120 protein-coding genes (1 of these 120 cut by a window edge) are annotated in these 109,744 nt (G+C 72.0%); 71 read left to right on the top strand and 49 right to left on the bottom strand.

Features of this window, described 5'->3' with window-relative positions:
- The 4 genes from QSK26_RS32850 to QSK26_RS32835 form a co-directional block, all read right to left on the bottom strand.
- On the bottom strand, positions 1-186 hold the 5' end (the start) of the coding sequence (locus QSK26_RS32850; RefSeq protein ID WP_285779204.1) for an ABC transporter ATP-binding protein. The gene continues 1,329 nt to the left of window position 1, outside the view; only the first 186 of its 1,515 coding nucleotides appear in the window; the start codon lies at positions 184-186; the stop codon falls past the left edge of the window.
- Between the two features lie 22 nt (positions 187-208).
- Entirely contained in the window at positions 209-1,255 is a 1,047-nt protein-coding gene (locus tag QSK26_RS32845) for a BMP family lipoprotein (protein ID WP_285779203.1), read from the bottom strand.
- Entirely contained in the window at positions 1,252-1,980 is a 729-nt protein-coding gene (locus QSK26_RS32840) for a PfkB family carbohydrate kinase (protein WP_285779202.1), read from the bottom strand. The genes QSK26_RS32845 and QSK26_RS32840 overlap by 4 nt, the downstream gene beginning before the upstream one ends.
- Before the next feature lie 311 nt (positions 1,981-2,291).
- Complete coding sequence (locus QSK26_RS32835; RefSeq protein ID WP_285779201.1) at positions 2,292-3,803, bottom strand: serine/threonine-protein kinase; 1,512 nt, start codon at positions 3,801-3,803, stop codon at positions 2,292-2,294.
- Between the two features lie 295 nt (positions 3,804-4,098).
- Between QSK26_RS32835 and QSK26_RS32830 the strand changes: the two genes are divergently transcribed.
- Entirely contained in the window at positions 4,099-4,686 is a 588-nt protein-coding gene (locus QSK26_RS32830) for a CGNR zinc finger domain-containing protein (protein WP_285779200.1), read from the top strand.
- Between the two features lie 19 nt (positions 4,687-4,705).
- Positions 4,706-5,194: a phosphatase domain-containing protein gene (locus QSK26_RS32825; RefSeq protein WP_285779199.1), complete on the top strand. Its 489-nt coding sequence runs from the start codon at positions 4,706-4,708 to the stop codon at positions 5,192-5,194.
- Positions 5,195-5,206: 12 nt separating this feature from the next.
- On the opposite strand, the gene QSK26_RS32820 is transcribed toward QSK26_RS32825, so the two are convergent.
- On the bottom strand, positions 5,207-5,719 hold the full coding sequence (locus QSK26_RS32820; protein ID WP_285779198.1) for a WD40 repeat domain-containing protein: 513 nt from the start codon (positions 5,717-5,719) through the stop codon (positions 5,207-5,209).
- An 18-nt stretch (positions 5,720-5,737) separates the two neighbouring features.
- Here QSK26_RS32820 and QSK26_RS32815 point away from each other — a divergent pair, with 18 nt between their 5' ends.
- Positions 5,738-6,187, top strand: a complete 450-nt coding sequence (locus QSK26_RS32815; RefSeq protein WP_285779197.1) for a hypothetical protein — start codon at positions 5,738-5,740, stop codon at positions 6,185-6,187.
- A 362-nt stretch (positions 6,188-6,549) separates the two neighbouring features.
- Positions 6,550-7,302, top strand: coding sequence for a serine hydrolase domain-containing protein (locus tag QSK26_RS32810; RefSeq protein ID WP_285779196.1), 753 nt, complete (start codon positions 6,550-6,552; stop codon positions 7,300-7,302).
- 58 nt (positions 7,303-7,360) lie between these two features.
- Here the strand turns inward: QSK26_RS32810 and QSK26_RS32805 are convergent, their stop codons facing one another.
- Both QSK26_RS32805 and QSK26_RS32800 read right to left on the bottom strand, forming a co-directional pair.
- A complete protein-coding gene (locus QSK26_RS32805) occupies positions 7,361-8,566 on the bottom strand; it encodes a sensor histidine kinase (protein WP_285779195.1) in 1,206 nt (401 codons plus the stop codon).
- Positions 8,563-9,219, bottom strand: coding sequence for a response regulator transcription factor (locus QSK26_RS32800; protein ID WP_285779194.1), 657 nt, complete (start codon positions 9,217-9,219; stop codon positions 8,563-8,565). Before QSK26_RS32800 ends, QSK26_RS32805 begins: the two co-directional genes overlap by 4 nt.
- 162 nt (positions 9,220-9,381) lie before the next feature.
- On the opposite strand from QSK26_RS32800, the gene QSK26_RS32795 reads away from it, so the two are divergent.
- The 5 genes from QSK26_RS32795 (at position 9,382) to QSK26_RS32775 (ending at position 13,209) form a co-directional block, all read left to right on the top strand.
- Positions 9,382-9,891 carry a hypothetical protein gene (locus tag QSK26_RS32795; RefSeq protein ID WP_285779193.1) on the top strand — a complete coding sequence of 170 codons (510 nt, stop codon included), beginning with the start codon at positions 9,382-9,384 and terminating at the stop codon, positions 9,889-9,891.
- A complete protein-coding gene (locus QSK26_RS32790; protein WP_285779192.1) occupies positions 9,891-11,012 on the top strand; it encodes a peptidoglycan-binding protein in 1,122 nt (373 codons plus the stop codon). The genes QSK26_RS32795 and QSK26_RS32790 overlap by 1 nt, the downstream gene beginning before the upstream one ends.
- Before the next feature lie 8 nt (positions 11,013-11,020).
- Complete coding sequence (locus tag QSK26_RS32785; RefSeq protein ID WP_285779191.1) at positions 11,021-11,755, top strand: ABC transporter ATP-binding protein; 735 nt, start codon at positions 11,021-11,023, stop codon at positions 11,753-11,755.
- Positions 11,755-12,978, top strand: coding sequence for an ABC transporter permease (locus tag QSK26_RS32780; protein ID WP_285779190.1), 1,224 nt, complete (start codon positions 11,755-11,757; stop codon positions 12,976-12,978). The genes QSK26_RS32785 and QSK26_RS32780 overlap by 1 nt, the downstream gene beginning before the upstream one ends.
- Positions 12,979-13,062: 84 nt before the next feature.
- Positions 13,063-13,209: a hypothetical protein gene (locus QSK26_RS32775; protein WP_285779189.1), complete on the top strand. Its 147-nt coding sequence runs from the start codon at positions 13,063-13,065 to the stop codon at positions 13,207-13,209.
- Between the two features lie 162 nt (positions 13,210-13,371).
- Here the strand turns inward: QSK26_RS32775 and QSK26_RS32770 are convergent, their stop codons facing one another.
- The 4 genes from QSK26_RS32770 to QSK26_RS32755 form a co-directional block, all read right to left on the bottom strand.
- The gene (locus QSK26_RS32770) at positions 13,372-13,680 is read right to left on the bottom strand and encodes a TetR family transcriptional regulator C-terminal domain-containing protein (protein ID WP_285779188.1); all 309 of its coding nucleotides are present in this window, start codon (positions 13,678-13,680) and stop codon (positions 13,372-13,374) included.
- A complete protein-coding gene (locus QSK26_RS42180; protein WP_502888770.1) occupies positions 13,638-14,282 on the bottom strand; it encodes a hypothetical protein in 645 nt (214 codons plus the stop codon). Before QSK26_RS42180 ends, QSK26_RS32770 begins: the two co-directional genes overlap by 43 nt.
- A 46-nt stretch (positions 14,283-14,328) precedes the next feature.
- Positions 14,329-15,174 (bottom strand): hypothetical protein, encoded by an 846-nt coding sequence (locus QSK26_RS32760; RefSeq protein ID WP_285779186.1) that lies wholly within the window; start codon positions 15,172-15,174, stop codon positions 14,329-14,331.
- A gap of 103 nt (positions 15,175-15,277) precedes the next feature.
- Positions 15,278-15,445 (bottom strand): hypothetical protein, encoded by a 168-nt coding sequence (locus tag QSK26_RS32755; RefSeq protein WP_285779185.1) that lies wholly within the window; start codon positions 15,443-15,445, stop codon positions 15,278-15,280.
- Positions 15,446-15,490: 45 nt separating this feature from the next.
- Between QSK26_RS32755 and QSK26_RS32750 the strand changes: the two genes are divergently transcribed.
- Positions 15,491-16,153 carry a hypothetical protein gene (locus QSK26_RS32750; RefSeq protein WP_285779184.1) on the top strand — a complete coding sequence of 221 codons (663 nt, stop codon included), beginning with the start codon at positions 15,491-15,493 and terminating at the stop codon, positions 16,151-16,153.
- A gap of 118 nt (positions 16,154-16,271) precedes the next feature.
- Here the strand turns inward: QSK26_RS32750 and QSK26_RS32745 are convergent, their stop codons facing one another.
- A complete protein-coding gene (locus tag QSK26_RS32745) occupies positions 16,272-17,546 on the bottom strand; it encodes a hypothetical protein (RefSeq protein WP_285779183.1) in 1,275 nt (424 codons plus the stop codon).
- 136 nt (positions 17,547-17,682) lie between these two features.
- Between QSK26_RS32745 and QSK26_RS32740 the strand changes: the two genes are divergently transcribed.
- From QSK26_RS32740 to QSK26_RS32650, 19 genes are all read left to right on the top strand, one after another.
- Entirely contained in the window at positions 17,683-18,711 is a 1,029-nt protein-coding gene (locus QSK26_RS32740) for an ABC transporter substrate-binding protein (protein WP_285779182.1), read from the top strand.
- Positions 18,708-19,727, top strand: coding sequence for a FecCD family ABC transporter permease (locus QSK26_RS32735; RefSeq protein WP_285779181.1), 1,020 nt, complete (start codon positions 18,708-18,710; stop codon positions 19,725-19,727). Before QSK26_RS32740 ends, QSK26_RS32735 begins: the two co-directional genes overlap by 4 nt.
- Positions 19,724-20,800: a FecCD family ABC transporter permease gene (locus QSK26_RS32730; RefSeq protein ID WP_285779180.1), complete on the top strand. Its 1,077-nt coding sequence runs from the start codon at positions 19,724-19,726 to the stop codon at positions 20,798-20,800. Before QSK26_RS32735 ends, QSK26_RS32730 begins: the two co-directional genes overlap by 4 nt.
- Before the next feature lie 35 nt (positions 20,801-20,835).
- On the top strand, positions 20,836-21,711 hold the full coding sequence (locus QSK26_RS32725; RefSeq protein WP_285779179.1) for an ABC transporter ATP-binding protein: 876 nt from the start codon (positions 20,836-20,838) through the stop codon (positions 21,709-21,711).
- Positions 21,712-21,758: 47 nt separating this feature from the next.
- Positions 21,759-21,869 (top strand): streptamidine family RiPP, encoded by a 111-nt coding sequence (amiA, locus tag QSK26_RS32720; protein ID WP_285779178.1) that lies wholly within the window; start codon positions 21,759-21,761, stop codon positions 21,867-21,869.
- Between the two features lie 116 nt (positions 21,870-21,985).
- Complete coding sequence (locus QSK26_RS32715) at positions 21,986-22,849, top strand: hypothetical protein (RefSeq protein ID WP_285779177.1); 864 nt, start codon at positions 21,986-21,988, stop codon at positions 22,847-22,849.
- Between the two features lie 14 nt (positions 22,850-22,863).
- The gene (locus QSK26_RS32710) at positions 22,864-24,411 is read left to right on the top strand and encodes a CocE/NonD family hydrolase (protein WP_285779176.1); all 1,548 of its coding nucleotides are present in this window, start codon (positions 22,864-22,866) and stop codon (positions 24,409-24,411) included.
- Positions 24,408-25,820 (top strand): YcaO-like family protein, encoded by a 1,413-nt coding sequence (locus QSK26_RS32705; protein ID WP_285779175.1) that lies wholly within the window; start codon positions 24,408-24,410, stop codon positions 25,818-25,820. Before QSK26_RS32710 ends, QSK26_RS32705 begins: the two co-directional genes overlap by 4 nt.
- Positions 25,821-25,834: 14 nt before the next feature.
- On the top strand, positions 25,835-27,208 hold the full coding sequence (locus QSK26_RS32700; RefSeq protein ID WP_285779174.1) for a nitroreductase family protein: 1,374 nt from the start codon (positions 25,835-25,837) through the stop codon (positions 27,206-27,208).
- On the top strand, positions 27,205-28,926 hold the full coding sequence (locus QSK26_RS32695) for an ABC transporter ATP-binding protein/permease (protein ID WP_285779173.1): 1,722 nt from the start codon (positions 27,205-27,207) through the stop codon (positions 28,924-28,926). The genes QSK26_RS32700 and QSK26_RS32695 overlap by 4 nt, the downstream gene beginning before the upstream one ends.
- Before the next feature lie 17 nt (positions 28,927-28,943).
- Positions 28,944-30,698 (top strand): ABC transporter ATP-binding protein, encoded by a 1,755-nt coding sequence (locus tag QSK26_RS32690; protein WP_285779172.1) that lies wholly within the window; start codon positions 28,944-28,946, stop codon positions 30,696-30,698.
- Positions 30,699-30,719: 21 nt separating this feature from the next.
- Positions 30,720-31,016 carry a hypothetical protein gene (locus QSK26_RS32685; RefSeq protein WP_285779171.1) on the top strand — a complete coding sequence of 99 codons (297 nt, stop codon included), beginning with the start codon at positions 30,720-30,722 and terminating at the stop codon, positions 31,014-31,016.
- A 427-nt stretch (positions 31,017-31,443) separates the two neighbouring features.
- Positions 31,444-32,070 (top strand): protoglobin domain-containing protein, encoded by a 627-nt coding sequence (locus QSK26_RS32680; RefSeq protein WP_285779170.1) that lies wholly within the window; start codon positions 31,444-31,446, stop codon positions 32,068-32,070.
- A 162-nt stretch (positions 32,071-32,232) separates the two neighbouring features.
- Positions 32,233-32,943: an HAD family hydrolase gene (locus QSK26_RS32675; protein WP_285779169.1), complete on the top strand. Its 711-nt coding sequence runs from the start codon at positions 32,233-32,235 to the stop codon at positions 32,941-32,943.
- Positions 32,940-33,650 (top strand): methylated-DNA--[protein]-cysteine S-methyltransferase, encoded by a 711-nt coding sequence (locus tag QSK26_RS32670; RefSeq protein WP_285779168.1) that lies wholly within the window; start codon positions 32,940-32,942, stop codon positions 33,648-33,650. Before QSK26_RS32675 ends, QSK26_RS32670 begins: the two co-directional genes overlap by 4 nt.
- 76 nt (positions 33,651-33,726) lie before the next feature.
- Positions 33,727-34,272: a 2OG-Fe(II) oxygenase gene (locus tag QSK26_RS32665; RefSeq protein ID WP_285779167.1), complete on the top strand. Its 546-nt coding sequence runs from the start codon at positions 33,727-33,729 to the stop codon at positions 34,270-34,272.
- 330 nt (positions 34,273-34,602) lie between these two features.
- Positions 34,603-35,625: an alcohol dehydrogenase catalytic domain-containing protein gene (locus QSK26_RS32660; protein ID WP_285779166.1), complete on the top strand. Its 1,023-nt coding sequence runs from the start codon at positions 34,603-34,605 to the stop codon at positions 35,623-35,625.
- Positions 35,626-36,052: 427 nt separating this feature from the next.
- Positions 36,053-36,643, top strand: a complete 591-nt coding sequence (locus QSK26_RS32655; protein ID WP_285779165.1) for an ABATE domain-containing protein — start codon at positions 36,053-36,055, stop codon at positions 36,641-36,643.
- Positions 36,644-36,697: 54 nt separating this feature from the next.
- Complete coding sequence (locus tag QSK26_RS32650; protein WP_285779164.1) at positions 36,698-37,360, top strand: TetR/AcrR family transcriptional regulator; 663 nt, start codon at positions 36,698-36,700, stop codon at positions 37,358-37,360.
- A gap of 94 nt (positions 37,361-37,454) precedes the next feature.
- On the opposite strand, the gene QSK26_RS32645 is transcribed toward QSK26_RS32650, so the two are convergent.
- Positions 37,455-37,763 carry a hypothetical protein gene (locus QSK26_RS32645; protein WP_285779163.1) on the bottom strand — a complete coding sequence of 103 codons (309 nt, stop codon included), beginning with the start codon at positions 37,761-37,763 and terminating at the stop codon, positions 37,455-37,457.
- Between QSK26_RS32645 and QSK26_RS42175 the strand changes: the two genes are divergently transcribed.
- Positions 37,727-37,969 carry an LmrA/YxaF family transcription factor gene (locus tag QSK26_RS42175; protein ID WP_502888769.1) on the top strand — a complete coding sequence of 81 codons (243 nt, stop codon included), beginning with the start codon at positions 37,727-37,729 and terminating at the stop codon, positions 37,967-37,969. The two genes, QSK26_RS32645 and QSK26_RS42175, sit on opposite strands and share 37 nt — an antisense overlap.
- Positions 37,970-38,034: 65 nt before the next feature.
- On the opposite strand, the gene QSK26_RS32635 is transcribed toward QSK26_RS42175, so the two are convergent.
- Together QSK26_RS32635 and QSK26_RS32630 are read right to left on the bottom strand one after the other, a co-directional pair.
- Positions 38,035-39,318 (bottom strand): alpha/beta fold hydrolase, encoded by a 1,284-nt coding sequence (locus tag QSK26_RS32635; protein WP_285779161.1) that lies wholly within the window; start codon positions 39,316-39,318, stop codon positions 38,035-38,037.
- Between the two features lie 911 nt (positions 39,319-40,229).
- Complete coding sequence (locus tag QSK26_RS32630) at positions 40,230-41,204, bottom strand: hypothetical protein (RefSeq protein WP_285779160.1); 975 nt, start codon at positions 41,202-41,204, stop codon at positions 40,230-40,232.
- A gap of 354 nt (positions 41,205-41,558) precedes the next feature.
- On the opposite strand from QSK26_RS32630, the gene QSK26_RS32625 reads away from it, so the two are divergent.
- The gene (locus QSK26_RS32625) at positions 41,559-41,993 is read left to right on the top strand and encodes a tetratricopeptide repeat protein (RefSeq protein ID WP_285779159.1); all 435 of its coding nucleotides are present in this window, start codon (positions 41,559-41,561) and stop codon (positions 41,991-41,993) included.
- A gap of 249 nt (positions 41,994-42,242) precedes the next feature.
- Here QSK26_RS32625 and QSK26_RS32620 read toward each other — a convergent pair whose 3' ends face one another.
- From QSK26_RS32620 to QSK26_RS32595, 6 genes are all read right to left on the bottom strand, one after another.
- Positions 42,243-43,427 (bottom strand): hypothetical protein, encoded by a 1,185-nt coding sequence (locus tag QSK26_RS32620; RefSeq protein ID WP_285779158.1) that lies wholly within the window; start codon positions 43,425-43,427, stop codon positions 42,243-42,245.
- Positions 43,424-43,954 carry a SigE family RNA polymerase sigma factor gene (locus tag QSK26_RS32615; protein WP_285779157.1) on the bottom strand — a complete coding sequence of 177 codons (531 nt, stop codon included), beginning with the start codon at positions 43,952-43,954 and terminating at the stop codon, positions 43,424-43,426. The genes QSK26_RS32620 and QSK26_RS32615 overlap by 4 nt, the downstream gene beginning before the upstream one ends.
- Positions 43,955-44,115: 161 nt before the next feature.
- On the bottom strand, positions 44,116-44,931 hold the full coding sequence (locus QSK26_RS32610) for a lipase family protein (protein WP_285779156.1): 816 nt from the start codon (positions 44,929-44,931) through the stop codon (positions 44,116-44,118).
- A gap of 411 nt (positions 44,932-45,342) precedes the next feature.
- The gene (locus QSK26_RS32605) at positions 45,343-45,699 is read right to left on the bottom strand and encodes a hypothetical protein (RefSeq protein ID WP_285779155.1); all 357 of its coding nucleotides are present in this window, start codon (positions 45,697-45,699) and stop codon (positions 45,343-45,345) included.
- A 284-nt stretch (positions 45,700-45,983) separates the two neighbouring features.
- Entirely contained in the window at positions 45,984-46,361 is a 378-nt protein-coding gene (locus tag QSK26_RS32600; protein WP_285779154.1) for a hypothetical protein, read from the bottom strand.
- Between the two features lie 19 nt (positions 46,362-46,380).
- A complete protein-coding gene (locus QSK26_RS32595) occupies positions 46,381-46,572 on the bottom strand; it encodes a P-loop NTPase family protein (RefSeq protein WP_285779153.1) in 192 nt (63 codons plus the stop codon).
- A gap of 239 nt (positions 46,573-46,811) precedes the next feature.
- Between QSK26_RS32595 and QSK26_RS32590 the strand changes: the two genes are divergently transcribed.
- The gene (locus tag QSK26_RS32590; protein WP_285779152.1) at positions 46,812-48,056 is read left to right on the top strand and encodes an MFS transporter; all 1,245 of its coding nucleotides are present in this window, start codon (positions 46,812-46,814) and stop codon (positions 48,054-48,056) included.
- On the top strand, positions 48,056-48,436 hold the full coding sequence (locus QSK26_RS32585; protein WP_285779151.1) for a MerR family DNA-binding transcriptional regulator: 381 nt from the start codon (positions 48,056-48,058) through the stop codon (positions 48,434-48,436). The genes QSK26_RS32590 and QSK26_RS32585 overlap by 1 nt, the downstream gene beginning before the upstream one ends.
- On the opposite strand, the gene QSK26_RS32580 is transcribed toward QSK26_RS32585, so the two are convergent.
- The gene (locus tag QSK26_RS32580; RefSeq protein WP_285779150.1) at positions 48,426-50,258 is read right to left on the bottom strand and encodes a multicopper oxidase family protein; all 1,833 of its coding nucleotides are present in this window, start codon (positions 50,256-50,258) and stop codon (positions 48,426-48,428) included. The two genes, QSK26_RS32585 and QSK26_RS32580, sit on opposite strands and share 11 nt — an antisense overlap.
- Positions 50,259-50,524: 266 nt before the next feature.
- Between QSK26_RS32580 and QSK26_RS32575 the strand changes: the two genes are divergently transcribed.
- Together QSK26_RS32575 and QSK26_RS32570 are read left to right on the top strand one after the other, a co-directional pair.
- Positions 50,525-51,484, top strand: coding sequence for a DUF72 domain-containing protein (locus tag QSK26_RS32575; protein WP_285779149.1), 960 nt, complete (start codon positions 50,525-50,527; stop codon positions 51,482-51,484).
- 7 nt (positions 51,485-51,491) lie between these two features.
- Positions 51,492-52,391: a glycosyltransferase family 2 protein gene (locus QSK26_RS32570; RefSeq protein WP_285779148.1), complete on the top strand. Its 900-nt coding sequence runs from the start codon at positions 51,492-51,494 to the stop codon at positions 52,389-52,391.
- A gap of 43 nt (positions 52,392-52,434) precedes the next feature.
- On the opposite strand, the gene QSK26_RS32565 is transcribed toward QSK26_RS32570, so the two are convergent.
- Positions 52,435-52,599, bottom strand: coding sequence for a hypothetical protein (locus tag QSK26_RS32565; RefSeq protein WP_285779147.1), 165 nt, complete (start codon positions 52,597-52,599; stop codon positions 52,435-52,437).
- Here QSK26_RS32565 and lexA point away from each other — a divergent pair.
- Positions 52,598-53,266, top strand: coding sequence for a transcriptional repressor LexA (lexA, locus tag QSK26_RS32560; RefSeq protein ID WP_502888773.1), 669 nt, complete (start codon positions 52,598-52,600; stop codon positions 53,264-53,266). The genes QSK26_RS32565 and lexA overlap by 2 nt on opposite strands.
- A 72-nt stretch (positions 53,267-53,338) precedes the next feature.
- Here the strand turns inward: lexA and QSK26_RS32555 are convergent, their stop codons facing one another.
- Together QSK26_RS32555 and QSK26_RS32550 are read right to left on the bottom strand one after the other, a co-directional pair.
- Positions 53,339-54,553, bottom strand: a complete 1,215-nt coding sequence (locus QSK26_RS32555) for an NAD(P)-binding domain-containing protein (protein ID WP_285779267.1) — start codon at positions 54,551-54,553, stop codon at positions 53,339-53,341.
- A 35-nt stretch (positions 54,554-54,588) separates the two neighbouring features.
- Positions 54,589-55,137: an OsmC family protein gene (locus QSK26_RS32550; RefSeq protein WP_285779145.1), complete on the bottom strand. Its 549-nt coding sequence runs from the start codon at positions 55,135-55,137 to the stop codon at positions 54,589-54,591.
- Between the two features lie 79 nt (positions 55,138-55,216).
- On the opposite strand from QSK26_RS32550, the gene metX reads away from it, so the two are divergent.
- From metX to QSK26_RS32530, 4 genes are all read left to right on the top strand, one after another.
- Positions 55,217-56,425: a homoserine O-acetyltransferase MetX gene (metX, locus tag QSK26_RS32545; protein ID WP_285779144.1), complete on the top strand. Its 1,209-nt coding sequence runs from the start codon at positions 55,217-55,219 to the stop codon at positions 56,423-56,425.
- 22 nt (positions 56,426-56,447) lie between these two features.
- Positions 56,448-57,785 (top strand): O-acetylhomoserine aminocarboxypropyltransferase/cysteine synthase family protein, encoded by a 1,338-nt coding sequence (locus QSK26_RS32540; protein WP_285779143.1) that lies wholly within the window; start codon positions 56,448-56,450, stop codon positions 57,783-57,785.
- The gene (locus QSK26_RS32535) at positions 57,782-58,264 is read left to right on the top strand and encodes a CoA-binding protein (RefSeq protein WP_285779142.1); all 483 of its coding nucleotides are present in this window, start codon (positions 57,782-57,784) and stop codon (positions 58,262-58,264) included. The genes QSK26_RS32540 and QSK26_RS32535 overlap by 4 nt, the downstream gene beginning before the upstream one ends.
- 85 nt (positions 58,265-58,349) lie before the next feature.
- The gene (locus tag QSK26_RS32530) at positions 58,350-59,150 is read left to right on the top strand and encodes a maleylpyruvate isomerase family mycothiol-dependent enzyme (protein ID WP_285779141.1); all 801 of its coding nucleotides are present in this window, start codon (positions 58,350-58,352) and stop codon (positions 59,148-59,150) included.
- Here the strand turns inward: QSK26_RS32530 and QSK26_RS32525 are convergent.
- Positions 59,128-59,391 (bottom strand): hypothetical protein, encoded by a 264-nt coding sequence (locus tag QSK26_RS32525; protein WP_285779140.1) that lies wholly within the window; start codon positions 59,389-59,391, stop codon positions 59,128-59,130. The genes QSK26_RS32530 and QSK26_RS32525 overlap by 23 nt on opposite strands.
- 209 nt (positions 59,392-59,600) lie before the next feature.
- Between QSK26_RS32525 and QSK26_RS32520 the strand changes: the two genes are divergently transcribed.
- From QSK26_RS32520 to QSK26_RS32510, 3 genes are all read left to right on the top strand, one after another.
- On the top strand, positions 59,601-60,785 hold the full coding sequence (locus QSK26_RS32520) for a sensor histidine kinase (RefSeq protein ID WP_285779139.1): 1,185 nt from the start codon (positions 59,601-59,603) through the stop codon (positions 60,783-60,785).
- Positions 60,782-61,387: a response regulator transcription factor gene (locus tag QSK26_RS32515; protein ID WP_285779138.1), complete on the top strand. Its 606-nt coding sequence runs from the start codon at positions 60,782-60,784 to the stop codon at positions 61,385-61,387. Before QSK26_RS32520 ends, QSK26_RS32515 begins: the two co-directional genes overlap by 4 nt.
- Before the next feature lie 186 nt (positions 61,388-61,573).
- Positions 61,574-62,563, top strand: a complete 990-nt coding sequence (locus QSK26_RS32510) for a CPBP family intramembrane glutamic endopeptidase (protein WP_285779137.1) — start codon at positions 61,574-61,576, stop codon at positions 62,561-62,563.
- A 35-nt stretch (positions 62,564-62,598) separates the two neighbouring features.
- Here QSK26_RS32510 and QSK26_RS32505 read toward each other — a convergent pair whose 3' ends face one another.
- A complete protein-coding gene (locus QSK26_RS32505) occupies positions 62,599-63,504 on the bottom strand; it encodes a LysR family transcriptional regulator (protein ID WP_285779136.1) in 906 nt (301 codons plus the stop codon).
- 129 nt (positions 63,505-63,633) lie between these two features.
- On the opposite strand from QSK26_RS32505, the gene QSK26_RS32500 reads away from it, so the two are divergent.
- Positions 63,634-64,935: an aspartate aminotransferase family protein gene (locus QSK26_RS32500; RefSeq protein ID WP_285779135.1), complete on the top strand. Its 1,302-nt coding sequence runs from the start codon at positions 63,634-63,636 to the stop codon at positions 64,933-64,935.
- A gap of 30 nt (positions 64,936-64,965) precedes the next feature.
- Here the strand turns inward: QSK26_RS32500 and QSK26_RS32495 are convergent, their stop codons facing one another.
- Positions 64,966-65,565, bottom strand: coding sequence for a peptide deformylase (locus QSK26_RS32495; protein WP_285779134.1), 600 nt, complete (start codon positions 65,563-65,565; stop codon positions 64,966-64,968).
- Between the two features lie 327 nt (positions 65,566-65,892).
- Here QSK26_RS32495 and QSK26_RS32490 point away from each other — a divergent pair, with 327 nt between their 5' ends.
- The 5 genes from QSK26_RS32490 to QSK26_RS32470 all read left to right on the top strand — a co-directional run bounded on the left by QSK26_RS32490 (position 65,893) and on the right by QSK26_RS32470 (position 69,965).
- Positions 65,893-66,540 carry a hypothetical protein gene (locus QSK26_RS32490; protein ID WP_285779133.1) on the top strand — a complete coding sequence of 216 codons (648 nt, stop codon included), beginning with the start codon at positions 65,893-65,895 and terminating at the stop codon, positions 66,538-66,540.
- A 142-nt stretch (positions 66,541-66,682) separates the two neighbouring features.
- On the top strand, positions 66,683-68,083 hold the full coding sequence (locus QSK26_RS32485; RefSeq protein ID WP_285779132.1) for a PepSY-associated TM helix domain-containing protein: 1,401 nt from the start codon (positions 66,683-66,685) through the stop codon (positions 68,081-68,083).
- A gap of 142 nt (positions 68,084-68,225) precedes the next feature.
- A complete protein-coding gene (locus QSK26_RS32480) occupies positions 68,226-68,801 on the top strand; it encodes a sigma-70 family RNA polymerase sigma factor (RefSeq protein WP_285779131.1) in 576 nt (191 codons plus the stop codon).
- A gap of 85 nt (positions 68,802-68,886) precedes the next feature.
- The gene (locus QSK26_RS32475; protein WP_285779130.1) at positions 68,887-69,183 is read left to right on the top strand and encodes a hypothetical protein; all 297 of its coding nucleotides are present in this window, start codon (positions 68,887-68,889) and stop codon (positions 69,181-69,183) included.
- A gap of 2 nt (positions 69,184-69,185) precedes the next feature.
- On the top strand, positions 69,186-69,965 hold the full coding sequence (locus QSK26_RS32470) for an ATP-grasp domain-containing protein (RefSeq protein ID WP_285779129.1): 780 nt from the start codon (positions 69,186-69,188) through the stop codon (positions 69,963-69,965).
- A 32-nt stretch (positions 69,966-69,997) separates the two neighbouring features.
- Here the strand turns inward: QSK26_RS32470 and QSK26_RS32465 are convergent, their stop codons facing one another.
- From QSK26_RS32465 to QSK26_RS32445, 5 genes are all read right to left on the bottom strand, one after another.
- Positions 69,998-70,834: an ATP-binding cassette domain-containing protein gene (locus QSK26_RS32465; RefSeq protein WP_285779128.1), complete on the bottom strand. Its 837-nt coding sequence runs from the start codon at positions 70,832-70,834 to the stop codon at positions 69,998-70,000.
- A 3-nt stretch (positions 70,835-70,837) separates the two neighbouring features.
- Positions 70,838-72,802, bottom strand: a complete 1,965-nt coding sequence (locus QSK26_RS32460) for a dipeptide/oligopeptide/nickel ABC transporter permease/ATP-binding protein (protein WP_285779127.1) — start codon at positions 72,800-72,802, stop codon at positions 70,838-70,840.
- Positions 72,799-73,842 carry an ABC transporter permease gene (locus QSK26_RS32455; protein WP_285779126.1) on the bottom strand — a complete coding sequence of 348 codons (1,044 nt, stop codon included), beginning with the start codon at positions 73,840-73,842 and terminating at the stop codon, positions 72,799-72,801. The genes QSK26_RS32460 and QSK26_RS32455 overlap by 4 nt, the downstream gene beginning before the upstream one ends.
- The gene (locus tag QSK26_RS32450; protein ID WP_285779125.1) at positions 73,839-75,395 is read right to left on the bottom strand and encodes an ABC transporter substrate-binding protein; all 1,557 of its coding nucleotides are present in this window, start codon (positions 75,393-75,395) and stop codon (positions 73,839-73,841) included. Before QSK26_RS32450 ends, QSK26_RS32455 begins: the two co-directional genes overlap by 4 nt.
- A 226-nt stretch (positions 75,396-75,621) precedes the next feature.
- Entirely contained in the window at positions 75,622-76,497 is an 876-nt protein-coding gene (locus QSK26_RS32445) for a polysaccharide deacetylase family protein (RefSeq protein ID WP_285779124.1), read from the bottom strand.
- A gap of 55 nt (positions 76,498-76,552) precedes the next feature.
- Between QSK26_RS32445 and QSK26_RS32440 the strand changes: the two genes are divergently transcribed.
- From QSK26_RS32440 to QSK26_RS32410, 7 genes are all read left to right on the top strand, one after another.
- On the top strand, positions 76,553-76,930 hold the full coding sequence (locus QSK26_RS32440; RefSeq protein WP_285779123.1) for a MerR family transcriptional regulator: 378 nt from the start codon (positions 76,553-76,555) through the stop codon (positions 76,928-76,930).
- Between the two features lie 126 nt (positions 76,931-77,056).
- Positions 77,057-77,917 (top strand): alpha/beta fold hydrolase, encoded by an 861-nt coding sequence (locus QSK26_RS32435; protein ID WP_285779266.1) that lies wholly within the window; start codon positions 77,057-77,059, stop codon positions 77,915-77,917.
- Positions 77,918-78,201: 284 nt separating this feature from the next.
- Positions 78,202-78,447, top strand: coding sequence for a hypothetical protein (locus tag QSK26_RS32430; RefSeq protein WP_285779122.1), 246 nt, complete (start codon positions 78,202-78,204; stop codon positions 78,445-78,447).
- A gap of 11 nt (positions 78,448-78,458) precedes the next feature.
- Positions 78,459-79,175, top strand: coding sequence for a hypothetical protein (locus QSK26_RS32425; RefSeq protein ID WP_285779121.1), 717 nt, complete (start codon positions 78,459-78,461; stop codon positions 79,173-79,175).
- Positions 79,176-79,261: 86 nt separating this feature from the next.
- Positions 79,262-80,227: a DUF6895 family protein gene (locus tag QSK26_RS32420; RefSeq protein WP_285779120.1), complete on the top strand. Its 966-nt coding sequence runs from the start codon at positions 79,262-79,264 to the stop codon at positions 80,225-80,227.
- On the top strand, positions 80,224-81,303 hold the full coding sequence (locus tag QSK26_RS32415) for a serine hydrolase domain-containing protein (protein WP_285779119.1): 1,080 nt from the start codon (positions 80,224-80,226) through the stop codon (positions 81,301-81,303). The genes QSK26_RS32420 and QSK26_RS32415 overlap by 4 nt, the downstream gene beginning before the upstream one ends.
- 137 nt (positions 81,304-81,440) lie before the next feature.
- Positions 81,441-85,769, top strand: a complete 4,329-nt coding sequence (locus QSK26_RS32410; protein WP_285779118.1) for an nSTAND1 domain-containing NTPase — start codon at positions 81,441-81,443, stop codon at positions 85,767-85,769.
- Here QSK26_RS32410 and QSK26_RS32405 read toward each other — a convergent pair.
- Positions 85,755-86,285 carry a GNAT family N-acetyltransferase gene (locus QSK26_RS32405; protein WP_352244434.1) on the bottom strand — a complete coding sequence of 177 codons (531 nt, stop codon included), beginning with the start codon at positions 86,283-86,285 and terminating at the stop codon, positions 85,755-85,757. The genes QSK26_RS32410 and QSK26_RS32405 overlap by 15 nt on opposite strands.
- Here QSK26_RS32405 and QSK26_RS41965 point away from each other — a divergent pair.
- From QSK26_RS41965 to QSK26_RS32385, 5 genes are all read left to right on the top strand, one after another.
- Positions 86,212-86,763, top strand: a complete 552-nt coding sequence (locus QSK26_RS41965) for a serine hydrolase (RefSeq protein ID WP_352244433.1) — start codon at positions 86,212-86,214, stop codon at positions 86,761-86,763. The two genes, QSK26_RS32405 and QSK26_RS41965, sit on opposite strands and share 74 nt — an antisense overlap.
- A 144-nt stretch (positions 86,764-86,907) precedes the next feature.
- Complete coding sequence (locus tag QSK26_RS32400) at positions 86,908-87,693, top strand: IPT/TIG domain-containing protein (protein ID WP_285779116.1); 786 nt, start codon at positions 86,908-86,910, stop codon at positions 87,691-87,693.
- A gap of 254 nt (positions 87,694-87,947) precedes the next feature.
- Positions 87,948-88,613, top strand: coding sequence for a methyltransferase domain-containing protein (locus tag QSK26_RS32395; protein ID WP_285779115.1), 666 nt, complete (start codon positions 87,948-87,950; stop codon positions 88,611-88,613).
- A 129-nt stretch (positions 88,614-88,742) separates the two neighbouring features.
- On the top strand, positions 88,743-90,047 hold the full coding sequence (locus QSK26_RS32390) for a cytochrome P450 (protein ID WP_285779114.1): 1,305 nt from the start codon (positions 88,743-88,745) through the stop codon (positions 90,045-90,047).
- A 131-nt stretch (positions 90,048-90,178) separates the two neighbouring features.
- Positions 90,179-90,901: a TetR/AcrR family transcriptional regulator gene (locus QSK26_RS32385; protein ID WP_285779113.1), complete on the top strand. Its 723-nt coding sequence runs from the start codon at positions 90,179-90,181 to the stop codon at positions 90,899-90,901.
- A gap of 94 nt (positions 90,902-90,995) precedes the next feature.
- Here QSK26_RS32385 and QSK26_RS32380 read toward each other — a convergent pair whose 3' ends face one another.
- Both QSK26_RS32380 and QSK26_RS32375 read right to left on the bottom strand, forming a co-directional pair.
- Entirely contained in the window at positions 90,996-91,364 is a 369-nt protein-coding gene (locus tag QSK26_RS32380) for a hypothetical protein (RefSeq protein WP_285779112.1), read from the bottom strand.
- Between the two features lie 8 nt (positions 91,365-91,372).
- A complete protein-coding gene (locus QSK26_RS32375; RefSeq protein ID WP_285779111.1) occupies positions 91,373-92,095 on the bottom strand; it encodes an SDR family oxidoreductase in 723 nt (240 codons plus the stop codon).
- Between the two features lie 101 nt (positions 92,096-92,196).
- Here QSK26_RS32375 and QSK26_RS32370 point away from each other — a divergent pair, with 101 nt between their 5' ends.
- Both QSK26_RS32370 and QSK26_RS32365 read left to right on the top strand, forming a co-directional pair.
- On the top strand, positions 92,197-93,045 hold the full coding sequence (locus QSK26_RS32370; protein ID WP_285779110.1) for a helix-turn-helix transcriptional regulator: 849 nt from the start codon (positions 92,197-92,199) through the stop codon (positions 93,043-93,045).
- Positions 93,046-93,252: 207 nt separating this feature from the next.
- The gene (locus tag QSK26_RS32365) at positions 93,253-93,378 is read left to right on the top strand and encodes a hypothetical protein (protein ID WP_285779109.1); all 126 of its coding nucleotides are present in this window, start codon (positions 93,253-93,255) and stop codon (positions 93,376-93,378) included.
- An 82-nt stretch (positions 93,379-93,460) separates the two neighbouring features.
- On the opposite strand, the gene QSK26_RS32360 is transcribed toward QSK26_RS32365, so the two are convergent.
- The gene (locus QSK26_RS32360) at positions 93,461-94,198 is read right to left on the bottom strand and encodes a helix-turn-helix transcriptional regulator (RefSeq protein WP_285779108.1); all 738 of its coding nucleotides are present in this window, start codon (positions 94,196-94,198) and stop codon (positions 93,461-93,463) included.
- Between QSK26_RS32360 and QSK26_RS32355 the strand changes: the two genes are divergently transcribed.
- The 4 genes from QSK26_RS32355 (at position 94,179) to QSK26_RS32340 (ending at position 97,456) form a co-directional block, all read left to right on the top strand.
- Positions 94,179-94,751: an MFS transporter gene (locus QSK26_RS32355; protein WP_285779107.1), complete on the top strand. Its 573-nt coding sequence runs from the start codon at positions 94,179-94,181 to the stop codon at positions 94,749-94,751. The genes QSK26_RS32360 and QSK26_RS32355 overlap by 20 nt on opposite strands.
- Positions 94,752-94,898: 147 nt before the next feature.
- Positions 94,899-95,750 (top strand): alpha/beta fold hydrolase, encoded by an 852-nt coding sequence (locus tag QSK26_RS32350; protein WP_285779106.1) that lies wholly within the window; start codon positions 94,899-94,901, stop codon positions 95,748-95,750.
- A gap of 21 nt (positions 95,751-95,771) precedes the next feature.
- The gene (locus QSK26_RS32345) at positions 95,772-96,563 is read left to right on the top strand and encodes an alpha/beta hydrolase (RefSeq protein ID WP_285779105.1); all 792 of its coding nucleotides are present in this window, start codon (positions 95,772-95,774) and stop codon (positions 96,561-96,563) included.
- Between the two features lie 101 nt (positions 96,564-96,664).
- A complete protein-coding gene (locus QSK26_RS32340) occupies positions 96,665-97,456 on the top strand; it encodes an MBL fold metallo-hydrolase (RefSeq protein ID WP_285779104.1) in 792 nt (263 codons plus the stop codon).
- A gap of 110 nt (positions 97,457-97,566) precedes the next feature.
- On the opposite strand, the gene QSK26_RS32335 is transcribed toward QSK26_RS32340, so the two are convergent.
- Positions 97,567-98,148, bottom strand: a complete 582-nt coding sequence (locus QSK26_RS32335; RefSeq protein WP_285779103.1) for a TetR/AcrR family transcriptional regulator — start codon at positions 98,146-98,148, stop codon at positions 97,567-97,569.
- Between the two features lie 55 nt (positions 98,149-98,203).
- On the opposite strand from QSK26_RS32335, the gene QSK26_RS32330 reads away from it, so the two are divergent.
- Complete coding sequence (locus QSK26_RS32330; protein ID WP_285779102.1) at positions 98,204-99,346, top strand: FAD-dependent monooxygenase; 1,143 nt, start codon at positions 98,204-98,206, stop codon at positions 99,344-99,346.
- 173 nt (positions 99,347-99,519) lie between these two features.
- Here QSK26_RS32330 and QSK26_RS32325 read toward each other — a convergent pair whose 3' ends face one another.
- The 5 genes from QSK26_RS32325 to QSK26_RS32305 form a co-directional block, all read right to left on the bottom strand.
- Complete coding sequence (locus QSK26_RS32325) at positions 99,520-99,840, bottom strand: hypothetical protein (protein ID WP_285779101.1); 321 nt, start codon at positions 99,838-99,840, stop codon at positions 99,520-99,522.
- A 116-nt stretch (positions 99,841-99,956) separates the two neighbouring features.
- Positions 99,957-100,124 (bottom strand): CDGSH iron-sulfur domain-containing protein, encoded by a 168-nt coding sequence (locus tag QSK26_RS32320; RefSeq protein WP_285779100.1) that lies wholly within the window; start codon positions 100,122-100,124, stop codon positions 99,957-99,959.
- 94 nt (positions 100,125-100,218) lie between these two features.
- On the bottom strand, positions 100,219-100,893 hold the full coding sequence (locus tag QSK26_RS32315; RefSeq protein ID WP_285779099.1) for a HemK2/MTQ2 family protein methyltransferase: 675 nt from the start codon (positions 100,891-100,893) through the stop codon (positions 100,219-100,221).
- 28 nt (positions 100,894-100,921) lie between these two features.
- Positions 100,922-101,950 (bottom strand): iron-containing redox enzyme family protein, encoded by a 1,029-nt coding sequence (locus QSK26_RS32310; protein WP_285779098.1) that lies wholly within the window; start codon positions 101,948-101,950, stop codon positions 100,922-100,924.
- A complete protein-coding gene (locus QSK26_RS32305; RefSeq protein WP_285779097.1) occupies positions 101,947-103,125 on the bottom strand; it encodes a carboxylate-amine ligase in 1,179 nt (392 codons plus the stop codon). Before QSK26_RS32305 ends, QSK26_RS32310 begins: the two co-directional genes overlap by 4 nt.
- 160 nt (positions 103,126-103,285) lie before the next feature.
- Between QSK26_RS32305 and QSK26_RS32300 the strand changes: the two genes are divergently transcribed.
- The 3 genes from QSK26_RS32300 to QSK26_RS32290 are packed head-to-tail and all read left to right on the top strand — an operon-like array spanning position 103,286 to position 104,438.
- Positions 103,286-103,669 carry a hypothetical protein gene (locus QSK26_RS32300; RefSeq protein WP_285779096.1) on the top strand — a complete coding sequence of 128 codons (384 nt, stop codon included), beginning with the start codon at positions 103,286-103,288 and terminating at the stop codon, positions 103,667-103,669.
- Positions 103,621-103,755, top strand: a complete 135-nt coding sequence (locus QSK26_RS32295; RefSeq protein WP_285779095.1) for a hypothetical protein — start codon at positions 103,621-103,623, stop codon at positions 103,753-103,755. The genes QSK26_RS32300 and QSK26_RS32295 overlap by 49 nt, the downstream gene beginning before the upstream one ends.
- 8 nt (positions 103,756-103,763) lie before the next feature.
- The gene (locus tag QSK26_RS32290; protein WP_285779094.1) at positions 103,764-104,438 is read left to right on the top strand and encodes a DUF6766 family protein; all 675 of its coding nucleotides are present in this window, start codon (positions 103,764-103,766) and stop codon (positions 104,436-104,438) included.
- On the opposite strand, the gene QSK26_RS32285 is transcribed toward QSK26_RS32290, so the two are convergent.
- From QSK26_RS32285 to QSK26_RS32260, 6 genes are all read right to left on the bottom strand, one after another.
- On the bottom strand, positions 104,411-105,391 hold the full coding sequence (locus QSK26_RS32285) for a UDP-glucuronic acid decarboxylase family protein (protein WP_285779093.1): 981 nt from the start codon (positions 105,389-105,391) through the stop codon (positions 104,411-104,413). The genes QSK26_RS32290 and QSK26_RS32285 overlap by 28 nt on opposite strands.
- Positions 105,388-106,416 carry a glycosyltransferase family 9 protein gene (locus tag QSK26_RS32280; RefSeq protein WP_285779092.1) on the bottom strand — a complete coding sequence of 343 codons (1,029 nt, stop codon included), beginning with the start codon at positions 106,414-106,416 and terminating at the stop codon, positions 105,388-105,390. The genes QSK26_RS32285 and QSK26_RS32280 overlap by 4 nt, the downstream gene beginning before the upstream one ends.
- On the bottom strand, positions 106,386-107,072 hold the full coding sequence (locus QSK26_RS32275; protein WP_285779091.1) for an SDR family oxidoreductase: 687 nt from the start codon (positions 107,070-107,072) through the stop codon (positions 106,386-106,388). Before QSK26_RS32275 ends, QSK26_RS32280 begins: the two co-directional genes overlap by 31 nt.
- Positions 107,069-108,481, bottom strand: coding sequence for a PfkB family carbohydrate kinase (locus QSK26_RS32270; protein WP_285779090.1), 1,413 nt, complete (start codon positions 108,479-108,481; stop codon positions 107,069-107,071). The genes QSK26_RS32275 and QSK26_RS32270 overlap by 4 nt, the downstream gene beginning before the upstream one ends.
- Complete coding sequence (locus QSK26_RS32265) at positions 108,478-109,029, bottom strand: D-sedoheptulose-7-phosphate isomerase (RefSeq protein ID WP_285779089.1); 552 nt, start codon at positions 109,027-109,029, stop codon at positions 108,478-108,480. The genes QSK26_RS32270 and QSK26_RS32265 overlap by 4 nt, the downstream gene beginning before the upstream one ends.
- Positions 109,030-109,032: 3 nt before the next feature.
- Positions 109,033-109,744: glycosyltransferase (locus QSK26_RS32260; RefSeq protein ID WP_285779088.1), on the bottom strand; the 712-nt coding region annotated here is incomplete at its 5' end.

Raw genomic sequence — 109,744 nt, 5'->3', positions numbered from 1 at the left:
GTCCAGGAGGATCTCGCCCTCATCGGCCTGGTGCAGGCCGTACAGCACGTTCATGAGGGTGGACTTGCCCGCGCCGTTCTCGCCGAGAAGGCAGTGGATCTCGCCAGACCTGATCACCAGGTCGATGTGGTCATTCGCGGTCAGGCTGCCGAACCGCTTGGTGATGCCGCGGAGCTCGAGTTTCATGAGGTCTGGCCTCCCTTCCGGGTCACGGCTTGACAGAGCCGTCGATGAGGCCGGCCCGGATCTTGTCCAACTCCGCGCCGAGGGCGGGGCCGGCCCGGTCCGCCAAGTCGTGGAAGGGCGCGACCCCGACGCCGTTGTTCGCCAGGGTGCCGACGTAGTCGGCCGCGCCGGCCGCGCCGGCCGCGTCGCCCGTCGCGCCGGCCGCCTGGGCGACCGCCACGTCGACATGCTTCAGCACCGACGTGAGGAACAGGTCCTGATACTTCGGATCCGACTCGTACCCGTCGGTGTCGACGCCGATGAGCGCGGCGGACGTCCCGCGGTCGCGGATCGCCTCCGCCGCGGACTGGTAGATCGGACCGCCGACCGGCATCAGTACGTCAGCGTCCTGGTCCAGCAGGCTCTGGGCGACCGTCTTGGCCTCGACGCCCGCCGCGTAGCCGCCCACGAACGTCCCCGTCTGCTTGGCGACGTTCCATCCGACCACCGTCACGGAGGCGTTGTGCTGCCTGTTGAAGTAGTCGACGCCGCGGGCGAAGCCGTCCATGAACGCGGTGACGGGCGGGATCTGCGTGCCGCCGTACGTGCCGACCACGCCGGTGGTCGAGTAGCTCGCCGCGGTGTAGCCGGCCAGGAACGCGGCGGGCGTGATGTCGAAGGTTATCGTCGTCACGTTCGGAAGGTCGATCGAACCGTCGTCGACGATCGCGAACCGGATCTCCGGGTTCGCCTCGGCGGCGGATCTGATGGCGTCGACCAGATTGAAACCGATGCCGACGACCAGTTTGCAGTCGCCGCTGACCAGGCTCTCGACGTTCGGCACGTAGTCGTCGGGGGTGCGCGAGATCGTCACGGTCGGCTCGGTCCCACCCGCCCGGGTCAGCCCGACGTAGGTCAGTTCGTTGAACGAGCCGTCGTCGATCCCGTTCGTGTCCGTGACCATACAGAGCGACGGCGCCGCCTCGTCCGCACCGCCGCTTGTGGGCGGTGCGCCGCATCCGGCCAGTGTCGTGCTCGTCGCCGCCATCAGGAAGGCCAGCACGCCGACCCGCACCTTGTTCATGTTCATCGATTACTTCCTTGTTCATGTCCGATGCCCGATGCGCCCCAGCGGCGCACCGCACGAGCCCCGGCGGCGACGCCGTCCTCCGCGGCTTCGTGCAGGGAAAGGCCCCGGCTCAGTGCGGCGGCGACCGCTCCCACGAGGGCGTCGCCCGCTCCCGACGTGTCCACGACGACGTCGACCGGAGGTGCCGGCACCCGGCGAATCCCGCCGTCGGGCGAGATGATCGCAGCGCCCTCGGCGCCGAGCGTGATGATGACGTCGATACCCCATCGCCGCGCGATGTCCGCCTGGGCGACGAGCGTGGCGTTCGCCCCGCCCCTGGCGCGCGTCCTGTCGAGGACGGCGGCGATGGCCAGGTCGGGCGTGAGCGCCGCGTTGGCGCACCGGTCGACGATGATGGCGTTCTCGCCGTGGTCGTCGACCATGACCCAGGCCCGACCGGTGGGGCGGGTCTGATCGCGCACCGGCCGGACCTCGACAGCCCGTGACCGTAGCCACCTGAGGGCCTGTGCGGCGGCATGGTCCTCGCCCGGCGCGCAGACGATGCCGACGGACGCTCCGGCCTCCGCCGCGGCGACGGCCTGATTGGCTCCCTTGCCCTCGAGCCGGCGGTGGTTCGTCGCGGCGAGGACGGTCTCGCCCGGGAGGGGCAGCATGGCGACGCGGATCGTCGTGTCGAGATTCACGGATCCGACAACGACGACGGTCGGTTCGAAGGTTAACGCCATGAAGCATCCAATCGATTAGATGACGACGTTTCTAATCGATTAGGCGAGCAATCGCAACCCCCTCGAACCGTCCGAGACGAGACTGAAAGGAGGGCGCGGAGCGGTGCGGCGGTCGTACTGGCGGAGGCTCCACCCCACCGCCAACGGCTTGGTCGGGGCGCGGAAGCGGTGAGCTCTTTCATCCTGATCAGCGGTCTGCTTCGACGCCTTCGAGGAAGCCGCCACGAGGCTTGGGCTCCGGCAAACCGTCGGCCTGGTGGGCGGCCCGCAGCACCGATGCTCTCGGACGCGCCCCGATCAACTACGCCTGACTACTCGTCGTCGTCATCGTCGTCATCGTCGTCGTCGCGAGAGCGCCCACGATCGTCCTGTACCGCCTTGAGGGAACCAGTGAGGAACGTGGTCAGAGGGCCGGGGGCGAGCCTCCTCTCCCGGCGAGCCTCGCTCAGGTCTCTCACCAGTTCCTGGATCTCCTCGCGCGATTCGCGGACCTTGCCCTCGCTCAGCTTCTCGCCCGCTTCACGGATCTTCCTGTGTGCTTTCCTCGCCAGGTCCCTGTCGATCCCGCCACGGCTCTGCTGAGCGCTCACCGCGCGGTCGAAGGCGATCAGCCAGACGCGCGGGTCCTGCTCGGCCGATCGGGACGGCGGCGAGGCGGGCGTGGGCGTCGGGCTCGTCGTAAGCTTGGCGGCCACGGTGGCGGTGGGGGTGGCCGATGGCGCGGGCCGCGTCGACTCGTGAACAGTGGCGGTGGCGGACGGTACCGGGGCCGCCGTCTCGTCCTCCGAGTCGGAGAACACCGCGACCGCCCCCAGGGGGACGACCACAACGGCGCCGAGGGCCACCGCGAGCCGCACCAGGGGACGCCGCCCCTGCGCCGACGTGGCAGCCGGGCCGGGCCGGGGAACCTCCAGCACAGTGGTGTCGCCGACGCGAGCCGTACCCGGCGGGGGAACCTGCGCCGCCGGAGCCGGCCGCCAGGCGGGCCTCACCCCACGGGCCGAGTGGGCGATGGCCGCCAGGACCTGCCCGACCTGCTCGGCGCCGGCGGGCCGCTCAGCCGGTTTCTTGGCGAGCATGGCCCCGATCAGCCGCTCCAGCTCGGCGGGGATGTCGGGCCGGTGGCTGCTCGGCCTGGCTGGGGCGCGGTGCACGTGCTGGTGGATCAGTTCGGGCGCCGAGCCGGTGAACGGCGGCTGCCCGCACAGTAACTCGTAGGCCACGCAGCCGAGCGCGTACAGGTCGCAGGCGGCCTGCCCGCCCGATCCGTCGATCTGTTCGGGAGCGAGGTAGGCGGCGGTGCCCACGAACGTGCCGACCGCGGTCAGCCGGGCGGCCTCGCTCGCGATGTGCGCCAGCCCGAAGTCGACCACCTTGAGCGTGCCGTCGCCTGCCAGGTGGAGGTTGGCGGGCTTGATGTCGCGGTGGACCACGCCGACCCGGTGAGCCGCCGCCAGACCGGCTGCGGCCTGGGCGAGCAGGGCACAGGCCTCACCGACGGGCAACCGGCTGCGCACGGCCAGTTCGGCGGCGAGGTTGCGGCCGGTGAGCAGTTCCATCACCAGGAAGCGGCGGCTTCCCTCCAGGCCGATGTCCAGCACGGTGACCACGTTGCGGTGCATGATCTGGGCGGCGGCCCGTGCCTCGCGGGCGAAGCGGTCGGCGGCGGAGACGCCGGCCACCAGCGGATTGAGGATCTTGACCGCGACCGGCATGTCGAGCCGGTGGTCCACGCCGCGCCACACCTCCGCCATGGCGCCCCGGCCGATCAGCTCCTCCAGCTGATATCGCCCCGCGATCAAAGCTGGCCCCACATCCGGCATCTCGGCACCCATCGGCTCACGTCCCGCGCAGTTCCGGGGCCACCCTATGACTGATCAGCCATACACGAGCACATCGAGGCGCCACCGGCGTCACCCGAAGTGCTCCTGGTGTACGAGTTGCGCTGGTGACAGGCGTGCACCCTCGTCTCGGCCGTCGGGATCCTGTTCGACATCCGCCGCCGACGTGACCAGCTGAAACTCGGTCGTGGTGCGCTCCCTCGGGTGCAGTCCGTCGCTTCATCACGATGTAATGGGTATATTCTCGTTTTATCGGTTACATGGAAGGTGGTGAGGCATGCGGATCTCCATCACCGACTATGCGGTGGGGGCGGCTCTGGCCGGTGACCTGGTCAACACCTCGCCCACCGTGCAGACCACGGCGAGGGACGCCCTGCCGACCCCGGAAGCGTTGACGCGCTTCCTCACGGGGCACGGGCTGCGACTCGACGCGTTGGCGGACGGGCGGTCGCCGACCGGCGACGACGTCCGCGAGGTTCACCTGCTGCGCCGGGAGGCGCGTGGCGTCGTGGAGACCGAGACGGAGGAGCAGGCCGTCGCGGGTGCTGCCGTGCTGGCCGGGCGGGCCGGTCTCAGCCCGGTGCTGGACCGCGATCCCGGCGGGCGGTGGCAGTGGTACGTCCCGACTGCGCCGGGTGCGTCGGCGGCCAGGGAGTTGGCCGCGGTCATCGGTGTCGGGCTGCTCGGCGCCGTCCGCGCCCTGGGCCACGGCCGGTTCCGCGCCTGCGCGGCTCCGGGCTGCCGGGGTGTGTTCGTGGACACCAGTCGCGGAGGGCGCCGCATCTACTGCATGCCTGACTTGTGTGGGAACCGGCTCAATGTCGCCAATCACCGTGCACGGCACCGGCTGGGCAGCGCCCAGTGAGAGACACAAGGAGAACCCGATGCAAGAACCTGGGGACAGCGCGGCAGCCGGCCCGGCCGGCAGGCCGGTGAGCGGGCCGCCTCTCGTCGGCGCCCTCCAACTGCCGGACGGCTCCTGGATCCGCGGGCGCGGCCTGCGCCATCCACTGCCGGAAGGCCCGGTCCCCGACTTCGGCCTGTACCTCGGCTCCGACCGGCTCCGCCGTCGTCACGAGAGCGAGCTGCGGTGGCCACACGCGTGGATCCCGTGGCCCGACTTCCTGTTGCCCCGCGACCACGACCTGGCCGTGCGGGAGATTCGCGCGCTGCACGAGCGGGCGCGGGCGGGCACCGCGGTGGAGGTCGCCTGCGGGGGCGGCGTCGGCCGTACCGGCACGGTCGTCGCCTGCCTCGCCATCCTGGCCGGCCGCGCCCCGGCCGACGCCGTCACCTGGACGCGCGAGCACCACCACCACCGGGCCGTCGAGACCCCGTGGCAGCGCCGCTGGGTACTGCGCTTCCCATCGTAGATCTCACCCGTATCAGCCGCAGACCTGCTGGAACTCTTCTCCCGGTACGTAGCGGTCCCATTCCGCGGGGGTGAGGGGCCGGCCCGCGATGTCGCACAGGGCGGCGGCTGGATTCGCGGGCCGGTTCAGGCGCCACAGCCGGATCGTGGCGTCAGACGAGGGGGTGGCCAGCATTTTCCCGTCCGGGCTGAACGCCACCGACCACACCGCGTCACTGTGACCGGTGAGCTCGCCGCCGACCGGCTGCCGGCGGGCCACGTTCCACAGCCGCACCGTGAGGTCGGTTCCCCCGGCGCCTGCCAGCAGGGTCCCATCCGGACTGAACACCACGGAGTGGACCGCGCCCTGGTGGCCGGTGAGCGGGGGGCCGGCCGGTTGCCGGGTGGCCAGGTCCCACAGCCGCACCGTACGGTCGCCACCTGCGCTGGCGAGCAGCCGCCCGCCGGGCTGAACGCCACCGAGTTGACCGGGTAGGTGTGGCCGATGAGTGGGGTACCGATCGGTTGGTGGATGGCCACGTCCCACAACCGTACGCTTTCCGGTTTGTCCGCCGGGAAGGCGCGGCAGTGCCTGCGCGACGGCGGCCGGATTCTGCTGGCGTGGAATCTACCGGTCGGTCAGGAGGGGCTGGACCGGGTGGCGGACGAGGTACAGGGACGGGTGCTGTCCCCGGGCTGGGACGAGCCCTACCTCGCCGCGGAGCGAGCGTTCCCGCTGGATATCGCCCTGTTCGCGGACGAACTGGCCGGACACGGGTTCGCCGACATCGACCTGGTGTCCCTGCCGTGGCGGACCACGACCACGGCCCGGAACTGGGCGCGACTGCTCGGCACGCGCAGCGCCTACCTCAACCTGCCCGCCGATCAGCGCGCCCGGTTGGTGGCGGACGTCCAGCGGGAGGTCGCGGAGCGGTTCGGCGGCGAGTTCACCATCAAGTACGTGTGCACCCTGCTCACCGCCCGGCTCGTGGATGCGCGCGGAAATCACCTTTGACAGGTAGACCGCGGCGAGGGGCGAGGGGGCCTTGCCAAGGGGGTGGCGGTAACGCTGGGGAAACGAACTGGGTGCTGGTATGCCCTCGTACGTCGCTCCTTGTGAAAGGGATTCCATGATGTTGTCGCGTCGCTCGCATGACCACCGCCCTTCGCGTCGTTCCGCTCTGGGGTTCCTGGGGGCGGTCCCGCTGGCGGCCGGTGGTGTCCTTGCCGCGCAGGGAACCGCGGAGGCGAACGTCGGCCTCTCGTCGGGCTCCGGCCGGATCCCCAAGGACCTGCGCCCCGGAGGCGCCTTCGACCAGCACATCAAAGAACTGGCGGACAAGGATCAGTTCTCCGGCACCGTGATGATCGCACACCGTGGCCGCCAGGTCCTGGCCCGCGCCTACGGCTGGGCGGACAAGGGCGGACTTCTGGGCGGATCTGAAGACCTTCGAGCTGGAGTTCGCCCCAGGGACGAAGAAGGCTTACAGCAGCATGGGCTACATCCTGCTCGGCGAACTCGTGGCGAAGGTCTCCGGCAGGTCGTTGCAGGACTACGTCCGCCAGAACGTCTTCGTCCCGGCCGGCATGAAGGACTCCGCCTACTACAACCGCCGCCAGTGGCTGGCCGACAAACGCATCGCCCATCCGTACATGTACCAGAAGGACGGCACGCGGGTCGACGCCGTCCGCAACCTCGACAAGGGCTCCGTCTACGGCGACGCCGGCCAAGGCAGCAACTCCGCCCGGGGATGGATGGGGACCGGCGGTGGCAACGGCTTCTCCACCGCCCCGGACCTCGTGCGCTTCGCGGTCGCGCTGCAAGGAGGCAAGCTCACCACCCGGCCCTACACGGAGTTGTACGTGAACGGAAAGATCTCCGCCAAGCCGCTGAGAGAGGACACCTCCGGCAGCTCCCTGCGCGGGGAGACCTTCCAGGCATACGGGCCGGTGGCCGCTACCTACGACAACCAGCGCATCGTCACCCACGGAGGTGGCGCAGGCGGCATATCGACCAGTTGGTCCGTCTACCTCGACCTGGACTGGACGGCCGTCATCCTGAGCAATTACGACCTGCAGAGCATCGAGCCGATCATCGACCTGGAACGACGCCTGATCACGGGCGCATAGCTCGGGACTCGCGGACCGGATCACCGGCGCATAGCTCGGGACTCGCGGAACGCGCGCGTCATTCGTGGGTGCGGGGGAGGACGGCCGTCACGACCAGGCCGCCGCCTTCGCGCGGGCGGGCCGTGACGTCGCCGCCGTGGGCGCGGGCCACGGAGCGGACGATGGACAGGCCCAGGCCCGCGCTCCGCGCCGTGACCAGGCGATCGGAACCCAGGCGGCGGAAGGGCTTGAAGAGTTCCGGGATGTCGTAGGGCGGTATGGCGGGCCCGGTGTTGCTGACCTCCACCTCGACGCCTTCCTCCGTCGCAGTACGGCTGACGACCCGCACCCAGCCGGTGCCGTCGCCGACGTTGTGCCGGATCCCGTTCTCGACCAGGTTGTGCACCAGATGTTCCAGCAGGAGCGCATCCCCGCTGGTGGGCGCGGTGCCCGCGGCCTCGTGCACGGTGATCTTCGCATGCTCCGCCTCCTGGGATGCCTGCGCGACCACATGGGCCACAACGTCGGCCAGATCCACCGGTGAGCGGTGCGCGATCTCGTGCTCGGCGCGGGCCAGCAGCAGCAGCCCCGAAATGAGCTGCTCGTGCCGAGCGTTGATCTCCAGCAGGTTCTCGCCAAGCTGCTTGACATCGGGCGATGCCGTCTTGCGGTGCATGGCCAGCTCGACCAGCGCCCGGTTGAGCGTCAGCGGTGTGCGTAGTTCGTGCGAGGCGTTGGCGACGAACCGGCGCTGACCGTCGAAGGAGTGGTCGAGCCGCTCGACCATGGTGTCGAAGGAGTCGGCGAGCTCTTTCACCTCGTCCTCAGGTCCGCGCAGGGCGATCCGCTCGCGTAGGCCGTGGTCGGCGACCGGGGCGGCCGCGATCCGCCGCGCCGTCTCGGTCACCCGGCGCAGCGGGGCGAGGACCCGCCCCGCGACCACCCACCCGAACCCGGCCGCGGCGACGCCGACCACGGCCAGCGCGACCGCCCCCTGGGTGAGCAGTGAGGTGGCCGCGGCGCTGCGCAGTTCCTCTTCCTGCCGTTGCCGCCACTGCATCGCCTCGGCGCCCGTGAGCACGTGGCCGTTCGCGCTGATGAGGGTCATCTCCCTCAGCCGGCCTTCGGGTCCCTGGTACCTGCTGGCGAAGGACTGTGACAGTTGCTGGTTGAACAGCAGGTAGGTGACGCCGAGCAGGGTCAGGCCGGCGGCGAGGAACAGGGCGCCGTACACGAGGGTGAGCCGGGCTCTCAGCGTGAGGCGCGGCAACCTGCGGATGGTCACGTGATCCGGTATCCCTCTCCTGGCATCGTCTCGATGACCGGCGGTTCACCGAGTTTGCGGCGAAGCTTGAGTATGGCGAGGCGCACCGCGCCGGTGAACGGGTTGGCGTGCTCGTCCCACGCCTTCTCCAGCAGTCGCTCGGCGGACACGAGGGCCCCGTCGGCCCGCAGCAGTTCGGTCAGGACGGCGAACTCCTTCTTCGACAGCGGAACGTACCGCCCGTTCCTGAACACCTCCCGGCGCGCGGGGTCGAGGGTGATCCCGGCCCGCCGCAGCACCGGCGGCGTGGCCGGCCGCGAACGCCTCCCCAGCGCCTGGACCCGGGCGGCGAGTTCGGCGAAGGCGAAGGGCTTGGTCAGGTAGTCGTCGGCGCCCAGGGACAACCCGGTCACCCGGTCACAGATCTCCGCGGCGGCGGTGAGTATCAGCACCCGCGCGGTCGACTCCGACCTGACCAGCTCCCGGCAGACGTCGTCGCCGTGCACGAGTGGCAGGTCGCGGTCGAGGACGATCACGTCGTAGTCGTTGACCGCGATGCGTTCCAGCGCCGCTTCGCCGTCGTGCGCGGTGTCGACCGCGTGGGTCTCCTCACGCAGCCACTCGGCTATCGCGTCGGCGAGCAGGCGCTCGTCTTCCACCACCAGCACTCGCATCGCGGCCTCATGCCCCCCTTTGTCGTGTACGCACGGGGTGATAGTGGCGCACGGGGTGTTTGCTCACCGTTTACGCCGACAGAAACGCCACTGAAACGCGCCGCCCTGTTGCATCGCCTCAACGGCCGGCGGAACGACCGGCCACCGGAAGTGGAGAAGATCATGCGAATTCTCGGTGCGCTCGCGCTCGCCCTTGCCCTGGCGGGGTGCGGTACGGCCGGCGGCGGCGCGGACGTGGCGTCCGCGGGCGGCGGCGACAGGGCCGGTGTGAGCAGCCCCGCGCCGAGCCTGGACCAGCAGGAGAAGGGGATCAGGTTCGCCCAGTGCATGCGCGAGAACGGCGTCGACATGCCGGACCCCGAACCCGGCAAGGGCATCACCCTCCAGATCGACAAGAGCGTCAGCAAGGAGACGGTGGAGAAGGCCAAGGCGGCCTGCGCGGAGTTCTCCCCGATGGGCGGTTCCGGAGCGAACGGGCCGGACCCGCAGCGGGTCGAGTCGATGCGCATGTTCTCGCAGTGCATGCGGGACAACGGCGTGGAGGACTTCCCGGACCCGGAGGGCGCCGGCCTGCGCATGACCGAGACCCTCGCCGAGGACCCGGACTTCCGTACGGCACAGGAGAAGTGCTCGAAGGAGTTCCTGCCCGAAGCAGGGCAGGGGGGCTCTTGATGGGTACGGCCACCCTCGACGACAGGGCGGACAAGGACGCGGCCCCCTCCCGCTCGCGGCGGCGCCGCGGCCGCGGCAAGAAGATCGCCGGACTGGTCGTCGCGGTCGCCTGTGCCGGGGCGGTCGCCGCGGCCATGAACGGCCTGGGCGACACCGGAACGAACGAGATGACCAGCACTCTGCCTCCGGCCACCGCCGTGGTGAAGCGGGAGACCCTCGTCGACACGCGGGACGCCGACGGCGAGCTCGGCTACGGCCCGGCCACCACGTCGGTGAGCCGGCAGCCCGGCACGGTCACCTGGCTCCCGGACAGCGGTGCCCAGATCACCCGCGGCGAGCCGCTGTACAAGATCGACAACAGGCCGGTGGTGCTGATGTACGGCGCGACGCCGGCCTATCGCGACCTGCGGACCGGCATCGAGGGCCCGGACGTCAAGCGCCTGGAGCGGAACCTCAGCGAACTGGGCTACACCGACTTCACCGTGGACGACGCGTACACCAGTGCCACAGCCGCCGCGGTCATGCGGTGGCAGGAGGACCGGGGCCTGGAGGAGACCGGCGTCGTCGAGCTCGGCCGGGTCGTCTTCGCCGGAGGCAGGGTCCGCGTGGACAGCCTGGAGGCCGAGACCGGCCAGCCCACCGCCCCAGGACAGAAGGTGCTGACCCACACCGGCACCACCAAGGTGGTCACCGTCCGGTTGCAGGCGGAAGACCGGCAGATGGCGAAGAAGGGCGCCAGGGTGTCGGTCACCCTGCCCGACGGCGACAGCGTGGCAGGCAAGGTCACCGAGGTCGCCACGGTCATCGAGCCGGGGGAGGGCCCGAACGCGGACCCGGAGACGAGCCTTGAGGCGGTCGTCTCCCTCAGCCGGCAAAAGGCGGTGAACGGCCTCGACCAGGCCGCGGTGGACGTGACCTTCACGGCGTCCAGGCGCGAGGACGTGCTGACCGTGCCGGTCTCCGCGCTCGTGGCACTGCGGGAGGGCGGATTCGGCGTCGAGGTCGTCGAGGGCGCCAAGTCCCGCTACCTCCAGGTGAAGACAGGACTGTTCGCCGGCGGCCGGGTCGAGATCTCCGGGGACGGTCTCGCCGAGGGCGCGACCGTGGGGATGCCGAAATGACGCCCCCGATGATCTCTCTGTCGGACGTGACCAGGGTCTATTCCGGCGGGGTCACCGCGCTGGCCGCGGTGTCCGTGGAGATCGGACGCGGCGAGCTCGTCGCCATCGTCGGCCCCTCCGGCTCGGGCAAGTCGACGATGCTCAACGTCGTCGGCACGCTCGACCGCCCCTCCTCGGGAACCGTGCACATCGACGGGTACGACGTATCGACACTGTCGGACAGCCGGCTCTCGGCGTTGCGGGCGACCCGGATCGGCTTCGTCTTCCAGCAATTTCACCTCGCCGCCAAGGTCCCGGCGCTGGACAACGTGGCCGACGGCCTCCTCTACTCCGGCATCGGCCGCGCCGAGCGGCGGCGCCGGGCGGCGGCCGCGCTGGAACGGGTCGGGCTCGGCCACCGCCTCGACCACGAGCCGCACGAGCTGTCCGGCGGTGAGCGGCAGCGCGTCGCCATCGCCCGAGCCGTGGCCGGCGATCCCTCGCTGCTCCTCGCCGACGAACCGACCGGCGCCCTGGACTCCGTCTCCGGCGCCGGGGTGATGGAACTGCTGCACGATCTGAACACCTCGGGCACCACCGTCGTGATCATCACGCACGATCGGGAGATCGCCGCGAGCCTGCCCCGGCAGGTGCGGATGCGCGACGGCCGGATCGTCTTCGACTCCGCGCTCAACTCCGGCTCCGCGCTCAACTCCGGCTCCGCGGCCGAGACGCCGCGGCACGCCGAAGCCGGGGTGGCGTGATGACCGTGATCGATCAGGCCGATCTGCCGAAGCTGGTCCCCGCCAGGATGCGGCCACGCGACGTGATGCGGGTCGGCGCGGTCGGCCTGCGCACCCGCCCGACGCGGGCGTTCCTGTCCGCGCTCGGCATAGCCATCGGCATCGCCGCGATGATCGGCGTGGTCGGCATCTCGTCCTCGTCGGGGGCCGAGCTCGACCGTACGCTCTCGGCCCTGGGCACGAACCTGCTCACCGTCTCGTCCGGCCAGACGCTCCTGGGCGAGGCGGCCAAGATGCCGGTGGACGCCGAGGCGATGATCGAGCGGATCGGCCCGGTGGAATCGGTCTCCGCGGCCGGGCGCGTCGGCGACGCCAAGGTCTACCGGTCCGAGGAGGTCCCCGAAGCCCAGACCGGGGGAATCACCACCTATGCCGCCCGTATCGACCTCCTGTCCACGGTGGGCGCGACGGTGCGCAGCGGCACCTGGCTCAACGAGGCCACCGAGCGCTACCCGGCCGTGGTGCTCGGATCAAGGGCGGCGGAGCGCCTCGGGGTGGGCACGGCGGCGCCGGACACCCAGGTGGTCGTCGGCGGCGTACGGTTCACCGTCGTCGGAATCCTCGACCCGGTGCCGCTCGCCACCGAGCTGGACAGCGCGGCGCTGACCGGCTGGCCGGTCGCGGCGGCGACGCTGGACTTCGACGGGCACCCCACGACCCTCTACACCCGCTCCGACGAGTCGAAGCTGGCGTCCGTCCGCTCGGTCCTGGCCGGCACGGCGAACCCGCAGGCGCCCAACGAAGTCGAGGTCTCGCGCCCGTCCGACGCGCTCGCCGCCAAGCAGGCCACCAGCCAGGCGTTCACCGGGCTGCTCCTGGGGGTCGGCGCGGTCGCGCTGCTCGTCGGCGGCGTCGGGGTGGCCAACACCATGGTCATCTCGGTGCTGGAACGACGCCCGGAGATCGGCCTGCGCCGCTCACTCGGCGCGACCCGCGGGCAGATCCGCACGCAGTTCCTCGCGGAGTCGCTGCTGCTCTCCGCCCTGGGCGGGGCGGGCGGAGTCCTCCTCGGCGCCTGCGTGACCATCGGTTACGCGCTCTACCAGGGCTGGCCGGCCGTGATCCCCACCTGGGCGACGATCGGCGGCCTCGCGGCAACCCTGGCCATCGGCGCCCTGGCCGGTCTCTACCCGGCCGTCCGCGCCTCCCGCCTCTCCCCGACGGAGGCACTCGCCACACCGTAGAACGCGGGCACCGCCTGTCTCGTGCTCTCCCCGGGGGCACCTGTCGGGTGGTGGTGATTGCCGGAGGGGCCGCTGCGGGGTGATGTGCTGCGCCGTCTGCACGACCCGATCACGATGGTGCTGGTGGCGACCGCGCTCGCGGCAGTGATCAACCTGGCCACGATCAACCTGGCCACCAGCACCGTCCAGGTCCGGCAGCCCTGGTGGCCGCGGATCGCGCCCTGGTGCTGAACGGCACGGCCGAAGACGGCTGGGAACTGCTGCCGCTGGACGGTCGCGCGGAGGAGATCGTTTGGCTCTTCCGGTTTCCCGCAGCGGGCGGCCCCGGCCGGCAAGGCCGCCCCGGTGAGGTCGTTGGGCACGTTGGGGGCGAGGACTCGGTGCGTAGGAGCGTCAGTTCAGGCCGCACAGGGCGGCTTCCGCGACGCTCATCAGGTACCGCCGGTCGGGATTGATCGCCCCCATGACCCGCAGCCCGTGCATGGTGGTCATGACGAAGCGTGCCAGGCCCCGCGCATCGCGTGCGTCACTCAGCTCACCGCCGGTCTGGGCCGCCGCGATCATCTCGGTCAGCGCGTCCTCCAAAGACGAGGTGGTCGCCTCCACCCGGGCGGCGACTTCGGGATCGCGGCACAGCCCTTCCGCCGCCGCGCCGACGATCAGGCAGCTCTGCTCGCGCCCGTCACGCAGGATGGTTTCCACCAGATCGACGAAGATGCCACGGAGCAGCTCCCGCGCCGGGATGCCGCTGCGGAGCAGATCGACGCGCCCCGGCCACCGTGCAGAGTCAGGTCCGCCACCTGGAGGTTGCCGTTGATCCCTTCGGAGGTCAGGATGAGGTCTCCTTCGGTGCCGTTGATCTCCCAGCGCAGGTTGTCGCCGCGGGAGAAGGCGCCCCGGTAGAAGACGGACACGGCGGCACCACCGCGCAGGGTGCCGGTGACGCATACCTGGTCGGCCGCCGTCACCGGGATGGTGATCCCCTCGTCGGCCAAGCGCACCTCCTCGCGGCCTCTGACCAGGTTGGCCGATACGCCGGCGAAGTCGCCCAGGGTGTGGTTCACCGCCTCCAGCGCGTGCAGGACCGAAGCCGTCAGCAGTGTCGCCCCGCTGGTCTCGTCGAAGATGTAGGCCTGGTTGCCGATGGCATGCCGGTGACCGAGGCCGCACGCACTCTGAGGATCGGTCCACAGCGGCTTTTCGCGAACGCGGCATCGCCGTACTGAACCGCGCGGTGATGCTGTCGCCGCGCGGCACCGACCCCGTGATCGCCTCGCACGAACACATCCAGACCCCGAACCCACGGTGAGCTTCCCACGGTGGCACGGACATCTTCGGTGAGGCGCTTCCCTATCGCACCGGCTTCAGTACCGCCTGCAGGAGCACGACGCCCTCGCCGTACTTGTCCTCCAGCCGTTGCCGGAGCTCCTTGCCGGCCACCCAGACGCCCACGACCACCTGCTCCTTGATGATGTCGACGGAGGTCGAGGTGAAGGGCTGGCCGAGATCGTCGCCGATGAACTCCTGGATCCGCCGCAGCGTTTCATGGCTGCGCCGGGCCTGGCTGACGCAGAGCGCGCCGCCCCAGCTCTCCCGGATCCACGCCTCCCTGCCGGTCAGGTCGCCGGTGAACTTCACGTTCAGCACCAGCTTGGTCGTGTCGTTGGCATACTTCTCCGCCCACTCCCGCTTGCTGCCGTCGTAGCCGGGGATCGAGTCCAGGTAGCTCTGGTCCAGCCACACCCCGCCCACGGCCGCCTCGTTCTCCAGCCGCTGCTGAGTCGCCTGGAGCGCTTCCTGGGTGGCCTTGGCAGGATCGGCCGGGCGCCAGCCGCCCTCCGGGACGGGGCACGGGCTGTCGAACCTGTGCTCCTCCGGTGTGCCCTGAACCGCCGCCCCTGGTGATTCGGTCACGGTCAGCCGGGAGCCGTCCCAGGTGCCGACCACCCGATACCGACCCCACTTCGTACCCTGGGCGCTCTCGTGCCGAACCTTGGACCAGTCCCAGCCGACGACGTCCGGCCCACTGCACTGGGGTGGCAGCGACTCGGCCATCGCGGCGCACAACTGCGGCCCGTGGCCGGGGCTCTCCAGGACGGAGACGGCGTCGGCCGCGTACGTGACCGGCTTGGCGCCCGCCGTTCCGCTGCCGCAGGCGGTCAGCACGATGAGGGCGAGAAAGGCGAGTGAACGCATGACCTACAGACGTGCCAGCGCTCCACGAGGTTCAGCGACATGCGCTCACGCCCCCACTCGGCACACAGCTACCGAACCCGGCTGGAACGCGGCTCCAGGCAGATCACCGGGTTTCCACGTCCCACAGCAGCTTCCTGCTCGGACCGGATGGCGAGTCCGCTGCCGCCAGGGCCACCACCAGCAGAGCGGACAAAGTGGCGAGCAGGGTACGGCGCCGGAACACGGCACCGTTCTCGCTGCTGCGCCCTGCTTCCAGGAACTCCTGTGGCACGCCCGGTCAGCGTTCTCGGGGCGCAAGGCCGCTTCCTCAAGGGCGATGCCGCAGCGCGTACAGTGCCAGCGAGAGCCCGGCCACCGCCAGGGCGGCGTCGACCGGCGGCCACCCATCGACGCCCGTCGCCTGGGACACGGCCCCTACCTGCCCGAACCCTTCCTCCAGCGCGCCGCCCCCGGATATCTCGATGACAACGCCTGGGATCAGATCGGCGGGCAGGACTGGTTCACCGGCGCGGTGGACCGGCTGACCGCCAGGCACCGGCGCCTGCCCGGCCCGCTGATCGAACACCAGCCCCGTCCGGGCGAGCCGTCCTTCCCGCAGTCGCTGTATCGGCTGGCCGACTACCTCGACCAGCACGGCCGCCGCGAACGCGTCCTGCTCTGCCCACCGGCCGCCTTCTGGGACGCGGCCACCTGTCATGCCCACACCCCGGCGGCCCTGGCGGCTCTGGCTGAGGCGGCATGGAACCGATGCCGCTACCGGCACGCCACCCGCCTCGTCCAGCGGGCCGCGGACATCGCCGATGCCGGCGACGGCGACGTGCTCCGAATGCTGGCCCGGCTGCTGAGGGAGGCCGGTGATCGCGACGGCGCCGAGTGCGTCGGGACGTGGTGGGAAGCGGGTGACCGGGACGGCGCCGAGCGTCTTGTCCGGTTCGGGTTGACCGCTGACGGGGAGATCGAGGCGCCCTGGAGCCAGTAGTCCCGGGTAGTGACCGCCCTGGCGTGCCGCGGCCCGCCGCCTGGTGACGGCCGACCTGGTCATCGGCGGTAATGGTCCGCCGTTCCTCATGGTCCGCAACGGGTCGTCTCGTTGACGCTCAGCGACCGACGGTGTCTCCCGCCGAGCCGTCGTCTGTTCCGATCATGGCCATGTGGCCGCCCTCCTCGAAGGGGGTGGGAAGGTCGAGCGTGCGCAGGTCCGTACCGGCCGAGATGTCGAGAAGGTGGATCTGGCCATGGCCTCCGCGGGTGACCGCGACCAAGGGCGCGGCCGGTGAGGCGGCGACGGCTCGGCGTTGTACGCCGTCCCAGGGAGTGCCGCCCCTGCGGGGAGCGTCGTCCATCGGCGGCAACGGGACGCGGACGAGGACGGCGGGGTCCTCCGCACCGACCACGATCAGCTCGTCCCCGTCCGGATGGATTCGGGAGAAGACGACTCGGCCGGTGCAGAAGGCCAGCCGGAAGACCAGGCCGGGGCCGAGGGGCACCCGCCCGGTGGTGGCGTCGTCCAGCCGGTGCCACCACGCGTCGTTGCTCCACAGCGGCCACTCGCCGGGCTCGCCCGGTCCGCCGCGCACGGTACTCCACAGGATGCGGCGGGCCGGATCCAGCCGCAGGTAGTAGCCCCGTCCCCCGTCGCGCCCCGGAGTGTCCCAGGCCAACGGCGGCGCGGCGACCAGACCGGTGCGGCCGAGGCGGGCGCGGTGCACGCCGGTGCCGGTGGCGGCGAACACCTGTCCGGTCCCGGGGTCCGCGGCGTCTCCGTGGCCGTCGTCGGGCAGCGGCAGCCGGGTGAGCGGTTCGGCCGTGGGGCAGCCCGGGGGAGCGTCCAGCAGGTGGGAGAGCCGGTAGGCGTCCAACGCCCCGGGCATGCGATGCCGCAGCAGGACCAGCAGATCATCCGCACCGCCCGCCTGGACGGCGCGGTCGGTGAGCACGGTGACGCCCGGTTCACCCACGCGGGTTCGCACCCGCGCCGAACGGGGCCGGACGGCTTCGCCCGCGCCCGTCTCCGGCGTCAGGTCTACGACGGTGAGAAGGTCGCTCCACGGCTCCCAGGCGCGGCCGCAGCCGCTGGTCACCACCATGTACCGGCCTCCAGGATCGGCAGCCAGGTGTTCGGCGGGAACGGCGACCGGTGCGGTGGCCACCACCAGCGGATCGCCGGTTCCCGCGGCGAACGGGTCGAGGACGACCAGTTCGCCGGCGAGGTCGTCGACGAAGGCGAGCCTTGCTCCGCCCAGGTGCAGGAAACCGGCGTGCTCGGCGAGATGGCGTCCGTCGAGCCGGGCCAGCGTGCGGCCGGTGCGCGGCTCGATGACATAGATGACGCCGGCGACATGGTCAGCCGCGACAAGTCGCAGAGATGTCACGAATGCTCCCGAGGGCGTTGGATGTACACATACAAATGAAAACCATTATCATGCCGGACAGCGGGTGGAAGGGCGACCCTGGTCCGAACGGCCGCCTCGCCCCCGACTCGTAACCGTCCCTCGACGAGAGAGAACCATGACCATGCCGCGCACCCAGAGCCGCCTATTGCGACGTACCGTCGCGCTCGCCGCCGCCGGGGTCCTGCTGGCCGGCTGCGGTGGAAACGCCGGCAACGGCCCCGGCGTGGGCGTCGGCGCCGGGAACGACACCGGGAACGACACCGGGAACGACACCGGGAACGACACCGTCGCGAGTCTGCCGCCCGTCCAGCCGGTCACCGCCGCCGACAGCATCACCGACGTACAGGGGAGGAAGATCTCCCCCCAGCGCACCCCGGAACGCGTCGTCTGCCTGGTCGCCCTGTGCGACGACATGCTGGCCGAGCTCGGCATGGTGCCGGCCGCCACCAACTCCGCGCTCCTCGCCCACCCCCGGTTCCTGGGCAGGGAGAAGGCGCAGAAGGTCCCGGTCATCCCGGGCGGTTTCATCAGCCCCGAGGTGGAGGCGATCCTCTCCCACAAGCCGGACCTGGTCATCGGCCTGGAGGACACGCACGGGAAACTCGCTCCCGCGCTGGCGGGCGCCACCACGTTCTGGCCGGTGCAGCCCACGACGTGGCAGGACAGTGTCGCCTACCTGCGTGACCTCGCCGCGCTCACCCGCCACGGCGACAAGGCGGTCGCCGCCGAGCAACGGCTGCGGGACAAGCTGTCCCGCGCCGAGAAGGCCAGGAGTGGCAAGAGGGCGCTGATCGTGTTCGGCAGCGACGAGAACTTCGGTGTGGCCACGCCGGGCGGGGACGTCGCGGCCGGGCTGTTCCCGCGGATCTGTGACTATCCGTGGCAGAACCGCGGCGTCGAAGGCACCTACAGCCTGGAGGAGATCCTGGCCCAGAACGTCGACGTGCTCTTCGTGGAGACCATCGCGTTCGGCGCACCGGGCAAGAAGCTGTCGGAGGAGATGGCCGGCAATCCCCTGTGGGCACAGATCCCGGCGGTCAGGAACGGCAAAGTAGTCGAGGTCGACCCGGAAGTGTGGGCCAAGGGCCGGGGCACCCGATCCCTGGGCATCGTCCTGGATGAAGCTACGGCCGCTCTGCGATGACGCGGACGGGCGTCCTGGCGGCTGGGCTGCTGGCCGCCGCCGCGCTGTGCGCGCTCTGCCTCGGCACTCCGGGCGTCTCGCCGTCCCGGCTGGTCGGCGTGCTGTCCGGCGTGCTGTCCGGCGTGCTGTCCGGCGGCACGGCGGATGGGCTGGAGGCGGTGGTGGTGAGGGATATCAGGCTGCCCCGGCTGCTGCTCGCGGTGATCGCCGGGGCGTGCCTGGGGGCGGCCGGGCTCGTCATGCAGGAGGCGCTGCGTAACCCGCTGGCCGTTCCGGAGATGCTCGGTGTCTCCTCGGGGGCGGCACTGGGCGTCGCCGCTCCCTTGGTGCTCACGCTCACCCTGCCCGGCTGGGCCTATCCGCTGCTGGCGCTGATGGGAGCAGGGCTCGGCGGGGTCATTTCGCTGGTTGCCGCCGGGTTCGGCCGGAGTCCGTCCGCGGTGCTGCTGACCGGGGCCGCGGTGGCGGCCGCGCTCCAGGCCGCGCTGCTGGTGCTGATGGTACTGGCCGACCAGCTCGATCTCCAGGTGATCTTCCGCTACCTGCTGGGCAGCCTGTCCGGCCGTACCTGGCAGGCCTGGCACGGCGTCTGGCCGTGGCTGCTGGTGACCGTCCCGCTCGTGGTGCTGTGCGCTCCGATGTTGTCGGTGCTGCGGCTCGGCGACGAGGACGCGAGTGCCCTCGGGCTGCGGGTCCGGCACGCCCGGCTGGCGGCGCTGGCCGTCTCCGTGCTGCTCATCGCCCCTGTGGTGGCGGTGTGCGGCCCGATCGCCTGGGTGGGGTTCCTCGCGCCGCAGCTGGCGCGGCGGCTGCGCCCGGACGCCGACGTGGTGTGGTGGCTCCCCTGGGCGGTGGTGTGGGGGGCGGTGATCACCGTGTGGGCCGACCAGGCCGCGCGTCTGGTTCTCAGGCCGGTGGAGACCCCCGTCGGAGCCTGGACGGCGTTGGTCGGGGTGCCCGCGGGGGTGGCGCTGCTGCGCGGCCTCCGTGCCAGGCCGAGGAGCGGTGCCCGATGACGCTCACGAACGGGTCCGCGGCCACGACCTTCGGCACGCCCCGCGCGGCACGCACAGGACGGCGCCGGCCCGCGCTCGTCCTCGGTGTGCTGCTGCTCGCCGTGCTCCTGGCGGCCGTGACCGATCTGGCAGCGGGGCGCGCGCTGACGGTGGGCGAGCTGTGGCAGGCGCTCACCGGGGGCGCGGTGGATCCGGTCGCCCGTCACCTGGTCTGGCGGGTTCGGCTGCCGAGGGTGCTGGTCGCGCTCGGGGCCGGGGCCAGTCTCGGCCTCGCGGGGCTGATCCTGCAGGCGGCGCTGCGCAACCCGCTGGCGGCGCCGGAGGTCACCGGGGTCACCCCGGGCGCGGTGCTCGGCGCGGTGGCCGCCACGGGAGCGGGCCTGGCCAACTGGGCGTCACCGGCCGCCGTCATGATCGCCGCGGTCGCCGGCGGCTGCGGCGGGGCGGGTCTGCTGTGGCTGCTGACCGGCCGGGCGCGGTCCGATCCGGCTTCCATGGCGGTGTACGGCGTGCTCGTCTCCGCGGCTCTGGGCGGGCTGACGGCGGTGATGCTGCTGGCCGCCCCGGGCGAACTCGGCAGCTTCGTGCAGTGGATGGTCGGAACCACGGAGGCGCGGACCTGGCAGCACTGGACGCTGCTGTGGCCGTGGGCGCTGTGCTGGGGCGTCGTCGCCTGCCTGACCGCGAGCCCCCTGATGCTGCTGCGGTGCGGCGAGCGGGTGGCCGAGGCGGCCGGCCTGGTTCCGGCGCGGGCCCGCGGGTTCGCGCTGCTCTGCGCGGTGGCCCTGACCGCGGGCGCGGTGGCCTCGGTGGGAGCGCTCGGGTTCGTCGGACTGGTCGTGCCGCACGCGGCGCTCGCGCTGCTCGGGGCCGATCTGCGGATCGCACTGCCGGGGGTGGCGCTCACCGGCGCCGTCGCGGTGTGCGGAGCGGACGCGGTCGCCCAGTTGGTCTCGCGGGCGGTCACCGCCTGGGGCGCCGAGCATCTCAGCGTCCCGGTCGGCGCGGTGACCACCTGCGTGGGCGCGCTGGTGCTGCTGTTCGTCGCCCGCCGGCATGCCGTCGAGCCGTGATCGACGTGTCCCCATACGAACGAGGAGTGCAGACCGTGTCCGAACTGATCGGCGATCCCGGCACCGCGCCGGCGAACCCGGCGACGAGTACGGGAGCCGCCGCGCTGGACGTCGACCGGGTGAGTTTCGGCTATCCGGAGCGACGGGTGCTCGACGAGGTGAGCCTGAGGGTGGGAACCGGCGAACTCGTCGCCCTGGTCGGCCTGAACGGCTGCGGCAAGAGCACCCTCCTGCGTCTTGCGGCGGGCGTGCTGCGCCCCGAGTCGGGGCGGGTGTCGGTGGACGGCGCCGACATGGCCGTGATCTCCCGCCGCGCCGGCGCTCGCAGGGTCGCCCTGTTGCACCAGTCCGCCCCCGCCGTGCCGGGCCTGACGGTGCGCCAGCTCGTCCGGCAGGGCCGGTACGCCGCGCGAGGTCCGCTGGGCATGCTCCGGGTCGGCGACGACGCGGTGACCGTCCGGGCGATGCGGGACGTCGGCGTGCGGGAGTGGGCGGATCGACCGGTGGAGACACTTTCCGGCGGTGAGCGGCAGCGGGTTCGCCTCGCTCTGGCCTTGGCCCAGGACACGCCCGTCCTGCTGCTGGACGAGCCGACGACCTACCTTGATCTGCGGCACCAGCTGGAGGTGTTGCAACTGGTCGTCCGGCTGCGCGAGGAGCGGCGGCTGACCGTGCTGATGGTGCTGCATGACCTGAACCTCGCCGCGCGCTTCGCCGAGCGTCTGGTGGCTCTGCGGGACGGGCACGTGGCGGCGGACGGGCCTCCGGACCGGGTGGTGACGTCTGAGCTGCTGCGGAAGGTGTTCGGCATCGAGGGCAGGGTGGGCCGGGACCCCGAGCGCCGGTGGCCGGTCTGCTATCCCGACCGATCTATCCCTCTTGATACCGAAAACCGTTTTCATTATCATTAATCCCGATACCCGGTTGGGTGTCGTTTCCTACCAGTCAGGAGGAACCCATGGAGCAGCAGGTCTTCACCCCGATCGTCGAGCAGGCCCAGCTCCCGCACCTGTCCGCCACCCACTCCAACGCCCTCGTCGAGAACCCCTTCGACGACGAGCAGGAGTAACCGGCTGGGCGGGCCCGTCCGGAGGCGCCTCCGGACGGCCCGTCCCTGTCCCGCCGGCATCCGCTGTCCTGTCCTGTCCTGTCCGCGTCCGGCGCAACGGCTCATGAGGAGGAAACGTGTCGCGGCCCCAACTCGCCCCCGGCGTCGACATCGTCACGGTGCACGGGCATGCGCCCGCGGTGCGCGCTCCCGACGGGGAGTTCCTGCGCCTCAACGCCTCACCCGGGGCCACCACAGAGCTGCTGGAACTGCTCGGCCACGCCGCCGCGGCGGACGGCGGCGGATCGGACCGGGCTCAGCCGGGTGAACCCCGGGAGGTCGAACGACTGCTGGGCGCCTTCACCGAGGCGGGATACCTTGACGCGCCGCCCTCCTGGCCGCCGGACCGCGCCGATGTGCTCGTGCTCGGTGACGAACGGCTGACCTCGCCGCTCACCGAGTTCCTGTCCTCCGCGGGAGCCCGGCCTCGCCCCGCGACGCCACGAGACATCGCGGTACTCGCCGACGGGCGGGCCTCCGACGTCGCCGCGGTGGTCTGGTGCCTCGACCGTCCTGCTCCTCCGGAACTGTGGAAGGACGCCGACCGGCTGCCCGCGCACGGCATCGCCTGGGCTCGCTGCCATCGTGAGGGCTGGCATGCCTGGGTCGAACCGATCGCCGCCGCCCCGGGCGACGTACTCGCCGCTCACGTGGCCGCGCGTCGCCTCGCCGCCACCCCGGCCCACCGCGAACTGGCCGCCTACTGGGCCGGGCCCGCCGCCACCGGCCCTCATCCGGTCACCGGAGCCGCGGCGGCGGCGACCATCGCCGCCCTGGTCACCACCGACCTCGCCGCATGGGCTCAGGGCCGGGCGAGCCGGGGGAACCGCCTGCCCGCTCGCCGGCGCCTGCGCAGAGTCGACCTGAGGGACCTGAAGGTCACCGAGCACTGCGTGCTGCCCGTCCCGCCCGTCGTCTCCACCGCGGTACGCGGTACATGAACCCCTGTCGCAGTATGTTCCTCGTCGCTGGTGACGGCGCGATCCTGGCCGCCGACTACTGCCTGCCGGAGGGGCCGGGTCCGTTTCCCTGCGTCTTGATCCGCACTCCGTACGACCGTCGCTCGCACGCCGCGGAGCTGCGCGCCTGGGCGCGGCGGGGCTTCGCAGCGGTGGCCCAGGACGTGCGTGGCCGGCACGGCTCCGGCGGACGGTGGCACCCCTACCTCAACGAAGCCGAGGACGGCGCGACCACCGTGCGGGTACTGCGCCGGCAGCCATGGAGCGACGGCACGATCGTCGCCTGTGGGGCCTCCTATGCCGCGCACTGCGCACTGGCCACGGCGTTGCAGGACGACCCCGCGGTCCGGCCCGACGCCGTCATCGCCGCCGTACCGGCGCTGGGCCTGGCGGAGACGGCACGCGAGCCAAGCGGAGCGGAGCGGTTGCTGGCGCGGGCGGGCTGGTGGGCAGCCCACGGTGACCGTGCGGACAGCGACCCGTCCGCGTTGCGCCGGGCCCTGGCCGCCGACCCCGGCCTGCTCGACCACCTGCCTCTGCTGGATCTGCCCCGGCGGCTCGGACGCCCGATGCCCTCCTGGGAACGGCTCTGGGCCGCGGAGCGCTCTGGCGATCCCGCCGGAACGCCCGGCACCGGCCCGGGTGCTGTCGGGCGGGCCGGATCGGGAGCGATTCCTCTGCTCGCCATAGGCGGGAGTCACGACCCTTTCGTCCCGGACACCGTGTCGCTGTGGCGGGCCTGGGGCCGCCACGGCTTGGGCGCGGCCCGGCTGTTGCTCGGTCCCTGGGGCCACGCCCTCACCGCTTCTCCGGGCCCGGGAGCCGGCGAAGGTCACCGATTGGCGCTGGGATCGCTGTATGCGAGGTTCGCGCAGGCCGCGCTGAACGGAACGCTGACCGGGCGTCGCGGCGCGGTCGCCCTGGAGGGAACCGGCCAATGGGTGGCCGCCCAGGAGATGGAGCGTCTCCCCAAGCCGGTGCGCATGGACGGCGAGGGCACGGGTTTGCGGGTGCTGCGGGGGACGGAGTTCGTCGCAGATCCCGAACGTCCGGTGCGTTCGGATCGCCTGGATGTGCCCGCGGACGGACGGCCTGACCGGTTCGTGGCCCTCAGCGAGCCACTGCCCGATCCGCTGGACCTCGCCGGGGATGCCGAGGCCCGGATCCTGGCCACGGCGGACACCCCCAGCGCCGACTGGGCCGTTCGCCTGGTCGTCCTCACTTCGCGTGACACCGCCGAGCCCCTGGCCACCGGAGTCGCGCGCACGCGGGCGCCGGCCGGAGCCCACGTGGTGATCAGCGTCCCGCTCGGGCCGATGTTCCGCCGGCTGCCCGCGGGCGTCCGGCTGCGGCTCGAGATCGCGGGGCACCACTTCCCCGCCCACGCCCGCAATCCGCACACCGGGCACGATCCGCTCCGCGCCACCTTCCTACGGGCCTCTCGGCGCACTGTCGTTCCGGACGCCAGCCACCTGTCGCTGCCCGCCCTCGACCGGACCGTCGCGCTCCGCCCCGTCGACCCAGCCGAGGAGATCACCAGGTGACAGCCACCGATCCCGCGTACCACCCCACCGCCACGTCCGCGTCCCCCCTCCCGGTGGACGCGCTGGTCGACCCGGTCTGCGGGCTGATCCGGGCGGTGGCCCCGGTCGAGCACCCACCAGGAACCCCGGCCCGCTACGTGGCGGTGACGGCCGACGTCAGCGACGCCCGCCGGTTCGGCGCCTGGCCCGCTGACCGAGTCGCCCTGGGCACCACCTTCGGCGACCACGAAGGGGCCCGCATCGCCGCGATCGCCGAGGCGGTGGAGCGTTACTGCGGCAACCGCCTGCCGCCCGCCGGCGAACCGGACGCCCCGCTGCGCGCCACCGCGGCCGACCTCGCCGGGCAGAACCATCTCACCCCGGCCGAGTTACCCGCCTACGCCGGCTGGCAGTACGACCGGCCCGGCTTTCCGTACCGGCGGTTCACCGAGGCCACCGAGGCGCTGTGGGCGCGCGGCACCGAGCAGTTGCCCGACGGCGGCGAACGCGACTGCCTGGCACCCGTGGCGCTGACCCATCTCAACTGGCGCCAGGGTGAACTGAAGTCCCTGCCGCGCACCCATCACCTGAACTACGCGGGCATCGCGACCGGTGCGGGTCTCGCCGACGCCGTCGAACGCGCGCTGCTGGAGACCGTCGAACGCGACGCCCTCGAAGTGTGGTGGCACCTGGACGGCCCCACGCGAGGTGTCGAGCTGGACAGCATCCCGGGACTGCCGGCCGACCTCGCGGGGTCGCCGCTGCGGACCTGGGTGGTGGAGATGCCGAACGAGTTCGCCCCTGCCATGGCCGCCCTGGTGCACGACGCCGGTCGCGGCCTCTACGCGGCAGGGTTCGCCTGCCGATACGACCCCGCCGAAGCCGCACGGAAGGCCGTTCTGGAGGCCGTGCACACCTGGGTGTTCACTCAGGGGCTCACCGACCCCGGCGGATGGGTGTTCCAGGCCGTCGACGCCGGGATGCTCGCGAAGGGCCTCTACCTGGGCCACCGGGCGGATCGCCGTTACCTCGACGACGCCGGAGCGGACTTCGCACATGTCCGCGACCTGGGGGCGCACGTCCAGGTCTGGCTGGATGACCGGCTGGCCCCGTTGGCGCGGCGTTTCACCCATCCCGCGCAGACCGTGCCGGTGGACCAGGTCACCCCCGGTTCGCCGCAGCGGCTCCGTGAACGCCTCGCCTCCGGCGGCCACCGCGTCGTCACCTTCGACCTGACCACGCCCGACGTGGCCGAGACGCCGCTGCGGGTGGCCCGTGTTCTGGTCACCGGCCTGGTGCCCAACGCCCCCGCCGCGTTCGCCTACTACGGCTGTCCACGTTTCGCGCGGGCGGCGCTCGCCCGCGGGTGGCGTACCACCGTCCCCACCGGTCCCGGCGACTTCACCCTCGCCCCGCCGCCACACATGTGAGGGGTCGCCCGAGCATGACCGCCACATCCACCGGCCGCCTGTTCGCCGAGGCGCTCGCCGAGGTCCGTTCCACCCGGCCGGTCGAGCCGGACACCCACCCGGGCCCGGCCGGACGACACTGGACCGGCGAGCCGACCGATCCCGCGGCCGGGGGAGGCGCCCTCGACCTGGGACGCCTGCTGGCGTCCTCCCTCAGGGCCGAGCCGGTCGACGGCGACCGGGGCGTCTCTACGCGGCTGCGACCCGTGGCCTCTGCCGGCGGGCTGTATCCGGTCAACGCCCACCTGCTCGTCGGCCCGGGGTGTTCGATGCCGCCAGGACGCTATGCGTACGACCCGCTGGAGCACCGGGCTCGCCGGCGCGGCCCCGCACCGTCCGACGCCCCTCAAGGGATGGTCGCCGTGCTCACCGTGACCGCCCAGCGAACCGCCTCCCGTTACGGACACCGCGCCTGGCCACTGCTGCTCCTGGACACCGGACACGCCGTGGCCGCCCTGGCCGTGGCCGCGCTCGCCGGCGGCCACCAAGCCCGGCTGACGCTGAACGCCGGCGCGGCGGCGCTGGCCGCTGCCGCCGGACTGCCCGTGCCCGACCGGTGGAACGCCACCTGGGCGGATACCGCACCGGAACATCCCCTGGCCGCCGTGCACGTCACGGCCGACGAACCCGGCCACTCCACCCTGTGCCCGCTCACCACCTGGGCCGCCGAGCCGCTGTCGACGCCGCCGGCGACCGGCCCCGCGCCAAGTCCGGCAGGGGAGCACGCCGGAGCGGTGCTGGCCGCCCTGTCCCGCAGCACCGCTCCCGCACTCTGGTGGCCCGCCGGACTCCCGTTCGGCGGCGGGAAGTCGTCCCTGGCGCAGGCCATCGCCGACCGCCGCAGCGCACCACCACCCCTGAACGGACAGCCCGATCCCGGCGCCCTCGCCGCCGTGCTGTCCGCGGCGAACGATGCCGGTCCCGGCGGTCCGTCCTGGTGCGCCGCCATCGGTTCGCCCCCGGGCCTGGTGACCGCCGATCCCTCGGAGCCGAAGGCGCTCCGCCTCATCGCCGGTGGAGAGGCACGGCCGACGCTGGCCGTGTGGGCGGCTCGGCAAGGCTGGCTCTCCCAAGCCGGAGCCGTCCTGCTGGCCGAGGGCGTCGCGGACCCGGCTTCCGCCGAGCGGATACGCGTCGAGCATCTGGCCGCGGGGTACGCCGCCGCCCGCGCGGAGCTCGCCGCGACCGCTCTCGGACTGCGCACCCGGCCGATCGGCTCCTGGCAGGCCGCCGACCTGGGAGCCGCACTCGGCGGCCCGGCCGGGCAGCGATGGGTCATCCACGGTCTCGCGCTGGCTGCCCCTCTCCGATTCTCCCCGCCGTCTCACCTCCGGAGCGACCGCCGATGATGTTGCACTCTGAGCTCCTGCGTGCTGCCCGTACCGCGCCGGCCCCGCTGGCGCGCGCCACCGCGTTGCTCACCGCGGTCACCGTCGCCCATGTCGCCCAGGCCACACTGCTCGCCGTCGCCCTCGCCGACGTCGCCCGTGACCGCACCGACCGGCTGGCCGTCCTGCTCGCCGCGGTGGCCGCCGTGCTGCTCCTGCGCGTGTTCCTCATCAGGTGGCAGCGACTGGCCGCCGCCGACGCCGGTGCGCGGATCCGGTCGCTCCTGCGCGACGAACTGCTCGTCCAGCTCGGTCGTCTCGGCGCCGCCCACAGCACCGCCGCCCGCGCGGGAGCACTGCGCGCGACCGTCGTCGACGGCGTCGAGGGCGTCAACACCTACCTGTCGCGCTACCTGCCGCAGTTCGCCGTGGTGTGCCTGGTCACACCCGTTCTGCTGGCGTGGATCGCCACCGTCCACGCGTGGGCGGCCGTCGTCCTCACCGTGGCCGTCGCCCTGACGCTCCTCGTCCCCCGGCTGTGGGATCGGGCCCTGGCCGAACGCGGCAAGGAACACTGGGACAGCTACGAAGACCTGGCCGCCGACTATCTGGAAGCGCTCCAGCAGATGCCCACCCTGCGCGCCACCGGAGCCGTCCACCGTAAGCGTGAGACTCTGGAAGACCGGTCACGCCGGCTGCATCGGGCCATCGTCGCCAAGCTCCGGGTCTCGCTGGTCGACACCGCCCTGACCGACCTCGCCATCCAGGCGGGCACGCTCGGCGCGGTCCTGCTGGCCTGCGTGTCCGCCGCCACCGGCCGCGCCACCGGGGCCGAGGCATACCTTCTGCTGATGCTCGCCGCCGAGTGCTTCCGGCCGCTGCGCGACCTGTCCAGGGAATGGCACGCCGGATACGTGGGTCTCTCGGCCGCCGACGGCATCGCCGCACTGCGCACTGCCCGGCCCGCCGTGCCCGACAGCGGCACGCTCGAGCCCTCGTGGCCGTCGGCGCCCGCCCTGTCGTTCACCGACGTCCGCTTCGGGTACCCGGGCGCCGACCGTCCTGCTCTCCACGGCGTCGGCTTCGCCTGCCCGGCGGGCCGCACGACCGCCCTGGTGGGGCCATCCGGGGCCGGCAAGTCCACGCTGCTGGCACTCGTGCAACGTCATCACGACCCCGATGCCGGGGCGGTGTCGCTCGACGGCGTCGACATCCGGGAACTGTCCCTGGCCGCGCTGCGCCGTACCATTGCCGTGGTCTCCCAGGAGACCTATCTCTTCGCCGCCTCCATCGCCGACAACCTGCGGCTGGCCGATCCCGGCGCCACCGACCAGCAGCTCGTCGCCGCCTGCCGCGACGCGGGGATCCACGACGAGATCACGGCGCTCACCGACGGATACGCGACCGTGCTGGGAGAACGCGGCGCGACCCTTTCCGGCGGCCAGCGGCAACGCCTGGCCCTCGCCCGCGCCCTGCTCTGCGACGCCCCGGTCCTGGTGCTGGACGAGGCCACCAGCGCGGTGGACGAACACCGCGAACACCAGATCACCCGGACGCTGCGCCGCGTCGCGCGAGGCAGGACCTGTCTGATCATCGCCCACCGGCTGGCCGCCGTCCGGGACGCCGACCAGATCGTGGTCCTGGACCGCGGCCACCTCGACGCCGTCGGCGACCACCGGACGCTGGTCGACGCGGGCGGCACCTACGCCGCACTGGCCACCGCGGACCTCCGCCACTGATCCGCCGAGGAGTTTCCATGAACCGCCAACCGCCCACCCGGCGCGTCCTGCGCGGCTTGCTCCCCGCGCTGCGGCCGCACCGCCGGATGGTCGCCCGTACGATCCTCTCCTGCCTGATCGACCAAGCCGCCCTCGTCGTCCTGGTCACCTGGCTGGCCCACATCGTCGGACGGGCCGTCACCGAACACGCCGCGCCCGACCCCGCCACCGTCTGCGTGCTCGGCGGGCTGGTGCTGCTCAGGGCCGTCGCGACATGGTGGCAGATGGACCTGTCGCACGACCTGGCCTACCGCGTGCTCGCCGAACTGCGGGTCCGAATCTACGACGGTCTCGCCCGCAGCGCCCCGGCACGCATCGCCGGTCGCCGTAGCGGCGACCTGGCGGCGACCGCGATGAACGACATCGAGACACTGGAGTTCTTCTACGCCCACACCACCGCTCAGCTCTTCGCCTCCGGACTGGTCTTCATGTCCGGGACGGCCGTGCTCGGGGTAATCGACCCCTGGCCGGCGCTGGCCGTGCTGCCCGTGGCCGCCGCCCTCATGGCGCATCCGCTGCTCGGCGACCGTGGCCGCACCCTCCGCGGGGACCAGGTCCGCACCGCCACGGCCGGTCTCTCGGCCGACGCCGTCGACACCGTGGACGGCATCCGCGAACTCCTCGCCCACAACGCCCTCGACCGCCGCCGCCGGCAGCTCGCCGCCGCCGGCCGCCGACTCGCTCTGGCGCAGCGCGCCGAGGCCCGTCACGACGGCGCCTTCCTCGCTGTTCAGGACATCCTCGTGGCGCTGGCCCTGATCGCCGTGGTCGCCGCCATCGCAACCGCGGGCGACGGTTCGCCCGGCGCGTGGGCCCCCGCCGCGCTGGCCCTGGCCGTCTCGGTCCTGGCCCCGGTGGCCGCCGGTGCCGACGCCCTGCGCCAGGCCGGCAGCCTGCGCGCCGCCGCCGCGCGGGTGATGGCCGCGATCGACGCCCCGCCGGCCGCACCGCCTCCGGCTCGGCCGATCCCGCTTCCCGGCGGCCGGGTCGGCGTCCGGCTGCGCAACCTCCGTTTCTCCTACGGTGACGTCCCCGTGCTGCGCGGCCTGGATCTCACCATCCCCCCGGGGCGCACCCTCGCCCTTGTCGGAGCCTCCGGAGCGGGAAAAACCACCGTCGCCCACCTTCTTGCCCGCTTCTGGGACCCCACGGACGGCACAGTCGAACTCGTCACCGCCGGGGGAGCCGTCGACCTGCGCGACCTCACCGACAACGAACTGCGCTCCGCTGTCGCGCTGGTCGGCCAAGACGCCTCCCTGTTCCACGGCACGCTCCGGGACAACCTGCGGCTGGCCGTGCCCGACGCCGATGACGACCTGCTGAACCGCGTCATCAGGCAGTGCGGTGTCGACCGGATCGCCGCCACCCTGCCCCACGGTCTGGACAGCATCGTCGGAGAACGCGGCGCCACCCTCTCCGGCGGTCAACGAGCCCGCGTCGCGCTCGCCCGCGCCCTGCTCACCGACCCCGGAGTCCTGATCCTCGACGAGGCGACCGCCCACCTGGACACCGTCGGCGACGCCGAACTCGCCCGCCTGCTGGCCGGACGTGACACCACCACGATCGTCATCGCACACCGCCCGGCCACCATCCGCCGCGCCCACCACATCGCCGTCCTGGAGAACGGCCAGGTGGTCGAAGAAGGCACCTGGGACACCCTCACGTCCACCGACAGCGCCCTGAGACGACTCCTGTCCACCACCGCCACACACGGCCGCATCTCGGACAGGTAACCGCCGGCAGACCGGCTTCCAGTGAACGAGGCGCTCGTCCCCGTACACCCACTCTTTCTCATCGTGGCGCGACGGTTTTCAGCCGCGCCGGCGGCGTGGGTGGCCCGGGTGCCCCGCATCGACGAGGTCGGGGTCCTCGTACACGATCGTGCCTACCACCTGGTCGGCGATCAGCGCGTCGTAGTCCGCGCCGGGGTGTTCTCCCGCACCGTGTTCGATCAGGGTGGACATGAGCTCGACGCCCAGGCGCCCGGCGAGACGGTCGTGGCAGGTTCGGGCCTCGCGCAGCGCCTTGGCGCGGGTGCCCTGCCGCAGTGACCGGATGGGCAGGGGAGGCGCGAGTCGCTGCAGTGCCTCGATCAGCCGTGCGACGTCGGGTCCGGCCAGGCGGTAGTAGCGGTGCCGCCCGTAGGGCTATACGGGCGAGCAGACCGGCCTCGGTCAGCTTGCCCAGACGGCTGCCGGCCGTGGCGGGACTGACACCGGACGCGGTCGATAGCTGTCCCATATATCCACGATAGGCCGGTTTCGATTCGATCGGCGGCGAAGTGCCGCGCGGTTAGGGTCTGAGGTGTAGCGCCTTCGGCCAGGGTAGAGGCCCAGGTCGAGGCCGGGAGCGGCGGATCTGTGACCAGGTCCGCGCCCAGTTCAGATTCGCGCGGTCTGGAGGGCGGCGCCGAGGTTCGGGCGACCCCTCCACAGTCCTGCCGGGCGTGGCGACGTACCGATCAAGGGGGCCTTTGTGATGAGTGACCACACGCCGACACCGAAACTGGTCACCGAGCAAGCCGAGAGCATTCCCGGTTACACCTACGGCACCGCCGAGGCCGCCACCTCGCCGCTGACCATGGAGGACCTGGAGCGGCTCAAGGCCGTGGTGGGGCTGACCCGGAAGGATGAGGACGCCTTGGTCGAGGCGGCCGGTGTGCTGGTCGACCAGGCCGACGACATGGTGACCGCCTACCGGCAACGGCTCGAGGAACTGCCGTTCATGCGCCCCTACTTCGGGCATCCCGACGGGCAGCCGAACCCGGAGTACGGGGCGGCGTCCAAGCCGCGGTTCGACCGGTTCATCATCGACGCCTGCACCCGTCCGCTGGATGCGGACTGGCTGAATTACCAGCACGAGATCGGGTTGCGGCACACCCGCGCGAAGAAGAACAAGACCGACGACGCCGACTCGCTCGACCACATCCCGATGCGCTATCTGCTCGCCTTCACCGCTGTCGTGATCGCCACGGCGCGTGAGTACCTGGCGGCCGGGGGCGCTCCGGCCGAGCAGGTCGATCGCATGCATGCCGCCTTCACCAAGTCGGTCATGCTGCACGTCACGGTCTGGACCCGGCCGTACGTGGACGCTGCCGACTGGTGAGCGCCGGGCCCGACACACCACCCGCACCCATCCGAACCGGACAGGGGGATGACAACGACGAACCACGACCGGACCACGCCCGCCGGCGCCGACGGCGTGTGGATCGGCGGCGAGCCCCGGGTAACTCGTCTTCGACGTGAACGAGACACTGATCGACTTCGAGTGAACCCGCTGTTCGAGAAGATCTTCGGCGACGCCCGGATGATGCGCGAGTGGCTGGGCCACCTCATCATGTACTCGATGACGACCACCCTGTCCTGCCTCCGGGAGAGCTACTTCACCCTGGGCCAGGGACTGCTGAAGATGGTCGGCGACGTCCACGGCGTCCGGGTCGCCCACGACGGCATCGAGGAGATCCGGCAGGCGATGCTGACCATGCCCGCCCACCCCGACATCGAGCCCGGCCTGACCCGGCTCAAGGCCGCCGGCTTCCGCCTGGTCACGCTGACCAACTCGCCGGCCAACCCCGGCGGGCAGAGCCCGCTGGAGCACGCCGGTCTCGCGCCGTTCTTCGAGCGGCAGTTCACCGTCGAGACCGTCCGCGCCTACAAGCCCGCACCGCAGGTCTACCATCTGGTGGACCAGAGCCTGGGCGTGCCGCCGTCGGCCTGCTTCATGGTCGCCTGCCACGTCTGGGACACCGTGGGGGCCCAGAGCGCGGGTTACACCGCGGGGCTGATCACCCGGCCGGGCAACGCGCCGTTGCCCGTCCCCTCGCTACCTCAGCCCAACCTCGTGGCGCCGGACCTGCCCAAGGCGACGGGTTGTCACCGACGAGATCGAGATCACCCAGAGCTATGCGATGCGGCCACCGGCCAAGGGTGGGGCGATCCCTGGCCGTCCGTTCACGACCGCCGGCGCGCGATCAGTTGATCGGCCAGGGCAGGTCGCCGTCCCAGTCCTCCGGCCGCCCCCCATACGACCCGCGGCCCGCGCACCCGTTCACGCAGCAGAGCGACGCGCCCCTGTCCTCTGCCCGCCCCGGGGCCGAGCGCCTGCTGGAAGGGCTTCACGCCCACGACCCGGTGACGATGGCCCGGCTGCGCGAGCGGCTCGTCGATCAGGCGCAGCGCGAGGGGATCCTCGACGTGGCCTACCGCACGCTGGACACGCCGGTCGGGCGACTCCTGCTGGCCGCCACCGAGCAGGGCCTGATCAGAGTCGCCTACGCCGTGCAGGACCACGACGCCGCCTTGCGGCAACTCGCCGACCTCGTCAGCCCGCGCGTCATGGAGGCTCCCGGCAGGCTGGACGAGGTGGCCAGGCAGATCGAGGAGTATTTCGCAGGCCGGCGGACCCGTTTCGACCTGCCGCTGGACTGGCGACTGTCAAAGGGGTTCCGGCGCCAGGTGCTCACCCACCTGCCCGACATCGGCTACGGGCGCACCGAAAGCTATGCCCAGGTCGCCGCCGCCGGCAGCCCCCGCGCGGTCCGCGCGGTGGGCACCGCGTGCGCCACCAACCCACTGCCCGTCGTCGTGCCCTGCCACCGAGTCCTACGCTCCGACGGCAGCCTCGGAGGGTACGCCGGCGGCACCGACGCCAAACACGCCCTTCTCACCTTGGAGGCGACAACATGAACGCCGTCACCGCCACATCGCGCACACCGGGGCGCGACACGACCACAAGGGACACGTTCGCCGAACCACGGTCAACATGCGACGGCACCGGTTCGGCGAGGGCGAGTACCGCTACTTCGATCACCCCTTCCCCGAGGCCGTCCAGCGGCTGCGCGAAGAACTGTATCCGCGGCTGCTGCCCACCGCCCGCGACTGGTACGCCAAGCTCGGCCGCGACGCGGCATGGCCCGACACCCTGGCCGAATGGCTGAAGATCTGCCACAGCGCCGGCCAGGACAGACCCTCCCCGATCCTGCTGCGCTATGAGGCAGGTGGATGGAACGCGCTCCACCGGGACATCTTCGGCGACAAGGTCTTCCCGCTGCAGGTCGTCGTCAACTTGAACGCCCCGGCCGAGGATTACACCGGCGGCGAGTTCCTGCTGGTCGAGCAGCGCCCTCGGGCGCAGTCTCGCCGAACGACGGTCCTCATACCTCAGGGCCACGGCCTGATCTTCACTACCCGGGACAGGCCCGTGCCGTCCGCACGCGGCTGGTTGGCGGCACCCGTACGCCATGGCGTGTCCACGGTACGCACAGGCCGACGGCACACCCTCGGCCTCGTCTTCCACGACGCCGCCTGACCCGGATCCACGACACCCCAGGAAAGCGGATGCCGTGGAGGTCTCAGCCGGCGCGGCTCGCCAGTCCGGAGGCGGCTTGCCGGGCGCCACCGCGTGGGCCGGTGGTCGACGACCCTCGCGGACTGCGGGGGAGATTAGCAAATAGCTGATGGACGAAACATGGGCCGCCACAGGGGATCGCTTCGTTATTTTCTAGTCTGCTACCATCATAACTCGTGAGGTCGTTCGACGAGCTGGCTAGCGCGTGTCGGAGGCATCGGCGCTGCGCCTGGTGAGAGCTCGGAGGTGGGGGCACCGTCTGCGCCGCACGCAAAACCGCAAGGAGACGCCATGAGCACCACAATGAAGGCTGTTCGCATCCCCGAGATCAACGGTGCGCTGAGCGTGGTGGACCTGCCCGTGCCGCAGCCCGGCAGGGACCAGGTCCGCGTTGCGATCGAGGCCTGCGGAGTCTGCCGCACCGACCACAACATCGTCCGTGGCGACTTCGGCGACGGGCCGTTCCCGTTGACGCCCGGGCACGAGATCGCCGGGCGCATCGCAGCGCTCGGCGAAGGCGTGGAGGGCTGGGCGGTCGGCGACCGGGTAGCCGTGGGCTGGTTCGGCGGCAACTGCGGTCACTGCCAGGCGTGCCGCGATGGCGACGCGATCAACTGCACCGAGGTACAGGTGCCCGGCGTTGCCTACCCGGGTGGATATGCCGAGACTGTCGTGGTGCCCGTCAGTGCGCTGGCGCGCATCCCCGACGGTCTGACGGCTACGGAGGCGGCCCCCATGGGCTGCGCCGGCGTGACCGTGTTCAACGCTCTGCGCCGCACCTCCGCGCGGCCCGGTGACCTGGTGGCGATCCTGGGCCTGGGCGGCCTCGGGCACCTGGGCGTGCAGTTCGCCAAGAAGATGGGCTTCGACACCGTGGCCATCGCCCGCGGCAGCGAGAAGGAGTCCCTGGCCAAGCAACTGGGCGCGGACCATTACATCGACAGCACCGTCAGCGACGTCGCCGAGGCGCTGCAGGCGCTGGGCGGCGCCAAGGTGGTACTGGCCACGGTCAGCCAGCCGAGTGCGATGACGGCGGCCTTCGACGGACTCGGCACCCGTGGCGAGCTGGTGGTCGTGGGCGCGTCGCCGGACAAGATCGAGGTGAGCCCCTACCAGCTCATCTCGGGGCAGAAGAAGCTGCAGGGCCACGCGTCGGGCACCTCTCGTGAGGTCGAGGAGACCATGCGCTTCGCGGCCCTGTCCGGGGTCCGGGCGATGACCGAGCAGGTCCCCCTGGAGCAGGCCCCCGCGGCCTTCGACAAGATGCTCGCCGGCGACGCCCGCTTCCGCATGGTGCTGACCACGAACAACTGAAGCCGGTCCGACGTGTCGCGGAGGACGCCGGCCCCCGGGACGGCGAGTGAGGAGACGCTCAGCTCTCGGCGGCCATGACGAACCTTCCGATGCCGGTGATCCTCGAGGTCGTCAAGGCCCCGGACATGGCCGGCAGAACGCCTCCTCGCGGATCGTCAACATCGGCTCGATGGGCCAGGAGCCGATCGACTTCGACGACCCGCAGCAGGAGTACGGTTACACGGAACTCGCTGCGTACTGCCGGTCCAAGCTCGCCCTCATCACCACACGTACGATCTCGCCGGGGAACTCGCGGGCACCGGTGTCACGGCGAACACGACTTAGTTTAGCTAGTAACGGCATATTGTCAGAGTGGAAAATAGTTACGTGCGTCGGCGCTTTGCTCCAGACGGTAGGCTCCCGGTGGAGCCTGGTGGAGGGCGGAGAGGTGACAGTGCAGGAGAGCACGGGCAAGCCGGCGACGGACCTGGTGCTGGGATTCGTGAACACCAGGCCCACCGGCAACGGCGCACCCGAACGCATGGGCGACGCGGAGAGCCTACGGCAGTGGGTCCAAGCGGCAGGCCTGGGCGGCGGCGATGAGAACCTGCAGGTCACCGATGCCGACGCGGCTGTGGCCCGGGAACTGCGCGCCGCCCTGGTGGTCCTGCTTCTCTCCCACGTGGGAGTCGAGGAACACGAAGGCGCGGTGGCCGCCGCCGAAGGCCACCTGCGGCGCACCGCCGAGCTCTACCCGCTCGTCGCGGTCGTCACCGCGAACGGATGCGAACTGGCACCGTCCCAGCGAGGGGTGCCCGGCGTGTTCGGCTCGCTCTTCGCCGCGATGTCGCAGGCGACGGCGTCGGGGCTGTGGCCGCGGATGAAGATGTGCCGTAACCTGCCCTGCCACGTCAGCTTCCTGGACAAGACCCGCAACTCGGCTGGCCTGTACTGCAGTCCGGCCTGCCTCAGCCAGGTCTCCATGCGCTCCTACCGCCAGCGGCTGAAGGCGAACGGAGACCAGGCGGAGACAGACTGAGGCCTCTCGCGCCGCCAAGCGTAACGAACATCCGTGTGCGCTACGCTTGGCGGCGTGGAGAGGGCTCGATCAGCCGAGGACAAGGCACGTCGCGCGGAAGATCTGCTGCAGGCCGCCGAGGCTGTCGCTCTGGAGCTCGGTGGTGTCCGGTACATAACGCTGGCGGCCGTCACCGAGCGGGCGGGCCTCCACCGCACCGGGATAAGGCGCTACTACACCAGCAAGGAACAACTGCTCCTCGAACTGGCCGAGCGCGGGTGGGGTCAGTGGCGCGACGCCGTGAAGGCTGAGATCGCCGGCCGCACCGGTCTCACGCCCACCCAGGCAGCAGCCGTGGTCAGCAAGGCCCTGACTTCGCTGCCGGTGTTCTGCGACCTGCTGACGCATGCGGCCCTGCACCTGGAAGGTGACGTCAGCATCGACAGAGCCCGGCAGTACAAGATCAACGCAACCGCCGCGCGTGACGACATGGCCGCCGCGCTGGAACAGGCGAGCACCCTGACGATCGAACAGGTTGTCAGCCTGCTGGCGGTCGCGGGGTTCCTGGCGGCCGGCTTCTGGCAGATCTCCAACCCCACACCGACGCTGGCGAGGCTGTACGAAGAGGACCCGCGCTGGGGGCATGCCACCACTGACATCGGACCCCGGCTCGACGCCCTGCTGGCGACGTTCGCCATCGGATTGGCTGCGACGGAAACTCCCGCAGACGCCCGCTGACCCGGCCGGCAGGGCTGCGTAATCGGGGTCCCGTGGGCCGGTGCGGCGCACCCGCGCGCAGGGAGGGGCTCTGCGGCCCAGTGGCGCGAGCCCATCACCCGGACTCCTCGGCGGTTGCGGACGCGATCCCCGGCCCAGGACTGCTCCATCGACTCGGCATCGGCTGACGGCACGCGTTCGCCGACCGGGAGCATGACACGTCGGCTTCCTCGCGACCGAAGTCCCGCGCTCGGCTCACCGTGCCGACCTCCTCGCACACCTCCCGCAGCATCGGCCAGGCCTTGCCGTTCTCGGAGATGAAGTCATTGGTGGCATCAATGACAACGAGGGCGGTTCGCTCCAGCGGGTACATGATCTTCCTCTTCCGTGGCGGCAAGGACGAGACCGCCAGCGAGGTGGTCACGCTCCGGACCACTCAGCTTCTTCCGGGCGTGGCGCGGATCCCTGGCCCGGCATCTCGCCGCGCACGGCATCGACGGCGCCCCGGCCGATCGCCTCGCGACGCTCGCGGTCAGCGCCATCGAGGGTGCTCTTGTCATCAGTCGCACCGATCGGACGGTCGACGCCCTTCATGCCGTCCGCGACGAGTTGCGGCTGCTTATCGCCTGAAGGGTGTCGGCGAGGTTGTGCATGTGCCTTCGTCGGCGATCCGTGGTCGTCTCACGCGATCAGTGTCACGCGGGCCAGGCGGGGCATGTGGTGCCGGGAGCGGGCAGCTTGCCGTCGATCAGGTAGCGATCCACGTGGCCGATCACGCAGGGGTCACCGGCGTTCAGGTACCGGCCGTGGCCGATGCCGTCGTACCTGATCGTGACGGAGCCGGGGACCTGGTCGGTGATGGCGCGGACAGCGGGGTACTCGTAGACCGGCCCGACGCCGAGCAGCGGCGGAAGCGCGCGGGCCGGCAGCGGCGCCGGCGGGTTGGGGGCCTTGGCCGCCCACGGCGAACACGCGAGCCAGGCGTTCTCCCGCAGGCCGGAGAAGTTCGGCGACACCTCGACCGAGCGCCGTACCGCCGCACGGTAGGCGCGGTAGCCGTCGTAGCGGAAACCGTCGGCGCAGTTCACCGCGAGCATGGCGGTCACCCGCCGCGGCAGGCCGCGGCCCTGCGGGTCGAAGCCGGACGCGTCGCCCTTCGAGGCGCTCGCGACGGCCTTGGCGAACGTCGGCCAGTCCGCCGTGTTGATCATGCCGTAGGCCAGGAACTTGAGGTCGTCGCCGTCGTAGCGGGCGGCCGCGGCACCGGGCAGGGGACGACGCTCGGCCCGTCGCACGACGTCCTGCCAGGTCCTTTCCACGTCGTTCCCGTGCAGCGCGCAGTCGGAGGAGCCGGCGCACCAGCGGACGAAGCGCTTGAACCCCGCCTCCAGGCTCTTGTACTGCAGCCGCTCCGACTTCGCGAGCGGGGACACGTGGTCGGGCACGCTGTCCACCGCCATCGCGCGCAGCCGCTGCGGGAACAGCCGCGCGTAGGAGGCCCCGAGCACGCCGCCGTAGGAGTTGCCCAGATAGGAGATCTTCTCCTCACCCAGGGCGGCGCGGATGGCGTCCATGTCGCGTGCCTGGGTGGCGGAGTCCATGTGGGCGAACAACTCGGGCACGGCGTCCCGGCACGGAGCGATCCCGGCGGTGTTCGCCTTGAGCGCCTGGTCGTACTCGCGCCTGTTGTCCGGCGTGGCGAACGCGGGGCCGGCCGCGCAGGACGCCAGCGGGATGTGCTCGCCGCTCACCCCGCCGCGCGGGTTCCATGTGACGACGTTCATCCGGGTACGCAGACCGGCGAAGTTGGGCAGTGCCCGGGACAGCTCCCGGACGCCGGCGCCGCCGGGACCTCCGGGGCTGAACAGGACGGTGCCCGCGGCCTCGCCGGTGGCCGGCCCCCTGGCCACGGTGAGGGTGATCGTCTTCCCGCCGGGCTTCGACCAGTCGACGGGTACGGCCAGTTTGGCGCACCGCAACTCGGCCGAGACATCCCCGCCGCACGCGGACCATGTGAGGGACGACGCCGGTGCCCCGCTGGACGAAGCGGAAGCGGCTGGAGCCGACGCTCCCAGCGTCACCACCAAGGGCAGGGCAAGCAAGGCTGATCTCGGCCAGGTCATCGAATCCTCCGAAACAAGACGGTGCGGCGAGCGCCGCGGATGACCACACAGGCTAGGAAGGCGAACCTTCCGTCACATCTGCCACAGGGCATACATCCGACATGTGCGTCGATTCTCGTCTCAGGCGGACGGCGCTGGTTCCATTCGGCGGTTCGTTCCATGGGGGACTCTCCGCTCTCTCAGTGGTCGCCGGATCCGGGCTGGACGTTCCGCAGCAGGGTCGCCGCCAGCAACGCGACGGCGACGGCGGCTCCCACGACGGCTGTCGTGTGCAGTCCTTGGACGCCCCGACGATCAGGTCGGTGCCCAGGGCTGCCATCGGCCCCAGTCCCAGACCCGTTACCGCGGATGCCGCGACCAGGATTCCCAACCCGGCGGTCGCGCCGGTCAGCAGGAGCATCCCGAGACCGGCGGCCGCCAGGAGCAGACCCGACGCGATGACGAAGGCGGGGCGCAGCCTGGCCGCCAGAGCCGAAGCGGTCATGGCGCCGACCATCAGTCCGGCCGCGTTGGGCAGCGACCAGAGACCGGCCAGCAGCGGGGAGAGCCCGTTCACGAGTTAAAGGTCGGCCTGGCCGTCCTCACCCTGCTCGCGGACCTGGCGGAAGAGCGACCCCTGCTGTGCCTGATCGACGACGCCCACTGGCTGCACCCGGCGTCCAGGGGCGGGCTGGCCAAGCTGGACCTGGTGGGATAGCCGCACGCGGCGCCGTCGACGGATCCGGAGGCGGACCGGGCCTGGGTCGTTCCCGGTCCGGCTGGTGTTCTCATCGAGCCGCGGTATGGTCCCGGCTCAAGGACCCGGCGGGGGCGCGGGGCGGTGCGCCGGGCGGGTGCCCGTCGCCGGAGGGTGCCGCCTCGCGGCGGCGGGCGGCCGAGATGGCCAGAGCCGCCGGCAGTGCGGTCACGACGACCGTTGCGGCGAGCGCGGTCCACGTAGCCGTGTCGGGGTGGACCAGTGACTGGCCGCGCAGCGCCTGCCACGTCGTGATGGTGAACAGCGCGGTGTAGCCCAGGATGACGACCCCGGTCAGCTGGGCGCGCACGCGTTCGCCGCGCAGCCAGCCGATCCGGGTCGCGAGGGCGGTGAGGACCAGCACCGCGAGAACGAACACCTGGACGGAGTGCAGGCCGATGAAATGCGGAACGCGCAGGTCGCCACCCACGGTGCTCCAGTTCGTGATCGGCATGCCGTCGCCGTCCGGTGCCCCGACCCCGTGCTGCCCCAGCAGCGTGACCGGGTTCCCGTAGGCGTCCTCGACCGTCCGTGGTCCGGTCGCGGCCCACCCGCGGATGAAGGACGCCAGCGCCATGCCGATGACGGACAGCCCGATCCCGGCGCGCAGGGCCCAGGTGAGTGCCGTGTCGCCGACCCGCTGGAACAGCAGCATGACCGCGATGAGCAGGCTCGCCCCGAACAACCCGACCACGCCTGAGGAGAAGACCACCTGCCCGATCTGGTTGAACGCATCGGTGTTGACATTGAAATGGCTGTACGTGCCGCGGGCGGCCTGCACCGCGATGAAACCGACGTCGATCAGCCCGGTGACGGCGAAGGCCGTTCCGAGGGTCCACATCGTGCGCCTTGCCCGGCGGAGCTTCGGTAACAGCCAGGCGAGCGTTGCGCCGTAGATGACGAACGACACCCCGAACTTCAACGGCTTCGCCCAGATCGATGCCCGCATGAGCTCACGACCGTCTACGAGGAGACCGAAGCTCGCGAAGACGACGAGCGCGGACATCGCCGCCACCATGATCATCAACGGCCGGTGGCACGACCGCACTTCGGTTAACGAGCCGGACAACCGGTTCATCCGACCCCCCTTCCGGTGTCGCCCACGCCGGTGGAGGCCGCGGTGTCCGCCGTGCCGCCGGGCCGGAGCCGGCGCGCCAGGAAGCTTCGCGCAGGTGCGTACGCTGTATCTATCGTCATGTGGGCATCGTATTCAACCTGCGCTAAACCCCGACATATACCGGCAATAGAGCCTCACAAAGTGAACTAGTTCACCAACAATGGACTAGTACACTTGCCGCCCTGCGGAGTACGTGCACGTCGCCGGTGACACCGCTGCTCGGACCTTTGCCATACTGCTCGCATGACTGACGAAGCGCTGAGAATCACGTTGGACGATTTCCTGGCGCGTTTGGCCGACAATCCCGAAGATCCGGAGTTGCATCGAGAAATCGCTTACACGCATGACAGGCTCGGGCTGGAGCACGAGGCGGTGCCGTACTACGAGAAGGCGCTGGCGCTGGGCGCGTCCGACCGGCTGGGCGTGTGGACGGGCTATGGCAGCACTCTGCGCGTCATCGGGCGCTACGAGGAGGCGCTGGCGGTCTTCGAGAAGGGGCTGCGGGAGTTTCCCGGTGATCCGGGGTTGCGCGTCTTCCGCGCCATGGCGTTGTACAACACTGGGCGGTCCCGCGAGGCGGTCGCCGACCTGCTGCGGAGCCTGGCCGAGAACAAGCAGGTGGGGGGCTACGAGAAGGCTGTCACCTACTACGCGGAGAACCTCGACGAAACGGTCTAGGGCGCCTTCGGGGATCGTCAGCGGGAAGCTGCCAGGACCCAATGGAACGGCCCCGTCAAGCAGGCGGGCATCAATATCGTGAAGCGCCTGGACGCCCGATGCCAGCCCCTTATCTGGAGCCCGCGTCGCTCTCGCTGGGGGGCCGTGAACCAAGCCGCAGGTTCCGGGGGGCCGGCTGAAGTGACCAGGACGACCAGTGCGGCCGGCGCGTCGCGTCGGCCGCATTGGTCAAGGCGCCGTCGTAGCAGGTCAGAAGCCCGGTAGTTCCAGGCTGCCCGCCCAGGCCCGGTAGGTGTGGCTCGCGAGCGGCGTCACCTTGCCGGTGCGGATGTCCACACTGTAGGTCTGCTCGCCGAGGACCGGGGTGACGTCCTGCGAAGAGGCCATGGCCGGCCCGCTGACGACCACCTCGGTGGGGCTCAGCCAGCCGCCCGCCCGGGTGGCGGCGAAGCCGGGCGGCACGTCGCGCAGCCGTACCGGGCGCAGGGTCTCGCCGGTGGCCGTGTCGAGAGTGACGATCGTGTCATTGGGCTTGGACTTCTCCGCCGGGTCGCTCGTCGGTGTGAGGACGCCCGTCATGCCGGTGAGATAGGCCAGCTTGCGTCCGTCGGGAGAAGGCAGGCTGAGGTCGAAGGCCGGGGTGTGCTTCAGTGGCGGGAACGCGCGTACGGTGCCGTCTTCCGCCAGAACGCCCAACTTGTCGTCCTTGTCCGTGCTGACGATCACCGGGGCGCCGCCGTCGCCCACCGCCCGTACGTGCCATCCCTCGGGGATCTCGGTGACCTTCCCCGTCTCCACCTCGACGACCATGTCCTGCCCGGACCGGCCCCAGACGCCGAGGCGGCTGCCGTCGGGGGACGGCATCAGCAGCATCGGCGCGGCGACCAGCTCGGCCCGGGACACGGTCCCCGGTATGAGCCACACCCGCCCGCTCTCCAGGTCCCGTACGGCGATCTTCTGGTCCTGCTCGCTGTAGTAGACGACCCGCTCCCCGTTCGCCGAGATGACCATGGGCGCGTTCGTGTTCATGTAGTTCTCGGCGCTCTGCTCGGTGTAGACGCTGAGCGCCTCCGGCATCCGGTACGTGTGGCCGGTGCGCGTCACCACGTTCCACTGCGCGCACTCCTTGGCGAACCGGCGGGTGTTCACCCCGGGCTTCCACTCCTCCCCGCACCAGTCGTAGTAGGCGTAGGCGAGCGGCCCGACGCCGGCGGCCGGAAGGGTGTCGGTCACCTTGCTCATGATGACGTCGCCCGGCCGCTGACCACCGGTGACGGCGAAGGTGAGCGCGGCGACGACGGCGACCGCGGTGGCGGCGGAGGTGAGGTGCGTGCCCGCGCGCCTGCGGCGGGCCTTGCGGATCACCCCCTCGGTGAGGTCGACCGTGGGTGCGGCGGTGGCGATCGAGGTCAGCTGGTCGCGCAGCGTGGTCATCGGCGGATCTCCTCGGCGGCGGGCGCGTCGGTGTCATGGAGTAGGTGGGCGAGGTCCGGAGCGAGTGCCCGCAGGCGGCCGAGCGCGTGATGGGTCTGGCTCTTGACCGTCCCGGTGGAGCAGCCGAGCAGGTCGGCGGTCTCCGCCACGCTGCGGTCCTCATAGAACCGGAGGACGACGACGGCCCGCTGCCGCGGGGTCAGGCGGGCGAGCGCGCGTTGCAGGGCGAGCCGGTGCAAGGTGGCGTCGCCCGGGTCATGCCCCTCGTCGGGCGGATCCTCCCGGGGAAACTCGGCCGATCTTCGCCGCCGCCACCACGAGATGTGCTCGTTGATCAGCGCTTTACGGGTGTACGCCTCCGGGTTGCCGCTCCTGGCGATCCTGGGCCAGTGCCGAGCAACCTTGACCAGCACGCTCTGCAACAGGTCCTCGGCGAGATGGGCGTCCCCGGTGAGCAGGTAGGCGCTGTACATCAGCGACTGCTGACGCGCGCCCATGAACTCACGGAAGCCCTCATAACGGTCCATGCATTCTCCTTTCGCCATGGAGAACGCCACCTTGCCCACTCCGGTTGGAACCGCATCCTCACGTTAAGCCTTCGACGGGGCCGCCGGGCTCCGCCGCCGCTTCGGCGCGGCGGCGGAGCCGTGACGGGGAACGCGGTCCAGAAGGCCCGCCGGTCCCGTCGTCAGTGGTGGCTGGTCTCGAAGCGGGCCAGGTACGCGTCGATGAAGTGGTCACGGACGCCGTCGGCGCCCGGAGCGAGCAGGTCGGCGGTACGGCCCTTGAACCGGTCGGCCACGCTCGCCAGCAGCGTCATCGTCTCGCGCAGCCTGCCGTCGGCGTCGAAGTAGCGCTCTTCGGCGACGTGCTGGTAGAGCGGCGCGGGTGGCAGCCGGGCGACGACGTCGTTGTTGTTGACGAAGCGGAGCATCCGCCCGCGGAACACCTTGTCGTAGGCGGCGGCCAGATCGGGATCACAGGTACGGGGCTGGCCGAAGGTGTACACGCCGTCGGCCAGCAGGGCCGGGTCCTCGAAGTAGGTGCGCGCCGCTGCGATCATGGCCAGCGCGCCGCCCAGGCTGTGCCCGGTGAACCACAGCGTCTGATCGTCGGTGCGCCATTTGGCGATGGTGTCGCGCAGCTCGGCGTGGACCACGTCCAGGGCCTGGTAGAACCCCGCGTGGATGGTGCCGCCTGCCGAGTAGGGAGTCATCAGGACGTTGGCGTCCGACAGCCAGTCGCGCAGTTCCAGGGGCTGGGTGCCGCGGAACGCCGCGATGATCATGCGGTCGCTGGCGGCGACGTACGCCTGGGTGTCCTCCAGCGGGAAGGGCGGGCGGTGCGGCACGCGGAAGAACGCGTACCGGTCGAAGCCCCAGCCGTTCACGGTGGTCTCTATGTCGTTCGCGTTCTTGTAGGCCAGGGCGGCGGCGTGCGCGAGGCACCGCGCGTGCGGCAGGCTGTATCGGGTGGTCGCGTGGTCGAACGTGATCGCGGCCATGGTCTTGGTCCTCCCTACTCCCGTCGCCCGCGTCATGCGCCATCGTGTGGCTCTCACCAGGGGGTCCTTGATGAACGGGCGTTGTCATGGCAGCCCTCATCACAACACGATGACTACATAGCGTGATAGTGAGGTAACGCTAAGCTATCCGATTGGTGGGGTGCGGCCGACCGGGCTCCCCGGATGGCCTGTCGTATCGGGGGCACGAGGGTTGTACGACGCGGCCTGTGCGGCTCGCGGCCAGGGCGGCGGAGCTGACGGCATTGGGGACGTCGCTGTCCGAGCGGATCCGGTGCAGGGAAGGCTTGCCGGTCATGGGCAGGGGTGCGCTGAGCGCGTGGTCGGCCGCCTGGACGGACGGCGCCATCCGCGGGGGTGGTCCCCGTGGATGGCGCCGATGTCGCGGACCTCCTACCTTCGTTCGACTTTCCAAGCCCTGGTGATGGTCTGGTCGATCGAGTTACCGGCGGAGTCGGTGACCTGCACCCGCAGGGTCACGAACTCGCCGTCGCGTGGGTACCGGATGGTCGATTGCGGCGGCTGGGCCAGGTAGTGGTACCCGTTGCCGATCCGGAGCGGCGACAGGTTGAGCGAGATATAGCCGTACCCCCATTGCGCGTACGACGACGCGGTCAGGGACCCGGGGCCCACCGGCCCGGGCGCGATCGGCGCGGAGAAGTAGTCCTCGGTGACGCGGGTACCGGCCGCGTACTCGCGCAGGCTCTCCTCGTGGAGCGCGTTCGTCTGGTTGACGAACTGCCAGCGCATGCCCGGCGATACGTACTCGGTGCGGGTGAACGGAGCCCATCATGAAGGTGCCCCTGGTGGCCTTGGTCGTGCCGGGCAGCACGAAGACCTCGGCCGGGCCGGCGTTGCCGTGGAAGCTCTGCCCGATCACGCCGAGCTCGTGGCCGGGCGTTCCGAGGCGCCGGTTCCAGCCCACGCTCATCCGGTCGACCGCCTCCGTCGGCCGCCGGGTGGGGTATTCCACCCGCCGGGCCTTCCGCATGTCGAAGACCAGCTCCCGAGGTCCGTCCATGACCAGCTCCGGCTCACCGGCGATGGTCTCCGACAGCTTGGAGTACGGCTCCCCGGTGGTCCAGTCCGAAATGTTGGTTATCAGGGCGCCGGCGGCCGAGCAGCAGCATCGGGTCGTAGCCGAGCCCGATGAAGTACGCCGAGCCGTGGTCGTACAGGCCGAGCCAGTCCTGGCCGGTCTCCAGGTCCATCAGGCTCAGCAACGAGCAGCACGTGGTGTGCGCCGGGGCGCTGAAAACCCGGTGACGCTCGGCCATCCGATCGTCCAGCGGATCGGGTGCGGCCGGCAGCACCTCCGCCAGCTCCGGCAACAACGGCCGCAACGCTCCGGCCGCTCCGCTGACACGCAGCCCCCGCAGCTCATCCCCGATGCCGCGCACCGCCTCGATCACCGGGCCCAGCGGAAACGACTCACGGAACCGGTGGCACCGGCCCAGCAGCACCCGGCGGCCGGCGACCCTCGGGCCGGCCAAGCAGCTCCGACACCAGCCTGGTCTTGCCGACCCCCGCCTCGCCCTCGACCGACATCACCGCCGGCGGAGCGGTCACCGCCGCCACCAGCGCCGCCCGCTCCTCGACACGTCCGACCAGCGTCGGCGACACGACTCGCTGCCCAGCAGGGCTCCGCGCCGCCTGCACGGACGGGCGATCCAACGAGTCATCCGGGGGTTTCGGCCTCACACCCCTACAAAACCTGCTTTGTAATCATTTCGGGTGAATTTCAGCATAAAATGAGCTACCGATTGCGCTGGCGCCTCGGTGTGAATCGCGAGAGCCGCCGCCCCGTGTAGCTGGTCGTGGGCTTGACCTTGACGCTAACGTCAAGCTCCTAGCGTCGCGGCATGACTACGCACGGGACCCGGCCGGGTTCGAGGAGCGCGGGGGCGGCGAACGGTGCGCGTTCGTCCCTGCCGCCGTGGCTGCCGGCGCTCTTCCTCCTGGCATTCTCCTTCGGCACTGACGACCTGATCATCGCAGGCATCCTCCCGGACGTCTCCCGGGATCTTGATGTCTCGGTCGCGATGGGCGGCCAGCTCGTGACCGTGTTCGCGCTGACGTTCGCGCTGGGGGCGCCGGTCGCGGCCTTCCTGACCGCCCGGCTGCCCCGGCGGCGGGTGCTCATCGGGGCGGCTGCCGTGTTCGTCCTCGCCAACCTCGGGGCCGCCCTCGCCCCGGCGTACGGCCCACTGCTGGTGGCCCGGATCATCTCGGGGCTGGCCGCCGCGACCGCCGCCCCCGCGGCCTTCGCCATCGCGGCCACGGCCGCCCCCGAAGGCCGTCAGGGACGGTACCTCGCGATCGTGGGGGCCGGGCTGACCACCTCGCTGGTGGCAGGGGTGCCGGCCGGTACCTGGATCGGCGGGCAACTGGGCTGGCGGGCCACGATGATCTACGTCGCCGCCGTCGCCCTCGTGGCAGGAATCGGCCTGCTGCTGACCCTGCCGCCGCTGCCGGGCGGGGAGAGGGCCCGGCTCGGGGACCGCCTGGCGCCGCTACGCCGTCCGGCCACCGCCGCGGCGCTCCTGGCGATGATCCCCAGCGGCGCCGGCGGGATGATGTCCTACGTCTACATCACAGAGATCGTCGGCCGGATCGGCGGCATCCGGGGCTCCGCCGTCGCCCCGCTCATCGTCGCCGTCGGGCTGGCCGGGATCGTCGGCGCGTTCGTCGGCGGTCAACTGGTGGACGCGCTGGGCGCCCTCCGCGCGCTGATGGTCCTCATGTGCGGTGTGCTCGCCGCACCCCTTCTCATGGTCGTGCTGGGCGTCTCCGGAGGTCCCTACCCCGTCCCCGTCGTCGCGCTGGTTCTGGTGCTGTACGGCCTGGCGACCTGGGGAATCGCACCGGCGACACAGGCATGGCTGCTCGAACGAGGGAACGGCCCCGGCGCCGCGAACGAGCTGATCGCGCTGAACAACAGCGCCATGTTCCTCGGCTTCTCGCTCGCCGGCGGGATAGGCGGTCTGGTGCTGGAGACGAACGGCCCGCTGGCCGTACCGGCGGCAGCGGCGGGATGCGTGCTGGTTTCACTGGCGTTGTTCTGGGCGGGTTTCACATCCGAGCGGCGGAGGAGAGTGAGCAGGTGATGCGGATCGGCGAGGTGGCACGCCGCGCAGGGGTGTCCACGCGTGCTCTGCGCTACTACGAGGAGCAGGGCCTGATCTGTGCGGAGCGTGACCACAACGGCTACCGGATCTACGACAGCGACGCCGTCCTCCTCGTGCGCGACATCGCGCGCCTCCTGCACGCCGGACTCAGCTCGGAGGACGTGCTGCGGTTCGTCCCCTGCCTGGGTAAGGGGCACGCGGAGCCGCCGAAGGACTGCGTGGGCCTGATCCGGACCTTCTCCGAACGCCTCGGCGCGCTCGACGAACGCATCGCCGCTCTGACCGACGTGCGCGAACGCCTCGCAGCCGAGACCGACCGGCTGGCCAAGATGCTGGAGGGGCAGGTGGTCAGGAGATGATCTGCCAGGGGCGCATGATCTCGTTGTCCTCGTGTTCCAGCATGTGGCAGTGCTGGATGTAGGTGGCCGGGTTGCCGCTGTGGGTGCCCGGGATGCCGTCGATGGGCGGGGGCAGGTCGAACCGCAGGACGATCCGGGTGACCATTCCGGGATAGGCGATGATGGTGTCCTTCCAGCCTTCCTCCTCGGCGGCCGGTGGCAGCACCGGCCCCTTGAGGTAGCGGCCCAGGCCGGGCCTGGATTCCGGCGGGCGGCCTCTGGAGATCCAGTTCTGGTAGGCGGCGAGATAGGCGGGCGCGCCGAACCGCTGCCGGTTCAGCAGGTGGAACTGCACGAGGTGCACGTGCATGGGGTGACCGTCGCCCGAGGTGTTGATGTACTCCCAGATCTCGGTGGTGCCCTCCTTGGGGAAGTCCTCGACGGGGTCGTCGAAGAAACGCTGGTTGATCGCCAGGTGGGTGGACTTGCCGTGGGCGTCGCGGTTGGCGGTGATGACGAACTGCCGGTGGGCGAGCCCGGGCGTCGGTCGCAGCGGTGTGACGGGCCGCAGGGCCAGCCGGTCCGGCGGTGCGCTGCGGTCCGGGCCGGAGCGTGCTGTGCCGACCCTGAACTGCATGATCTCCGGCATGGGGACGTTCTTGCCGCCTTGCGGGAACGGGGTGGCGGCGTCGTTCATCATCGTGATCCGCGTGCCGGCCGGGGTGCCGGTGAGGTCGAGGATCACGTCCAGGCGGTTGGCCGGGGGGAGCAGGACGCTGGTCAGCCGCAGCGGTTCGGCGCGGAAGCCGCCGTCGGTGCCGATCAGCCAGAACGGCCGCCGCCTACCGCCGTCCTGGAACCACAGGTGGAAGAAGCGCTGGTTGGAGCCGTTGAGCAGGCGTAGCCGGTAGCGTCGCGGTTCCACGTCCAGGTACGGGTATGCCTTGCCGTTGACCACCGGGACGGCGGCGAAGAAGTTCGGGTTCCACTTGGGGTGGTAGGGCGTGGGGCCCTTGTCGGGATAGGACAGCGCGCCGCCGGGGGTGAGATTGCGATCCTGCAGGATCAGCGGCACCTCGAAGGCGCCGGCCGGCAGGGGCAGACCTTCCTCGAAGGCGTCGCGGATCAGGTAGAGGCCGGCCAGCCCGGCGTAGATGTTCAGCCGGGTGATGGCCATCGCGTGGTCGTGGTACCAGAGCATGGTGGCCTGCTGCCGGCTGGTGTAGGCGTAGACGACCTCGTCGGAGCGGGCGTTGCCGACGGTGGCGTAGGCGGGGCCGTGCAGGCCGTCGGGGGTGAACCACGCCTCGGGGTAGCCGTCGGACTGGGGCGCGTCGAAGCCGCCGTGCAGGTGGGGGACGACCCAGACGGCGGGCTCGGCGGGGAAGTTCTGCGGCATCCGGCCGCCGGGCGGATCGGGCGGGACGCCCGGCAGGTTGCGCCACAACGTGACGTCGACCGCCGACTGCAGCAGATGCGTGGTGGGCAGGTGGTTGCGATAGCGGACCACCACCGGGCGGTCCCGCCGGGCGACCAGGGTCGGCCCCAGGTAGCCGAGGCCGACCGGCCCGCCGTCACCCTCGGCCCAGAAACCCCATGCCTGCCCGGGCGGCAGGTCCCGGTGGAAACGCCAGGGGCGCTGCCGCATCGTCAGCTCGTAGTAGTCCGCTCCCGGGTAGGCGGCCGAGCGCCCAGGCGAGGGTATGGGCAGCATCGGCACCGGGTCGACCCATTTGGCCAGCCGTACCTCCCCGCCGGTGGGGACGGCGCGTCCCAGACCGGCGGCGGCCGCACCCGCGCCCGCCGCCAGAAGCGCGAACTCTCTCCTGGTCAGGTCCCTCATGACATAGCTCTCAGCCGATCTGCCCCTCCCGGGACAGACCTACCCAGCGAACCACCCATATGGACATACAGCACGTAATCGGTCGTCATGTTCTTCGGTGCCGGCGCGGTCACGCCGGCGCCCCCGGAACGGCGGACGCCCGACGGGGCCCGATTCCGGAAAGGACCCATCCGTGTCAGGTGGGCGGCGCGCGACGCTGCCCGCCGGGTGACCCGCGAGCACAGGACGGCGCGCGTCAGGCCTCCGGGCTCGGGTAGGGGGCCCACATGGGTTCCATCCTGGTAGGGACCTCTTCCTGGACCGACGGGACGCTGCTGCAGTCGGGCTGGTATCCGCACGGCGTCACCTCGCCGGAGGAAAGGCTCCGGTACTACGCCAGCCAATTTCCGCTGGTAGAGGTGGACTCCTCCTATTACGCGCCGCCGGGGGAGAGCACCGTCGCCCTGTGGCGTGATCGGACTCCCGCCGGTTTCACCTTCAACGTCAAGGCGTTCTCGCTGCTGACCCAGCATCCCACCCGGCCCGCCGCGCTGTACAAAGACCTGCGGGAACGCCTGGGGGAGTCGAAGAAGAACCTCTACCTCCGCGATGTCCCCGCGGACGTGGCCGAGCAGGTGTGGGATCGGTTCCTCGCCGCGCTGGCTCCGCTTCGCGAGGCGGGCAAGCTGGGTGCGCTGCTGTTCCAGTTCCCGCAGTGGTTTCCGATCGCGAGGCGCAACAAGCAGTACATCTTGGAATGCAGGGAGCGCTGCGCTCCCGTGCCGATCTGCGTGGAGTTCCGTAACCACACGTGGATGAGCAAGGAGAATCAGGCGGAGACGCTGGATTTCCTCAGATCGCACGAGGTGCCGTACGTCAGCGTGGACATGCCCCAGGGATACCCCACGTCGATCCCGCCCGTGCTCGCGGCAACCGCCGACCTGGCCGTGGTCCGCTTCCACGGCCATTCGGCGAAGTGGACCAGCAAGGACGTACACGAGCGGTTCGGCTACCTCTACGGCGAGGAGGAGCTCAGGCGGTGGGTGCCCGATCTCCGCCGCCTGGCAGAGGACGCCGACACGACCCACGTGCTGATGAACAACTGCTATCGCGATCACGCCCAGCTGAACGCCGCGCAACTCGCCCGCCTGCTGCCGATGCATCGAATCTTGCCGCGTGGCGGCACGAGTCATGACCCGGCCGGGGGAAGAGCCACTGGGCAGGCAAGCAGCGGAGAACGGTGGTGACGACCACATGACAGCGCCCTCCCCGGCCTCGGACGTCCGGGGCCTTCGTGACGCGCGGGTGACCGTCGTGGTGGTCACCCGTAACCGCCGGGAGGACCTGGCCCGGTCCCTGCCCCGCCATCGGGGCCCGGTCATCCTGATCGACAACGGTTCCACCGACGGCACCCCGGACTTCGTCCGCGAGTGCTTTCCGGACACGCGGGTCGTGGCCCTGCGGGTCAACCTGGGGGCGCCCGCGCGCAACATCGGCGTGCGGATAGCGGACACGCCGTACGTCGCCTTCGCCGACGACGACTCCTGGTGGGCGCCGGGGGCGTTGGAGCGGGCCGCCGACGTGCTGGACGCCCATCCCCGCCTGGGCCTGCTGGCCGCGCGCGTGCTGGTCGGGGCCGACGAGCGGCTCGAACCGATGTGCGCCGCCATGGCCGCCTCCCCGCTGGAGGCCGAAGCCGGGCTGCCCGGTCCGAGCGTTCTCGGCTTCCTCGCGTGCGGCGCCGTGGTGCGGCGGGAGGCGTACCTCACCGCGGGCGGCTTCGACGACGTGGTCTTCTTCCACGGTGAGGAGGAGCGCCTCGCGCTGGATCTGGCGGCGGTGGGGTGGGGGATGGCCTACGTCGGTGACGTGGTCGCCCATCACCATCCGTCTCCGGCCAGGGATCACGACGCCAGGCGGGCGCTGGCCGTGCGGAACAGGGTGCTCACCGCGGTGCTGCGCCGCCCGTGGCCGGCGGTGGCGGGAGCCGTACTCGCGGCCGTGCGGTCCGGTCCCGAGGGGTGGCGCGGTCTGTACGGCACGCTGCCCCGGCTGCCGCGCGCTCTGGCCCGCCGGCGTTCGCTGCCCCCGGCCGTGGAGCGGGCCCACAGGTCACTGGAGGTCACCGGAGACGGGCTGTCCACCGCGGAGTGACCCGCGCAGGCGCTGCCGGAGCGGGGGGTAGCGACGGCCTCGATCAGGCCGGCTGGGGGACGGCGAAGAGGCGCAGGAAGGTGTCCAGCAGTTCGCGGCGCCCGGACAGTTCGACCAAACCGCACTTGGCCGCCTGTATGAGCTCCCGGTAGGAGGCCGGCGGAGATGGGAGCGGAGGCTCCCGCCGGGAGGCGCCGGGCTCTAGCATTTCGCACGTGACCGCCTACGACGACCCTGACGCGTTCGAGTACCTGGACTCCTCGGCCCTGCCGCAGCGCCAGCAGCGGATCCTGGCCACGATCCGGGACTGGGTGGTCAGATACGGGTACCCGCCGAGCACCCGCGAGATCGGCCACGCGGTCGGGCTGCGGTCGTCCTCGTCCGTGTCGAAGCATCTGAAGAGCCTGGAGGACAAGGGGTTCCTCCGCCGCGGCCCGGCGATGACCCGGCCGATCGACGTACGTCTCTTCCTGCGATCTTCGGCGCCGGGGCCGGCCGGCGACCTGGTGACCGTGCCCGTGGTCGGAGACATCGCCGCGGGCACTCCCATCCCCGCCGAACAGCACCTGGACGACACGCTGACCCTGCCCCGCGACCTCACCGGGCGTGGCCACGTGTTCGGCCTCCGCGTGCGGGGGGACTCGATGATCGACGCCGCGATCTGCGACGGTGACATCGTCGTGGTACGGCAGCAGCCCGAGGCGCACTCGGGCCAGATCGTCGCCGCGATGATCGACGGTGAGGCCACCGTCAAGGTGTACCGCCGACGCGACGGCCGCGTCCATCTCGAACCGCGCAATCCCGCCTACGACGTCATCGACGGCGACGACGCGGTGGTGCTGGGCATCGTGGTCTCGGTCCTCCGCAGTGTCTGAGCGCTCCCGGTCCACACGGCCGACGGAACGTGGTGTGGTGACGTCCTCCTCCGTACGGGGCTCTGGCCGGATTCACCCGCGCAGGGCCAGGTACCGCGCGAGGTGGTCGACCACCTCCCGCGCGTCGGCCTCGATACCGTGAATGAACGTGGACTTGCGCCGCCGCAGCACCGGCAGCCCCAGCGCGTAGAGTCCCGGGCTGTCGAGCACGCCGCCCTCGTGACGCAGCAGGCCCTTCGCGTCGACCACGGGCACGTCGAGCCACCCGTAGTCAGGCCGGAAACCCGTGGCCCACACGATCGTACGGATCTCGCCGCTTCGCAGGTCGAGCTGCAACCGCGTCGACTCGGGCACCCGGGTCGGCGCGAAGCGCTCGGGTGAGCCGACCTCGGCGTCACGGCCGTGCGTCCGAGCCCATGCGTCGAACGTGTCCAGCAGGCGCTCCATCTTGAGGTCCGCGAGCGAGAACACGTTGCGCAGGCCGCCGGAGAACAGCGCGCGGCCGTCACGTACGGCCGCCCAGCGACCCACCAGTTCGACACCCGTCGAGGCGAGCGCGTTGAGGTCGAGCGTCATCCGCTCCGGAGTCCCGACGAGCTGGGGCGAGGGGAGCCGCCGGGCCCGCGCGAGGTCGTCGATCTCGTCGAACCGCTGGTCCCACACGCCGGAGGCGTTCATCCACCACAGCACATCGCGTCCGCGGTACGTGCGCGGCACCCGCACGTGCTCCCCCACCGAGAGGGTCACCGGCCGGCCCGACCGCCGCAGCTCCGCCGCCAGCTGCACGCCGGTCGCCGACGCGCCCACGACGAGCACGCCGCCGTCGGGGAGCTGGGCGGGGCCGCGGTAGTCGAACGGCGTGAGCTGCTCGACGGATGCCGGCACCGCGTCGTTGAACCGCGGCACCGTCGGCCGGTTGCAGGCGCCACTCGCGATGACCACCGCCCGGCAGCGGATCTCGCCGTCGCTCGTCGTCACCTGGTATCCGCCGTCGACCCGTCGCAGGGATGTGACGTCCGTGCCGGTCCGGACGGGAGCACGCGAGACCTTGGCGAAGCGCTCGATGAACTCGACCACTTCCCCCACCGTCATGTAGCCGTCGGGATCCGGGCCTTCGTAGCGAAGACCCGGAAGACGGCTCTGCCAGTTGGGAGTGAGCAGCCGGAAGGAGTCCCAGCGTTCGCGCCGCCACGAGTTCGCCACCTCGCCGCGCTCAAGCACGACGTGATCGATCGACCGTTCGCCGAGGAAGTGGCTCGCGGCGAGGCCCGCGTGCCCCGCGCCGATGACGACTGTCGCGAGGTTCTCGATGGCTCGGCCCCTCAGGCGACTTCGACGGTGACGTCCGTCGGGTTCGTGAGAGCGTCGAACACGGCGGAGCGCTTCTGCGACTGGGCCACCAGAGCCTCGATGTCCTGCTTCGACGCGTCCGCGTCGATGTTGAACGTCACCTTGATGTCATTGAAGCCGTTGCGGACGTCGCCGTCGACACCGAGGATCCCGCGGATGTCGTGCTTGCCCTCGAGCGTCGCCTCGACCGAGCGCAACTGGATGCCGCGATTCTGCGCGACGGACGCCACGCCCGCCGTCAGGCAGCTCGCCAGGCCGACGAGGAGGTACTCGATCGGCGTGATGCCGTTGTCCTCCGCCGCGAAGACCTCGGGGTGGTCGGCGTCGAACACCGCCTCGCTCTTGTGACTCTGCTCCTGCCCGAGACCGAAGAACTCCTTGACCGTCGTCGTGCTGTGGACGCCGTTCTGCCATCTGGAGGTCGCCCGCCAGACGAACTGGGCGGCCTCGGGCGCGCCCTTCAGCACTTCGCGTGCGTCGAGCAGTGCCTGGACGTTCACTCCGTTGGCGACCGTGGTCATGTCCGCTCCTTCGCCTGCTTCCCATATTCCCGGTAGGGAAGCTTGACAATACACCGGCCGGGGCGGGCACCATAGCCCCATGTCGCAGTCACCCCCGCCACTCGTCGCCGGTTCGGTCGGCACGGTGGAGACGCGGTATCTCGACCTGCCGCAGCCGGTACGGCTCGACTGCGGGCGGCGGCTGCATCCGGTTCGGGTGGCGTACGAGACCTACGGTGCCCTCTCGCCCGAGCGCGACAACGTCATCCTGGTGTGCCATGCGCTCAGCGGCGACGCCCATGCGGCGGGCTTCGCGAAGGCGCCGCCCGAGGAGAGCACGCGTGACGGGTTCGGATCGGAGGATCGCGACGGCTCGGCCCGCAAGGGGCTCGGCTGGTGGGACGGGATGATCGGCCCCGGCAAGGCGTTCGACACCGACCGCTTCTTCGTCGTCTCCACGAACCTGCTCGGCGGCTGCCGCGGGACGACCGGGCCGTCGTCGACCGATCCGGCGACGGGCAGGCCGTACGGGCCGGACTTCCCCGTGATCACCGTCGCGGACATGGTGCGGACCGAGCGCGCGTTGCTGGACGCACTGGGCATCGAGCGGCTCGCGGCGGTGGCCGGGGGTTCGCTCGGCGGGATGCAGGCGCTCGAATGGGCGATCCAGTTCCCTGATCAGGTCGACGCCGTCGTGTCGATCGCCAGCACCCACGCCCTCCATCCCCAGGGGGTGGCCTGGAACGCGATCGCGCGTGACGCGATCATGCGCGACCCGGCCTGGCAGGGCGGCCGCTACCACGGCACCGGCCGCGCGCCCGATGCCGGCATGGGGGTGGCGCGCATGGTCGGCCACGTCACGTACCTGTCCGCGCCCGCGCTGAACGAGAAGTTCGGCCGGCGGCTGCAGTTCGCCGACGACATCCGCTACACGATCGACGAGCCGGAGTTCGAGGTGGAGAGCTACCTGCGCCACCAAGCCGACTCGTTCGTCAGGCGCTTCGACGCCAACACCTACCTCTACACCTCGCGCGCGCTGACGTATTTCGATCTCGCGCGGCAGCACGGCGGCGGGTCGCTCACGCGCGCGCTGGAAGGCGTCTCCGCACGGACGCTGCTGATGGCGTTCAGTTCCGACTGGCTGTACCCGCCGTCCGCGTCGAGGGAGATCGAGGAGGCGCTTCGCGCCCTCGGCAAGCCGGTCGAGTTCCATGTGATCGAGGCGATGTACGGCCACGACTGCTTCTTACTGGAGGAAGCGCGGCAGACGCCCATCATCCGCCGGTTCCTGGCCCAGGGCGGGCCCTGATGACATCGAGGAAGAGACCTTCGTGACCGACCAGCCTTCCCCTGCCGAACAAGCCCGCGCGTTCGGGTTCGAGACGCGGCAACTGCACGCCGGGCAGCGGCCCGACCCGAACACGGGCGCGCGTGCGGTGCCGATCTTCCAGACGACCAGCTACGTGTTCGAGGACGCGGAGTCCGCGGCGGCGTACTTCAACCTGCAGGAGTACGGGAACACCTACTCGCGGATCATGAACCCGACCGTCGCGGTGTTCGAGGAACGGGTGGCGAACCTCGAAGGCGGCGCCGGCGCGGTCGCCTTCGCCAGCGGGATCGCCGCGCAGGCGGCCGCGCTCTTCACGCTGCTGCAGCCGGGCGACCACGTCGTCTCCTCCTCGGCGCTCTACGGCGGGACGGTGAACCAGCTCAAGCACCTGCTGCGCAAAATGAGCGTGGAACTGACCTGGGTGGATCCCGACGATCCGGACGCGTGGCGGCAGGCGGTCCGCCCGAACACCAAGGCGTTCTTCGGCGAGACGATCGGCAACCCCGCCGGGAACGTGCTGGACATCGAAGTCGTGGCGGCCATCGCGCACGAGCACGGGCTGCCCCTGATCGTGGACAACACGTTCGCGACGCCGTACCTGTGCCGCCCGATCGAGTGGGGCGCCGACATCGTGGTCCACTCGGCCACCAAGTTCATCGGCGGCCACGGCACCAGCATCGGCGGCGTCGTCGTCGAGGCCGGCACGTTCGACTGGTCCAACGGGCGGTTCCCCGTGGTCGCGGATCCGTCGCCGGCCTACCACGGCCTGCGCTTCCACGAGACGTTCGGCACGTACGGCTATCTGATGAAGCTCCGGGCCGAAACCCTGCGCGACCTCGGCGGCGCCCTCGCGCCGCTCAACGCCTTCCTGTTCCTGCAGGGGCTCGAAACGCTGTCGCTGCGGATGGAACGCCACGTCGAGAACGCGCGGGCGGTCGCCGCGTTCCTGGAGTCGCATGCGCTGGCGTCGAACGTGACCTACCCCGGCCTGCCCGGGAGCAGGTACCGGCCGCTCGTGGAGAAGTACCTGCCGAGCGGCCCCGGCGCGGTGTTCTCCTTCGACTGCGCCGGTGGCCGGACCGGCGGGCAGGGCCTCATCGGCGGCGTGACGCTCTGGTCCCACCTGGCGAACGTCGGCGACGCGAAAAGCCTGATCATCCACCCCGCCAGCACGACCCATCGGCAGCTCGGCGACGACGAACTGCGGGCCGCCGGCGTCGGGCCGGGAACGGTGCGGCTGTCGGTCGGCACCGAGTCCGTCGAGGATCTGATCTGGGACCTGGAGCAGGGGTTCGCCCGCGTCGCCGCGACCTTGGGAAGGGAAGTGGAAACGGTATGACCGATCTCGCGCGTTACCAGGACCCGTCGACGATTCAGCGCGTGCTCCACACCGCCAGGACGATCGCGGTCGTGGGCCTGTCCAACAACGAGCTACGGGCCAGCTACTTCGTCGGCTACTACCTCAAGCGGCACGGCTACCGGGTGATCCCGGTGAATCCCCGCGAGCCGGAGATCCTCGGCGAGACCAGTTACCGGAGCCTGCTGGACGTGCCCGTGCCGGTGGACGTGGTGAACGTCTTCCGCGCGCCGGACGCGCTGCCGGGGATCGCGCGGGAGGCCGTGGCGATCCACGCCGGCGTGCTCTGGTGCCAGTTCGGCGTGATCAACGAGGAGGGCGCCCGAATCGCCGAGGACGGCGGCGTGACAGTGGTCAAGGACCGCTGCCTCAAGATCGAGCACGCCCGTTATGCGGGCCGGATGCACTGGCTCGGCTTCAACACCCAGCGCATCACGTCTGTTCGCGCCGGTCTCCAGTAGCGGGGACCTGCTGCCACGGGTGGGGCGGACGGACGAGTTCGGCGATCGGGGCTCGGCGGGCGGCGGCACGGCGCAGAATGAGATCATGGATTACGTTCCGCACTTCCGGCGTGAGGTCCAGGCGTTCGAGGCCGCGGCGCGGCGGGCCGCGGCCGGCGGGGGAGCGCCGCCGGTGCCGTCCTGTCCCGGCTGGTCGGTGGCCGATCTGACCGGGCATCTGGCCTGGGTGCACCGGTACGTGATCCACGTCGTCGGGGAACGCCTCGCGGAGCGGCCGGAAGAGACGGATCCCGGCCATCTCCGGTTGCCCGCCGACATCACGGGCTGGCCGCTCCCGGAACGGGCGCCGAACCGCGGGCCGATCCCGGAGGGCCTGATCGCCTGGTTCGCGGAGGGGGCCGCCGCCCTCGCGTCGCTGTTCGCGAGCCGGGACCCCGGGGAGCGGGTGTGGACCTGGTCCCGGGAGCAGACCACCGGGTTCTGGGTGCGGATGCAGACCATCGAGGCGGCCCTGCACCGCTGGGACGCCGAGAACGCGCTCGGCGCCGCCCAGCCGGTCCAGGCGGAGCTAGCGGTGGACGCCGTGGCGCAGAACTTCGAGGTCATGGCTCCGGCCCGGCGCGCCAGGACACAGGCGCCGCCCGGGACGGGGGAACGCTACCGGTTCCGGCGCACCGACGGCCCGGGCGACTGGACGGTGTGCTTCACCGCAGACGACGTACGGCTGGACGCGGGCGGCGGCGCGCCCGGTGACGTCGAGCTGGCCGGGACGGCGTCGGACCTGATGCTGTTCCTGTGGGGACGGCTCCCCGCCGACCGGCTCGACGCGGTCCACGGCGACGAGACGGTGCTCGGTCGCTACTTCACCCTCGTGCCGCCCGGGTGAGGGACGTCCTGCCGCGCACGACCTGGACGGTCTTCGAGGTCGTGATCGGCGCGAGCGAGCTGTCGTCGGTGTAGGCGCGCATCGACTCATTCGTCACCGACACGGTCACCGAGCCACGGTTCAGCGCGGTGAGCGTCCGGGTCTGCGGGTCGAGGATCGCGACCCTGCCCTTGCGGCGGGCCAGCGTCGACGGCCGCCTTCCCGCTGCCAGTGGCGTTATATGCCGATGGTTCAAGACCATCGATTTCATGGGTACCTCGGGTCAGGAGATAACACGGAGGCAACGCCCCCGCCTACGCCCGGTTCGATCAAGGGCGGCACCATTACAGTGATCGTCCAAGAAGCGTCCGATGCGAACCGCGCCCGTGCGACCTCCGGGCGCGGTTCGCGCGTCTCCCCGGTGTGCCGACCCGGACGAAGCCGCAGGTCGTTGATGGCAGACTGAGGCTTATGGGGGATGGGCCGGCGGTCAGCGCGCGACGGTTCGAGACCTACGTGCGCTGGTCCACATACGGCGCCGTCTCGACCCCGATCGGCACCCTCCTCACCGGACTGACAGGCGCCGACCGGCTCGTCGGAACGCATCCCGTCGTGTTCCTCGTGGCCGTCGTGCTCACGCTCGCCCTCGTCACCGGGAACATCCTCGTCAGCCGGTGGAGCTTCGACGTCCTCGCCGGCCGCGCCCGGCGGCTCGCGGCCGGCGGTGTCATCGCCTGGGGGCTCGCCCTCGTGGCGCTCGTCGCCGTGACCCTCACGACTCCGGTCCCCGCGATGGCCGTGACGGCCGCGGCGGCGATCGGGTCGGTCGCCGCGAGCTTCGTGCCCGTGCTCGACGCGCGACGGACGCTCCGGCTCAACGCGGCGATACTCGTCCTGGCCGTCCCGCTCGCGGCCGTCTCGGACATCCCGCTCGTCGTCGTCGGGGTGGCGGTGATCAGCGTCATCCTGTGGGCCGGCTGGTCGAGCGCGTGGCTGCTGCGGGTCCTGCGCGAGTTGCAGAGAGCGCACGAGGATCGCGCCGCCCTCACGCTCGCGAACGAACGCCTGCGCATCTCGCGCGACCTCCATGACGTGTTCGGCCGCACCCTCGCGGCGATCGCGGTCAAGAGCGAACTCGCGTCGGAGCTCGTGCGCCGCGGCGGCGACGAGCAGGCGGCCGAAGAGATCACCGGCGTCCGGCGGCTCGCCGAGGAGGCGGGGAACGAGGTCCGTCGCGTCGTGCGCGGCGAGCTCCGCGCGAACTGGGAGGGCGAGGTGTCGGGCGCGCGTTCGCTGCTCGGCTCCGCGGGCATCCGCTGCACGGTGACCGGTGACCCCGTGCCCGAGGAATGCGCCGAGGCGCTCGCGTGGGTCGTCCGCGAGGGCGTCACGAACGTGCTGCGACACTCGGCGGCGACGCAGGTCACGCTCGCGACGACGAACGAGGACGGGGAGGTTCTCCTCACGATCGCGAATGACGGCGCCGACCCCGTCCGCCTCGTGCCGACCGGCGCGGCGTCCCCCGACGCCGGCACGGGACTGCGCGCGATGTCCGAGAGGATCCGGGCGCTCGGCGGGCACATCACGACGCGCCGCGACGGAGACTGGTTCCTGCTCCAGGCCACGATCCCGCTTCCGGAGGGAGACCGCGCATGATCCGCATCCTCGTCGCCGACGACGAACATCTCATCCGCGACGCCGTCGCCGGACTGCTCGACCTCCAGGACGACTTCGAGGTCGTCGGGCAGGCGGCGTCGGGTGACGAGGCGATCGCGACGGCCCTCAGAGTACGTCCGGACGTGGCCCTGCTCGACCTGCAGATGCCCGGGCCCGACGGCATCGAGGTGGCCCGACGGCTCGCGGCCGAGCTGCCGGACTGCCGCTGCGTCATCGTGACTTCGCACGGTCGTCCCGGCTATCTGAAGTCGGCACTCGCCGCGGGCGTGCGCGGCTTTCTGCCGAAGACCGTCTCCTCCGGCACCCTCGCACACGTCGTGCGCAAGGTCGCGAGTGGCGGCCGGCACGTCGACCCCGAGCTCGCGGCCGAGGCGATCGGCGCGGGCGACTCTCCGCTCACTCCGCGTGAGACCGATGTTCTCGCCCTCGCGCGCGACGGCGCGCCCGTAGACGAGATCGCGCAACGTGTCTCGCTCTCCCGCGGGACCGTGCGGAACTACCTCGCGGCCGCCATCGCGAAGCTCGGCGCCGCGAACCGGCACGAGGCCGCGCACATCGCCGCCAAGCACGGCTGGATCTGACCGAGGCCGCACGGCCGCCGAGCACGGCTGGACCTGAGCGACGCCGCACCCTGCGACGCCGTGTGCGGGTGCGCGCGTCGGGCCGCCGCTCATATGGCAAATGTCATGCCCATGCCGGGCAGATCGCATACGAACTCGTGACCGACGGCACTGCTGCCGCGACGGGCGCCGCAGGAGGGTGGAACCATGTACTCCGACTCCCCGGCCCTTCCCCCGGACACCGCGCCGAGCGACCCCCACGACCCGTCACAGCACCGGCGCGGCCCGCGGCCGATCCCGCCGGGCGTGCCCTACCACGGCGTGCTGGCCGGTGAGAAGCGCCGTGTCGGACGCGGCATTCTGGCGCTCGCGCTGCTCCTCGTCGGCCTGTTCGGCTTCGGCGGTGTCCTCGGCGTCCTCGGCTCCACCATCGACCAGGCGCAGGGCAGGGTCAACCCGATCGCGGGCGGTACGGAGTTCACGCCGATCTTCCACGCCGCGAACCTCGTCGCGATCGCGCTGATGATCCCATGGAGCATGTTCATCCAGCGCGGGCTGTACGGGGTGCGGGGAGCGTCGCTGCACTCCGTGCTGTCCGTGTTCCGGCCCGCGGTGTTCGGTCGCGCGGTGCTGACGCTCGTGCCGATCTGGGTGCTCTACATGACCGTCTTCTTCCTCCTCGCACCGTACACGGAAGGATCGTGGCGGTTCTCCGACCTGATCGCCGTGTTCGTCGTCACGCTCCTGCTGACCCCTCTGCAGTCGGCGGGCGAGGAGTACGGCTACCGCGGACTGGCGTTCCGGGTGGCCGCGAGCTGGGGCCGTGGCCCCCGGACGGCGCTGGTCCTCGGCCTGGCCGTGTCGAGCGTCCTGTTCGCGGCCATCCACGTGTCCACCGACCCGTGGCTGAACGTCTACTACCTCACCCTCGGCGTCACCTTCGGCCTGATCACGTGGCGGACGGGCGGTCTTGAGACGTCGGTCGTCATCCACGCGGCCAACAACGCGCTCGCGTACCTCCTGGTGATCGTCACGCACGCGGACCCCCTCGCCGGCTCCGATCGCTCGGCGGGGACCGGATCGATCGTGATGCTCCTTCCCTGCGCGCTGCTTGCCGCGATCACCGCCGTCATCTGGGCGCGCACGCGACGGACCGGTCCACCCCTGACGCCGCAGGACGGTCCGTCCCCCCGCTGACCGGCGGCACGGAAGAGCGGGAGTACGGGTCCGTGCTACGCGGGCTCTCCCCTGCGGGCGCTGTCGTGAAGCTGTGCCACCGCGCGGGCGATGAGGTCGCCGCGGCGCCGGTCCTGGCGGGCGTGGACGACGATGCGCCGCGAGACGGTGGGGCGGACCACGGGCCTGGCGACGACTCCGCCGGGGAGTTCCGCGACGGCCAGGCGCGGCAGGAGGGTGACGCCGATGCCCGTCTCCACCAGCCGCAGCGCCGCCCGATGATCGTCCAGGCGGGCGGCGTAGCGCGGCGTGAATCCGGCGGCGCTGCAGGCGGTCACGATGATCTGCCCGATCGGGCTGTCGTAGATGTCGTGATCTATCCAGGGCTCGTCTTCGAGGTCCCGGAGAGCGAGCTCGCGGGCATCGGCGAGGGGATGGGCACCGGGGAGCACGGCGACGAGTTCCTCGACGATGAGTTCGTGACGCCGGTAGCCGTCGAGGTGTACTCCGGCTCCGCCGGCGGGCTCGGTCCGGATGTCGAGATCCGGTCGCCGGCGTCCGCGCCCGTCGACGGGTTCGTTGAGGCTGATCTCGACGGTGAGGTTCGGCTGGTGTTCGCGGACGGTCCGCACGACCTCCGGGATCCACCGCTCTGCCGCGGAGGCGAAGCAGGCGATCGCCAGGTGCTGCGCCTGGCCGCCCCGGAGGTCTGCGACGACGCGTTCAAGGCGCCCGAAGTCGGCGAGGAGCGACTGAGCTTGATCCGCCAGGTGCCGCGCGGCGTCGGTGGGGCTGATTCCGCGTCCCTGCTTCTCGAAGAGGACCAGTCCGGTCTCCTTCGCCAGGGTGGTCATGTGCTGGCTGATCGTCGCGGGGGAGTAGCTGAGGTTCCGCGCCGCTTTGTTGATGGAGCCGGCTGCCAGGACCGCGCGCAGGATCGCGAGCCGTTGCGGGTTGAGCATGACGTCGATAGTAAGGCGATGCCGAATGATGAGTCGCATTTGTTTGCTTGTGACGAGTCTTGCCGTCGGACGAGGATGGCATCGAGCGGGACGTTCGACGTCGTCTCGGCACGGTGAGAGAGGTTGGCGATGGACACGACGTTCTGGGACGAGGCGGACCGCCTCCTGGTCCGTTACGGAGCCGGCTTCACCCCGCGGGTCATCGAACGCGCCTCCGGCGCGTATGTCTTCGATCGCCAGGGCACGCCGATTCTCGACTTCACCTCGGGGCAGATGAGCGCCATCCTCGGCCATGCGCACCCGGATATCGTGGCGACGGTCTCGTCCGCGGTCGGGTCCCTGGGCCACCTCTTCAGCGGCATGCTCAGCGCGCCCGTGCTGGAGCTCGCCCGCCGGCTCACCGCGACCCTGCCCCCGACGCTCGGCAAGATGTTGCTGCTCACCACGGGAGCCGAGGCGAACGAGGCCGCGATCAAGATGGCCAAGCTCTCCACCGGCCGTTTCGAGATCGTCTCCTTCGACCTCTCCTGGCACGGCATGACCCAGGGGGCCGCCGCCGCGACCTTCTCCGCCGGGCGGCGCGGCTACGGTCCTCCGGTGCCGGGAAACCTCGCGCTGCCCGCGCCGAACGCCTATCGTTCGCCGTTCCGATCCTCTGACGGGTCACACGACTGGGAGGCCGAGCTCGCCTACGGCTTCGCCCTGGTCGACCGGCAGTCCGCCGGGAGTCTCGCCGCCTGCCTCGTCGAGCCCATCCTGTCCTCAGGCGGGATCATCGACCTGCCGCCCGGGTATCTGCGCCGCCTCAGACAGATGTGTGACGAACGCGGGATGCTGCTCATCCTGGACGAGGCGCAGACCGGTCTCGGCCGCACCGGGACGATGTACGCGTTCGAGCGCGACGGGGTCGCCCCCGACATCCTGACGTTGTCGAAGACCCTGGGAGCCGGGTTGCCCGTGGCGGCCGTCGTCACGACCGCCGACATCGAACAGGTCTGCCACGACCGGGGTTTCCTCTTCTACACCACCCACGTGTCCGACCCCTTGGCGGCTGCCGTCGCGCTGACGGTCCTCGACGTCATCGACCGCGAGAACCTCACGGAGCGTGCCGCGACGCTGGGCGATCAGCTCACCGAACGACTGTCGGCGCTTCGCGACCACCACGAGGTCGTCGGTGACGTCCGCGGCCGTGGCCTGCTCCAAGGTGTCGAACTCGTCAAGGACAAGAAGAGCAGGGCGCCCGCCGACGCACTGGGCAAGGCGATCACCGCGGCCTGTCTCGAACGCGGCCTGCACCTGAACATCGTCCAGCTGCCCGGGATGGGCGGCATCTTCCGCATCGCCCCGCCCCTCACGATCACGGACGACGAGCTTCACACCGGCGTGGACATCCTTGAGGCGTCTCTCGAAGCCGTGCTCGCCGCCGGCTGAGGTGAATCGGCCTCCCGCGCCGGTCGCCGGTCACGGTGCCGGGCGGGGAGCCCAGAAGCGTTCGTAGTTGCCGGTGGTCGACAGCGAGCGCGGCTCGGCCCGGTCGAGGTACAGGACGCCGTTCAGGTGGTCGGTCTCGTGCTGGGCGATGTGCGCCGGCCAGCCGGACAGCTCCATCTCGTACGGTCGCCCGCCGCCGTCGAGGGCCGACAGCCGGACCCGGGCGTGCCGGGCGACCACGGCCGTGAACCCCTCGACGCTCAGGCACCCCTCGTAGAACGCCCGGTAGCCGGACCCGAGGGGGGTGGCGACGGGGTTGACGAGTTCGAGCGGCGGCTGGGGCACCCGCTCCCGCTCGGCGGCGATCTCCGGCGGCACCTCGGCGGTGTCCTCGATGACGGCCAGCGCCAGCGGGATGCCGACCTGCGGGGCGGCGAGCCCCACCCCGACGCCCGGCAGGTGCCGGAACATCGCGTCGAGCAGGTCGCGCAGCAGGCTGTCGGGGAGCTGGCCGTCGTACGGTTCGGCGGTGCGGCGCAGCACGGGGTCGCCTGCCTGGGTGACGGACCAGGGCCGGGGCGCCGCGAGCAGGGCGTGCACCTGCTCGACCAGCTTCTCTCCGCCGCTCATCGGGCGCCTCCCCGCGGACCCGGCCGGTCGCCGGGGGCGTACTCGTGGAACATGCGTCAAAGATCCTTCCTGCCGATGCTCGGCGAGCAGACGGTAGAGCACCCGGCCGGCGGAGCGCACCGGCCGTTCAACTCGATCCCTCCCGCCCGGCGTCCCGGATCGCCCGGACCGTCCGGATCATCGCATCTGGACGCAGGAAGCAATCTCCCTCATTATTGCGCGAGACGGTGTAGGAAGCCGTCGGCCCGCGGCGCTCGGCCGGACCCTCCGGCGACGTCGAACCGGGCCGGTGGACAGCCGTACCTCGTATGAAGGGAGCGTGAGACGGTGCGCGCGGTGAGTTCGGCGGCCGCGTCACCTCCCGGGCGCGTGGGCGAGGCCCGCGCCGGGGACGGCCGTCCGGTGCATGTCAGCCGTCCCGTCGTCCGCGCGATGCGGGCCACCGTGTTCGCGGTGGTGTGCGTCCTGCTGTCGGCGGTGTTGCACGCGATGGTGGCGGGCGGTCCCGTGCATCCGGTGGTGCTGGCCGGGGCGGCGGTGCCGACATGGGCGCTGGCGTTCGCGCTCGGCGGCCGGCAGCGCGGCCGGGTCACCCTGCTCGCCGCCTGTTTCGCCGTCCAGTACGGCCTGCATTTCCTGTTCGCCTCCAGCGAGGGCGTCCTCCAGGATCCGCTGCTCGGCGGTTCCCACCAGCACGGCGGCGGCCTGGGGATGCTGCTGATCCACGTGGCCGTCGCGCTGTTGTCGAGCTGGTGGCTGGAACGCGGTGAGACCGCCCTGGCGACCATGCTGCATCTGGCCGTGACCCCCGTGCGCCGGCTGCTGGCCGCGCTGCTGCGCGTCCTGCTGGTACCGGTCGCCCACCTGAGCCCGGCCCGGCCGTCGATCTTCGGCGATCCGGCGCCGCTCACCTCACTCGTACTCGCGGCGGCGATCCGCCGCCGCGGTCCTCCGGTGGTCGTCTCCGCCATCTGAAACGGGTCCACAGGCCCGTTCCGTGGCCATTGCCGCAACCGGCATGGCCCGTGGCTCGCCCTGGCCGTGAACGGCCACGGCGTGATGCCCTTCCGCCGCGCACCAGCACTGTGCGCATTCGCGTGAACCGGAGAAACCCCTGATGACCACTGTCACCGACCTCGACGCGGAGTCCACCGGCTCCGCCGGACCTCCGCCGCCCCGGCGCGCCCACTGGGCCGTTCTGCGCCCGCTGCTGCTGCGCCTGCACTTCTACGCCGGAATCCTGATCGCGCCTTTCCTGCTCGTCGCCGCGTCCACCGGTACCCTGTACGCCGCGTCCTTCCAGATCGAGAAGGCGGTCTACCGGCACGAGGTGACCACCGTCGCCGGCGCCGCCAGGTTGCCGGTCTCCCAGCAGGTGGCCGCGGCCCGAGCCGCCCGTCCCGAGGGCTCGGTCTACGCTGTGCGGACCGGCGATCTGCCCGAGCAGACGACCCAGGTGCTCCTGGACGTCCCCGGCATGCCGGAGAGCACCCGGCTGGCCGTCTTCGTCGATCCCTACACCGCCCAGGTGCGTGGCGCGTTGCCGAGCTACGGCAGCTCGGGCGCGTTGCCGGTCCGTGCCTGGATCTCCGACCTGCACCGCCGCCTCCATCTCGGTGAGCCGGGCCGCCTCTACAGCGAACTGGCGGCGAGCTGGTTGTGGGTGGTGGCACTGGGCGGGCCGGCGCTGTGGCTGACCCGCCGGCGTCGCCGGGGGAGCCGGGCGCGCGGCCTGCTGATGCCCGAACGCGGCGCGAGGGGCCTGCGGCGCACGCTGTCCTGGCACGGCTCGGCCGGGCTGTGGCTGGCGCTGGGCCTGCTGTTCCTGTCGGCGACCGGTCTGACCTGGTCGAAGTACGCCGGGGAGAACGTCACGGAGCTGCGTGCCGCGCTTGACTGGTCCACGCCGTCCCTCTCCACCACAGCCGGCGAGCACGCCCAGCACACGACGACCGGCGCCCACGCCCACCTGGACACGGCGTCGGACGTGGGCGTGGACCGCGTGATCCAGGCGGCCGGGCAGCAGGGCCTGTCCGGCGCGCTGGAGGTGGGCTGGCCGGCCGAGCTCGGTGCCGCCTACGTGGTCAAGGAGATCGACACGCAGTGGCCGCAGCGGCTCGACCAGGTGGCGGTCGCCCCGGCCACGGGCCAGGTCACCGACGTGCTGCGGTTCGAGGACTACCACCTGGCGGCCAAGCTGGCCCGGTGGGGGATCGACGCCCATATGGGCGTGCTGTTCGGCCTGGCCAACCAGGTGGTCCTGGCCGTGGTCGGGCTCGGGCTGGTCTTCCTGGTGGTGTACGGCTACCGCATGTGGTGGCAGCGCCGTCCCGGCCGTGGGTTCGCCGCGCCGTACCCGCGGGGCGGCTGGCGGCGCGTGCACCGGGCCGTCCTCGTCGCGCTGATCGGCTGCGCCGTGGGGGTCGGTGTGTTCCTGCCCCTGTTCGGGATCTCACTGGCGGCTTTCCTGGTGCTCGACGTGATCCTCGGATTGCGCGCGCGAACCGCCGTGCGGTGAGCGGCGGTTCCCGCGCGCTGCGGGGCCGGGCACGTCCCCGGCTCCGCCGCGTCTGAGTGATCGTCGCGGCCCTACCGGGTGGAGTGCCTCCGCCCGGTCGCCGCCGTGCGCCCGCCGTCCAGTCACGCAAGGAGTGATCGAGATGAACCATGTCCGCAGCCGGCGCGACGCCGACGACCGGCACCTGACCTCCCTCGCCCTGGCCGCCCGCGACGGCGGCCCCGCCGAGGTCGAGGTCTTCGCCCGGGCGGTGTACGGGGACGTGCGCCGCTTCCTCGCCTACCTGACCGACATCCAGTCGGCGGACGATCTCACCCAGGAGACCTTCGTCCGGGTCCTGCGCAGCCTGCCCGGGTTCGCCGGGAAGTCGTCGGCCAGGGTGTGGCTGCTGTCCATCGCGCGCCGGGTGGTCGTCGACCGCTTCCGCGCTGCCCGGGCACGGCCGGTGGTGGCCGACGTGGCCGACTGGCAGGCGGCGGTGGAGCGATGTCAGCCGCGCGGCGTGCCCGGCTCCCAGGACGGGGTGGACCTGGCAGGACTGCTGGTCGAGGTACCACCTGAACGGCTCAGGGCCTTCGTCCTGACCCAGGTCATGGGCCTTCCCTACACCGAGGCCGCCGAAGTGCTCGGATGCCCGGTGGGCACCGTCCGCTCCAGGGTCGCCCGTGCCCGGCACCAGCTGTCGGCGTCCTGGCTCGCCGCCGAACGGGCCGCCTGACCATGAAGAGGCCGGCATGGTGGGATCACCCGGCGACGAACGGTCAGGAGGTCACCGGGGCTCAGCACGCGGTGCCCAGGGATGGGTGAGCACCCTGGTCTTCGGCCTGGCCATGATGGGGTACTCCCTTGGCCTGGTGCTCGTGCAGCCCCTGGTGGCACAGCGGGTGGAGCGGATGAGCTACGCGGCGGCGATGATGATCGGGTTCGGTTGCCTGGCGGCGGGGATGGTCGCCTTCGCCGGTGGGAACGGGGTCACGGTCGTGGCCGGGGTCGCCGCGCTCGGTGCCGGCAACGCGGTGCTGTTCCTCAAGAACGACCTCGAAGCGCTGGCGAGGTCGAGGCGGTCATCGAGGCGGTCTCGGCGATCGGCTACCCGGTGATCGTGAAGGACTCGGCGGGGACCTCCTCCCGGTCGGTCTGGCTGATCCGTGACGACGCCGAACTCGACCGGGCCGCCCGCCAGGTCGGAGACGCCACCCTGCTGGGCCGGCATCTCGTGGCCGAACCGTACTTCCCCGGCCCCGTCTACAGCGCCGAGACGGTCAGCTGGGAAGGGGTCACGAGACTCCTCGGGGTCGCCGTGCACCTCCACACCCCGGAACCGGTCCGGCGCGAGGAAGCCGTCGCCTTCCCGGTGGCCTTCCCACAGGCCGAGCTGAACTCTCTGGAGACCTGGATCGGCGAGGTTCTCGGCGCGGCCGGGTTCTCCTCGGGCCTCGCCCACACCGAGTTCGCCCACACGCCCGACGGCCCCGAGGTGGTGGAGATCAACGGGCGGATCGCCGGAGCGGTCATCGGGGAGATGATGTGCCGCGCCCTGCGGGTGAACGTGTACACGGCCGTCATCGACGCCGCCCTGGGCCGCTGGCCCCGGCTGCTGGATGCGCCGCTGGCCACCGGACGCGGTTACGGCATGACCTTCCTGCACCCGCCGGCCCCGGGCCGGCTCGCCGGCTGGCGCGGCCCCGAACGGCTGCCGCTCTTCCCCGGCTCGCCGGAGTTCTTCCCGACCGCCCGGGCCGGCGACCCGATCGTCCACCTCGCCGACCAGCGGGGCTGCACCGCCCTCGTGATGGCCGAGGGGGCCACCGCCGAACTCGGCCTGTACCACTCGCTGGCCGCCGCAGGCACCGTCACGCACGACATGCGCCCGCTGGACTGATCCCCGGACAGGAGCGCCGGGGATTCCGCCCTTCAGCCCTGCCCAGGTGGCCGGCTCGCGGGCACGTGCTCGCCGATCGGGTGCACTCCGGAGGCGACGGGGCCGAGATCGATCGTGGGAGTCGCCGCGAGCAGGGCCCGGGTGTACGGGTGACGGGGGCCGGCGGTCACGTCCTGGGTCGGGCCCTGCTCGACGATACGGCCGTCGCGCATGACCGCGATCCGATCCGCGAGCTGCCGGACCACGGAGAGGTCGTGCGCGATGAACAGGCAGGCCAGACCGAGCCGGTCGCGCAGGTCGCACAGCAGGTTGAGCACCTTCGCCTGCACCGACACGTCGAGCGCGGTGACGGGTTCGTCGCACACGAGCAGGCGGGGCCCCAGGGAGAGCGCCCGGGCGATCGCCACCCGCTGCCGCTGCCCCCCGGACAGTTGCCGGGGCCGGCGCTCGCCCACCCCGGGATCGAGCCCGACGAGGTCCAGCAGTTCGTCCACTCGCGCGGACCGGGACCGGGTGTCGCCGATCCGGTGGATGCGCAGCGGCTCGACGAGGGCCTGCCGTACCGTCTGCCGGGGGCTGAGGGTGAGATACGGATCCTGGAACACCATCTGGATGTGCCGCCGATGCGCCCGCAGCGCCCGGCCCCGGAGGGCGTGCACGTCCACCCCGGCGAAGCGCACCACGCCCGCGCTGGGCCGGCTGAGCCCGGTGATGACGCGCGCGAGCGTCGTCTTGCCGCAGCCCGACTCGCCGACGAGCCCGACGATCTCGCCCTCGCCGACGCGGATGCTGACGTCCTTGACCACGGTCACCCGGTCCCGGCCGAGCGGACCGGCGTAGCCGGCGGTGAGTCGTTCGACCTCCAGCATGGGTCAGAGCCTATCCCGCTCGCGAGCCGTCCCCGGCTGGAGCGCGGTTCCGCCGGGATGGCGGAGGCACGCCGACCGGTGCGCGACGGTGGAGGCCGCTTCCAGGACCGGCCGGTCGTCCGCGCAGGCCGCGACGGCGATCGGGCACCGGGGTGCGAAGGCGCAGCCGCCGGTGTCGTCCGGACCGGCGCCGGAGCGTCCCGGCATGGTGCGGAACCGGGTGCCCGGCGCCGCTCCGGGACGCGGGACGGCGTCGAGCAGGCCACGGGTGTAAGGGTGATCCGGGTTCCCGATCACGGTGGCGAGCGGCCCCGTCTCCACGATCCGCCCGGCGTACATGACGGCCACGCTGTCGGCCAGCCGCGAGATCACCGCGACGTCGTGGCTGACCACGACCATGGCCATGGCCAGTTCGTCGCGCAGCCGTCCGAGCAGGTCGAGCAGTTGCGCCTGCACGGTCACGTCGAGCGCGGAGGTCGGTTCGTCGGCGACGAGCAGCTCCGGCTCACCGGCGAGGGCGATGGCGATCTGCACGCGTTGCCGCATCCCCCCGGAGAGCTGGTGGGGGAACTCACGGGCGATCACCGCGGGGTCGGGGAGACCGGCCAGGCGCAGCAGCTCTTCGCTGACACGGCGGGTGGCCGCCCGCCGCCCACCCCGGCCCGCGTTACGGACGGCCTCGTCGACGTGCGCGCCGACTGTCCGCAAGGGGTTGAGCGCGGCGAGGCTGTCCTGGAAGACCACGCCGACGCGGCGGCCGTTGACCCGGTGCCGCTCGGGCGGCGTGCGGCCCATCAGCTCCAAGGCCCCGGCCCCGCCGCCCAGGGTCGCCGAGCCGGTGACGACCGCACCGGGATCCACCAGGCCGAAGGGGGCCAGCGCCGACGTGGTCTTGCCGCTGCCGGTCTCGCCGACGATGGCCAGGACACGGCCGCGCCGAACCTCGTAGGAGACCCCGGCGACGACCCGGCGAAGCCCGCCGCCGTGCGGATAGCCGGCAGACAGGTCCCGCACGCGCAGCACGACGTCGTCCTCGGCGGAGGCGGCCGGGGCGGCTGAGGTGGCCGGTGACCCGGCCGGCGCCGGGCGGGGGGCGATCGAATGCCGGGGCCGGCGCGCCGGGCGCACCCACCGCAGGATCGAGGGCCGCTCGTCGCCGCCCGCCAGACGTTCCCCGAGCAGGTTGCCGGCGAACACGACGGCCGTGATCGCGATACCCGGCGGGTAGGCCAGCCACCAGGCGGAGGCCAGGTAGGGGCGCCCTTCGATGAGCATCTGACCCCACTCGGCGTGCGGCGGCGGGATGCCGAGGCCGAGGAAGCTCAGCGTGGCCACGCTGAGCACGATGGCGCCGACGTCGGTGCTGGCATACACCAGGCACGGCGCGAGGGCGGGCGGAAGCAGATGCCGGCCGATGACGCGTACGGGCCCGGCGCCGAGCAGCCGCAGAGCGTCGAGATGCGGACTGCCGCGCAGGCCCGCCACCCGGGCGCGCGCGATACGGGCGTACGGTGCCCACGCCCACAGGGACAGCGCGATGACGAGGTTCTCCACACCGGGGCCCCGCACGCCGATGACCGCCAGCGCCACGAGCATCCCGGGCAGGGAGACGGCCATGTCGATCAACCGGGAGATCACCCGGTCGACCCGGCCGCCCAGGTAGCCGGCGACCGTGCCGATGACGACGCCGGCGGCCAGCGAGATCGCCAGGACCGCCGCCGTGACCGCGAGCGAGATACGCGCGCCGTACAGGATCCGGCTGAGCTGATCCCGGCCGAGCTGGTCGGTGCCGAGCAGGTGGTCCGCCGACGGCGGCAGCAGGCCGGCCGCCAGATCGTTGGCCGTCGGATCGGCCGGCGCGAGGACGGGTGCCAGCACGCCCGCGATCGCGAACACGATCAGCGGGAGAGCGACCAGCGTGGTACGCACGGTCGCCGGAAGGCCCCACCGGCGGTGTCCCTGGGTCACGTCGCCTCCTCTCGGGGGCCGGTCCCGCCACGCCGGCTCGGCCGCCGCCCGCGCCCGGCCGCGCGCGGACCCGTGCCGCCGGCGTCCCTGAGGGATCGGGGGTCGATGAGGGCCTGGAGGACGTCGGCGAGGCGGTTCGCCAGAATGAACCCGCCGCCCAGGGCGAGCGCGGCGGCCTGGAGCGCCGGGACGTCCCGGGCCGCCGCCGCATGGACGAAATAGGCCCCGAGACCGGGCCAGCCGAAGATCTGCTCCACGACGACCGTGCCCACCAGCAGACTGCCCACCGTGACTCCGGCCAGGGACAGGATCGGCCCGGCGGCGTTCGGCAGCCCGTCGCGGAGCACGATCGAGACCGGCCCGCTGCCCCGGGCCTGCGCGGCGAGGACGTACGGCTGGTCGAGCGCCTCGCGCAGCGTGACGGCCACCACCCGGCTGAGGGCGCCGGCCGCCGGCAGTCCGAGCACCGCCATCGGCATCACCCAGGTCGCGGGACCTGCCATCCCCGACGTCGGCACCAGGCCCAGGCGCAGGGCCAGCACCAGCACGAGGAGGTAGCTCAGCCAGAACGCCGGCACCGACGTCGCCAGCAGCGCTCCGCCGCGCAGCGCCCCGCGCACCGGGCCACGCCCGAGCACCGCCCCGGCGACGCCGACGGCGACCCCTGCCACGAGGGCCACCGCGGCGGAACCGGCCACCAGCCCGAGCGTCACGCCCATCCGATCGGCGATCTCCGGCCCGACGGGCGTGTTCGTCCGCAGTGACAGCCCGAAGTCGCCGGTGCTCGCGTCGGCGAGCCACCGCACGTACCGCACCGGGGCGGGAGCGTCCAGGCCCAGTTCGGCGCGGACGGCCTCGATCTGTTCCGGGGTGGCGGAACGGCCGGCCCGGGTCGCCGCCAGGATCGCGGCCGGGTCGCCGCGTGCCAGGAGGACGAGCGCGAAGGTGCCGGCGGAGAGCGCGAGGAGCACGCCGGCGGTGTCGACGGCCCACCGCGTGACATAGCGCCCCGCGAAGCGCAGCCGGCCCGGAGCCCTCATCCGACGGTGACCCCGGTCAGTTCCAGGTCGACGTCGGTGGGCGGGACCGTGAAGCCGTGCACGTCGCCGCGGACGGCCCACATCCGTGGCCGGTAGACCAGCGGGACGAACCCGGCGTCGTCGGCCACGGCGTCGTAGAGGTCCTGGTACGCCGCCGACCGGGCGGCGGGGTCGCGGGCGAACAGCGCCTTGTCGACCAGGTCTTCGACGGCCGGCGTCGCCCAGAGCGGCGCCCGTGCGTCACTCGTGAACAGGGACACGATCGAGCTGGAAGGATCGTAGGGCGCGCCGAGGGTCTCGAAGAACGTGATGTCGTACCCGCCTTCCGCGCGTTCGTCGTAGTACGTGGCGGCGTCGACCGGAGTGATCTCGACGGCGACGCCCACCTCCGCGAGGGCCGCGGCGATCGCCGCGGCCATGGTGCGGGGATCGAGCTGCCCCTCGGCCGGAGTCGCGGGAATGAGCAACCGCAGCGACAGCGGCTTTCCGTCCTTGACCCGCGTCTCGCCGTCGAGGGCGTATCCGGCGGCGTCCAGCACGCTGCGGGCGCCGGCCTGGTCGAAGCTCGGTCGCAGATCGGTGCCGGAGTCGGGCACGTCCGGCGGGAACACCCGCCGGGCCGGTTCGGCATGACCGGAGAACAGCGCCTTCGCCAGGGACGCGGTGTCGATCGCCTTGGTGACGGCCTCCCGTACCGCCTTGTCGCCGGCCGGGCCGTCGGGATTGAACCCGAGCAGGATCGAGACGTCCGGCGCGCCGGTGAGCAGCTTGATGTCGTCGCGCCCGCTCAGGGACCGGGCCTCCACGGGCGTGATCGGGGCCAGATATCCGCCGCCGACCAGGTCGAGCTCATCGTTGGCCATGGCGTCGACCCGCGCCTGCGAGTCGGGGATGACCTTGAACTCAAGCCGTTCCAGACGTGGTTTCGTGCCCCAGTAGTCGTCGTTGCGTGCCAGCACGGCGCCGGTGGCGGTGTTGGACACGAGCTTCCAGGCTCCGGTGCCCACCGGGTTCCGGAACGCTCCGTCGGCGGCGACCGACTTCGGGCTGAGCAGCCGGACGGGGCGTACGATCGACATCTCCTGGAGCAGCGGCTCGTACGGCTCGGACAGCGTGAGCAGGACGGTGTCCGGGTCCGGAGCCTCGACCGAGGATATGACCTGCGACGCCCGGAAGAACGAGAAGCGCTCCTTGCCCACCCACCGCTCGAAGTTCCACTTGACGGCGGCGGCGTCGACCGGTGAACCGTCGGTGAAGCGCACGCCGTCACGCAGGTCGAAGGTCACCCGCCTGCCGTCTTCTGCGACGGTCCAGGACTCCGCCAGGCCCGGCTCCAGCCGCCCGTCCTCCCCGTAGCCGACCAGCGGCTCGTAGATGGCGTCGAGCAGCAGGAAGTTCCCGGTGAACGCGTGCGGATCCAGCGCACCCGACTCCGCGCTCAGGCCGATGCGCAGCGTCGTGGACGCGGCGCCGCCGCCGGATTCGGAGCCGCAGGCGCCGGTGAGCGCGATCGACACGGCGAGGGCGGCGAGGAACGGACGCGAACGCGGCATGGACTCTCCAGGGGGCGGTGGCCGGGTGGCGGGGGAGGCACCCCTATGAGTAGTCGGCGGCGCCCCACGGCTGGTTCCCCGCGACTTCCCCCGGACCACTTCGACCGCCCCGCCCCTCCCCGTCGTCGGGACCGGCGTACCCGGCCGCTCTCTGACGTTCGTCCCGGCGGGATGTGCCCTCGCCCCCGCCGGAACGCGACACCGCCGCCGGCGGCGAAGGCCGGGCTCAGCCGGCGGCGATCGTGCCCCGGTAGTGCTCGGCGATCTCGTCGCTGGTGGTCAGCCAGACGTCCGGCCGGGACGCCAGGTACTCCAGCGCCTGGTCCAGGTACTTGTGCCGGAACGGCTGGCCGATCACGAACGGGTGCAGGGCCAGCGCCATCACCCGGCCGCCGTGCTCCGCGTCGGCGCTCAGCTGCTCGTACTGGTCCCGCACGATCTGCACGAACTCCGGCCCCGTGGTGCCCTTGCCGAACAGGAGCAGGTCGTTGAGCTCGACCGAGTACGGGACGCTGATCATGCCGGGCACGTTCAGCCGGTAGGGCTGGTCGTCGTTGGTCCAGTCCAGCACGTAGCCCAGGCCGAGCTCGGCGAGCAGCGACGGGGTGTGGAACGTCTCGGTGAGCCCCGGTCCCATCCAGCCGCGGGGCCGCCGGCCGGTGGCGTCGGCGATGGTGTCGACGACCTCGGTGAGGAAGCGGCGTTCCTCGTCGCGGGACATGCCGGCCTGCAGGATCGAGTTGGTCCGCCCGTGCGCCAGCCAGGCCCAGTTCCGGCGCAGACCCGCCTCGATGATCTGCGGGTAGCGGCCGGCGACGTCGGAGTTCAGCAGCACGCTCGCCCGGATGCCGTGCCGGTCCAGGCTCTCCATCGTGCGCCAGACGCCGACCCGGACCCCGTAGTCCCGCCAGCCGTAGTTGAGCGCGTCGGGCACCAGGTCGGCCGTGCCCGCCCAGATGCTGGTGGACGGGCGGTCGATCAGGAAGTGCTCGATGTTGAGCCCGATGTAGACGGCGACCCGGGCGCCGCCGGGCCAGTCGATCGGGGGACGCCCGACGATCGGGTTGTAGTCGAAGAGCTCGTTCTCCACGGTGTTCGTCATGCTGCCACGGTAAAAGCTAACATCGATGTCAGATTCAACCCGTGGGGGAGGGCACGTGCGGATCGGTGAGCTGGTACGGCGTACCGGGGTGAGCGAGCGGTCGCTGCGCTACTACGAGCAGCAGGGGTTGCTGGTGTCCGACCGCACCCCCGGCGGCCACCGGGAGTATCCCGAGCAGGCGGTCGAACGGGTCATCCGCATCCAGGAGCTGTTCGCCGCGGGCCTGAACAGCAAGAAGATCGCCCACCTGCTGCCGTGCATGCGGGACGCGGACGGCGGCCCCTCGGAGATCGCCACCCCCAGGCTGGTCGCCGAGCTGTCCGTGGAACGCGACCGCATCGACCGCATGATCTCCGAACTCGCCAACTCGCGCGACGTACTCGACGAGGTGATCAACGCGGCATCCCACGACCCCCGGCGGGGGCATTCGTAGGACCCGCCGCGCCGGGCGCCGGTTCGCGGCCGGCGGGGCAGGCCCGTGTCAGCGAAGACGACGGCAGCCCCGGAGGGGATGCTCCAGGTCTCACATCAAAGCCGGCGCACGGGGAATACGGCGGTGATGTTCGACGACTTCAAAGCCGAGTTCATCGATGTCGAAGAGGCGTCCGTCTTCGTCCGCCACGGCGGGGACGGCCCGCCCGTACTGCTGCTCCACGGACATCCCAGAACCTCGGCGACCTGGCATCGCGTCGCCCCTCTGCTCGCCGGGCGGAGGTTCACCGTCGTGTGTCCCGACCTGCGAGGGTACGGCCGGTCACGTGGACCGGCGCCCACCGCGGACCATGCCGCCCACGCCAAGCGGGCCGTCGCGAAGGACCTGGCGGCGCTGATGCGTTCGCTCGGACACACGCGGTACGCGGTCGCCGGTCACGACCGCGGTGGCGCCGTCGCCCTGCGGCTCACCCTTGATCATCCCGGTGCGGTGTCACGGGCCGCGTTCCTGGACTGCCTGCCCATCAGCGAGCACCTGTCGCGCGTCAACGCGCGGTTCGCGACGCAGTGGTGGCACTGGTTCTTCTTCGCCCAGCCGGACGTTCCCGAACGCGTCATCAACGCGGACCCGGACGCCTGGTACCGGGGCGACCCGCGGACCATGGGCCAGGAGAACTACGACGAATGGCGGCAGGCCACCAGGAACCCCGGCGTGGTACGGGCCATGCTGGAGGACTACCGGGCCGGACTCACGATCGACGCGCGTCACGAGGAGGCCGACCGCGCCGCCGGGGTGCGGGTGTCCTGCCCCGCCCTGGTGCTGTGGTCGCTGCGGGACGACCTCGAAGACCTGTATGGCGACCCGCTGAGGATCTGGCGGCAGTGGGCCGGGGACGTACGCGGCCACGGGATCGACTCCGGCCACCACATGGCCGAGGAGGCTCCGGAGGACCTCACCGCCTCCCTCGCCGGATTCCTCGCGAACTGACCGCGGCCCGCTCCGTCCGGCGGCCACCCTGAGGGATCGCTCAGCGGGCACCCGCCGGGCGGCCGGCCTTGATGGGCATGCCGGTGGCCCGCAGCCTGGTTGCGCGGTGGCGTCATCCGGCATGACCGCCCCGACATGTGAATAAAAAACACGACATGCAGAACGTGAGCGCTTCCTTATTCCTTCCTCTTCCGTTACTCCTTGCCGGGAAAAGGTTACGTCTTCGCAGGTCAAGGGGATTGTTGAATGGTCAAGGGAAATTCTCGAGGTAGGAGGGAAAACACATGTCCGTGCGAGATGTGCCGGCGTTCGCCCACGTGGTGCCGACGGCTCAGGAGCGGATCGAGGTCCAGGCGCTTCTCACCGAGGGGGAGGCGCCGAGCAGCCACGGGCCGGGTTCGGAGCGCGGAGCGGCGCTGGTGCTGCTGTTGCTCGCCACGCTGCTGTCGGCCGACCCGGACCGGGATGAGCCGGTCGAGGACGCCTTCGGCGGCGTGGTGCAGAATCTGGCCTGCGCGGCGCTGTTCTGAGGCCGTCACCGATGCCGATCACGTCTGCGCCGACACCGGGCACGGTCGGTCCCGCCGTCCATCTGCTGGCGGGCGCGTTGACCCGGGCACTGCTGGAAGAAGGCGACGGTTTCCGGCTGGGCCGGTTCCTCGCGGACTCGGGTGACCGGTCCGCGGGGCTGGCCGCCGTGCGGGTGCTGGGCGCGGACGTGCTCACCCCGTTCGTCCTGAAAGGGCTCCCCCTGCCAGGTGAGGACGCGGCACTGATCGAGGCTGCGGTGCGGGTGTACCCCGCACCGCAGGACCAACCGCGCGAGACCGCCCTGTGGCGGGTCCGCGAGGCGGCGCTGGTACGCGCGCTGGCGGCACTCGGCGTGGACGCCTCCGGCTGGGAGGGCCTGACCCCCGTCCGACCGGCCCGGCAGCCGCCGGCTCCGGAGTGGGTGCCACTGGCCGTCGACCTGGTACGGCTGGCCTGCGCGGCACCGCCCTTCACGGACGCGACCGTACGGGAGGAACTGGCCCGCCGCCGCCTCGACCTCACCCGGGGCCTGGTGCGCGCGCTGCTGCGCAGGGACGCGCTCAGCGCGGCCCGGCTGGCGCGGTGGCTCACCTTCGACGCCGTCACGGCCCGCCCGCCGCTGCTGGCGCCGGCGCTGGAACACCTGGAGATCGTCGGCGCGGACGACGCCCGGGTGCTGCTGGAGACCACCATCGCCCGGCGCACGATGACCCGCCCGCCGGCCTGACCTCGCCGCTCAGACCCGTCCCGGCGCGACCGGCGCCGGCCACCCGGGACGGCACACCGATCAGGACACGACGGTAGAGAGAGGACATGCGGAACATGGGAACGGGGACGCGGGACACCATGGACGCCGTCGCGATCCGCCTGGCTCAGCAGGTCGGCGACAGGGCGGTGGCCTGGCTGGGAAGCATGCGCACCGGTTTCACCCTCGCCCGCGACGTGCCCGACGAACGGATCGGCGGCGACGGGCTGAAGTCGCTGGCCGAACTCGCCCTCGCGGCCGGGCTGGTACGCCGGGAGGCGGTGGCCGGCCCCAGGTGCGCGCAGACCGCCCAGGGACTGCTCGACTTCGCCTGGCGGGAGTTCGACGAGGGCGACCTGCTGTACCGGTTGCAGGCCCACACCCCGGCGGCCACCCACCCGATCGAGATCTACTCGCTGTTCGCCGCCGCCGGCTACCGCCACGAGCGCCTGGACCGGCTGGCCGGGCACCTGCTCGGCCTGCGCGCGTCCCGGGTGATCGAGCACGTGCCCAACCGCCGGCTGGCCGTGGTCGCCGCCGCCACCAGGATCGGCGTGCCCGTGCACGACGACGTCGACGCCCTGATCGCGCAGACCTGGCTCGGCGGCACCCCGGAGCCCTGGATGCTGGACGCGAACAACGCCTACGGCGTCACGCACACCGTGTTCCACCTGACCGACTGGGGCAGCCGTCCCGAAGGGCTGCCCGACCGGCTCCAGGACTACCTTCACCTGTGGTTGCCGGTGTGGACCGAGGTGTTCTGCGAGACGCGGTTCTGGGATCTGCTGCTGGAGTTCCTGATCGTCGGGACGTGTCTGCAGCGCCCCCTCTTCTTCCCGTCCGTGTGGGAGCGGGTCGCCGAGGCCCAGCACGCCGACGGCATGGTCCCCAACGGCCTGACGGTGCCCCCCGCGGATTCCCGGGCCGCCTGGCTGAACCACCACCATCCCACCGTCGTCGCCGCCGTCGCCGGCACCCTGGCCGTCTCGCGCGCCCTCACCGTCCCGGCCGCGTCCGCGGGAGGCGCCGGGTGAGCGACTCCGCCACGATCACCACCCTGCTCACCGGGGCCGTGGAGTCCCTGGTCGCCGAGCGGCACACGCCCGCGGCGGCGGGGGTCGCCCTGCGCGAGGCCGGGGAGGTCGTCGTCACCGCCGGCCACCGCACCCGTCCCCGGGCCGGACATCCCCAGCCGGCGGCGGTGGGGCCGGGCACCCGGTTCGCCCTGGGCTCGATCACCAAGACCTTCACCACGTTGCTGCTCGCCGAGATGGCCGTCCGCGGCGAGGTGAGCTACGACGACCCGATCCAGGCCCATCTGCCGCCCGAGGCGGTGTCCCGCCACGGGCCGCCGATCACGCTCGCCCACCTCGCCACGCACGGCGCCGGACTTCCCAGGCTCCCTCCCGGGTTCCACCGCCGGGCGCTGCGCGACCGGCGGGACCCCTACGCCCGCTACGACGCGGAGGACCTGGGACGGGCCACCGCCCGCCTGCGCCCGCACCGTACGCCGCCGCCGGTGAGCTACTCCACCTTCGGCATCGGGCTGCTCGGCCACCTGCTCTCCCGCGCCGCCCGCAAGCCCTACGCCGACCTGCTCGCCGAACGGATCCTGACCCCGCTGGGCATGCGGGACACCTCCATCCCCACCGACGACGTCCTCGCCCGTGACGCCGCCCACGGGCACCGCCGCGGTCGCCCCGTACCCCACTGGCACTTCGACGTCATGGCCCCGGCCGGCGCCCTGTACTCCACCGGCGCCGACATGCTCCGCTACCTGCGGGCCCAGGTGCGGCCCGACGCCACCCCCGCCCCTCTCGCCGTGGCGATCACGGCCACACAGCGGCCACGGCGCGCCTGCCCGCGCGGCTCGAACAGCGTGGGGCTGGGATGGAACATCCGGGACCTGCGCGGTCACACCCTGGCCTGGCACAGCGGAGGCACCGGCGGGTTCACCGCGTTCGTCGGCTTCAGCCCCGACGCCGAGGCCGGCGTGGCCGTCCTCGCCAACGCCACCCCGACGTTCCGCCGGCCCGTCATCCACGCCGCAGGACGCCTCTTCGGCAAGGTCTGCCGCCGCAGGGGGCGTCCCGGCGGCGCCTTCTCCTGACCAGGACGACCGGCCTCCGGTGATTACTCATACATGCGTTCCGGTGGCACTGGGTGAGGTTGATGCGATAACCCTTGGTTCACTGAGGCATCGCCTCGTGGTCGGAAACGAGAGTCAACCGGGCGGCGGGGACGGGCATGCGGAACGACGACGTCCAGGAGCCGGGCGAAGGGCCGGGCGGCTCCGGCCGGGCCCGGGACCAGGCGCGGCGCGGGGCGCGGGTCTGGGTGACGGGGCTGGCGCGCCGGACCGGACAGGCGACGCCTCGGGTGCTGCTGGTGGGGTTGTGCGCGGGAGCGCTCGCGCCGCTGGCGGTGGCCGGGCTGGAGTTGCCCCTCGTGCTGGCGGGCGCGGGCGTGGCGGGCTCGGTGGGCGCGAACCTGCTGACCGAGGTGGTGAGCAAGGCCCTGGCGGCGGCACGCGAGCGCGGCCACGGGGAGCCGCCGACGGCGGCACAGGTGGAACCGGAGCTCGCGGCCCGGCTGGAGGAGGCCCTGCGGGGCGAGGGCGGACCGGCGCTCGCCGGGACGCTGGCCGGGGTGCTGGAGGAGGTGGGGGCCGCGCAGGCGGTGCTCGCCGAGGCCGTTCGGCGTGGCGACGAGCGGCTGCTGGCCGAACTCGTCGAGGGTTTCGCCGAGCTGGGCGGGCAGATGGCCGGGTTCGCGCCGCTGCTGGGGCAGTTGGAGAGCGCGGCGGTGCGGATCCAGGGGGCGTTGCACCGTCAGGACGCCGAGCATCGTCATGATCGCCGCCGGACCGAGCAGCAGCTGATGATGCTGGCGGCGTTGCACGAGCAGGTGGCTCTCCTGCATCGGCGTCTTCCGGCCGTGACCGGGCGGAAACCCGAGGCCGCGGTGTGGGCGGGCGGATGCCCGTACCAGGGTCTGGTGCCGTTCGGCGCGGCGCAGGCGGAGGTCTTCCACGGGCGGGGTCAGGCCACGGTACGGCTGGCGGCGATGGTCGCGGCGCGGGTCGAGGACCCGGGACTGGTGGTGGTGACGGGCGCCTCGGGCGCGGGGAAGTCCTCGCTGGTGCAGGCCGGGCTGCTGCCGGGTCTCGCCCGCGGGCTGGTGGCGGGCCTGCCGTCGGCGTCCCAGTGGCCGCAGCTCGTCCTCACACCGACCGCGCGGCCGTTGCGGGAACTGGCGACGCAACTCGCGGTCCGCTGCGGAGCCGACCCGGACGCGGTGTTGGAGGAGCTGCGGCAGGATCCCGCCCGGGCCGCCGGGAGGGCCGGGCAGGTGCTGGTGGCCGACGCCGTACGGCGGGGCGAGCAGGGCGGGACACTCCTGGCGGGCCCGCGACGGCTGGTCGTGGTGGTCGACCAGTTGGAAGAGGTGTTCACCCAGGTGCCGGAAGGCGACCGGTCAGGACGGGACCGGGAGCGGTTCCTGGCCGCGTTGCACGCGATCGCCACCCTGCCCGCCCGCTCGGAGGGCGAACCGGCGGGAGTCGTGGTCGTGGTGGTGCGGGGTGACTTCGTCGACCGGTGCGCCACCCACCTCGAACTCGCCCGCGCGCTGGAGGAGCGGGTGTTCGTGCTCGGGCCGATGAGCGGCGACGAGCTGACCCGGGCCATCACCGGCCCGGCCGCCGCGGCGGGCCTGCACGTGGAGGACGGGCTGGCCGAGCAGGTCGTGCGGGAGCTGACCGGCCACACGCGCGACGCCCCTGGCACGGGGCTGCTGCCGCTGCTGTCGCTGGCCATGACGCGCACCTGGGACAACCGGGAGGACGACCGCCTGACCCGGCACGGCTACGACCGCACCGGCGGGGTCGCCTTCGCCGTACGGGCCACCGCCGAGGACGCCTACACCGGCCTGGACGACGAGGACCGGCAGGTGGCCCGGCGGGTCCTGCTCCTGCTGACCGCCACCGGCCCGGACGGACGGGTGATACGACGGCGCGTCCCGCACGACGAACTCCTCCAGGCATGCGGATCGGCGGCCCGGGACGCGGTGGAACGGGTCATGAAGGCGTTCACCGCCTCCCGGCTGATGGTGACCGGCCACCAGGGCGGGGCCGTCGAGATGGCCCACGACGTGCTGCTCACCACCTGGCCACGGCTGACCGGCTGGCTCGCCGAGGACCAGGCCGAGCGGGCGGTCTACACCGAACTCGTCACGGACGCCCGGGAATGGGACCGGAAGGACCGTGACCCCTCGTTCCTGTACCGGGGAGCACGCCTGGAAGCGGCCCGCCGCGCCCGATCGCACTGGCAGGCCGACCCCGGCCACCATCCCGCCCTCCCCGCGTACGCCGACGACTTCCTGCACGCCGGCGAGCGCGCCGCCGTACGCACCCGCCGCCGGTGGCAGGGCGCGTTCACCGCCCTGACCTTCCTGCTCGTCGTGGCCCTGACCGCCGCCACCCTGGCTGTCCTGTCCGGCCGGGAGAACGACCACCAGCGCGCGCTCGCGCTGTCCCGCGACCTGTCCGCGCAGAGCGAGAGGCTGGCCCGCGACCCCGCCACCTCGGCGCGGCTGGCCACCGCCGCCGCGCGCGTCGCCCGGACCGAAGAGGCCCGCGTCAGCATGGCCGGCGTGCTGGGCAGACCCGGCCGCGCCATTCTCACCGGCACGGACAACCTGCTCTCCGTCGCGTTCAGCCCCGACGGGCGCACCCTGGCCGCGGGCGGGAACGACGACATGGTGCGGCTGTGGGACGTGGCGACCCGCCGCCCGCTCGCCACGCTCGCCGGCCACACCGACGCCGTGTGGTCGGTGGCGTTCAGCCCCGACGGGCGCACGCTCGCCAGCGCGGGTGACGACGGCACGGTCCGGCTGTGGGACGTGGCCGCCCGCCGCCCGCTCGCCACGCTCACCGGCCACGGCGGCAACGTGCTGACGGTGGCCTTCGACCCCGACGGGCGCACGCTCGCCAGCGGGGGCGACGACGACACGGTGCGGTTGTGGGACGTGGCGACCCGCCGCCCGCTCGCCACGCTCAGCGGCCACCGCGACACCGTCTCGTCCGTGGCGTTCAGCCCGGACGGGCGCACCCTGGCCAGCGGCGGTTTCGACCGCAAGGTACGGCTGTGGGACGTGGCCACCCGCAGGCAGACCGGCACACTCGCCCGTCACGCAAAGGGCGTGTGGTCGGTGGCGTTCAGCCCGGACGGGCACACCCTCGCCAGCGGGTCCAGCGACAGGACGGTGCTGCTGTGGGACGTCGCCGCCCGTGAGGCGCTGGCGGAGTTCACCGGCCACACCCACACCGTCCATTCGGTGACCTTCAGCCCGGACGGCCGCCTGATGGCCAGCTCAGCGGGCGAGGGGAAGATACGGCTGTGGGACACGGCGAGCCGCAGCCTGCAGGGCCTCCCGATCGAGGCCCACACCGACGCGGTGCTCTCGGTGCGGTTCAGCCCCGACGGGCGCACCCTGGCCAGCGCCTCCCGCGACGACACCGCGCGGCTGTGGGACGTCACGGTCGGGCGCCCCTCCGGTCCTCCGCTCACCGAGCACACCCGCGCCGTGTGGGCCGTCGCCTACAGTCCCGACGGGCGCACCCTGGCCACTTCCTCCGCCGACGGGACGATACGGCTGTGGGACGCGGCCGGCCGCCGGCCGATCGGCACCCCGCTCACCGGCCACGGCGACCTGGTGATGACGGTGGCGTTCAGCCCGGACGGGCGCACCCTGGCCAGCGGCGGATTCGACGACAAGGTGCGGCTGTGGGATGTGCGCACGCGCCGGCAGGTGGGCGTCCCGCTCGCCGGGCACACGCACAACGTGCTCTCGGTGGAGTTCGGTCCCGACGGGCGGACCCTGGTCAGCGGCTCCGACGACGGGACCATCCGGCTGTGGGACGTGGCCACGCGGCGGCAGATCGGCGCCCCGCTCGACGACCACACCCGCGGCGTGCAGGCGGTGGCGTTCAGCCCGGACGGGCGCACCCTGGCCAGCGGCGCCGCCGACGGGACGACGCGGCTGTGGAACATGACGGCCCGCCGCCCGGTCGGCGTCCCGCTCGACGACCACACCGGCGGCGCCGTGTGGTCGGTCAGGTTCAGCCCGGACGGGCGCACCCTGGCCCGCGCGGCGGTCGACGGGACGGCACGGCTGTGGGACGTGGCCACCCGCCGCCCGATCGGCACCCCGATGAGCCACGTCAACGACGTGCTGTGGATGACCTTCAGTCCGGACGGGACCACCCTGGCCAGCGCCACCGGCGACGGATCGGTGCGGCTGTGGGACGTGGAGACCCAGCGGCAGATCGGGGATCCGCTCTTCGGCCACATCGGCCACGTGCTGAAGATGGCGTTCAGCCCGGACGGACGCACCCTGGCCTCCGGTGGCTTCGACGCGACCCTGCGGTTCTGGAAGGTGGGCCTGCCCGCCGACGTGCCCGCGGCCGTCTGCGCCATCGCCCACCGGCCTCTCACCCCAGAGGAATGGAACCACCACCTGAAGGGTGAGGAATACCGCACGACCTGCCCCTCCGCACCCTCACCCAAGCCCTGACCGCCCACTCCCTCCGCCATGTCCCGATGTCCGGAGGGCCTGGCGCTCAGCTGAGTCGTCCGGCGTCCAGCGCAGCGTCAGGTCGGGCAGGTTCTCCATGTTCTGGTGGCCGTCGCTCTCGTCGACGACCTTGAAGCCGTGGCGCTCGTAGAACGCGCGGGCGTCGGTGTTCGCCTGGAAGACGTACAGCGAGATCCCGTCGGGGCTGTGCCGTCTGACCTCGTCGAGCAGGAGCGTGCCGATGCCCTGGCGGCGGACGTCCGGTCGCAGATAGAGGTGCTCGAGCGTGTCTCCCGCGAGGGCGGCATAGCCGAGGACCTCCGCGTCGCGCACCGCCACCCACGTGTGCGACGTGCGCAGGACTTCCTCGATCCACCGGGTGACCTGGTCGTGACTGCGCCTCTGCGGCGGCAGGTACGGCATCGTCGCCACGCGGGACGTCATGTGGATGTGTGCGATCACCTCCGCGTCCGCCTCATCCGCGCGCCGGATTCCGATCCTGCCGAGACCACTCACGGCCACAGAACCTACTGACCGGCCGATCCGCACGCCACCGGATAAACCGGTGGCGGTGCGGCCCGTGGGTGGGACACCCGGCTGGGACCGGATGTGCGCCGCGATCGCAGACGCCGTGCCCTGGTGGGAGCCCGGCACCGTGACCGCCTATCACGCTCAGTCCTTCGGTTACGTCGTCGGCGAGGTCGTGCGCCGGGCGACCGGCAGGCGGATCTCCGAGGTGCTGCGCGCGGAGGTGGCCGAGCCGCTGGGCGCCGCGACTACGCCACCTTCGACCGCCTCGCCACGGTGGCCCTCCAGGCGCTGCCGGGCTGACCGGAGTACGGCGTGGGCGTGGCCCGCTGGCCAGGTTGGGCCAACCGGGCACCGCCTGGCCGAAGGACCTTGCCCGGGTTCTGGCACGGGGGCACCATCGGGCGGGCGAGATGGACATCGAGACGATCCCTCGGGGAGCGCGTCACGACCGGGTCCGCCATAGGGGGGATGGGCCTTCCCGCTGACGGCAGGGGCGTTTTCCCATGCCAGGTGGGTGCGGATCTCGCCTGTTCGCCGTGCCGTCACGGATGTTCCCGGCCACAGGGCGGGGCCGGGACGGCGCGTAACCATGGGAGGAAGATCAACGATGCGCTTATCCACCTCGGGACGTGCACGGCGGCTCGGCCGCCTGGCGACACTGGCCGCCGCGGCGCTCCTGGCCATGGCCGGCGGCGTCGCCCTGTCGCCCGCGGCGCACGCCCAGGACTGCGAAGTCGGCGGCGTCACCCCCAACACGGGCCCGACCGGCGGCGGTACCGCGGTCACCATCACGGGCGACGGCTTCCTGGACACCGCCTGCCATCCGTACGGGGTGAGCGAGGTCGAGTTCGGCGACAACCTGGCGACCTCGGTGACCGTCGTCAACGACACCACGATCACCGCCACCACGCCGCCCGGGACCGGTACGGTCAATGTGACCGTGCTGGGCTTCGGCAGTTTCTACACCCTTTTCGACGGGTTCTCCTACACCGACGCGGGCGGCTCCGCCGACATCGACGTGGACCTGGGCGCCCAGCCCCATGTGGGCATCCTGGTGCCTTATCTGCGCTACACCCTGACCGCCCGCAACACCGGCCCCGACGCGGTCGCCTCCGCCACCCTCACCGCCACCCTGCCCCCGGGGACTTCGGCGACCAACCTGTCGCCCGGCTGCACCACCGCCGCCGGGAAGGTCACCTGCGCCTACGGCGCCATCGCCGACGGGACCTCGGCCGCCAAGTCCTTCCGGGTGCCGCTGTCGCTGTTGTCCCTGGGCCAGGCCACCGTCACCGGCGTGCGCACCACCAGCGCCCCGGCCGACCCCGACCCGGCCAACGACAACGCCGCCACCACCTGCACCGTCATCTCCGTCGTCCTGGTCACCTGCACCTGACCGAGACGACGCCGGGCACGGCCGTAGTGATCGGCCCTGGGGAAGAGCGGGCTCCAGCCACCGTTTCGGTGCGGCGGCGGAGCCCGTGCTTCGGTGCGGCCGGGGGAGCTCGCGCTTCGGCGATCCGTTCGCCTGCGGCGGTGGTGTGCGCCTCCGAACGGGGGATCATCTTGCCTGGGGGAGTTCTCCGGGCCACCGTGACCTGCCCCGCGCGAGGATGTGCGGTAGTGGAGGACCTGTCGCGAGGAGCAGGAGTGATCATCACGTCTCGGTCGTTCGGCGAGTACCGTGCGATGTTCGCGCTCGGCGACGGTGATCTGCGCGGTGTCGTGCTCGACTGCGGGGGCGGCGCCTCCAGCTTCGCCGCGGGGGCCGCCGGCGCCGGGGCCAGGGTCGTGGCGGCCGACCCCGGCTATGCCCACGGCCCGGACGTGCTCGCCGGCCTGCTGCGTGGCGATCAGGAGCGGGCCCGCGCGATGGTGCGCGCGAACGCGGACCGGTTCGTGTGGGACTGGTACGGCACGGCGGAACGGTACGGCGAGGTGAGATCGGCCGCCGGCGTCGAGTTCATCGCCGACCTGCGCCGGCGGCCGGGCTCCTACCTGGCGGCGGCCCTGCCATGTCTCCCGTTCGCGGACGGCAGCGTCGACCTGGTGTTGTGCTCGCACCTGCTGTTCACCTGGGCCGACCGGTTCGACCTGGCATGGCACAGGGCCGCGATCCTGGAGATGAGCCGGGTGTGCCGCGGCGAGGTCAGGATCTTCCCGATCGTGCACCGGGGCGCGGGTGAACGGGTGATGTTCCTCGACCGGTTGCGTGTCGATCTGGAGGCCGCGGGCCTGAGCAGTGAGATACGCCGGGTGCCGTACGAGTTCCAGCGCGGCGCCGACCGGCTTCTCGCGGTGGGCGCTCACCGCTGACAGGGGTGCCCGTGGTCCAGGTTTCATGCACGACACGCATTGATGCGTGTCGTGCATCTTTTGTAGGGTGGGCTCGTCCTCCGCCGCGGACGACGGTTCGGCGGCTCCGCCCGAGAACAGGATGTGCCGATGAACGACAGCAGCTTGACCGAGGAGTCCCCGGCCGCCGGCCCCACGGCGATGCGCCGGATCCTGCCCGCGGACATGGTCGAGCGCGGCGGCTGCCCGTTCGATCCGCCGGCCGGCCTGCGGGCGCGGCGCGGCCAGGACGCCGTCCGGCCGCTGCACCTGCTCAACGGCGCCCAGGCGTGGCTGGTGACCGGCTTCGAGGAGGCTCGCACGGTGTTGTCGGACGCGCGCTTCAGCGCCGACAAGGTCCGCCATCGCGACGTCACGTCGCTGCAACCGCACGAGGTGGCCGAGATGGCGGCCACGACGCCGGAGCCGGACACGGCCCCCGCCGCCCGCGAGGACGGCTTCTTCATCTTCATGGACCCGCCCGAGCACACCCGGATCCGCCGGCTGCTGACCGGCCAGTTCACCGTGCGGCGGATGCGGGCGCTGGAGTCACGCGTCACCGAGATCGCCGTCGAGCACATCGAGGCGATGAAGGCGGCCGGCACCGAGGCCGACCTCGTCCAGGCGTTCGCGCTGCCGCTGCCCTCGCTGGTCATCTGCGAGATGCTCGGCGTCGACTACGCCGACCGGGGCGAGTTCCAGGAACGCACCGCCGTCGGACTCAACGCCAACGCCACCGCCGAGGAGCGAGCCCGGGCGAGCGCCGAGCTGTACGCGTTCATGCAGCGCCTGGTCGCGGACAAGCGGGCCAACCCCGCCGACGACATGCTGTCCGGCCTCGTCCACGACGCCGACCCGCCGCTGACCGACGCCCAGCTCGTCGACATCGCCCTCGTCCTGCTCGGCGCCGGCCACGAGACCACCGCCAACATGCTGGGCCTGGGCGCCTTCGCCCTGCTGGAACACCCCCAGCAGCTCGCCGCGCTGCGGGACGACCCCACCCTGATCGACAACGCGGTCGAGGAACTGCTGCGCTACCTGGCCATCATCCAGCTCGGCGTGAGCCGCGTCACAACCGAGCCCGTCACCCTGGGCGGGGTGGGCATCCCGGCCGGTGCCACGGTCGTGATCGCCACGCCCGAGGCCAACCGTGATCCGCAGCACTGGCCCCACCCCGACCGGCTGGACGTACACCGCCCCCGCGCCCCGCACCTGGCCTTCGGGCACGGCGTCCACCAGTGCCTGGGGCAGCAGCTTGCCCGCGTCGAGATGCAGGTCGGCCTCAGGGAGCTGATCACTCGCCTGCCGGACCTGCGGCTGACCGTACCCGCCGAGCAGGTGCCGCTGCGCGACGAGATGCTCATCTTCGGCGTGCACTCGCTGCCGGTGACCTGGTCCGGACCCGCTCCGGCGTGACCGGCGGCCCGGGCCGCTGAACGCGGGTGCCGGGCCGGTGCCGGCCCGCACCGGCCCGGGTCCGCTCGGGTCCGCTCCGGCGGCACGTCGGCCGTGCCGACGCCGCCTCCGGCCACCCATAATGAGAGACCGTGGTGGAGAAGGAGGCCGGAGTGGTTCAGCCCGCACCGGGCGGTGAGCGGGCCCGGCCGGCCGTGGCGGGTGACGCGCCGCCGGTCGCCGGTCGCCGCGAACGGAAGAAGCAGGCCACCCGCGCCGCACTGCGCGAGGCCGCGCTCCGCCTGTCCGTGCGCCACGGTGTCGAGAACGTCACCGTCGAGCAGATAGCCGACGAGGCCGACATCGCGCTGCGGACCTTCTTCAACTACTTCTCCAGCAAGGAAGAAGCGATCGTGGCCTCCCTGTCGGCCGGTGCGCAGGAGCTCATCGCCCAGTTCAGGGCCCGGCCGCGGACGGAGACGGTCCTGCGGGCGTTCCGCGAGGCGGTGCTGATCGCGATGAACCAGAGCGACGCCGTCAGCCGCGACCACATCCGGGCACTGGAACTGATCCGCGCCGCGCCCACGCTGGTACCCCAGCAGCTGGCCGTGCTCGCCGCCCAGGAGAAGGCCCTGGCGGAGGCGATCGCCGACCACATCGAAGACCCGGCAGCCGGACGGTCTGAAGAGTCCGTCTATCCGCTCCTGTGCGCGGCCGCGGTCCTGACGGCGCTCCGCGTCGTCGTGGACCAGTGGCTCCAGCAGACCGCGGGCTCGGACCGGCCGCTGGACACGGCCCTGCTCGGCCGGCGGATCGACGCGGTGATCACCGAGCTCGCGGCCGGACTGGACCGGCCCGGCGGCGCGGCCACGTGAGGCGGGCCGCGGACGCGCCCGCGTACGGGCCGCGCGAGCCCGTCATGCATGCCGTACGCACTCGCCCCCAGCCGTGTCCCGGCAGGACGCCCGCCTAGATCCAGCGGCGGATGGCGTCGATCGTCGTCTCCGGTGAGGTGTTGAAGCAGAACCGGATTCCGGGTGTCGTCGCCACCAGGACGTTGATCAGCCGTTCGAACAGGAGGGTGTGCTCAGGGGACATGCGCACGCCGCCTCCGATCATGACCACGCCGAAGGGGCCCTGGGCCAATTGCTCCCGGACGGTCCGCTCCGCCTCGTCCGGGTCGGTGCCGACCAGGCATGACACCGCGTCGAAGCCCGCCGCCCGCAGAGCCGCGTGGCCCTGCTCGATCCGTGCGGTGAGCGTCGCCTCGTCGAGCCCGGGAAACCCGGTGTAGTCGATCGCGCCCGGGTGCAGTCCGATGGTCAAGATGGTGGTCATTCTCGCTCCTACCAGGGGACGGGGCCGTTACGGTCGAAGAAGCCGCCGGTCGGCCCGTCATCGTCCAGGGTAGCCAGCCTGATGATCGCCTCGACGCCCTCGGCGACGGTGTGCACACCCGTGTGCCGGTTCATGTCGGTGGCGGGGTTGCCCGGGTCCGCGGCGTTGACCTTGAACCCGGGCAGCGCCCGGGCGTACTGGGACACGATCATGTTGAGTGCCGCCTTCGACGAGGCGTAGTCCAGGCTCAGGAAGCCGTACTCGGGGCGGGCGGGGTCGCTCGCGTGCTCCAGCGAGGCGAGCGCGCTGGACACCATGACGATGCGGGGCCGCTCCGACTTCCGCAGCAGCGGCAGGAACGCGCGGGTGACCCGTACCTGACCGAACACGTTGACCTCGTACAGCCTCCGTAGCGCGGCGGCTTCCACGTCGGCCGGGTCCAGCATGGGGCCGGCGACCCCCGCGTTGTTGACCAGCGCATCCAGGTGATCCACGCGTTCGGCGACGGCCCGCACGGCCGCCTCCGCGGATTCGTCCGAGGTCACGTCGAGCTCGACGAACTCCACGTCGAGCCCCTCGTCCGCCAGCGTCGCCGCGGCCTGCGTACCGCGTTCCCGGTCTCTCGCGGCCAGGAGGACCAGCCAGCCACTTCCGGCCAGGCGGCGTACGGTCTCCCGGCCCAGCCCCTTGTTCGCCCCGGTGACCAGCGCCACCGGTCTCACGTCTGTCATGCGTTCGATCGTCGGGGCGCGCGGTCCCGCCCGCCAGGGCCGCCGGGGCATGGGACCCGCGGTACCACCCCCCGGCAGGGGGCGTACGGCATGATTGAAGGGTGAACCGTGCCGAACTCGCCGACGTCCTCCGCACCGCCCGGGCTCGCGTGCGACCACAGGACGTCGGCCTCCCGGCGGGGCCGCGCCGTCAGGTGCCGGGCCTGCGCCGGGAGGAGGTCGCCACGCTCGCGGACCTGAGCGTCGACTACGTGGTCCGGCTCGAACAGGGGCGCGGGCCGCGGCCGTCGAGCCAGGTCATCGCCGCGCTGGCCCGGGCCCTGCGGCTCGACGACGACGACCGCGACCAGCTCTTCCGCCTGGCCGGCCACGAACCGCCCCCGGCCGGGCGTATCGCGATGAGCGTGGGGCCGAGCGTGTTCCGGCTGCTGGACCGCATGGCCGGCCTGCCCGTGCTGGTGCTGTCGGCCAAGGGCGACGTGCTGGCCTGGAATCCCCTCGGGGCAGCGCTGCAGGGCGACATGTCCGCGTGGCCGCGGCAGCGACGCAACCTCGTCTGGCAACGGTTCCTCGGGAGCAGCCGCTGCCAGGTCGCCGCGAACGCGGACGAGGAGGACGCCGCCGCCCGCGCCTCGGTCGGCACGCTGCGCGCCGCCCGCGCCCGCTATCCCGGCGACCACGACCTGGCACGGCTGATCGCGGAGCTGCGCGCTGGCAGCCGGCGGTTCGACGAGCTCTGGCGGGAGGGGCGATCCGCCCCGTGGCGCGCCGCGACCAAGAGCATCCGGCATCCCGACCTGGGCACGATCACGCTCGACTGCGACACCCTCCTCCTCCCCGACACCAGCCAGACCGTACTCGTGTACTCGGCCGAACCGGGCTCCCCCGAGGCCACGGCACTCGACATGCTCCGGGCGCCGGGGCCCCTCGCCCACAGCGGCCACCGGTAGAGGGGGGCCCTGGACGCACCACGCGCACATCCGGCAGAGGCATGCTGGAGCCATGACCGATGATCGGGTAGCCGCCGCCGTCCGCGCGTTGATCAACCGGTACGACCCCGAAGGTCTGCTGGGCATGGGGGCTCCCGAGGACGAGTACGACCCCGAAGTGGGTGATCTCACCGCTCTCGTGCACGGCGGGAGGAGATCACCGCCGACGTGGTCGGCGTCGTCTGGAACGGATGGTTCAACGGTGTCTCCGACTGGTGCGCCCGGCGGCCCGAGCAGGTCCGGGAGGTCGCGGACGCGCTGGAGAGCCTCCGCGGCCGGCGACAGCATCCCTAGCGATCCCGCTCGGCCCGGGGGAGTCCGGCGGGCAGGGCGCCGCGGAGCCTGACGTAAGCCGGGTGACGGATACCCGCCGAGGTCAGAGGATGTCGCGAAGCTGGCCCCGTGAGGTGATGCCGAGTTTGCGGAACAGGCGGTACAGGTGGGTGCTCACGGTGCGGTGCGACAGGTAGAGCTGCTGGCCGATCTCGCGGTTCGACAGCCCGCCGGCGGCCAGCTTGGCGATGTGCAGTTCCTGAGGGGTGAGCTGTTCGGTCGTGGTGGGCACGCGGGTCTCGCTGCTCTCGCCGGTGGCGCGCAGTTCCTGGCGGGCCTTCTCGCCCCACGCCAGCAGGCCGAGGGCGTCGCAGCTGTCGCGGGCGGTACGCAGGGGGACGCGGGCGTCCAGGATGCGGCGCTGGCGGCGTAACCACACGCCGTAGGCCAGCAGGAGCCGGGCCCGGGCGATCGGCCATTCGGACAGGTCGGCGGCCAGGGCGTCGAGGTAGAGCCGTTCGGCGCCGTCGTCGTCGGCCAGCACCGCCCGGGCGTAGCGCAGTCCCGCGTGCAGGAGCGGCGCCGGGGTGCGCGCGCCGATGTCCTCCAGTTCGGCCAGGGCCGACCGGGCGGTCTCGCGGTGCGCGTCGGTGACGGCGGCGTCGGCCAGATCGCTGATCATCCAGTGGCGCCAGGTGGAGTGGAACGTGGTGTCCCCGGGGTCGTACACCCGCCACAGGTGGCCGAAGGCCTCCTCGTGCCGCCCGGCGGTCAGCGCGACCATGCCCCTGGCGTGGCGGAGCAGGGCCATGTTGGAGCGGATGGCGACGGTGCCGAGCACGCGTTCCTACGTCACCACGAGCCTCGGCATGTCGGCCACGACCGCCCTGATCGCCAACGTGATCTCCTCCGTCGTGGCCGTCGCCGCCACACCGCTGTTCGGCATGCTGACCGACCGCGTCGGCCGCCGCCCGGTCTGGCTCGGCGGCGCGGTCTTCTTGGTCGCCTACCCCTTCCCGATGTTCTGGCTCGTCGACACCGGCCGCCCGGAACTCGTCATCCTGGCCGTCACCCTCGGCCACGGCCTCTGCATCGCCGCGATGCTCGCCGCGCAGGCCGCGCTGTACACCGAGCTGTTCGAGACCCGTTACCGGTACAGCGGCATCGCCATCGCCCGCGAATGGAGCGCGGCGCTCGCCGGCGGCACCGCCCCCTTCGCCGCGGCCGCCCTCCTGGCCGCGGGCGGCGGCGCGTCGTGGCCGGTCGCCCTGCTGATGACCGGATGCGCGGCGGTCTCGCTGGTCGCCATCTGGTTCGTCCCCGAGACCCGCGACGTCCGGCTGGACCGGCCGGCGCCGAGGACCCCGGTCACCGCCTCCCGTGCGGTCATCTGACCGGTCGCCGCCGTCACAGGGCGGCGCCTTCCGGCTGTGGAGGATGCAGGCCGGCGTGAAAGGCGCGCCCGACCGCGGCCGGGCCTCCTCCGAGACCACCACACCGACGACCTACTGGCCCTCCCGAACTCCTGAGGAGCACTGTTCATGACCCCCTTACGCCGTCTCGGCCGCCTGCTGGGCGTGCTTGTCACCGGCTGCGTCCTGGCCTTCGGCCCGACCGCGCCCGCCGCCGCCACCGGTCCCGGCGCCACCGCCGCTGCCACCACCACTGCCACCGCCACTGCGAAGCCGACCGTGGTGCTCGTGCACGGGGCGTTCGCCGACGCCTCCGGCTTCGACGACATGATCGCCCTGCTGCAGCGGGCGGGTTTCCCGGTGATCGCGCCGGCCAATCCGTTGCGTGACGTGGCGGGCGACGCCGCGTACGTCTCCAGCATCCTGGACACCATCACCGGTCCGGTCATCCTCGTGGGGCACTCCTACGGCGGGATCGTCATCACCAACGCCGCCCGCGGCCACGACAACGTCAAGGCCCTGGTCTACCTGGGCGCGTTCGCACCCGACCAGGGGGAGAGCGCCCTGCAGCTGGCCAACAGGTTCCCCGGCAGCAGGCTCGGCGAGGCGCTGCTGACGCGGCACTATCCGCTGCCCGACGGCACGATGGACGGGATCGACGGCTACATCCGGGCCGACAGGTTCCGCGAGGTGTTCGCCGCCGATCTGCCCGTGAGCACGACCCGGCTGATGGCGGCCACCCAGCGGCCCGGCAGCGTCAGCGGCCTGAGCGGCGGCAGTGGCGAGCCTGCCTGGAAGACCATACCGTCGTGGTACCTGATCCCCACCCAGGACAACGTCATCCCGCCGGCCGCGCAGCGGTTCATGGCCGAGCGCGCCGGCAGCAAGGTCCGGGAGATCCGCTCCTCGCACGTGGTCATGATGTCCCAGCCCGAGGCCGCCACCGCGGTGGTCCTCTCCGCCCACCACGCCACCCGATAAAGCCGACAAGGGAGACGTTCCATGAAACCCGACACCATCGTCCTGATCCACGGCTTCTGGGTCACTCCGCGCAGCTGGGAGCACTGGATAGCCCGCTACCAGGCCAAGGGCTTTCGTGTCCTGGCCCCCGCCTATCCCGGTTTCGAGGTTGAGGTGGAGGCGCTCAATGCCGATCCCACGCCGATCGAGCAGGTGACCGTCCCGCAGATCATCGAGTCGCTGGAGACGCTGGTCCGTGGTCTGGACACGCCGCCGATCATCATGGGTCACTCCGCGGGCGGGGTGTTCACCCAGATTCTGCTCGACCACGGGTACGGCGCGGCCGGGGTGGCGATCAACTCGGCCCCGACCGAGGGGGTCCAGGTGATCCCGCTGTCGCAGATCCGCGCCACGTTCCCGGTGCTGAAGAACCCGGCCAACCGGCACAAGGCGGTCGGGTTCACCTACGACCAGTGGCGGTACGCCTTCACCAACACCTTCCCCGAGGACGAGGCGCGGGCCACCTACGAGCGCTACCACATCCCCGCCTCCGGCCACATCTTCTGGGGCAGCGCGCTGGCCAACATCCACCCGGGCAAGGACGACAACTGGGTCGACTACCACAACGATGACCGTAAGCCGTTGCTGTTCGTGGCCGGTGAGAACGACAACCTCATGCCCCCGAAGATCCAGCGGTCCAACGCCAGGCACTACAAGTCCAAGACGGTCACCGAAGTGGTCGAGTACCCCGGCCGCTCCCACCTGATGCCCGCCGAGAAGGGCTGGGAGGAGATCGCCGACCACGCCCTCGCCTGGGCCCTGGACCACTCCTGACATCGACGGGCCGGCTCCCCGGGGCCCGCCCCCGGGAAGCCGGCTCCCCGGGCGGGGACCGCATGACCGACGTGTATCCGCGCTGACCCGAGGAGGCTCCCGTGACGGAGGTCCGGTTCACCCATATCGGCGGTCCGACCGTTCTGATCGAGTTCGGTGGCTGGCGGCTGCTCACCGACCCGACCTTCGATCCCCCCGGCCGCACGTACTCCTTCGGCTGGGGGACCTCCTCCCGCAAACTGACCGGCCCCGCCGTACGCGCCGCCGACCTGCCGCAGGTCGATGCCGTGCTGCTCTCGCACGTGCACCACGGCGACAACCTCGACGACGCGGGACGTGCCCTGCTGCCGGCCGCGGGCACGATCGTGACGACCTCCTCGGGCGCCCGCTCCCTGCCGTGGCCGGCCCGCGGACTGCGAGCGGGCCAGAGGACCCGGCTGGAGGCCCCCGGCCGGCCGCCCATCGACATCACCGCGACCCCCTGCCGGCACGGCCCGCCGCTGAGCCGGCCGATCGTGGGCGAGGTCACCGGCTTCTCCCTCACCTGGCCCGGCCAGACCCACGGCCCACTCTGGATCACCGGCGACACCGTCTACCACCGCGCACTGCGCCGGGCCGCGGCCGCGATCCGGCCGGGAACGGTCCTGCTCCATCTGGGCGGCGTCGGCTTCCCCCTCACCGGGCCACTGCACTACACCATGACCGCAAGGCAGGCCGTACGGCTGTGCCGGACCATCACCCCGCGCACGGTGCTGCCGGTCCACTACGAGGGATGGCAGCACTTCCGCCAGGGCCGCGACGGCATCGAGCACGACCTGCTCCGGGCACCGAAGCAGATCAGAGGCCTGTTCCACTGGCTACCCGCCGGCTCGGCGGAACAGGTGCGGGTCTGAGGTTTCCAGGAGATCAGGTCGGCCGAGTGAGCGTCGCGGAGGCGCCGGACACCCGTGGGCGGCGCAGGTGACACGGTGAGCTGCGACGGCACCCCGGCCACGACTCGGCGCTAGGCGTCGGGTACGGCCGAGCCGTACACCATGGTGTCGACGAGGGCCTCGACGGCGGGCCGGGTGACGCTGCCGGGAGGCGCGCTGACCAGGGTGAACAGGGCGCTGCCGTAGAGCGCGATGAGCGCGGGGACCTTCTCGCGCGCGATCTTCAACCCCAGTTGGTCGTGATGCCCGGCGGTGAACCGCACCGCGACCTCCTGCAGGCCCGCCAGCGCCGCGGCCAACGCCGGGCGGCGCGCCGCCTCCAACTGCAGCTCGAAGATCGCGAGGTAGCGGTGGCGCAGCGTGGTCGCCGCCGTGAGCAACGACTCGGTCAGCATCTCCACCAGGTCGGCGCCGCCCGCGGGCTGGTGCTCGGCCGCCTGGTCCATGTCGGCCAGGTGGAGCTCGACCACCCGCTCTGCGGCGGCCACGAGCAGCGCCTCGCGGCTGCGGAAGTAGTTGGACGCCGTGCCGGGCGGCAGCCCCGCCTTTTTCTCCACCGCCCGATGGGTCACCCCGTGCACCCCCGAGGCGGCCAGGAGGTCGATGGCGGCGTCGGTCAGGGCCTGGCGGCGGGCTGGGTTGGTGGGCGGCACCCTGCCATGCTACCAATAATCGTAGTAGTACGATCGTAGTGAATGAGGGAGTGTCATGCGTGTCGTCGTGGTCGGTGCCGGGCTGGGCGGGGTGGTGGCCGCGGTGGGCCTGCACCGGCAGGGGCATCGGGTGACCCTCTACGAGCGGGGCGCCGAGCTCCGCGAGGCGGGCACCGGCGTGGTGATCATGCCCAACGGGCTCCGGGCGCTGGAGGAGCTCGGCTACGACATGAGGGGGCGGTCCACCCCCGCCCGCAGCGCCGGGCTGCGCGACTGGCGCGGGAGGCCGCTGCTGATCACCGACGCCGTGCGGGCGCAGCGCGAGGTCGGCTCGATGATCGTGACCGACCGGGCGGAGCTGCACCGCACCCTGCGCGCCCCGCTGCCCGCCGGGGCGGTGCGAACGGCGACACCGGTGGAGCGGCTGGAGCCCGGCGTGGACGGAGTGGCGGTGTTCAGCGGCGGCGAGCGCGTCGCCGAGGCGGACGCCGTGATCGTGGCCGACGGGATCGGCAGCAGGCTGCGCGGGCAGCTGTTCCCCGGTCACGGCGGGTTGCGCAGGATCGGCCGGATGGACCTGCGTGGCACCCTGCCCCGCCCCGCGGGACTGGACGTGGCGGAGTTGCTGGCAGGCATCCTGATCGACCGGCGCACCGGGGGGATGTTCGGGCTGTTCCCCATCGGCGCGGACCGGCTGTACTGGTTCACCGACTCCGTGCTGCCGGAACCCGTCCCGGGGTCGGAGGAGGCGCGTGAGCAGATGCTGGCGCTGATGGCCGACTGGCACCCTGCCGTCCCCGCGCTGCTGGCGGCCACCCCGGTCGGCGACGTCTACGTCGATCCGATCGCCTGCCTGGCCGAGCCGCTGCCGGCGTTCGCGACCGGCAGGATCGCGCTGCTCGGCGACGCCGCGCACGCCATGACGCCCGACCTCGGGCAGGGCGCCAGCCAGGCATTCGAGGACGCCGCCGCGCTCGCCCGCCACCTGTCGGGGGCCGGGCCCGCCGAGGTGGCCGAGCGGCTGCTGCGCTATGACGCGCAGCGCCGCCCGCGCGCCAACCGGCTGATGCGGGCCGCGGAGCGGCAGTCGCGGCTGACCTCGCGGACCGGGGCCGCCGCCTGGGCGCGTGACACCCTGCTGCGCGCGATCCCGGCCCGTCTGGCCACCCGGCAGCTCGCTGCCATTTGGCACGCCTAGGCGGGTCGCGGACACCGGCACCTAGATGCGAAGCCAAGGTTGTTGCATATTTTTGCAACAAAGGAAGACAGTGATGGGTCAGTACTCGCTTCTCGACATGCCCTACGACTACGCGGCCCGTGGGACCGAGTGACCCGCCGGGGCCACCGCCCATGATGATCGTCCCGGTCGGCTCAGCCGAGCGCTTTCTCCAGCTGCGCCTTGCTCATGGAGGAGCGGCCCTTGATGTTGCGGCGCCTGGCCTCGGCGTAGAGCTGCTCCTTGGTACGGCCGGCCGCGCCCGAGTGGGAGCGCAGCCCGCCACGGCGCGAGGAGGAGATGTCCTGGGTGGAGGTGCGGCTCTTCGTCCTGGCCTCGCCCGAGCGGGCCCGCTCCTTGTTCACGGTGCGGGCGGCGATCTCCTTGGCGCGCCGGTCGCTCTCGCCGCGCTTCTTGGCACTGTCCTTGATGTGCTCGTACTGCCGCTCCCGCTTGGGACTCGAACCTCGTGGCATGATCCTCACCTCACTAGTCCGTGGGTCTTCTCGCGTCTACCCGGCAGGTACGGGACGACACACCGCTCCGAGCCGCCGTCGTCTCGCATGCTGCCTGTCCGGGGACATGTCCTGATTCAGCGCGTGCGGACGCGGCGGCGGTGGCTGGTGTCGCAGAACGGGTAGCGCTTGCTGCGGCGGCACACGCACAGGGCGACCAGGAAGCGTTCCGAGCGGGCCACGGCGCCGTCCGGAAGCACGATCTCGACCGGGCCGTCCACCAGCATCGGTCCCTCGTGGACCATGACGAGACGGGTGCATCCCTCGATGCTGACCGGCCCGTCGGCGCCGAGCGTGACGCGGGCCGGGCGGCCCCTCCCCGCCCTGGCCGGCTCGGCGTCAGTAGAGCACTCCGACGCAGGGTTCTGTCCTGTCGGCACGGATCACCACCAGTTCCTCGTGACGTTGACCGGGGCCGATCAGCCCCCGGGCCTCCAGCGCCGCCGCCCCGGCCCGCATGACCGGCCCGAAGGGCTCCATCCTGCGGGCGACCACGGACGCCTTCAGGCCCGCGTCCCGCAGACCGCCCAAAGAGGCCGCCACACCGCTCAGCGCCGAATGGACCATGAGCAGGGTGCCGCCGCGGGCCAGGTGCCGCGGTGCGAAACGGCAGATCAGGTCGAGCACCCGGCGCCCGTCCGGCCCGGCGGCCCAGGCGCGGTCCCGGCCGTGCCTGGACGGCGGCCGGTCGCCCGCCACGTACGGCGGGTTGGCCAGGATGAAGTCGAACACCTCTCCCTCGACCGCGGCGAACAGGTCGCCACGTACCACTCGCACCCGCAGGCCCCTGACCAGCGCGTTGATCCGGGCGGCCAGGACGGCGCGCAACGAGATGTCGACCGCCGTCACCTCGCCCGCGCCGTGGCGCGCGGCCGTGAGCGCGACCGCGCCCGTCCCGGTGCCGATGTCCAGCACGCGGGCGCCGGGAGGAAGGCCCGCCGCGCCGAGCGCCGCGCACAGCATCCTCGTGTCGCCCTGTGCCGGGTAGACACCGGGCGGTCGCAGCAGCAACATTCCACACAACTACCTTGAATCGGACAAATCACACCTGATCCCGGACGGCGGCCGACCGCAGCGGGCGGCGCAGCGAGGAGCGGCCCGACCGCCACGACTCCAGCAGATGCTCACCGAGCCGCGCCTCCAGGAACTCGGTGGCCTGTACGCCGAAGGCGACGTCGGCCGCCAGTCCGGGCTCCCGGCGCAGCAGGTCGCCCACCACGTCGCGGCGGAGCACCTGCTCGTGGACGGCGTCCGCCTCGATGTGCTCGGTGAAGAACAGGGTGCCGCGCTCGCCGACGCCCAGCCGGCGCAGTGCGCGGTCCATCCGCCGCGCGGCGGGCGCGGTGGTGATCTCGGCCGCCGCGAAGTGGCCGACCAGCGCGGCGCGCAGGGCCCGGTGCAGCCCGAACATCGACATCATGTTGACCGTGGCCAGCGCCGGCGCCGGGACGACGTCCAGGTAGGCGCCGTAGGAGGAGTTCAGCCCGAGTTCGTCCATCAGATCGGCGAACAGCCGCGAGTGCATCATCTCGGCCCGCCCGCCGCCGAACTCGTCGAACTCCACCGCGACCAGGGCGGCCTTGGCCCGGCCCCGCAGCCGGGGAATGGCCCAGGCGTGCGGGTCGGCCTCCTTCAGATGGTAGATCGACCGATGGGCGACGTACTCCCGCACCTGTTCCAGGTCGCCGTGGTCGCGCAGGTGGTGCGAGACGCCGTACCCGTCGACCGGCTCGATCAGCAGTTCGTCCAGCACGCCGGTCACGTCGTCGCCGCCGGGCGTGTCCGCGCGGAGGGCCGCCAGGAAGACGTGTTCCAGGTCGCGGCGCACCGCCAGCAGCTCCGGCTCCCACTCCCATGCGCCGGATACTCCCTCAAAACCTTGGTAATGCAGGTCATAACAGACGTACAGGGCGAGCTGCAGGTCGTCACCGTACGGCTCGGCGGTCGCACCTGAGCGGGGGAGCGGCACGGTGCCGGGCGTGTGCCGGAGCGCCCTGACGAGTACGTCGGACAGCGGGCCCCTTCCCTCCGGCAGCGCTGCCTCGTAGGACGTGATCGTTCCGGTGGTCATGTCCGCTCCCCCTCTGCGGGAATCCACGTGGCACTCGCGGCCGTGGTCTGCGCGGCCAGCAGGTCCACGACCGCCTTCGGCCCGCCTGCCATCGCCCGCCGCTGCCTGGCCGCTCCGGTGCCCCGCCACGCCACCTCCTTCAGCAGCGCGCGTACGGCCGGCAGGTCGCCGCTGTCCTCCAGGGCGGGTGTCACCAGGGCGACGAGCCGGTCCAGCAGGTACCCGGCGGGTACCCGTCGTTCCTCGAACGGGTCGAATCCGGAGCCGTCGAGTCCGTGCCGCGCGGCGCTCCAGAGCGCGGTGGCGCACGACACGGCCGTGATCTTGGGCGCCTCGCGGCCGGTGCCGAGGGCGGCCAGCGCAGTGCTCACCAGAGCGCGGGTGAGCGCGGCCTGCAGCACCGCCTCACCGGCCGTGGCGGCGGCGTCGGCGGCGCGCACCTCGACCGTCGGCAGCTTCGCGGACGGCCGGGCCAGCCAGAACGTCATGGCGTCGTCGACCAGCACGCCGCACTCGACGAGCCTGGCGACCTGGTCGTGGTAGGCCGCCGCCGAGGCGAACCACGGCGGCACCCCCGCACCGGGGAACCTGGACTGGTCGACCATCCGCCGGCTCGCGAATCCGGAGTCCCGGCCCCCGCTGATCGGGGAGTTGACCGAGAGCGCCAGCAGGGTGGGCAGCCAGGGCCGCAGATGGTTGACCACGGCGACCGCGGTCTCCCGGTCGGCGACCCCGACGTGCACATGGCACCCGCACGCCTCGTAGTCGGCGATCACGTCCCCGTACAGCAGCGCGATGCGCCGGAACCGTTCGCCGGGCGCCGGCCGGGGAGGGCGGGACGGCAGCACGGGAACGCCCGCCGAGATCAGCCGCAGCCCCTCGGCCCGCGCCGCGGCGGCCAGGCCCGCCCGGGCCCACCGAAGCTGAGCGTGCAGTTCGCCCAGCTCACGGCACACCCCGGTGGCGGCCTCCAACTGGGTCTCGTACAACTCGGGATGAAACCCGCCGCCCGCGTCGTCAGCGGGATGCCTCCCGGCCCGGCGCAGTACGGCATCCGCCCGCGACACGGTCTCACCCGACTCGATGCCGACCAGCAGGAACTCCTCCTCCACTCCCATGGTCGGGGACGCACGGCGAGACCCGGGCACCCGCTCTGAGTCTGTCGGTCGCCGCATTTCACTCCCTTGTTCTCCCCCTGTGCCTACCCGGGCGTCGGCGAACATGCCCGAAGCCGCCGCCGGCGACGCCCGGCTTCGGCGACCCGCGCGGCCGCCGAGGCTGCGTGCCTGGTCAGGTGGCGGTCATGACCTGGCCAGACTTGGGTACTGGGGCGCCATGGGAAGAGCCCTCCTCTGCCTGATCATGCTTCTCGCCGCCGTGGGATGCGCCGCGCCCGCGCGGGCGGATCCCCCGCGGGAGGCGGCGCAGCGCTTCTACGCCGCCGTCGGCGGCGGGCGCGGCGAGGCCGCGTGCGCGCTGCTCGCGCCGCGCGCCGAACAGCGGCTGGCCGAGGAACACGGGTCGTGCGCGCACGGCGTGCTGGCGCTCGGTCTGCGCGGCGGGACGGTGCGCGGCGTCTCGGTGTGGGGTGGGGAGGCGCAGGTGCGCATGACGGAAGACACCGTGTTCCTGCACGAGTACCCGGCGGGCTGGCGGATCAGGGGCGCGGGATGCGAACCGCGCCCGCCCGCTCCCTACGACTGCGAAGTGGAGACCTGACGATGCGCGTGGTCTTCACCGTGATCGTGGCCGTCATCGTCGTCGGTCTCGTCTACTTCTTCACCATCGGGCTGCTGCAGAGATGAGGACTCCGATGCGGCGCTTCCTCCGGGACAACGGGCTGACGATCTTCTTCCTGCTGGCATTCCTGCTGGCCCTGGCAGGGCAGGCCGTGGCCGGACAGGCGGTGTTCAACGACCGGCAGATCGTCGACGGCGGCAGCCCGGTGTCGCTGGCCGAGTACGTGACCTCCTCCGACTTCGCGGTGGACGTGGCGGAGAACTGGCAGTCGGAGTATCTCCAGTTCCTGCTGTACATCCTGGCGACGGTGTGGCTCGTGCAACGCGGGTCGACCGAGTCCAAGCCGGTGGAGAAGGCCGGCGAGGAGTCCGACGCGGACCAGCGGACCGGGGCGCACACCGTGGACGGCTCGCCCCGGTGGGCACGTGGGTACGGCTGGCGGCGCACGCTCTACTCCAATTCGCTCGGCCTGACCATGGGCGTGATCTTCCTGCTGTCCTGGCTGGGGCAGTCGGTAGCCGGGCTGGCCGCCTACAACGGCGATCGGCTGTCCCAGCTTCGGGATCCGGTGGACTGGGCCTCCTACGCCGGGTCGGCGGAGTTCTGGAGCCGCACCCTGCAGAACTGGCAGTCGGAGATGCTGGCCGTCGCCTCCATGGTGGCCCTGTCGATCTACCTGCGCCAGCGGTCCTCCCCGGAGTCCAAACCGGTCGGCGCTCCTCACGACGCGACGGGGGCCGAAGGCTGATGCCCGTCCGCGCCGACCAGTTCCCCGGTGAACCACCTGATCGTGCGGCGGAGCCCCTCCAGGTTCCCCACGACGGGACGCCAGCCGAGCCGTTCGGCGGCCAGCGTGGTGTCCGGGCGGCGCACCTCGGGGTCGTCCACCGGGCGGACCACGAGCCGGATGGGGGAGGAGGAACCGGTCAGCTCCCGGATCGTCCGGGCGAGTTCCAGCATGGTGAGCTCCTCCGGGTTCCCGATGTTCACCGGCCCGGGGAAGTCGCTGCGCGCCAGGGCGAGGATGCCGGCGACGGTGTCCTCCACGTAGCAGATCGACCGGGTCTGGGTGCCGTCCCCCGTCACCGTGATCGGCTCCCCGCAGATCGCCTGCCGGATGAACGTGGGGATGGCCCGGCCGTCGTGCGGGCGCATGCGCGGACCGTAGGTGTTGAAGATGCGCACGATCGCCGTGTCGGCGCCCCGGGAGTCGCGGTACGCCGTGGTCAGCGACTCGGCGAACCGCTTGGCCTCGTCGTACACGCTGCGCGGACCGACCGGGTTGACGTTGCCCCAGTAGGTCTCGGGCTGAGGGTGCACCAGCGGGTCACCGTAGACCTCGCTGGTCGAGGCGAGCACGAAGCGGGCCCCCTTCTCCCTGGCCAGCCCCAGGGAGTGCAACGTGCCGAGACTGCCCACCTTGAGGGTCTCGATCGGATGCCGCAGGTAGTCGGCGGGCGAGGCGGCCGACGCGAAGTGCAGCACGAGGTGCACCTCGCCGGGGACGTGGACGAAACCCGTGAGATCGCACCGGAGGAGGCGGAAGGCCGGATCCGTCATCAGGTGCTCGACGTTGCGGGGCGAGCCGGTGAGGAAGTTGTCCAGGCAGATCACCTGGGCGCCCTCGGCCAGCAACCGTTCGCACAGATACGAGCCGAGGAATCCGGCACCGCCGGTCACCACCGCCGTACGACCCTTCATCGGACGCTCCTCTCCAGCAGGTTCCGCGCGGCGTCGAACACCTGACCGGCGTCGATCGCCAGCAGGCCGGGATCCGGCTCGCCGCCGTGCGGGTCGCCGCGCCGGCCCGCCCACAGGGCCACGTGGGACCGTCCCGGCGGCGGCCCCCACAGCGCGGGCGGGGTCGGACCGAAGAGCACCACCGAGGCCGTGCCGAGCGCGGTGGCCAGATGAGCCACGCCGGTGTCCCCGCAGATCACCAGCCGGGCGTCGCCGATCAGCCCGGCCAGTTCGGCCAGGCCGGTCCGGCCGGCGAGCACGGCGTCGCCGTGCAGTCCGGCGAGCTTGGCGACCTGTCCCGCGGTCGTCGCCTCAGCGGCGGTCCCGGTGACGACCACCCGCCGGCCGGTCCGGCTCAGCGCGCCCGCCACGGCGGCGTACCGTTCCGGCGGCCACCGTCTGGCGGCGGACGCCGCCCCCGGATGCACCACCACGTCCGCCGCGGCGTGCCGCCGCCGAGGGACCCGGATGCGCAGCTCGGAAGGGTCGGCGGCGATACCGTGCCAGCCGAGCAGCGCGCACCATCTGAGCACCTCGTGCAGCCGGTCCCGCCACGGCGGGCCCGGCACGTCGGGGAAGGCGGGATGGGCGTGGCTGAGCAGTGCCCCGGGGCGGACGCGGCGCAGCGCGGCGATGCTCTGCGGCCCGCTCCCGTGCAGGTTGACCGCGACAGCCGGCCGGTCCACCGTGATCCGCCCGGTGGCCACCGCCGTCTCCGGCGTGTCGGCCAGGTCGTCGACCGCGCCGATCAGGGGCAGCAACTCCCGGAGCGCGGACGGCGCGGCCAGGACGATCCGGTGACCGGGGAAGGCGCGCCGGAGCCCGCGCAACGCCGGGACCGACGTGAGCAGGTCTCCCAGCCCGAGCCCGCGCAGGACGAGCAGCACCGGAGAGCCTTCTGTCCGATCCCGCCGGCCGATCCGGGCCGGCCCCGGCACGGGGATCGCCCGGGCGGTCACGGCCAGGAGGTCTCGGTCGCCGGGCACACGACCAGTTCCCTGACCTCACAGCCGACGGGCCGGCCGAGCGCGAAGACGATGGCGGCGGCGACGTCCTCGGGCTGGTTGAGCAGCGCGTCGGCGCCCGGCCTGTACTGTTCCTCCCGGTCGTCGAAGAAGCGCGTGCGCATGCCGCCTGGCACCAGGAGCGTCACGCCGACCTGCCCCGCCAGCTCGGCCGCCAGGGCCCTGGTGAACCCGACGACGCCGAACTTCGCGGCGCAGTAGGCTGTGGCGTCGCTCACCGCGCGCAGCCCGAGCGTGGACGCGACGGTCACCACCCGGCCGCGCGACTCCACCAGGTACGGCAGCGCCGCCCTGACCACCGACACGGTGCCCAGCAGGTTCACCTGGAGCACCCGTTCCCACGCCCCGGCCGGAACGTCGGCCAGCCGCCCGCACGCGTCGATGCCCGCCGCCGTGACCACCCCGTCGAGGCCGCCCGCCCGATCGGCCAGCTCACGCACGGCGCGCTCGGTCCGGGCGCGGTCGGCGAGGTCGGCGGTCACGTGGTCGGTGACGGACCCGTTCGCCGGCGGCCTGAGGTCCACGACCAGCGGTCGCCCGCCCGCCTTGGCGACCGCCTCCGCCGTGGCCTCGCCCAGACCGGACGCCCCGCCGGTGATCAGAATGTTTCCCGTCATGTCGTCTCCCCCGTCGAACCTGTCGAAACGATCCGCGCGGCCGCGTGGGCGGCGCAGATGAGTTCGGTGGTGGACCGGCCGGGCACCCTGGGCAGGGTGACGATCTCGCCGCCGCCGCGCCGCACGACCTCCGCCTCCGGCAGGTCCCCTCCCGCGTGGTCGGCACCCTTCACCCACACGTCCGGCCGCAGCCGTGCGATCGCCGCGCACGGGGACGCCTCCTCGAAGAGGAGCACCGCGTCCACGCACTCCAGCGCGCTCAGCATGGCCACCCGGTCCCGTTCGGCGACCACCGGGCGGCCGGGACCTTTCAGCCGCCGCACCGACGCGTCGGTGTTCACGCACACGATCAGCGCGTCGCCGAGCGCCCTGGCCCCGCGCAGCAGGCTGACGTGCCCGGCGTGCAGCAGGTCGAAGCAGCCGCCGGTGGCGACCAGCCGCCCGCCGGCGGCCCGCACCGCGTCGGCGACCTCCTGCGCGGTACGCGGTCCGTCGCCGAGCACGGGCACCGGCACCCGGATGGCCGCCGCGCCACCGGTGCGCACGAACCGGCTGGCCTCGCCGACGCCGACGGCCACGGCGTCCTCGACCGGCGCGCCGTCCCGCAGGGCGAGCGCCGCGGCGCCGGCGAAACGGTCACCGGCGCCGCACACGTCGGACACCGCGGAGCACTGCGGCGCGGGCATCCGCACCGACCGGCCGCCGCGCCGCGCCAGCACCGCGCCGTCCTCTCCCAGGGTGATCGCCACCGCCCCGGCGCCGAGGGTGCGGACGAGCCGCCGGGCGGCGAGGTCGGGCGTCGTGTACGACTCGCCGCACAGCGCTCTGGCCTCGCTCTCGCTCGGCGTGACCAGGGTGCAGTCCGGCGGCGGCGCGGGCCCCCTCGGATGCGGGTCCCAGACCAGGGAGACGTCCAGATCGTGCAGGCGGCCGAGCAGGACCCCGGCCGTCCCGTGCCCGTAGTCGGACACCAGGACACCGCCCGCGTCACGCAGCACCGCGTCGATCTCGGCGTCCGGCGTGCCGTCCGGTCGCCCGGCGCCGGCGGGGTGCACGGCCCTGCCGTCGCCACCGTCCAGCCGGACCAGGGTCTGACCGCGGGCCCGGATGCGGGTCTTGCTCACCGTGGAGCCGGACAGCGGGAGCCGTACCAGGTGGACGTGCTCGGTGAGCAGGCCGCGCAGGAACCTTCCGGCCGGGTCGTCGCCGACGGCGGTGATCAGGACCACCTCGGCGCCGTCCCGCGCGGCGAGCAGGGCGGCGAGCCCCGCGCCCCCCGGCCTGCGGTGCTCCGCCCGGCTCACGACCACCGGCACCGGCGCGTCCGGGGCGAGCCGCTCGGCCTCGCCCACCACGTCCACGTCCAGCAAGGTGTCGCCGATGACGACGACGGGGCCGGTACGGGTCATGCACACTCCTTCTCGACGACCTCGCACAGCATGTGGATCACCACGAGGTGGACCTCCTGCACGGTGCAGGTGTCCTCGGCGGGCACGGCGAGGGCCTCGTCGCACAGCGTGGCCAGCGGGTTGGGCGCCGGCCCGGTCAGCGCCCAGGTCAGCATGCCCACTTCGCGCCCGGTGCGCGCGGCGGCCAGCACGTTCTCGCTGGCGCCGCTGGTGGACAGGCACACGAGCACGTCACCCGGACGCCCGTGGCCGCGCACCTGGCGGGAGAAGACGGCGTCCGCGCCGTAGTCGTTGGCGATGGCGGTGAACGTCGAGCTGTCGGCGTGCAGCGGCAACGCGGCGTAGGGCTGCCGGTCGTTCCTGAACCGGCCGACGAGTTCCGCGGTCAGGTGTTGCGCCTCGGCGGCGGACCCGCCGTTTCCACAGGCCAGCAGCCGCCCGCCGGCCTTCAGGACCGAGGCCAGCTTGTCGCCCCACGCGCAGATCTTGGGAATCTCGGTGTCGATGGCCAGGAGCGCCTTCGTGAGCTGCGACAGGTGATCGTGCATGCCTCACCCCCCTGTCACCGCGAACCGGTCCGGGCACGCGGTGATCACATTGCGGTAGACGGACTCGGTCCTCTCGGCGACGCACGGCCACCCGTACCGTTCCCGCGCCCGCCGCTCGCCCGCCGCCTTCAGCGAGGCGCGCAGGTCCGGCCGCTCCAGCAGATCGCGGAGCGCCGCGGCCAGCGCCCTCGGCCGCCGGGGTGGCACGAGCACGCCGCATCCGGTGACGGTGTCCAGGTGGCCGCCCACGGCGGAGGCGACCACGGGGACTCCGCAGGCCATCGCTTCGACGGGCACGATGCCGAAGGGTTCGTACCACGGCACGGTGACCAGGACGTCGGCGGAGCGGAGCAGGGCGGGGACCTCCGGCCGGGGGATGCTGCCGATCAGGGTGACCCGGTCGGTCAGGCCGTGTGCGTCGGCCAGTTCGCGTAGCCGTGCGGCTTCGGGGTCGTCCGTGGTGCCGCCCGCGATGACGAGTTCGGTGTCGGGCAGGAGCCGGAGTGCCTGGATGATCGTGCCGATGCCTTTGCGTGGGACGAGGCGGCCCAGGCTGAGCAGGCGTGGCCGGGTGCTTCGTGCGGTGGTTGGGCCGTGGGGGGTGAAGAGGTTGAGGTCCACTCCGCACGGTATGACGGCGATCTGTTGTCTGGGTACGCCCATCAGGAGGAGTTCGTGCACTTCGTCGGTGCAGGTGGCGAGGATGGCGTCGGCG

The organism is Microtetraspora sp. NBRC 13810 (assembly GCF_030268685.1).
Taxonomy (GTDB): Bacteria; Actinomycetota; Actinomycetes; order Streptosporangiales; family Streptosporangiaceae; genus BSRQ01.
The sequence above is the reverse complement of the archived record's forward strand: the minus strand, read 5'-3'. Positions and strand labels throughout refer to the sequence as shown.

Excerpts from the sequence above, each read along its gene's own strand:
- QSK26_RS32710 (WP_285779176.1), top strand. The coding sequence starts at position 22,864 with ATGTTCCTCGTCGCTGGTGACGGCGCGATCCTGGCCGCCGACTACTGC.
- QSK26_RS32355 (WP_285779107.1), top strand. The coding sequence starts at position 94,179 with ATGGCGACGGTGCCGAGCACGCGTTCCTACGTCACCACGAGCCTCGGC.
- QSK26_RS32450 (WP_285779125.1), bottom strand. The coding sequence starts at position 75,395 with ATGCCGCGTTCGCGTCCGTTCCTCGCCGCCCTCGCCGTGTCGATCGCG.
- QSK26_RS32530 (WP_285779141.1), top strand. The coding sequence starts at position 58,350 with ATGGATTACGTTCCGCACTTCCGGCGTGAGGTCCAGGCGTTCGAGGCC.
- QSK26_RS32760 (WP_285779186.1), bottom strand. The coding sequence starts at position 15,174 with ATGCGTTCACTCGCCTTTCTCGCCCTCATCGTGCTGACCGCCTGCGGC.
- QSK26_RS32800 (WP_285779194.1), bottom strand. The coding sequence starts at position 9,219 with ATGCGAGTGCTGGTGGTGGAAGACGAGCGCCTGCTCGCCGACGCGATA.
- QSK26_RS32785 (WP_285779191.1), top strand. The coding sequence starts at position 11,021 with ATGATCTCTCTGTCGGACGTGACCAGGGTCTATTCCGGCGGGGTCACC.
- QSK26_RS32310 (WP_285779098.1), bottom strand. The coding sequence starts at position 101,950 with ATGACCACCGGAACGATCACGTCCTACGAGGCAGCGCTGCCGGAGGGA.
- metX (WP_285779144.1), top strand. The coding sequence starts at position 55,217 with ATGTCGCAGTCACCCCCGCCACTCGTCGCCGGTTCGGTCGGCACGGTG.
- QSK26_RS32390 (WP_285779114.1), top strand. The coding sequence starts at position 88,743 with ATGAACGACAGCAGCTTGACCGAGGAGTCCCCGGCCGCCGGCCCCACG.
- QSK26_RS32480 (WP_285779131.1), top strand. The coding sequence starts at position 68,226 with ATGAACCATGTCCGCAGCCGGCGCGACGCCGACGACCGGCACCTGACC.
- QSK26_RS32465 (WP_285779128.1), bottom strand. The coding sequence starts at position 70,834 with ATGCTGGAGGTCGAACGACTCACCGCCGGCTACGCCGGTCCGCTCGGC.
- QSK26_RS32315 (WP_285779099.1), bottom strand. The coding sequence starts at position 100,893 with ATGTTGCTGCTGCGACCGCCCGGTGTCTACCCGGCACAGGGCGACACG.
- QSK26_RS32750 (WP_285779184.1), top strand. The coding sequence starts at position 15,491 with ATGCCGCAGCGCGTACAGTGCCAGCGAGAGCCCGGCCACCGCCAGGGC.
- QSK26_RS32350 (WP_285779106.1), top strand. The coding sequence starts at position 94,899 with ATGACCCCCTTACGCCGTCTCGGCCGCCTGCTGGGCGTGCTTGTCACC.
- QSK26_RS32300 (WP_285779096.1), top strand. The coding sequence starts at position 103,286 with ATGGGAAGAGCCCTCCTCTGCCTGATCATGCTTCTCGCCGCCGTGGGA.
- QSK26_RS32520 (WP_285779139.1), top strand. The coding sequence starts at position 59,601 with ATGGGGGATGGGCCGGCGGTCAGCGCGCGACGGTTCGAGACCTACGTG.
- QSK26_RS32295 (WP_285779095.1), top strand. The coding sequence starts at position 103,621 with ATGCGAACCGCGCCCGCCCGCTCCCTACGACTGCGAAGTGGAGACCTG.
- QSK26_RS32735 (WP_285779181.1), top strand. The coding sequence starts at position 18,708 with ATGACGCGGACGGGCGTCCTGGCGGCTGGGCTGCTGGCCGCCGCCGCG.
- QSK26_RS32625 (WP_285779159.1), top strand. The coding sequence starts at position 41,559 with ATGACTGACGAAGCGCTGAGAATCACGTTGGACGATTTCCTGGCGCGT.
- QSK26_RS32830 (WP_285779200.1), top strand. The coding sequence starts at position 4,099 with ATGCGGATCTCCATCACCGACTATGCGGTGGGGGCGGCTCTGGCCGGT.
- QSK26_RS32410 (WP_285779118.1), top strand. The coding sequence starts at position 81,441 with ATGCGGAACGACGACGTCCAGGAGCCGGGCGAAGGGCCGGGCGGCTCC.
- QSK26_RS32700 (WP_285779174.1), top strand. The coding sequence starts at position 25,835 with ATGACCGCCACATCCACCGGCCGCCTGTTCGCCGAGGCGCTCGCCGAG.
- QSK26_RS32320 (WP_285779100.1), bottom strand. The coding sequence starts at position 100,124 with ATGGTCCACGAGGGACCGATGCTGGTGGACGGCCCGGTCGAGATCGTG.
- QSK26_RS32345 (WP_285779105.1), top strand. The coding sequence starts at position 95,772 with ATGAAACCCGACACCATCGTCCTGATCCACGGCTTCTGGGTCACTCCG.
- QSK26_RS32825 (WP_285779199.1), top strand. The coding sequence starts at position 4,706 with ATGCAAGAACCTGGGGACAGCGCGGCAGCCGGCCCGGCCGGCAGGCCG.
- QSK26_RS32840 (WP_285779202.1), bottom strand. The coding sequence starts at position 1,980 with ATGGCGTTAACCTTCGAACCGACCGTCGTCGTTGTCGGATCCGTGAAT.
- QSK26_RS32575 (WP_285779149.1), top strand. The coding sequence starts at position 50,525 with ATGGGTTCCATCCTGGTAGGGACCTCTTCCTGGACCGACGGGACGCTG.
- QSK26_RS32845 (WP_285779203.1), bottom strand. The coding sequence starts at position 1,255 with ATGAACATGAACAAGGTGCGGGTCGGCGTGCTGGCCTTCCTGATGGCG.
- QSK26_RS32630 (WP_285779160.1), bottom strand. The coding sequence starts at position 41,204 with ATGTCCGCGCTCGTCGTCTTCGCGAGCTTCGGTCTCCTCGTAGACGGT.
- QSK26_RS32695 (WP_285779173.1), top strand. The coding sequence starts at position 27,205 with ATGATGTTGCACTCTGAGCTCCTGCGTGCTGCCCGTACCGCGCCGGCC.
- amiA (WP_285779178.1), top strand. The coding sequence starts at position 21,759 with ATGGAGCAGCAGGTCTTCACCCCGATCGTCGAGCAGGCCCAGCTCCCG.
- QSK26_RS41965 (WP_352244433.1), top strand. The coding sequence starts at position 86,212 with ATGTGGATGTGTGCGATCACCTCCGCGTCCGCCTCATCCGCGCGCCGG.
- QSK26_RS32535 (WP_285779142.1), top strand. The coding sequence starts at position 57,782 with ATGACCGATCTCGCGCGTTACCAGGACCCGTCGACGATTCAGCGCGTG.
- QSK26_RS32430 (WP_285779122.1), top strand. The coding sequence starts at position 78,202 with ATGTCCGTGCGAGATGTGCCGGCGTTCGCCCACGTGGTGCCGACGGCT.
- QSK26_RS32605 (WP_285779155.1), bottom strand. The coding sequence starts at position 45,699 with ATGCGCTGGCAGTTCGTCAACCAGACGAACGCGCTCCACGAGGAGAGC.
- QSK26_RS32505 (WP_285779136.1), bottom strand. The coding sequence starts at position 63,504 with ATGCTCAACCCGCAACGGCTCGCGATCCTGCGCGCGGTCCTGGCAGCC.
- QSK26_RS32435 (WP_285779266.1), top strand. The coding sequence starts at position 77,057 with ATGTTCGACGACTTCAAAGCCGAGTTCATCGATGTCGAAGAGGCGTCC.
- QSK26_RS32375 (WP_285779111.1), bottom strand. The coding sequence starts at position 92,095 with ATGACAGACGTGAGACCGGTGGCGCTGGTCACCGGGGCGAACAAGGGG.
- QSK26_RS32665 (WP_285779167.1), top strand. The coding sequence starts at position 33,727 with ATGCGACGGCACCGGTTCGGCGAGGGCGAGTACCGCTACTTCGATCAC.
- QSK26_RS32380 (WP_285779112.1), bottom strand. The coding sequence starts at position 91,364 with ATGACCACCATCTTGACCATCGGACTGCACCCGGGCGCGATCGACTAC.
- QSK26_RS32525 (WP_285779140.1), bottom strand. The coding sequence starts at position 59,391 with ATGGTCTTGAACCATCGGCATATAACGCCACTGGCAGCGGGAAGGCGG.
- QSK26_RS32305 (WP_285779097.1), bottom strand. The coding sequence starts at position 103,125 with ATGCGGCGACCGACAGACTCAGAGCGGGTGCCCGGGTCTCGCCGTGCG.
- QSK26_RS32565 (WP_285779147.1), bottom strand. The coding sequence starts at position 52,599 with ATGCTAGAGCCCGGCGCCTCCCGGCGGGAGCCTCCGCTCCCATCTCCG.
- QSK26_RS32585 (WP_285779151.1), top strand. The coding sequence starts at position 48,056 with ATGCGGATCGGCGAGGTGGCACGCCGCGCAGGGGTGTCCACGCGTGCT.
- QSK26_RS32590 (WP_285779152.1), top strand. The coding sequence starts at position 46,812 with ATGACTACGCACGGGACCCGGCCGGGTTCGAGGAGCGCGGGGGCGGCG.
- QSK26_RS32680 (WP_285779170.1), top strand. The coding sequence starts at position 31,444 with ATGAGTGACCACACGCCGACACCGAAACTGGTCACCGAGCAAGCCGAG.
- QSK26_RS32420 (WP_285779120.1), top strand. The coding sequence starts at position 79,262 with ATGCGGAACATGGGAACGGGGACGCGGGACACCATGGACGCCGTCGCG.
- QSK26_RS32690 (WP_285779172.1), top strand. The coding sequence starts at position 28,944 with ATGAACCGCCAACCGCCCACCCGGCGCGTCCTGCGCGGCTTGCTCCCC.
- QSK26_RS32740 (WP_285779182.1), top strand. The coding sequence starts at position 17,683 with ATGACCATGCCGCGCACCCAGAGCCGCCTATTGCGACGTACCGTCGCG.
- QSK26_RS32780 (WP_285779190.1), top strand. The coding sequence starts at position 11,755 with ATGACCGTGATCGATCAGGCCGATCTGCCGAAGCTGGTCCCCGCCAGG.
- QSK26_RS32290 (WP_285779094.1), top strand. The coding sequence starts at position 103,764 with ATGCGGCGCTTCCTCCGGGACAACGGGCTGACGATCTTCTTCCTGCTG.
- QSK26_RS32580 (WP_285779150.1), bottom strand. The coding sequence starts at position 50,258 with ATGAGGGACCTGACCAGGAGAGAGTTCGCGCTTCTGGCGGCGGGCGCG.
- QSK26_RS32485 (WP_285779132.1), top strand. The coding sequence starts at position 66,683 with ATGACCACTGTCACCGACCTCGACGCGGAGTCCACCGGCTCCGCCGGA.
- QSK26_RS32570 (WP_285779148.1), top strand. The coding sequence starts at position 51,492 with ATGACAGCGCCCTCCCCGGCCTCGGACGTCCGGGGCCTTCGTGACGCG.
- QSK26_RS32610 (WP_285779156.1), bottom strand. The coding sequence starts at position 44,931 with ATGGCCGCGATCACGTTCGACCACGCGACCACCCGATACAGCCTGCCG.
- QSK26_RS32730 (WP_285779180.1), top strand. The coding sequence starts at position 19,724 with ATGACGCTCACGAACGGGTCCGCGGCCACGACCTTCGGCACGCCCCGC.
- QSK26_RS32425 (WP_285779121.1), top strand. The coding sequence starts at position 78,459 with ATGCCGATCACGTCTGCGCCGACACCGGGCACGGTCGGTCCCGCCGTC.
- QSK26_RS32455 (WP_285779126.1), bottom strand. The coding sequence starts at position 73,842 with ATGAGGGCTCCGGGCCGGCTGCGCTTCGCGGGGCGCTATGTCACGCGG.
- QSK26_RS32515 (WP_285779138.1), top strand. The coding sequence starts at position 60,782 with ATGATCCGCATCCTCGTCGCCGACGACGAACATCTCATCCGCGACGCC.
- QSK26_RS32445 (WP_285779124.1), bottom strand. The coding sequence starts at position 76,497 with ATGACGAACACCGTGGAGAACGAGCTCTTCGACTACAACCCGATCGTC.
- QSK26_RS32275 (WP_285779091.1), bottom strand. The coding sequence starts at position 107,072 with ATGACGGGAAACATTCTGATCACCGGCGGGGCGTCCGGTCTGGGCGAG.
- QSK26_RS32620 (WP_285779158.1), bottom strand. The coding sequence starts at position 43,427 with ATGACCACGCTGCGCGACCAGCTGACCTCGATCGCCACCGCCGCACCC.
- QSK26_RS32660 (WP_285779166.1), top strand. The coding sequence starts at position 34,603 with ATGAGCACCACAATGAAGGCTGTTCGCATCCCCGAGATCAACGGTGCG.
- QSK26_RS32510 (WP_285779137.1), top strand. The coding sequence starts at position 61,574 with ATGTACTCCGACTCCCCGGCCCTTCCCCCGGACACCGCGCCGAGCGAC.
- QSK26_RS32790 (WP_285779192.1), top strand. The coding sequence starts at position 9,891 with ATGGGTACGGCCACCCTCGACGACAGGGCGGACAAGGACGCGGCCCCC.
- QSK26_RS32615 (WP_285779157.1), bottom strand. The coding sequence starts at position 43,954 with ATGGACCGTTATGAGGGCTTCCGTGAGTTCATGGGCGCGCGTCAGCAG.
- QSK26_RS32400 (WP_285779116.1), top strand. The coding sequence starts at position 86,908 with ATGCGCTTATCCACCTCGGGACGTGCACGGCGGCTCGGCCGCCTGGCG.
- QSK26_RS32330 (WP_285779102.1), top strand. The coding sequence starts at position 98,204 with ATGCGTGTCGTCGTGGTCGGTGCCGGGCTGGGCGGGGTGGTGGCCGCG.
- QSK26_RS32325 (WP_285779101.1), bottom strand. The coding sequence starts at position 99,840 with ATGCCACGAGGTTCGAGTCCCAAGCGGGAGCGGCAGTACGAGCACATC.
- QSK26_RS32495 (WP_285779134.1), bottom strand. The coding sequence starts at position 65,565 with ATGAGCGGCGGAGAGAAGCTGGTCGAGCAGGTGCACGCCCTGCTCGCG.
- QSK26_RS32795 (WP_285779193.1), top strand. The coding sequence starts at position 9,382 with ATGCGAATTCTCGGTGCGCTCGCGCTCGCCCTTGCCCTGGCGGGGTGC.
- QSK26_RS32265 (WP_285779089.1), bottom strand. The coding sequence starts at position 109,029 with ATGCACGATCACCTGTCGCAGCTCACGAAGGCGCTCCTGGCCATCGAC.
- QSK26_RS32550 (WP_285779145.1), bottom strand. The coding sequence starts at position 55,137 with ATGACCACGGTCGCCAACGGAGTGAACGTCCAGGCACTGCTCGACGCA.
- QSK26_RS32270 (WP_285779090.1), bottom strand. The coding sequence starts at position 108,481 with ATGACCCGTACCGGCCCCGTCGTCGTCATCGGCGACACCTTGCTGGAC.
- QSK26_RS32500 (WP_285779135.1), top strand. The coding sequence starts at position 63,634 with ATGGACACGACGTTCTGGGACGAGGCGGACCGCCTCCTGGTCCGTTAC.
- QSK26_RS32285 (WP_285779093.1), bottom strand. The coding sequence starts at position 105,391 with ATGAAGGGTCGTACGGCGGTGGTGACCGGCGGTGCCGGATTCCTCGGC.
- QSK26_RS32835 (WP_285779201.1), bottom strand. The coding sequence starts at position 3,803 with ATGCCGGATGTGGGGCCAGCTTTGATCGCGGGGCGATATCAGCTGGAG.